This window comes from Pontibacter ramchanderi (genome assembly GCF_002846395.1).
GTDB lineage: Bacteria > Bacteroidota > Bacteroidia > Cytophagales > Hymenobacteraceae > Pontibacter > Pontibacter ramchanderi.
In genome coordinates, this window is the sequence record NZ_PJMU01000003.1 from 746730 (window position 1) to 862072 (window position 115343).

At 52.6% G+C, this 115343-nt stretch carries 98 protein-coding genes, 1 tRNA gene and 1 pseudogene (2 of these 100 cut by a window edge); 48 read left to right on the plus strand and 52 right to left on the minus strand.

From position 1 onward, the window contains the following. Positions 1 to 5 carry the 3' end of an alpha/beta fold hydrolase gene (locus BD749_RS15850; RefSeq protein ID WP_101446140.1) on the plus strand. It extends 895 nt beyond the left edge of the window, so the window shows 5 of its 900 coding nt (coding positions 896–900); the start codon falls outside the window, past its left edge; its stop codon occupies positions 3 to 5. Positions 6 to 22: 17 nt separating this feature from the next. Further along, positions 23 to 265 carry a hypothetical protein gene (locus BD749_RS15855; protein ID WP_101446142.1) on the plus strand — a complete coding sequence of 81 codons (243 nt, stop codon included), beginning with the start codon at positions 23 to 25 and terminating at the stop codon, positions 263 to 265. Between the two features lie 78 nt (positions 266 to 343). Here BD749_RS15855 and BD749_RS15860 read toward each other — a convergent pair whose 3' ends face one another. Then, entirely contained in the window at positions 344 to 1747 is a 1404-nt protein-coding gene (locus tag BD749_RS15860) for an FAD-binding oxidoreductase (protein ID WP_101446144.1), read from the minus strand. A 71-nt stretch (positions 1748 to 1818) separates the two neighbouring features. On the opposite strand from BD749_RS15860, the gene BD749_RS15865 reads away from it, so the two are divergent. From BD749_RS15865 to BD749_RS15880, 4 genes are all read left to right on the plus strand, one after another. Continuing rightward, the gene (locus tag BD749_RS15865; RefSeq protein ID WP_245869316.1) at positions 1819 to 2457 is read left to right on the plus strand and encodes a C40 family peptidase; all 639 of its coding nucleotides are present in this window, start codon (positions 1819 to 1821) and stop codon (positions 2455 to 2457) included. 305 nt (positions 2458 to 2762) lie between these two features. Further along, on the plus strand, positions 2763 to 5936 hold the full coding sequence (locus tag BD749_RS15870; protein ID WP_101446148.1) for a TonB-dependent receptor: 3174 nt from the start codon (positions 2763 to 2765) through the stop codon (positions 5934 to 5936). 237 nt (positions 5937 to 6173) lie between these two features. Beyond that, on the plus strand, positions 6174 to 9443 hold the full coding sequence (locus BD749_RS15875) for a TonB-dependent receptor (protein ID WP_245869319.1): 3270 nt from the start codon (positions 6174 to 6176) through the stop codon (positions 9441 to 9443). A 116-nt stretch (positions 9444 to 9559) separates the two neighbouring features. Beyond that, positions 9560 to 9633 (plus strand) — tRNA-Ala (locus tag BD749_RS15880). A 398-nt stretch (positions 9634 to 10031) separates the two neighbouring features. Here the strand turns inward: BD749_RS15880 and BD749_RS15885 are convergent. Continuing rightward, positions 10032 to 11759 (minus strand): SIR2 family protein, encoded by a 1728-nt coding sequence (locus BD749_RS15885; RefSeq protein ID WP_101446152.1) that lies wholly within the window; start codon positions 11757 to 11759, stop codon positions 10032 to 10034. Positions 11760 to 12028: 269 nt separating this feature from the next. Between BD749_RS15885 and BD749_RS15890 the strand changes: the two genes are divergently transcribed. Beyond that, positions 12029 to 12463 carry a DUF2267 domain-containing protein gene (locus BD749_RS15890; RefSeq protein ID WP_101446154.1) on the plus strand — a complete coding sequence of 145 codons (435 nt, stop codon included), beginning with the start codon at positions 12029 to 12031 and terminating at the stop codon, positions 12461 to 12463. Between the two features lie 68 nt (positions 12464 to 12531). Here the strand turns inward: BD749_RS15890 and cysK are convergent, their stop codons facing one another. The 7 genes from cysK to BD749_RS15925 form a co-directional block, all read right to left on the minus strand. Continuing rightward, positions 12532 to 13449 (minus strand): cysteine synthase A, encoded by a 918-nt coding sequence (gene cysK / locus BD749_RS15895; RefSeq protein ID WP_101446156.1) that lies wholly within the window; start codon positions 13447 to 13449, stop codon positions 12532 to 12534. An 11-nt stretch (positions 13450 to 13460) separates the two neighbouring features. Then, complete coding sequence (locus tag BD749_RS15900; RefSeq protein ID WP_101446158.1) at positions 13461 to 14303, minus strand: serine O-acetyltransferase; 843 nt, start codon at positions 14301 to 14303, stop codon at positions 13461 to 13463. Between the two features lie 210 nt (positions 14304 to 14513). Beyond that, on the minus strand, positions 14514 to 15680 hold the full coding sequence (locus BD749_RS15905; RefSeq protein ID WP_101446160.1) for an MFS transporter: 1167 nt from the start codon (positions 15678 to 15680) through the stop codon (positions 14514 to 14516). 178 nt (positions 15681 to 15858) lie between these two features. After that, positions 15859 to 16095 (minus strand): hypothetical protein, encoded by a 237-nt coding sequence (locus BD749_RS15910; RefSeq protein ID WP_101446162.1) that lies wholly within the window; start codon positions 16093 to 16095, stop codon positions 15859 to 15861. Between the two features lie 233 nt (positions 16096 to 16328). Next, positions 16329 to 16826 carry a hypothetical protein gene (locus tag BD749_RS15915; RefSeq protein WP_101446164.1) on the minus strand — a complete coding sequence of 166 codons (498 nt, stop codon included), beginning with the start codon at positions 16824 to 16826 and terminating at the stop codon, positions 16329 to 16331. A gap of 346 nt (positions 16827 to 17172) precedes the next feature. Beyond that, positions 17173 to 17667 carry a hypothetical protein gene (locus BD749_RS15920; RefSeq protein WP_101446166.1) on the minus strand — a complete coding sequence of 165 codons (495 nt, stop codon included), beginning with the start codon at positions 17665 to 17667 and terminating at the stop codon, positions 17173 to 17175. A gap of 4 nt (positions 17668 to 17671) precedes the next feature. Beyond that, positions 17672 to 18166, minus strand: coding sequence for a hypothetical protein (locus BD749_RS15925; RefSeq protein WP_101446168.1), 495 nt, complete (start codon positions 18164 to 18166; stop codon positions 17672 to 17674). 127 nt (positions 18167 to 18293) lie between these two features. Between BD749_RS15925 and BD749_RS15930 the strand changes: the two genes are divergently transcribed. Next, a complete protein-coding gene (locus BD749_RS15930; protein WP_101446170.1) occupies positions 18294 to 20267 on the plus strand; it encodes a peptidylprolyl isomerase in 1974 nt (657 codons plus the stop codon). 71 nt (positions 20268 to 20338) lie between these two features. Here BD749_RS15930 and BD749_RS15935 read toward each other — a convergent pair whose 3' ends face one another. Continuing rightward, positions 20339 to 20998 carry a thioredoxin family protein gene (locus tag BD749_RS15935; protein ID WP_245869322.1) on the minus strand — a complete coding sequence of 220 codons (660 nt, stop codon included), beginning with the start codon at positions 20996 to 20998 and terminating at the stop codon, positions 20339 to 20341. A 360-nt stretch (positions 20999 to 21358) separates the two neighbouring features. Further along, the gene (locus BD749_RS15940) at positions 21359 to 22168 is read right to left on the minus strand and encodes a DUF1684 domain-containing protein (RefSeq protein WP_245869324.1); all 810 of its coding nucleotides are present in this window, start codon (positions 22166 to 22168) and stop codon (positions 21359 to 21361) included. 397 nt (positions 22169 to 22565) lie between these two features. On the opposite strand from BD749_RS15940, the gene BD749_RS15945 reads away from it, so the two are divergent. From BD749_RS15945 to BD749_RS16010, 13 genes are all read left to right on the plus strand, one after another. Continuing rightward, the gene (locus BD749_RS15945) at positions 22566 to 22820 is read left to right on the plus strand and encodes an autorepressor SdpR family transcription factor (RefSeq protein ID WP_101446176.1); all 255 of its coding nucleotides are present in this window, start codon (positions 22566 to 22568) and stop codon (positions 22818 to 22820) included. Positions 22821 to 22824: 4 nt separating this feature from the next. Beyond that, entirely contained in the window at positions 22825 to 23484 is a 660-nt protein-coding gene (locus tag BD749_RS15950) for an SdpI family protein (protein ID WP_101446178.1), read from the plus strand. A gap of 55 nt (positions 23485 to 23539) precedes the next feature. Further along, a complete protein-coding gene (locus tag BD749_RS15955; protein WP_101446180.1) occupies positions 23540 to 24955 on the plus strand; it encodes an alpha/beta hydrolase in 1416 nt (471 codons plus the stop codon). Between the two features lie 113 nt (positions 24956 to 25068). Next, positions 25069 to 25500 carry a GNAT family N-acetyltransferase gene (locus BD749_RS15960; RefSeq protein WP_101446182.1) on the plus strand — a complete coding sequence of 144 codons (432 nt, stop codon included), beginning with the start codon at positions 25069 to 25071 and terminating at the stop codon, positions 25498 to 25500. A gap of 193 nt (positions 25501 to 25693) precedes the next feature. After that, positions 25694 to 26275 (plus strand): flavodoxin family protein, encoded by a 582-nt coding sequence (locus BD749_RS15965; RefSeq protein WP_101446184.1) that lies wholly within the window; start codon positions 25694 to 25696, stop codon positions 26273 to 26275. Positions 26276 to 26329: 54 nt separating this feature from the next. Then, complete coding sequence (locus tag BD749_RS15970) at positions 26330 to 26689, plus strand: nuclear transport factor 2 family protein (protein ID WP_101446186.1); 360 nt, start codon at positions 26330 to 26332, stop codon at positions 26687 to 26689. Between the two features lie 120 nt (positions 26690 to 26809). Further along, a complete protein-coding gene (locus BD749_RS15975; protein ID WP_101446188.1) occupies positions 26810 to 27181 on the plus strand; it encodes a hypothetical protein in 372 nt (123 codons plus the stop codon). A gap of 204 nt (positions 27182 to 27385) precedes the next feature. Beyond that, positions 27386 to 28195, plus strand: a complete 810-nt coding sequence (locus tag BD749_RS15980) for a FixH family protein (protein WP_101446190.1) — start codon at positions 27386 to 27388, stop codon at positions 28193 to 28195. Between the two features lie 74 nt (positions 28196 to 28269). After that, the gene (locus BD749_RS15985; RefSeq protein ID WP_180336428.1) at positions 28270 to 30288 is read left to right on the plus strand and encodes a TonB-dependent receptor; all 2019 of its coding nucleotides are present in this window, start codon (positions 28270 to 28272) and stop codon (positions 30286 to 30288) included. Between the two features lie 256 nt (positions 30289 to 30544). Further along, on the plus strand, positions 30545 to 31642 hold the full coding sequence (locus BD749_RS15995) for a DUF4856 domain-containing protein (RefSeq protein ID WP_101446196.1): 1098 nt from the start codon (positions 30545 to 30547) through the stop codon (positions 31640 to 31642). A 94-nt stretch (positions 31643 to 31736) separates the two neighbouring features. Continuing rightward, positions 31737 to 32855 carry an imelysin family protein gene (locus tag BD749_RS16000; RefSeq protein WP_101446198.1) on the plus strand — a complete coding sequence of 373 codons (1119 nt, stop codon included), beginning with the start codon at positions 31737 to 31739 and terminating at the stop codon, positions 32853 to 32855. A 16-nt stretch (positions 32856 to 32871) separates the two neighbouring features. Continuing rightward, complete coding sequence (locus tag BD749_RS16005) at positions 32872 to 34254, plus strand: HTTM domain-containing protein (protein ID WP_101446200.1); 1383 nt, start codon at positions 32872 to 32874, stop codon at positions 34252 to 34254. Positions 34255 to 34257: 3 nt separating this feature from the next. Continuing rightward, on the plus strand, positions 34258 to 36669 hold the full coding sequence (locus BD749_RS16010; protein ID WP_101446202.1) for a TonB-dependent receptor: 2412 nt from the start codon (positions 34258 to 34260) through the stop codon (positions 36667 to 36669). A 44-nt stretch (positions 36670 to 36713) separates the two neighbouring features. Here the strand turns inward: BD749_RS16010 and yidD are convergent, their stop codons facing one another. Further along, positions 36714 to 36935, minus strand: coding sequence for a membrane protein insertion efficiency factor YidD (yidD, locus tag BD749_RS16015; RefSeq protein WP_101446204.1), 222 nt, complete (start codon positions 36933 to 36935; stop codon positions 36714 to 36716). Positions 36936 to 37032: 97 nt separating this feature from the next. Here yidD and BD749_RS16020 point away from each other — a divergent pair, with 97 nt between their 5' ends. The 3 genes from BD749_RS16020 to BD749_RS16035 all read left to right on the plus strand — a co-directional run bounded on the left by BD749_RS16020 (position 37033) and on the right by BD749_RS16035 (position 42597). Next, the gene (locus tag BD749_RS16020; protein WP_180336429.1) at positions 37033 to 39363 is read left to right on the plus strand and encodes a S46 family peptidase; all 2331 of its coding nucleotides are present in this window, start codon (positions 37033 to 37035) and stop codon (positions 39361 to 39363) included. A gap of 321 nt (positions 39364 to 39684) precedes the next feature. After that, on the plus strand, positions 39685 to 40434 hold the full coding sequence (locus tag BD749_RS16030; RefSeq protein ID WP_143741275.1) for a PorV/PorQ family protein: 750 nt from the start codon (positions 39685 to 39687) through the stop codon (positions 40432 to 40434). Positions 40435 to 40440: 6 nt separating this feature from the next. Then, positions 40441 to 42597, plus strand: a complete 2157-nt coding sequence (locus tag BD749_RS16035) for a helix-hairpin-helix domain-containing protein (RefSeq protein ID WP_245869327.1) — start codon at positions 40441 to 40443, stop codon at positions 42595 to 42597. On the opposite strand, the gene sigZ is transcribed toward BD749_RS16035, so the two are convergent. From sigZ to BD749_RS16075, 9 genes are all read right to left on the minus strand, one after another. Next, complete coding sequence (gene sigZ / locus BD749_RS16040) at positions 42594 to 43226, minus strand: RNA polymerase sigma factor SigZ (RefSeq protein WP_101446213.1); 633 nt, start codon at positions 43224 to 43226, stop codon at positions 42594 to 42596. The two genes, BD749_RS16035 and sigZ, sit on opposite strands and share 4 nt — an antisense overlap. Before the next feature lie 167 nt (positions 43227 to 43393). Next, entirely contained in the window at positions 43394 to 43816 is a 423-nt protein-coding gene (locus BD749_RS16045; protein WP_101446215.1) for an ArsI/CadI family heavy metal resistance metalloenzyme, read from the minus strand. Between the two features lie 119 nt (positions 43817 to 43935). After that, entirely contained in the window at positions 43936 to 45828 is a 1893-nt protein-coding gene (locus BD749_RS16050; RefSeq protein WP_101446218.1) for a DUF3857 domain-containing protein, read from the minus strand. A gap of 27 nt (positions 45829 to 45855) precedes the next feature. Beyond that, positions 45856 to 47847, minus strand: a complete 1992-nt coding sequence (locus BD749_RS16055; RefSeq protein ID WP_101446220.1) for a DUF3857 domain-containing protein — start codon at positions 47845 to 47847, stop codon at positions 45856 to 45858. 26 nt (positions 47848 to 47873) lie between these two features. Next, the gene (locus BD749_RS16060) at positions 47874 to 49916 is read right to left on the minus strand and encodes a DUF3857 domain-containing protein (protein WP_101446222.1); all 2043 of its coding nucleotides are present in this window, start codon (positions 49914 to 49916) and stop codon (positions 47874 to 47876) included. Between the two features lie 498 nt (positions 49917 to 50414). After that, positions 50415 to 50783: a hypothetical protein gene (locus BD749_RS16065; protein WP_245869330.1), complete on the minus strand. Its 369-nt coding sequence runs from the start codon at positions 50781 to 50783 to the stop codon at positions 50415 to 50417. A gap of 216 nt (positions 50784 to 50999) precedes the next feature. After that, positions 51000 to 51779 carry a TIGR03915 family putative DNA repair protein gene (locus tag BD749_RS16070; RefSeq protein ID WP_101446224.1) on the minus strand — a complete coding sequence of 260 codons (780 nt, stop codon included), beginning with the start codon at positions 51777 to 51779 and terminating at the stop codon, positions 51000 to 51002. A 17-nt stretch (positions 51780 to 51796) separates the two neighbouring features. Beyond that, positions 51797 to 51940 carry a hypothetical protein gene (locus tag BD749_RS19480; protein WP_180336430.1) on the minus strand — a complete coding sequence of 48 codons (144 nt, stop codon included), beginning with the start codon at positions 51938 to 51940 and terminating at the stop codon, positions 51797 to 51799. Between the two features lie 96 nt (positions 51941 to 52036). Then, on the minus strand, positions 52037 to 53302 hold the full coding sequence (locus tag BD749_RS16075; RefSeq protein WP_101446226.1) for a putative DNA modification/repair radical SAM protein: 1266 nt from the start codon (positions 53300 to 53302) through the stop codon (positions 52037 to 52039). Between the two features lie 271 nt (positions 53303 to 53573). Here BD749_RS16075 and BD749_RS16080 point away from each other — a divergent pair, with 271 nt between their 5' ends. The 6 genes from BD749_RS16080 (at position 53574) to BD749_RS16105 (ending at position 59431) form a co-directional block, all read left to right on the plus strand. After that, positions 53574 to 55430: a BamA/TamA family outer membrane protein gene (locus BD749_RS16080; protein WP_245869333.1), complete on the plus strand. Its 1857-nt coding sequence runs from the start codon at positions 53574 to 53576 to the stop codon at positions 55428 to 55430. Positions 55431 to 55491: 61 nt separating this feature from the next. Continuing rightward, positions 55492 to 56106 carry a Dps family protein gene (locus BD749_RS16085; RefSeq protein ID WP_101446228.1) on the plus strand — a complete coding sequence of 205 codons (615 nt, stop codon included), beginning with the start codon at positions 55492 to 55494 and terminating at the stop codon, positions 56104 to 56106. Between the two features lie 214 nt (positions 56107 to 56320). Further along, a complete protein-coding gene (locus BD749_RS16090; RefSeq protein ID WP_101446230.1) occupies positions 56321 to 57172 on the plus strand; it encodes a CvfB family protein in 852 nt (283 codons plus the stop codon). A 145-nt stretch (positions 57173 to 57317) separates the two neighbouring features. Further along, a complete protein-coding gene (locus tag BD749_RS16095) occupies positions 57318 to 57983 on the plus strand; it encodes an oxidoreductase (protein ID WP_101446232.1) in 666 nt (221 codons plus the stop codon). A gap of 52 nt (positions 57984 to 58035) precedes the next feature. Continuing rightward, entirely contained in the window at positions 58036 to 58815 is a 780-nt protein-coding gene (locus BD749_RS16100) for an SAM-dependent methyltransferase (RefSeq protein WP_101446234.1), read from the plus strand. Positions 58816 to 58930: 115 nt separating this feature from the next. After that, entirely contained in the window at positions 58931 to 59431 is a 501-nt protein-coding gene (locus BD749_RS16105) for a hypothetical protein (RefSeq protein WP_101446236.1), read from the plus strand. Positions 59432 to 59554: 123 nt separating this feature from the next. Here BD749_RS16105 and BD749_RS16110 read toward each other — a convergent pair whose 3' ends face one another. From BD749_RS16110 to cmk, 7 genes are all read right to left on the minus strand, one after another. After that, positions 59555 to 60496, minus strand: a complete 942-nt coding sequence (locus BD749_RS16110) for a succinylglutamate desuccinylase/aspartoacylase family protein (RefSeq protein WP_101446238.1) — start codon at positions 60494 to 60496, stop codon at positions 59555 to 59557. 1 nt (position 60497) lies between these two features. Next, positions 60498 to 61400 carry a 30S ribosomal protein S6--L-glutamate ligase gene (rimK, locus tag BD749_RS16115; protein ID WP_076671840.1) on the minus strand — a complete coding sequence of 301 codons (903 nt, stop codon included), beginning with the start codon at positions 61398 to 61400 and terminating at the stop codon, positions 60498 to 60500. Between the two features lie 5 nt (positions 61401 to 61405). Then, a complete protein-coding gene (locus BD749_RS16120; protein WP_101446240.1) occupies positions 61406 to 61891 on the minus strand; it encodes an ATP-dependent zinc protease family protein in 486 nt (161 codons plus the stop codon). 60 nt (positions 61892 to 61951) lie between these two features. Beyond that, entirely contained in the window at positions 61952 to 62776 is an 825-nt protein-coding gene (locus BD749_RS16125) for an alpha/beta fold hydrolase (RefSeq protein ID WP_101446242.1), read from the minus strand. Between the two features lie 128 nt (positions 62777 to 62904). Beyond that, the gene (locus BD749_RS16130; protein WP_101446704.1) at positions 62905 to 63447 is read right to left on the minus strand and encodes a DUF502 domain-containing protein; all 543 of its coding nucleotides are present in this window, start codon (positions 63445 to 63447) and stop codon (positions 62905 to 62907) included. 87 nt (positions 63448 to 63534) lie between these two features. Beyond that, positions 63535 to 64419: a 4-hydroxy-3-methylbut-2-enyl diphosphate reductase gene (locus BD749_RS16135; protein ID WP_101446244.1), complete on the minus strand. Its 885-nt coding sequence runs from the start codon at positions 64417 to 64419 to the stop codon at positions 63535 to 63537. 12 nt (positions 64420 to 64431) lie between these two features. Next, positions 64432 to 65133: a (d)CMP kinase gene (gene cmk, locus BD749_RS16140; RefSeq protein WP_101446246.1), complete on the minus strand. Its 702-nt coding sequence runs from the start codon at positions 65131 to 65133 to the stop codon at positions 64432 to 64434. A 259-nt stretch (positions 65134 to 65392) separates the two neighbouring features. On the opposite strand from cmk, the gene ade reads away from it, so the two are divergent. Together ade and BD749_RS16155 are read left to right on the plus strand one after the other, a co-directional pair. Continuing rightward, positions 65393 to 67027: an adenine deaminase gene (ade, locus tag BD749_RS16150; protein ID WP_101446250.1), complete on the plus strand. Its 1635-nt coding sequence runs from the start codon at positions 65393 to 65395 to the stop codon at positions 67025 to 67027. 50 nt (positions 67028 to 67077) lie between these two features. Beyond that, a complete protein-coding gene (locus BD749_RS16155; protein ID WP_101446252.1) occupies positions 67078 to 67923 on the plus strand; it encodes a sulfite exporter TauE/SafE family protein in 846 nt (281 codons plus the stop codon). A 178-nt stretch (positions 67924 to 68101) separates the two neighbouring features. Here the strand turns inward: BD749_RS16155 and BD749_RS16160 are convergent, their stop codons facing one another. Both BD749_RS16160 and BD749_RS16165 read right to left on the minus strand, forming a co-directional pair. Continuing rightward, on the minus strand, positions 68102 to 68539 hold the full coding sequence (locus BD749_RS16160; RefSeq protein ID WP_101446254.1) for a response regulator: 438 nt from the start codon (positions 68537 to 68539) through the stop codon (positions 68102 to 68104). A gap of 167 nt (positions 68540 to 68706) precedes the next feature. After that, positions 68707 to 69690, minus strand: a pseudogene (locus BD749_RS16165) (PLP-dependent cysteine synthase family protein); the annotation flags it as partial. Between the two features lie 227 nt (positions 69691 to 69917). Between BD749_RS16165 and sucD the strand changes: the two are divergent. After that, positions 69918 to 70811, plus strand: coding sequence for a succinate--CoA ligase subunit alpha (gene sucD / locus BD749_RS16170; RefSeq protein ID WP_101446258.1), 894 nt, complete (start codon positions 69918 to 69920; stop codon positions 70809 to 70811). 195 nt (positions 70812 to 71006) lie between these two features. Here sucD and BD749_RS16175 read toward each other — a convergent pair whose 3' ends face one another. After that, on the minus strand, positions 71007 to 71984 hold the full coding sequence (locus BD749_RS16175) for a Gfo/Idh/MocA family protein (RefSeq protein ID WP_101446261.1): 978 nt from the start codon (positions 71982 to 71984) through the stop codon (positions 71007 to 71009). Positions 71985 to 72053: 69 nt separating this feature from the next. Further along, positions 72054 to 72995, minus strand: a complete 942-nt coding sequence (locus BD749_RS16180; protein ID WP_101446263.1) for a hydrogen peroxide-inducible genes activator — start codon at positions 72993 to 72995, stop codon at positions 72054 to 72056. A gap of 182 nt (positions 72996 to 73177) precedes the next feature. Between BD749_RS16180 and BD749_RS16185 the strand changes: the two genes are divergently transcribed. Beyond that, complete coding sequence (locus BD749_RS16185) at positions 73178 to 73651, plus strand: Dps family protein (RefSeq protein ID WP_101446265.1); 474 nt, start codon at positions 73178 to 73180, stop codon at positions 73649 to 73651. 87 nt (positions 73652 to 73738) lie between these two features. Here BD749_RS16185 and rny read toward each other — a convergent pair whose 3' ends face one another. The 6 genes from rny to BD749_RS16215 all read right to left on the minus strand — a co-directional run bounded on the left by rny (position 73739) and on the right by BD749_RS16215 (position 80958). Next, the gene (rny, locus tag BD749_RS16190; protein WP_101446267.1) at positions 73739 to 75304 is read right to left on the minus strand and encodes a ribonuclease Y; all 1566 of its coding nucleotides are present in this window, start codon (positions 75302 to 75304) and stop codon (positions 73739 to 73741) included. A 114-nt stretch (positions 75305 to 75418) separates the two neighbouring features. Then, the gene (locus BD749_RS16195) at positions 75419 to 75703 is read right to left on the minus strand and encodes a cell division protein ZapA (RefSeq protein ID WP_076671813.1); all 285 of its coding nucleotides are present in this window, start codon (positions 75701 to 75703) and stop codon (positions 75419 to 75421) included. An 86-nt stretch (positions 75704 to 75789) separates the two neighbouring features. Continuing rightward, complete coding sequence (locus tag BD749_RS16200; RefSeq protein WP_101446269.1) at positions 75790 to 76086, minus strand: hypothetical protein; 297 nt, start codon at positions 76084 to 76086, stop codon at positions 75790 to 75792. Between the two features lie 2 nt (positions 76087 to 76088). Further along, entirely contained in the window at positions 76089 to 78506 is a 2418-nt protein-coding gene (gene pheT / locus BD749_RS16205) for a phenylalanine--tRNA ligase subunit beta (protein WP_101446271.1), read from the minus strand. Between the two features lie 123 nt (positions 78507 to 78629). After that, positions 78630 to 79262, minus strand: coding sequence for a DUF1684 domain-containing protein (locus BD749_RS16210; protein ID WP_101446273.1), 633 nt, complete (start codon positions 79260 to 79262; stop codon positions 78630 to 78632). 40 nt (positions 79263 to 79302) lie between these two features. Further along, complete coding sequence (locus BD749_RS16215) at positions 79303 to 80958, minus strand: glycerol-3-phosphate dehydrogenase/oxidase (RefSeq protein ID WP_245869336.1); 1656 nt, start codon at positions 80956 to 80958, stop codon at positions 79303 to 79305. Positions 80959 to 81093: 135 nt separating this feature from the next. Here BD749_RS16215 and BD749_RS16220 point away from each other — a divergent pair, with 135 nt between their 5' ends. The 8 genes from BD749_RS16220 to BD749_RS16250 all read left to right on the plus strand — a co-directional run bounded on the left by BD749_RS16220 (position 81094) and on the right by BD749_RS16250 (position 88143). Continuing rightward, positions 81094 to 82038, plus strand: a complete 945-nt coding sequence (locus tag BD749_RS16220; RefSeq protein WP_101446275.1) for a polysaccharide deacetylase family protein — start codon at positions 81094 to 81096, stop codon at positions 82036 to 82038. A 51-nt stretch (positions 82039 to 82089) separates the two neighbouring features. Further along, entirely contained in the window at positions 82090 to 83967 is a 1878-nt protein-coding gene (locus BD749_RS16225) for a pyruvate kinase (RefSeq protein ID WP_101446277.1), read from the plus strand. Between the two features lie 39 nt (positions 83968 to 84006). Then, entirely contained in the window at positions 84007 to 85677 is a 1671-nt protein-coding gene (locus BD749_RS16230) for a right-handed parallel beta-helix repeat-containing protein (RefSeq protein WP_101446279.1), read from the plus strand. A gap of 166 nt (positions 85678 to 85843) precedes the next feature. Continuing rightward, the gene (locus BD749_RS19485; protein WP_170871908.1) at positions 85844 to 86017 is read left to right on the plus strand and encodes a hypothetical protein; all 174 of its coding nucleotides are present in this window, start codon (positions 85844 to 85846) and stop codon (positions 86015 to 86017) included. Between the two features lie 40 nt (positions 86018 to 86057). Then, positions 86058 to 86900, plus strand: a complete 843-nt coding sequence (locus BD749_RS16235) for a phytanoyl-CoA dioxygenase (RefSeq protein WP_101446281.1) — start codon at positions 86058 to 86060, stop codon at positions 86898 to 86900. A 29-nt stretch (positions 86901 to 86929) separates the two neighbouring features. Next, positions 86930 to 87376, plus strand: coding sequence for a hypothetical protein (locus BD749_RS16240; protein ID WP_143741276.1), 447 nt, complete (start codon positions 86930 to 86932; stop codon positions 87374 to 87376). Between the two features lie 46 nt (positions 87377 to 87422). Next, on the plus strand, positions 87423 to 87941 hold the full coding sequence (locus tag BD749_RS16245) for a hypothetical protein (RefSeq protein WP_101446709.1): 519 nt from the start codon (positions 87423 to 87425) through the stop codon (positions 87939 to 87941). Between the two features lie 4 nt (positions 87942 to 87945). Further along, the gene (locus BD749_RS16250) at positions 87946 to 88143 is read left to right on the plus strand and encodes a YwbE family protein (protein WP_101446285.1); all 198 of its coding nucleotides are present in this window, start codon (positions 87946 to 87948) and stop codon (positions 88141 to 88143) included. A 12-nt stretch (positions 88144 to 88155) separates the two neighbouring features. On the opposite strand, the gene BD749_RS16255 is transcribed toward BD749_RS16250, so the two are convergent. Together BD749_RS16255 and radC are read right to left on the minus strand one after the other, a co-directional pair. Continuing rightward, positions 88156 to 88515: a four helix bundle protein gene (locus tag BD749_RS16255; RefSeq protein WP_245869339.1), complete on the minus strand. Its 360-nt coding sequence runs from the start codon at positions 88513 to 88515 to the stop codon at positions 88156 to 88158. Positions 88516 to 88578: 63 nt separating this feature from the next. Next, positions 88579 to 89277 (minus strand): RadC family protein, encoded by a 699-nt coding sequence (gene radC, locus BD749_RS16260; protein WP_101446711.1) that lies wholly within the window; start codon positions 89275 to 89277, stop codon positions 88579 to 88581. A 189-nt stretch (positions 89278 to 89466) separates the two neighbouring features. Here radC and BD749_RS16265 point away from each other — a divergent pair, with 189 nt between their 5' ends. The 4 genes from BD749_RS16265 (at position 89467) to uvsE (ending at position 93607) form a co-directional block, all read left to right on the plus strand. Further along, the gene (locus BD749_RS16265) at positions 89467 to 90702 is read left to right on the plus strand and encodes a metallophosphoesterase (protein ID WP_101446289.1); all 1236 of its coding nucleotides are present in this window, start codon (positions 89467 to 89469) and stop codon (positions 90700 to 90702) included. Between the two features lie 336 nt (positions 90703 to 91038). Next, positions 91039 to 91782, plus strand: a complete 744-nt coding sequence (locus BD749_RS16270; RefSeq protein ID WP_101446291.1) for a hypothetical protein — start codon at positions 91039 to 91041, stop codon at positions 91780 to 91782. A gap of 205 nt (positions 91783 to 91987) precedes the next feature. Further along, positions 91988 to 92626: a carboxypeptidase-like regulatory domain-containing protein gene (locus tag BD749_RS16275; RefSeq protein ID WP_101446293.1), complete on the plus strand. Its 639-nt coding sequence runs from the start codon at positions 91988 to 91990 to the stop codon at positions 92624 to 92626. A gap of 87 nt (positions 92627 to 92713) precedes the next feature. Then, entirely contained in the window at positions 92714 to 93607 is an 894-nt protein-coding gene (gene uvsE / locus BD749_RS16280; RefSeq protein WP_101446295.1) for a UV DNA damage repair endonuclease UvsE, read from the plus strand. A 9-nt stretch (positions 93608 to 93616) separates the two neighbouring features. Here the strand turns inward: uvsE and BD749_RS16285 are convergent, their stop codons facing one another. From BD749_RS16285 to BD749_RS16345, 12 genes are all read right to left on the minus strand, one after another. Further along, the gene (locus BD749_RS16285; RefSeq protein WP_101446297.1) at positions 93617 to 94114 is read right to left on the minus strand and encodes a DUF4112 domain-containing protein; all 498 of its coding nucleotides are present in this window, start codon (positions 94112 to 94114) and stop codon (positions 93617 to 93619) included. An 812-nt stretch (positions 94115 to 94926) separates the two neighbouring features. Beyond that, positions 94927 to 95331: a hypothetical protein gene (locus BD749_RS16295; protein ID WP_101446302.1), complete on the minus strand. Its 405-nt coding sequence runs from the start codon at positions 95329 to 95331 to the stop codon at positions 94927 to 94929. Positions 95332 to 95860: 529 nt separating this feature from the next. After that, positions 95861 to 97156 carry a sugar MFS transporter gene (locus tag BD749_RS16300; RefSeq protein WP_101446304.1) on the minus strand — a complete coding sequence of 432 codons (1296 nt, stop codon included), beginning with the start codon at positions 97154 to 97156 and terminating at the stop codon, positions 95861 to 95863. Positions 97157 to 97280: 124 nt separating this feature from the next. Beyond that, positions 97281 to 99620 carry a beta-N-acetylhexosaminidase gene (locus BD749_RS16305; protein ID WP_101446306.1) on the minus strand — a complete coding sequence of 780 codons (2340 nt, stop codon included), beginning with the start codon at positions 99618 to 99620 and terminating at the stop codon, positions 97281 to 97283. A 250-nt stretch (positions 99621 to 99870) separates the two neighbouring features. Beyond that, a complete protein-coding gene (gene nagB / locus BD749_RS16310; protein WP_262503007.1) occupies positions 99871 to 101835 on the minus strand; it encodes a glucosamine-6-phosphate deaminase in 1965 nt (654 codons plus the stop codon). Further along, positions 101832 to 103085, minus strand: a complete 1254-nt coding sequence (locus tag BD749_RS16315; protein WP_101446310.1) for an ROK family transcriptional regulator — start codon at positions 103083 to 103085, stop codon at positions 101832 to 101834. Before BD749_RS16315 ends, nagB begins: the two co-directional genes overlap by 4 nt. A 258-nt stretch (positions 103086 to 103343) precedes the next feature. Further along, a complete protein-coding gene (locus BD749_RS16320; protein WP_101446713.1) occupies positions 103344 to 104552 on the minus strand; it encodes a C40 family peptidase in 1209 nt (402 codons plus the stop codon). Positions 104553 to 104634: 82 nt separating this feature from the next. Beyond that, positions 104635 to 105900 carry a DUF819 family protein gene (locus tag BD749_RS16325; protein WP_101446312.1) on the minus strand — a complete coding sequence of 422 codons (1266 nt, stop codon included), beginning with the start codon at positions 105898 to 105900 and terminating at the stop codon, positions 104635 to 104637. A gap of 196 nt (positions 105901 to 106096) precedes the next feature. Continuing rightward, the gene (locus BD749_RS16330; protein WP_101446314.1) at positions 106097 to 107164 is read right to left on the minus strand and encodes an aminotransferase class I/II-fold pyridoxal phosphate-dependent enzyme; all 1068 of its coding nucleotides are present in this window, start codon (positions 107162 to 107164) and stop codon (positions 106097 to 106099) included. Then, entirely contained in the window at positions 107164 to 108183 is a 1020-nt protein-coding gene (locus BD749_RS16335) for a dipeptide epimerase (RefSeq protein WP_180336431.1), read from the minus strand. Before BD749_RS16335 ends, BD749_RS16330 begins: the two co-directional genes overlap by 1 nt. Positions 108184 to 108553: 370 nt before the next feature. Continuing rightward, positions 108554 to 109903: a D-alanyl-D-alanine carboxypeptidase/D-alanyl-D-alanine-endopeptidase gene (locus BD749_RS16340; RefSeq protein ID WP_101446316.1), complete on the minus strand. Its 1350-nt coding sequence runs from the start codon at positions 109901 to 109903 to the stop codon at positions 108554 to 108556. A gap of 30 nt (positions 109904 to 109933) precedes the next feature. Then, entirely contained in the window at positions 109934 to 110848 is a 915-nt protein-coding gene (locus tag BD749_RS16345) for an N-acetylmuramoyl-L-alanine amidase (RefSeq protein WP_101446318.1), read from the minus strand. Positions 110849 to 111602: 754 nt separating this feature from the next. Between BD749_RS16345 and BD749_RS16350 the strand changes: the two genes are divergently transcribed. Next, on the plus strand, positions 111603 to 114650 hold the full coding sequence (locus BD749_RS16350; protein WP_101446320.1) for a glycoside hydrolase family 3 N-terminal domain-containing protein: 3048 nt from the start codon (positions 111603 to 111605) through the stop codon (positions 114648 to 114650). Positions 114651 to 114739: 89 nt separating this feature from the next. After that, positions 114740 to 115343 carry the 5' portion of an acyltransferase family protein gene (locus BD749_RS16355; protein WP_101446322.1) on the plus strand. It continues 572 nt past the right edge of the window, so the window shows 604 of its 1176 coding nt (coding positions 1–604); it begins with the start codon at positions 114740 to 114742; its stop codon lies beyond the right edge, outside the window.

Sequence of the window (115343 nt, forward strand, 5' to 3'; positions counted from 1 at the left end):
CTTAAAACTAAAACGAGCTATTATGACGGAACCCGATAAAAACCTGAACGAGGCCCTGTTTCGCAGTCACCAGGCAACAGAAAAGGAAAACCAGGCGCAGAGCAAGCTGCACAACCTGAGCACTGGTCAGCAGGAAGAGCAGCCCGACAATGCAACACCGCCACTGCACGAGTCACCGCGCAACCTACTACAGTCCTGGGATACCTTACGGCAGTTAGACGAGGCCTTGGCAGATAAAAAGACAACCCATGACTCCAAAGCCTGATCTGTATGCAAAGCTAAGGTATACCTTGGTGCTATGCCTATAAAAAGCGGCAGCCGAAATTCGACTGCCGCTTTCTTTTTAAAATACTTTTCCCGGGTTCATAATGCCCTTAGGGTCAAAGAGCTCTTTGATGCCCCGCATCAGCCGCAACTGCACGTCGCTCAGGGCAATCCCAATGTATGGCCGCTGCACGAGCCCGATGCCGTGTTCGCCGGAAATGGTGCCGCCAAGCGACACGCACAGACGAAAAATCTCCTTTATACCTTCGGGCAGCTTGTTGTTCCAGTCATCGTCTGACATGTCGCCTTTTACGATGTTGATGTGTAGGTTGCCGTCACCGGCGTGCCCGTAGCATACCGACTTGAAATTATACCTCTCTCCGATCTCCTTCACACCCCGGAGCAGAACAGGCAGCTCCGCGCGGGGTACCACGGTGTCCTCTTCTTTGTAGATCGAGTTGCTCTTTACGGCATGGCCCACACTGCGCCGCAAGCGCCAGAGGTCTTCCTTTTGCTTCTCATTGTCGGCTACCAGGATGTCGCCAACATCGAAGGTTTCCAGCACTTCGTATACCTGCTCCGCATCTTTGTATAGCAGGTCCATGTCGTTGCCGTCGAGTTCTATAAGCAAATGAGCCCGCTCGTCGGCTGCCATGGGTACCTCCAGGCCCAGGTAGCGGCAAGCCCACTCAATGGCTTCGCGCTCCATAAACTCCAGCGCAGAGGGCACTATACCTGCTGTAAAAATTCTGGACACGGCAGCAGCTGCCTCCTCCTCTTTCCGGAAAGGTACCAGCAGCACCAGGTTCTGCGTCGGATAAGGTATAAGGCGGAACACGATCTTGGTAATGATGCCCAAGGTGCCCTCGCTGCCTACCATCAACTGGGTCAGATTGTAGCCTGTGGCGTTTTTGAGCACATTGGCGCCTGTCCAGGTAATCTCGCCGGTCGGCAACACCATTTCCAGGTTCAGCACATAGTCTTTGGTAACGCCGTATTTCACCGCCCTTGGCCCTCCTGACGACTCGCTCAAATTGCCTCCCAACTGGCAACTACCCCGGCTGGAGGGGTCTGGCGGGTAAAAAAGCCCGCGGGAAATCACGGCTTCCTGAAACACCTGCGTGATCACGCCGGGCTCTACCGTGGCCTGCAGGTTACGCTCGTCGATGGCAATGATACTGTTAAGCCGCTCCATGGACAGCACCACGCCCCCGTGCACAGGCAGCGCACCACCACTCAGGCCTGTGCCGGCGCCACGCGGCGTGACAGGTATGCGATTTTCGTGGCACAGCTGCATAATACGGCTGATTTCTTCGGCGTTCTTTGGTTTGAGCACCACTTCGGGTAGGTAGCGCAGGTCTTCGGTCTCATCGTGGGTATAGCGCACCATGCCTTCCTGATCCGCAGGCAGCACCAGGTACTCGCGCCCGACAATGGCAGCGAAAGCTTCTACCAGATTTGGGGTTATCTTCTCGAAATTCATTTTATATTAAATAGCTTATGCTTAATTTAGCAAGCCTGACCAATTTTAGCCATTTAATACCAAGTTACGCTTTGAGAACATCATTTACCAGTTACCTATTGTTTATCTTTTTCATCGGGCTAATGGCTTCCTGTCAGTCAGCAAAGCCTACTTTCAGCAAACGTGGCGAGACTTACAAGTCGGCCAGGGAGATAGCCGAGGAAAAACGCCTGGCCCGCAAGAAAGCCAGAATGGCAGGCCGGAGCGGCGGGAAAGGCACCGTTGCTACCAAAGACCGCACCAGCCGCACCAACGTGCCTAACCCGCGCCGCCTCGATGAGCATGTGGCCACCGTTATAGAAACTGCCCGCTCCTATACCGGCACTCCTTATAAATGGGGAGGCACCACCCGTGTAGGCATGGACTGCTCCGGCCTGCTGTGTACTTCCTTTCAAAGCATCAATGTCACCCTCCCCCGCACATCGGAGGAGCAAAGCCGCTTTGGCAAAACCGTAAAACCAAGAGAACTGAAGGAAGGCGACCTCGTATTCTTCGGCGCTAACAAAAACAGCCGGGAAATTACGCACGTGGGCATGGTGACAGAAGTGATCAACGATGCAGAAGTCAGGTTTATACACGCCTCCACCAGCCTAGGTGTGATCGAGAACAACCTCCACTCCGATTACTGGCAGAAAATATTCATTAAAGCTGTAAGGCCATTCGACGAATAGGTATAGGCTCTAAGCAGCTCACCGCAAATTTCAAGAAGACAATAGCCGGGCACAGGTATAAGCCCTGTTCTTGCCGACACAGTTTATACCTTGGCGCAGGTATAACCTACAGATCGGGTATTGCTTTGTGATAACTGCCGCAGGTATGCCAAGAGCTATACCTGTACAACAGTGCCTCCTCATGCTTCAGACCTGAAGAGTTCTGCCTCCGCCAAAGCACAAAATTTCAGCTTAAAAAGAGATAAAATACTCATACATACGTACTTATAGGTAGTTATATTTTTTCAATTTAGCTTATAAGTATTATGAGGACTATTTACGCAAAGTTACTTGTGACCTTACTGCTGCTTTTGAGCGGGCACCTGGTGTGGGCTCAGGGTACCACCACTGCGGCCATGAACGGGGTGGTGCAGGACCAAAACGGTTCCCCACTGCCGGGCGCAACAGTTATAGCGGTCCATACGCCTACTAACACACAGTATGCAGCTGCTACCAATGCAGAAGGCCGCTACAACATTCAGAACATGCGTGTGGGTGGCCCCTACACCGTGAGGACCTCTTACGTGGGCTACCAGGAACAGCGGTTCGACAATATCAACCTGGCGCTCGGTCAGAATTTCAGGCTGGACCTCACTATCACAGAAAGCACCACCACCCTGGGCGAAGTGCAGATCACCGCTACTCAGGACAAAGTCATCAACTCCGACAGAACAGGCGCCGCTACCAACGTGTCGACGGAGCAGCTGGAGTCCTTGCCTACCATCTCCCGAAGCCTGAATGACTTCACCCGCATCACACCGCAGGCCTCTACCTCCGGATCAGGCATTTCGTTTGCCGGGCAGAACAACCGCTTCAACAACTTCTCGATAGACGGCACCGTGAACAATGACGTGTTCGGCCTCTCCGCCAGCGGTACCAACGGCGGCCAGACCGGCGTGCAGCCCATCTCGCTGGATGCCATTGAGGCCATACAGGTGGTAATCGCTCCTTTCGACGTGAGGCAGAGCGGCTTTACTGGGGGCGGCATCAACGCGATCACACGCAGCGGCTCAAACCGATTCATAGGCTCTGTCTATTATTTCGGCAACAACGAGGCGCTGGTGGGCAAAAGCCCCAATGAGGCCAGAACCAGGCTCCCAGACTTTACGGACTATCAGATGGGCTTGCGGCTTGGCGGTCCGATCATCCAGGACAAGCTGTTCTTTTTCGTGAATGGCGAGAAAACGAAACGGGTAGCGCCCCTTCTGTTTGAACCCGGCACCCCCGGTTCCAACATTACGGTAGATGAAGCGAACCGCGTGCTGAGCGTCGCCAACCGCCTGGGCTACGACCCGGGCAGCTTCCGGGGGATAGACGATGAGACGCTGAGCGACAAGATTTTCGCCCGACTCGACTGGAACATCACCGACAATCACCAACTCACACTCCGACACAGTTATGTATACGGCGAGAACATCGACAACTCCCGCACCCCCAACGCCCTCCGTTTCGCTAACAATGCCGAGTTTTTCCCCAGCACCACCAACTCCAGCGTACTGCAGCTGCGCAGCCAGTTTGGTGGCCAGTATGCCAACGAGGCCTTGATTGGTTTCACAGCAGTGCGCGACGACCGCGACATCATAGGTGATCCGTTTCCGAGCGTCCTGATCCGCTTGTCAGGAGGCCGTACCATTTCGCTGGGCAGTGAGCCCTTCTCAGGACAAAACCAACTCGACCAGGATGTGCTGACCATTACCAACAACTTTAACGCCTTTTTAGGCAAGCACACCATCACACTAGGCACGCACAACGAGTTTTATAAGACCTACAACCTGTTCATCCGGCAGGAGTTTGGTGCCTACGAGTATAACTCGCTTGAGGCTTTCGAAGCCATTGGCACCGCAAACGAGACAGCCCCGGGTGCCTTTTTCCGCAACTACTCGCGCACCGACAACCGCCAGCAGGGCGCCGACTTCTCGGCATTCCAGCTCGGATTTTATGCCCAGGATGAGTACGCTGTCCGAAACAACCTGAAGGTAACAGCAGGTATACGACTCGACATCCCGACTTTTAACGACGAGCCAGCTGCCAACACTGAGTTCAATGAGGCGTTTGCCAGCAGGGGCCTGGCCACCGACAAGACTCCGGGTGCACAGTTCATGCTGTCGCCCAGAGTGGGATTGAACTGGGATGTGTTTGACGATGGCAACACACAGGTGCGCGGTGGCGCAGGTATATTTACGGGCAGGGCGCCTTTTGTCTGGATCTCGAACCAGTATACCAACACAGGGCAGTTGCTTGGAAGCCTGGCGCTCACGTCGGGACCGTTGCTGGAGCAAATCCGTTTTAACGCGGACCCTAACACCCAGCCGACCGCTACCTCTGTGGGTTTGTCCGACAGAACGGCTGAGATCAACATAACAGACCCCGACTTCAAGTTTCCGCAGCTGTTCCGGGTGAACGCAGCCGTTGACCACCGCCTCCCCTTCGACCTGGTGGCCACGCTGGAGGGTATATATTCCAAAAACCTCAACAACATCTATTACCAGAACCTGAACCTGGAGCAGACCGGCACCCTGACAGGAGCTGACAACCGTCCCGTATTTGGTCGCATTCCAGGCAACAGCTTCCAGGACATCATTTACCTGACCAACACCAGCCGGGGCTTCGGCTACAGCCTGACCGGGCAGTTACAGAAGACGTTTGTGGAGAATGGCGTTTCGGGTTCTTTGGCCTATACCTATTCCAGAGCGAAAGACGTGAACCCCGGCAACTCCAGCCAGGCACGCTCCAACTGGATCAACGTAAACCAGGTAGAGGGCCTCAACAATGTTAGAGAAGCCTTTGCTGACAATGATGTCAGATCGAGGGTAGTGGCTGGCCTTACCTACAACCTTAACTATCTTGGCTTTGCAGGCACCACCATCTCCGCCTTCTACAACGGGCAAACGGGAGTGCCGCTTTCGTATATTTACAACGGGGACGTGAACAACGATGCGGGCAGAACCAACGACCTGATCTATATTCCGGGCAGTGCCGCCGAGATAAATCTGGTGCCTTATACCGAGCGTGACGGAACCGTGGTATCGGCAGAGCAACAGTGGCAGTCGCTGGACGCTTTTATTAACAGCAACGATTACCTGAGCGGCAGACGAGGCCAGTACGCCGAGCGGAACGGAGACCGGTTACCCTGGACCAACCAGATTGACCTACGCATCATGCAGGATTTTAGGGTGCGACAGGGAGACAACGACCACAGGCTGCAGATCACATTCGATATTTTCAACTTCACGAATCTGCTCAACAAGGATTGGGGACGCCAGTACACGGCTACTTTCAATGCTTTTCAGGCCATCGACTTTGTTGGGTACGAGCCTGGCACCACCACACCCCGGTTTAACTATACTGGCCGTGGCCTCACAGACGGCGACCCTTATTTTGTGAACGATTTTTCATCGCGCTGGAGAGCGCAGTTTGGTCTGCGGTACATCTTCAATTAAACGCAGAGAAGGTGCTATTTTAGCTGAGTGCCAAAAAGAAAGGCGGAGCCGTGCGGCTTCGCCTTTCTTTTTGGCACTCAGTGCTTAAACACAGAAGTGCGCTCGCAATTTGCTATAATTTTTCGCTGCTAAAAAGCAAATAACAAGAGACAAATTATTAATAATAATTTAATCTCTAAGTAGTTGCATTTCGAAATATACGCTCTAATTTTGCGGGTAAAAATCAATCAATCTTTTATGAAAAAGTTATTACTATCAACACTGCTTATGTTGCTGTGCGTGATTACTATGCACGCCCAGGTAACAACGAGTAGTATTACCGGATCCGTAAAGGATTCAAAAGGTGAGGCTTTGATCGGGGCAACCGTAAGAGCAACACACGGTCCTTCGGGCACCACATACGGTGGTGTGACGAACGTGGAGGGTCGTTTCAACATTCCTAACGTTCGCGTAGGAGGTCCTTACACTATTGAAGTAAGCTACATTGGCTACGAGCCAAAGGTTTACAGCAACATTTCATTGAGCCTTGGTGTTCCTTACCAGCTTGATGCAAACATGTCTGACTCAGGTCAGGAGCTTCAGGAAGTAATTGTTAGCACAGACCGTTCTTCGGTTTTCAACGCTAACAAAACAGGTGCTGCTACAAACGTAGGTATACAGCAGCTGGAAAAGCTTCCAACAATTAACAGAAGCGTTACAGACTTCACTCGTCTGACTCCACAGGCCAACGGTAACGGCTTTGCCGGCCGCGATGGTCGTTTCAACAACCTTCAGGTAGACGGTGCCAACTTCAACAACGGTTTTGGTCTTAGCTCAAACCCACTTCCTGGCGGTAACTCTCAGCCAATCTCTCTTGATGCGATCGAAGAGGTGCAGGTAAACATCGCTCCTTACGACGTGCGTCAGTCAGGCTTTACAGGTGCCGGCATCAACGCTGTAACACGTAGCGGTACAAACGAATTCTCTGGTTCTGCTTATACCTTCTACAGAAACCAGGATTTCAACGGCAGAAAAGTTGGTGACAACAAACTGCCAGAGCAGACCGAGAGAAAGAACCAGATCTTTGGTGCCCGCCTTGGTGGCGCGATCATCAAGAACAAATTGTTCTTCTTCGCTAACTTCGAGCACGAAAACGAGACTTACCCTGGTGTAAACTGGGTGGCTTCTCGCCCAGGCCTTACTGGTCCTAACGTTTCCAGAACAACTGCTGAAGACCTGGAGCGCGTTCGTCAGCACCTGATCACCAAATATGGTTATGACCCAGGTGCTTATGAGAACTACGCTAACGAGTTCAACAACAAAAACACGAAGTTCTTAACGCGTATCGACTGGAACATCAGCGACATGCACAAGTTCACGCTTCGTTACAACCAGGTAGTAGGTACAAGCGACCAGACGGTAAACGCCAGCTCTGCTCCTAACCCACGCGCCAGCTCTGCCCGTATCGGCCAGAACGCGCTTTCTTTCTCTAACTCTAACTACGGCTTCGAGAACACAGTACGTTCTGTAACAGCTGAATTGAACAGCACATTCTCTTCTGTGCTTTCTAACCAGTTCCTGGCTACTTACAGCCGTATTCAGGACACACGTACTTCTCCAAGCAGCATCTTCCCGTTTGTTGATATCTACAAAGACGGTGACCAGTACATGAACTTCGGTTACGAACTGTTCACTTACGAGAACGACGTAATCAACAACAACTACTCTTTCATCAACAACTTGTCTCTTCTTGCAGGCAAGCACAACCTGACAGGTGGCGCCAGCTTCGAGATCCAGAACTTCGGTAACAGCTACCAGCGTTATGGTACTTCTTACTACCGCTATGCTTCTGTTGATGATTTCATTAACGATGCGCGTCCTCTGCAGTTCGGTCTGACTTATCCTTACGAAGGTCAGGATCCGTATTCACGCATCAACTTCGGCATGGCCGGTCTGTATGCTCAGGATAAATTCGCTGCAACTGACCGTCTGAACCTGACTCTGGGTGTACGTGCTGAACTTCCGATCTACATGAATGATCTGACAGCTAACTCGTCAATCGACAACCTGACACTGCTTGATCCAGACGGTAATCCAACTACTTACGCTAGCGGTGAGTGGCCTAAGTCAAGAGTACTCCTGTCGCCACGAGTAGGCTTTAACCTGGATCTGCTGGAAGACCGCTCACTGTCAGTTCGCGGTGGTACAGGTATCTTCTCTGGCCGTATTCCTTTCGTTTGGTTGACCAACATGCCAACAAACGCTGGTGTAATCCAGAACGTAGTGGATGGTGTTCCTGCCAGCGCACTTGACGTGATCCGCTTCCAGCCTGAGCGTCTGTACTGGTTAGAGAATGGCCCGTCTAACGTGTTCATCCGTCAGCCAAACGCTGGTGCTCCTGGTAGCTTCGCCCTGGTTGACCGCGACTTCAAAATGCCACAGGTATGGAGAAGCAGCTTGGGTGCCGACTACACCATCCCTGGTACACCACTCGTAGCTACTGCTGACATCCTTTACACAAAAGACCTGGTAGGTGTTTACCAGTTCAACGCTAACAGAAAACCTGCTACACAGCAGCTGAACAACAACGGTGACAACCGTGATTTCTGGAATGGTTCTTCAAACGCCCAGTATACAACTGCAACTCGTGAGGCCATCGTACTGAGCAACACAGACAAAGGTCATTCACTGTCAGCAACTGCTGGTCTTTCAGTGAACTCTAGAACAGGTTTCTTCGGTTCTGCTTTCTATACCTACACACAGGCGAAAGACATCACGGGCAACCCAGGTTCTAACGCTGGTTCTGCCTGGTCTAACAACTACTCTATCAACGATCCAAACGAATTGCTGATGGGTATTTCTCAGTACTCAATTCCTCACCGTGTAGTAGCTAACGCTTCTTACCGTCTGGAGTATGCTAACCGTTTGGCTACTACAGTATCCCTGTTCTACCAGGGTTCTTCTCAGGGCCGCTTCTCTTACATCTACAACGGCGACGTGAACAGAGATGGTGTGAGCAGCGACCTGCTTTGGATCCCAAGCAGCTCTGCCGAGATGAACTTCGCTCCAATCATGAGCAACGGTCAGGTTCTATTCACAGCTGATCAGCAGCGTCAGGCTTTCGATACTTTCGTATCAAACCAGGGTCTGAAGAGAGGTGCTTATGCTGAGCGTAACGACGGCATCATGCCTTGGTTCAACCAGTTCGACTTCAGATTGCTGCAGGACATCTTCGGTAACGTAGGTGGCAAGCGCAACACACTGCAGGTAAGCGTTGACGTAAACAACATTGGTAACTTGCTGAACTCTGCCTGGGGCGTAAGAGACCAACTGAACGGTGGCTCGAACTTCCACTACCAATTGTTGAGAGTTACTGGCGTTTCAGCTAACGGTGTACCAACTTACAACATGATCACAGTACGCGACAACGATGGCAACACATTCCTGCCAGATTCTCCATTCCGCGAGAACTTCAGCTTGTCAAGCACTTGGAGCATGCAGCTTGGTCTGCGTTATATCTTCAACTAAGGAGAAATAGCTCATAAAGAAAAGGCGGGACAAATGTCCCGCCTTTTTTATTTTCAAAATCTAGCGCTTCGGCTTTTGCATATTCAAAATTTGTTCTAATTTTGTGACACTCAAACGGGGGATTAGCTCAGCTGGCTAGAGCGCTTGCATGGCATGCAAGAGGTCATCGGTTCGACTCCGATATTCTCCACAAAAGGCAACTCAATCGGGTTGCCTTTTTCTGTTTTACGGCTATACCTACTTGATACAGTGTGCTGGTAAACAGCCATACTATAATAGAAATACCAAGCCATGGTGTATGCGCGGCACAGCGCTAAATCACTCCAAACATGCAAACCTAGTCAGGTATACCTGGAATGTTCAGAATTGCAATTTACAACCCGGCAAGCCTACCGACGGCCCTAAACAGAGAGAACCAACCCCAGATAGAAGAAGGTACATACACTTGACTCAGCTGGCTTAAGTTTTTATGAGATGGAAGGCTAAGCTATACCTAAGAAGCCGGGAGCACTGAGGTATAGCGAGGAATAAGCCCTCAGGTATACCTGCCGCCTTTTCTGCCTTGAAATGAAAGTTGAAGGTATTAGCCTAAAAGTAGTAGCCTGAAAGCTTGTCGAAGTATTCCTTGAATTTCTTCTCGGTATGCCTGAGATCCGAAATATCAGTGAACAAGGTAGGCGAGAACAGGCCGTTGCCTTGCGTTTGATTTCCGAGCTCTGAGGCAATCTGATCGAAAGGATGTTTGATGCCGTTCTGTTTTACCCTATACCCAAACCGGCCAACAGGTATTCTGCCTCTTCCCATGATCTTGGTATGAGACAGTGCCAGCAGGTATTCGAACATGTCGAACAGGTCTTCATATGCCTTGTCGTGCGGCAGCAGGGGACTAAAGAAAGGTTTCAACTTTGAGAAAAGCAGCTCCGACATGGGCACGAGTTGCCTGTTACCCAAAGCCTCCCGCAGTGTATTGTAATCAAGCACCTTCGCAACATGCACATGGTCGAGGATAGGCGCCTCTCCATCCTTTACGTAAGAAGTCATGGAGAACATTTTAGATAGTAAGCGGTAGTCCTTTTTAAGGACGCTGGCAAGCCCAATGCTGTAAAGGAAAATGAGCCCGGGCAACGTTTCCAGGTCATGCCATACGCCTACGTCTCCCTGACGGTCTTTTTCAGACGTAAAGCAGGCCAAATTATTGAGCCAGGTGCTATGGTGCTGGTCTTTCCCCCAATAAACGCCATTTACGAACAGTTCGCACAGAGTGCCGCACTGCTTGAAATAATGGTCTACCCTGGCCTTTATTTCTTCTTTGGTAGGTATAGTGCTAAGCGGCAAAGCATTGAAGTTCGCACTCAGCTGGTCCACTTCATCCCTGATCAGGTCGTGCAGCGCGATGAACTGATCGTCCTGCACAATGTATTTCTTCAGCCTGGCAACGGCCACCTGCGAGGCCGACAGATGCATCGGCCTGGCTTTTTCAAGCACTTCTATTTTTTCGCTCAGCTCTTTAAAGAATGAGTCGGCACTGTCAATGCTCACAGACTTGCCTCTTCTGATATAGGCTAGCTCCTCCAGCTCCACTCCCGGCTTGTCTGAGTAAGTAAAATAGTTGGAGAACCGAAACTTGTTGGAAGTCTCCAGCGCTTCTTTCAGCACCCTGTCGCGCTCAGCTGACCAGCCGCAGGTAATCAGGCCAAAGTTATCTGACACGTAGCGCAGTAACTCCGACAGTCTTTCCTCATACTTGTCTGCCTCGCTTTTTATGTTCAGGAAGCTCGAGTCGATGTAGTCGCCGTTGATCTTGATAACCGTGACCTTGGCATGGACAATGGGTAGGGAGTTCACGATGTGATTCGGGCAGCTGATCACGACCGGCTCAATTCCGATGCAACGTAGGGCATTCTCCATCAGCCTGTCAAGCGTGGTGGTGAGGATGACCCGCACGTATCCTTTACTCACCAGGCGGGCAATGATCTGGTGAGCAAGCGTTGGCTTCTTTAGTCCTTCCTCGAGCTCTGCCTCGCTCGGCTCAAAGTATCTTCGCAGCAGGTTATGCCGTTCGGTTTCTGTGTTGGCAAGCGGCTCTAGCATGTTCGCATAGCCCGGCTTTTCGCCGAACCGCTCCAAAAACCACTCTTCAGGATTGGGCATGCCCCCTGCATTCTCAAATACAGCGATCTGCCTGATCAGGTCCGAGGCGATCTCCTTATCCGTAGGTATACCGGCGCTCCTGGCAACGCCAGAGCCAAGCAGCAAAGCAAATGCGCTTTTGTTGTTGAAAACCGAATGTGCTACAGAAGATACCTGCGTATTCATGCTAATGGGTGCATCTATGCCGGTACAATATATAGATTATTTTATACTAAAACCACCAAATATCAACTAAAAAAAATTGCACCTAAATTTAGTGCAAAGCTACACAGAAAATCAATTGTGCTTCTAATCACGGCAACTGCTAAACTGCTTCCAAAAATGCCCAATTCCATTGCCTCCTGACACTGTTCGCCCCAAAGCAAGGTATAGTGGAACATGCCCCCCTCCTGTTCGTACCTTATAGGACGTAACGCTTAAAGAAGGGAGGATCTATGCCATTTATTTTTGAAGACTGCAAAAGAGAAGCAGCCGCGCTGCTGCAGAACGTAGCAACAGAGCTAGAGACGAAAGACCTCAACAAAGCCGGCCGTATTTTCAGGGCTGTGCTGCAATCCATTCGGGATAGATTGCCTGTGCATGATGCCATCCATTTTGCGGCACAACTTCCGGTCTTTTGGAAAGGCATTTACTTCGACCAGTATGATCCGGACAAGGTACCGGTTAAAATTGAGGACGCCGGCGACTGGATCAATTACATCCGCAGCAAGAACGCCTTTGCCGCCAATAACGATTTTCAGCAGGACGAGGAAATCATGGCAGCTTTCCGGGCAGTGTTTCAGGCTCTGCAACGCACCATGACCAACGAGCAGCTGCAACTGGTAAGGGAATCACTTAATGAGGACATTCAGGAATTGCTGGCTGCCTAAAAAGGAAAATGGGACGCCCGTTGCCAAAAGCAACAGGCGGCCCATTTTTTAGACGCATACCTCCCGTTCTACATAAACAGCCCCTCTACTGACAGATAACGCTCACCTGTATCGTAACAGAAGGTCAGCACCCTGGCACCCTCGGGGATCTCCTCGTCCAATTTCTGCTGCACAGCGGCCAAAGATGCGCCAGACGATACGCCCACAAATATACCTTCTTCCATGGCGGCTCGCCTTGCAAAGTCATAGGCGTCGTCGGCGGCCACCGGCACGACGCCATCCAACAGACTAGTGTCCATTATATCAGGTATAAAACCGGCCCCTATACCCTGGATCGGGTGCGGCCCTGGCTGTCCGCCGCTCAGCACCGGCGAAGCGGCCGGCTCCACTGCGTATACTTTCAGGTTAGGGAAATGCCGCTTCAGCACTTTGGCCACCCCCGTAATGTGCCCTCCGGTGCCCACTCCGGTTATAAGGTAGTCAAAGCCTTCCGGAAAATCAGTCAGAATTTCCTGCGCCGTGGTCTCGATGTGGACCTGTGTGTTGGCCTCGTTGTCGAACTGCATGGGCATCCAGGATGCGTCATACTCCCCGAGCATCTCGCGGGCACGCTCGATGGCTCCTTTCATACCCTTTTCGCGTGGCGTTAGCTCCAGTTTGGCGCCATAAGCCGTCATCAGCCTGCGCCGCTCAATCGACATCGACTCCGGCATCACCAGAATCAGGTGGTAGCCTTTCACGGCGGCAACCATAGCCAGCCCAACGCCGGTGTTGCCGGAGGTGGGCTCAATGATCACACTGTCCTTTTTGAGGATGCCTTTCGTTTCGGCGTCTTCGATCATGGCCAGGGCGATGCGGTCTTTTATACTGCCACCGGGGTTGGCGCGCTCCAGCTTCATCCATACCTCTGCTTTGTCCTTAAACATGCAGTTGATCTTTACATGGGGCGTTCTGCCTATGGTCTCCAATATGCTATTCGCTTTCATACGGTCTCTTTTTAGATTGAAAAATTCAGAACATTGGCTCTATCTTCGTAATAACTCACTCTTATCTGCGGGTGGTGGTATACTCTGGCGAATGGCGGAACGCTTTCAGTAAGCCACACATTCCCCCCTATTATGCTGCTGTGCCCCACCACGGTCTTGCCGCCCAGAATGGTCGCGCCGGCATAAATGATCACATTGTCCTCGATGGTGGGGTGCCGCTTTACATTGGCCATGGATTTCTCAACACTAAGCGCCCCAAGCGTTACACCCTGGTATACCTTCACGTTATCGCCGATCTCGGCCGTCTCTCCTATCACGACACCCGTGCCGTGGTCTATGCAGAAACGGGCTCCTATGTTAGCCCGCGGATGAATGTCTATACCTGTTTTGGTATGTGCATAGGTGGCCAGCACGCGCGGCAGCAGAGGGACACCCATGCGGCAGAACTGATGCGCTAGCCTGTAAACCGCCACCGCGAAAAAGCCAGGGTAGGTACGGATTACCTCGTCCACGTTTACGGCGGCCGGGTCGCCCGCCTCTATGGCGGCGGCATCGTCGTTAAGCTGCTGCTGCAGGTCAGGCACGGCCTCAAAATAGGCATCGGCAATTTCGTAGGGCTTGCCAGGCAGTCTTTCCTCTATCCTGTACAAAATCTTCTCCAGGTCAGCGCGCAGCAACATGGCATAGGCCTCCACCTCGGAGCGGGAGCTGAACGAGCGCTCAGACAAAGACGGAAAAAGCAATTGCAGCACGCCATCCAGAAAAGCACAGCTCATGGAGTGGGGCACCACATGGCGCGACTGCTGGTGCACGGCGGTTAGGTGGTCAATAAAAGATGGGCTGATCGCTGTCATGGTGATGGTGAAACAACTAGTCCTGGCGAAAGTTTGCAGCAGTGCCTGCAATAGAATCCTATACGGCCAACCAATATGCTCCGTCTAGGCCTAACGCAAAATATTGCCCAGGATGGGATGGCGCAACGGTAAATAAGCAATGTCTGGTCGTAAGGCCGCTGTATACAGCCTACTTACCTGGGCTATACCTGTTACAGACTGCCTTAACCTTTATTTCCGGTCTTTCACGACCAGGTTCAGGTATAGGAAGCCGAGCAAGGCAAACGCGCCACCTATCCAGAACACAAGGCTGAAGCGGGAGGGGTCGTTGGCGTAGATCCAACCCGAAGCCAGGGCGCCAAATCCTATACCTGCCTCCAGGGCGATGTACATGGTGGCCATGGCGCGACCGCGGTGGTCAGGGTGACTCAGGTCGATGGTCCAGGCGAAAACGGTAGGGGAGTTCATGCCCACGGCCACTCCGAATACAGCCGCTGCCAGCAGCAACTCCGTTGCCGTGTCGGCCCAGCCGATGAGGCCCATGGCTACCACCAGCAAGCCGGAGCTGATCTTGAGCACCCGGATGCGGCCGTACTTATCAGAGGCTCTGCCAGCCAGAAAACGAATAGCGAGCGAGGATAGCGTAAAGCTGGTAAAGAAAAGACCTTTGTTTTCGATGCCCAGGTGCTCGCTGAAGTCAGGTATAATGGTGAGGATGATGCCAAATGAAACCACTGTGAGCATCATCACAATAGAGGGATTCAACACCCGGGGCTCGAAGATTTCTTTGCGGGAGATCTTGAGCAGCCCCATCCGGAAGCGGTTCGGGTTATCGAGCGTTTCGTGCATGCGGGCCACCACCGCCACCGACAGAAAGGCCGCTGCCGATGAGGAGTAGAACATGGCATTGAGCGAAAAGCTGTTGGCAATAGCCGCTCCCATGGCGGGACCCGCCGCCATACCCAGGCTGCCCGCCAGGCCCAACAGACCGGTAGCCTCCCCTCTGCGCTCCGTCGGGATGATGTCGGCCACGTAAGCAGCCGTGCCGGTTGGTGTAAACCCGGTTGAAAAGCCATGCACCAGGCGCAATAGCAAGAAGGCCGCCACAGTGCCGGTGATCGGGTAGAGGAAGCCGCATAAAATGCAGACCGCCCCACCAATCAGCATGACAGGTATACGCCCCATTTTGTCGGCCAGCTGCCCGCTGAAGGGCCGTGACAAACCGGCTGTAAGTGTGAAAAGGGAAATAATCAGTCCTTTGTACTCAGCGCCACCCAGCTGCGTGATGTAGTTGGGCAGCTCCGGGATGATCATGTTGAAGCTTGCGAAGAAAAGAAAAGAGCTCAGGCACAGCAATCCAAATTGAAGTCCATACACACGTGTTTTCAGCTCGGCCATAGTCAGTTTAAAGCCGCAAGTTCCGAAAACAATTGCTCCAAAGCTACAGCCCGGGCAATTAGTGTCTCCCTGGTCAGTAGTAATCCACCAGCCCGATTGGGTCTTGTTTGGCAATGCTGTAAAAAAAATAAGCAGCCGTGGGCTGCTTCGCGTGATGTATTGCAATGCTAACCAGCAACTAATCAAAGCCCGGGCAGCTGCCTTTTTTGAAACGCTTCCTTTTCACGAGGCCATCTTTTTTGTAGGCGGATGACTTAAATGAAAAATACGAAGCTGCTTTCTTGCCTGACACTGCCTGCTCCTTTGTCTTTGTTGTTTTCTCGTAGGTGGCAGGCTTCGAGTTAGCTTCAGCTTGGCTGGCAAACGAAAAAAGCATCATAGCACTTATCAGCGCTGCGTAAAACCTTAATTTCATTGGCTGTTTGTTTAGGTGAGAGAAGATTATCCATAGCAATATTAAAACAATAATATATATTATAAAAACAATTAATTATATTTTTTATTTCAATATTGATAAACAACTTAAACTTGAGGCTATTAAACAGCGACAGGAGATAAGGGAAATGTCTTATGGGCAGAAGAAATAAGGACAGCGCACAATGCCACTGCAGAGGGTATAATATTTTAAAATGGGAAAGGCGGTAAGAATTAATTGCTATTCTGCTTTGGCACATGGAAGCGGGCGCCATTTACCGCGATGTTGTGTTCCAGCGCAGCCACTTGCAAACTCACCGCTACCCGGCTGGCGGTGTTGTGGCTTTCGATGCTGGACAGCCGCAATGTTCTTTGGTGGCCGTTGCATAAGTTGAACAATACACAATGGTCACTCAGATGTACACCCGAAATTCCGTTCCAGTCCAGGTTGTATTTTTTACTGTAGAAGGCCAGCCGGTAGGAGATCTTGTCAGGTAGTATGGCCACAAATGCTTCCTTGAGCCTTATTTTATCTGCCCCCAACGCCACCAGGTATAGCCCGACCAAAACAACCAAAGCAGCAGCGGCGCCCCATGCCCAACGAGTCTTCTCAGCCAGTATAAGATTATAGATAAGCGCCGATCCGCCCCCGCTTGCCATAAACAGCCCCAACCATAGCAACCGATCCTTGATCCTGCGAAGCTGCCGGGCTGTGTAAAGATTGATGTACATGGAGACGATGTTGAAGATGTGACAGACGGCAGGGTAAGCGCTAGCAGGATAGGCACAAGGTAAAGGGCAACTTAATAGAACTAAACAATCTTACGATTGACCTATACTTAGGTTTAAAATACATTAAAAATAAATTAAACACAATTATTTACTAATATTTAAATAGTTAGGCCTATGGTGACTGACACCTTTAAGCTACCCACAAGCAGGTAGGAAGGGAATAAACAAAGCCGTGTAGGATGGCGGGAGCATGCTGCGGATTTTATGTATCGCAATACATAATTTATACATCGCAAGACATAAGAAGAAGACCTAAGTTAAGTTAAAGATACTTGTAATAGCGAATCTACTGGCTGACTTGCTGGGCACCTACCGGCACTTTATTCACTTCCACCTGCTGCTGTATGGCGGCCAGTTGTATACTCACACTCACATGGTTTGCTATCTCAGGGCTTTGGATATTCCCCAGGCGCATCACAAACTGTTTGCTGTCTTTCAACTCAAACACAAGCTTGTTCTCGTAGGCCTGTATGCTGTCGATGGTGTCCCACTGGATGACGCGCTCCGTTCCGTAAATTGTCAGGCGGTAGGCAATGCGCTCGGGCGTCATTGAGAAGTAGGCGTCTTTCAGTTGAAGATGACCCGCACCCACTGCAAAACCCAAGCCGCCAAGCGCACTAACCAGCAGTGCGGCCCCAGCCCAGCCCCAACGTAACTCTTCGCGGGCAATAAACTCTCCAAATAGGGCAGAGAGACCACCACAGAGCAACAGTATACCCGACCAAAGCAGGATTTGCTTCGTTTTCTTCAGTTCCTTGTTAGGGTAAAGGTTTACATACATAGGCTCAGTTTTGTGTGATGTCGATCGCTATACCTTTCGCGTTTGCAATCTGAGCCAACTCCTCCTGAATTCGCTGCAGCGTATGGGCGTGGTGTACCGTGTCCAGTGCCACACTGTGGTACTCCCCGTTTTTCAGTTCAAACTCCAGCAATTTGCTGCTTGCAACCATACGCTCTACCTCCTCCCACTCAAATTCGTGCTCCCGCTGCATAAATCCGAGGCGGTAACGCATGCCCAATGCCGATAGGGTGAGGTGCCGCTGGTAACCCGGGTTATGATCGAGCCAGACAGAGGCCATGAAAAGGGAGAAAGGCAAGAGACTGAACAGGTATAGGAAGGTCATGGCTGAGTGGAAATCGCGCACCGTGATAAGCTGGTACAGCAGCCACCCGTGCAGCGCCACAGAGAGCAGGGCAAGCACAAACAGCAGGCGCTCCATCTGCGACCTGATGCCATAGGGTTTGGAAAACAAACGTATGCTAATGCCGGTGTGCTGCATCCTTCATGAGAGCTTCAAGATTTCAATATACTAAAAATCATTTTACTACCAAATATGTACGCGGCAAAACATTTTAACAGGACTATATTACAGGCATTTAGTATATTGAAGCGCTTAAGCCTAAACAATGAAAAAAAGCTATACCTTTCTTCTTGCCCTCGCTGCCTTTGCTGCCTGCCGTCCGCAGCCCCAGCAAAGCACGTCGGCAACACCTGATACCCCAACACAGCAAATCAACAAGTTTTCGGACGCTACCCTGCGCGAAATCTATACCTTGCAGGACGAGCGCAAAACCACCGAACTGCTCAACTTGCTGAACCACCCGAAACCGCAGTACCGCCGGGAGGCTGCGCTTGCCTTTGCCTCGGTGCAGGACACGCTGGCCATCCCGCAACTGCTCACGTCACTATCCGACACCAGCACCTCGATTAGGGTGGCGGCAGCCTACGCCCTGGGCCAGATCGGGCATAAAAAAGCACAGCAGGCCCTGATTCGCCACTTGCAGCAGGAGCCCCGGCCGGCGGTGCAGGCAGAAGTGCTGGAAGCGCTCGGCAAACTGGCGGATAGCGGTGGCCTTCACTTTCTGGTAAATTACCAGGCGACCAACGAAACGACGCAGGCAGGCCAGGCTTGGGGATTATACCGGGCAGGCTTGCGCCAGATCAGCAGCGAGCAGGCCGTGAAACAAGCCGTGCAGTGGCTGACCGACAGCAAATCGTATGAAGTGCGTCTGGCAGCCGCTCACCAGCTGGCCCGCACTCCCAAAATCGACCTTTCGCCTTACCGCCAGCAACTCACAACAGTGGTAACGTCGGATGAATCGGCGGATGTGCGCATGGCCGTGGCCCAGGCTTTTTCAAAAGTGAACGCCCGCGACAAGGCAGCGCTGCTTTCCGGTGTGGTGCAAAGCGATCCGGACTACCGCGTGCGCCTGAGCGCGATTCGCTCCATGGCGGGGCTCGAGTTTGAGGACATTGACCAAGCCATCCTGGCAGGCCTCACCGATCAGAACATCAACACGGCAGTGGCAACGGCGGAGTTTCTGCAGGCTAATTACGCAGGTGTTGAGGGCAACACACTGCGCAAAGCGCTCACGCAGGTGCAGGACGGGCGCGTGCGAGCCGGTTTGATTTGGGTGATTTTGCGCAACAGCCCCGGCAAAGCCAAACTGAGCCAGGAGTACCAGCAGCTATACCTGCGCACGGAGAACGCCTACGACAAAGCCCACCTGCTTAAGGCCCTCTCCGCAGACTACTCCAATTACCAGTTCATCGCCAAAGAGACCTTTGCAGCCCCACAACCCGTGATTGGTACCTACGGCATGGAGGCACTAGCCGCCATGCGCCAGCAAGGAGACTTCCCGAAGGCACTGGAGCAGGACTTTGCAGCCATCTTTAAACAAGGTATAGCCTCCGGTGATGTGTCATTGGCAGGTCTGGCGGCGGGTGTGATCCGCAACCCGAAGCTCAACTACCGGGAAGTGTACCGTGACTATACCTTCCTGACAGAGGCGCAGCAGAAACTGGTGCTGCCCCGCGACATGGAAACCAATATTGAATTGCAGAAGACTATCGACTACCTGAGCGGAAAAGAGCAGTCCGACACTCCGCAGAACCCTTTCACGCACCCTATTGACTGGAAACTGGTGCAGACCCTTCACCCTGACCAGCAGGTGGTGATCGAAACTGAGAAAGGCGTGATCACACTGGAGCTGTTTGTGGAGGATGCGCCGGGCTCGGTGGCTAATTTTGTAGAATTGGTGAACAAGCAGTTTTTCGACGGGCTGTACTTCCACCGGGTGGTGCCAAACTTTGTGGCCCAGGGCGGTGACAAGCGGGGCGATGGCTGGGGCAGTTCTGACTACTCCATCCGCTCCGAGTTCGCCCCGCTGCACTACCGCGAAGGCTACGTAGGTATGGCCTCGGCCGGAAAAGACACCGAGAGCAACCAATGGTTTATCACGCACTCTCCTACTCCGCACCTCGACGGTCGCTATACCATCTTTGCCAAAGTAGTAGCAGGTATGGAAGTGGTGCACCAACTGGAAGTAGGCGATAAGATCAGGCAGGTTAACCTGATCTTGCGGGCCAGAACCAATTAAACCTATATCAGACAGGTATAAAAAAAAGCGGCGACCTTGGTTCAGGGTCGCCGCTTTTCATAGAACGAACTTTAGAATCGTTCCATTGGCTGCTCTTCAATATGCTGCAGGTGGCCCCACTGCGGGATCAGTTCTTTGAACTCCTGCAGCAATGCTTTGCTGCGGTCTTTTCCATACCAGCCGTGCAGCTTCTCCACAAATTCACTGTAAGGAACATCCTTTGCCTTCATCTCCATAAAAAGCGCTTGCGCCGGTGCCGGTCTTGGCCCCCACGTACCAACTTCTTCCATGGTTTCGGCATCGAGCACGATCAGCTTAGGTATAGAGCGCCCCCCGTTGGTCAGGTAAGCGTCGATCACCTCCGGGTACTCATCGCGTAGCAAAAGCTTCACTTCGATGAGTGGGGAGGCCTCTGCAATTTTAACCAAGGCCGGCACAGTTTGGGCAGCGTCGCCACACCAGGCTTCCGTCACGATCACCCAGATCATCCTGTTCTGAACAGATAGCATCAGGTCCACCAGTTCGTTGTCCAGTTCGGTTGTTTTCTCGACACGGCGCATGCGCTGGGCGTTCATGCGGGTGTATTCTACCATGGCCTCAGAATGGTTGGTGCCAGTGGTTTTATTTTCGGCCAGCAACGTGTCCATTAATTCACGGTACTGGGTATAGGTCATGGCTTTCGCCAGATGTTCACTCGTAATCACTGTTTTAGACATAGTCTCTTTACTCATAATTCTCATTTAAATTTTCGCGGAACTATATATTAACACTGATATGTTCCGATAAGTTCCTTTCGCGGCGGAGCTGCCGTATAACCCTACCATAGTTTACCCAAATTGCACCAAATTGTTTACACTTTATATGAGGTGCAATGCAAAAACCAGCAAGGCATAGCTTAAGACCGATACCCATATGGCGCACCCACGCAAGTTAACAAATCAATATAGAGCAATCAGTTACACAGAAAACAGGTATAGATGCCAGTGGCTGGAGCACTGCCAAAGTCCATTTAGCCGGATTGCGCCCAAGACCCCCTATACCTGATTTGCTTCAAAATTGGACAAGATTCGGCCCGAAATCCGGGTCCGGGTTTAGTACTCGCCATAAGATTTCTCTCCGGCCTCGATCATGATGGGCAGGAAGTTCTGGCGGGGCGGAAGCGGACACGTAGCGTACGACACAAAGTCGCAGGGCGGGTTAGAGGCCTTGTTAAAGTCGAGCACTGTGCTGCCGTCCGGTCCGGGCTTGTCGGCGTAGAGGTAGCGGCCTGCTCCATAGGTTTCGAGGCCGTTGGTTTTGTCTGCGAAGATAATGAAAAGCTCCTCCCCCTCCAGCAGGGCGTCTAACTGGTATTGTTGCCCGTTCAGGGTGAAGATAAGTGTACCGGGCGAGTCCTGCATAGAGGTCTGCCCGACAATGTTGGTAATGGCGATTTGCTTGGGGGTGGGATGCGCCACAAAATGGGCCTTAATGCGCCACTCGGCCCGCACCGGGAACCGCTTTATACCTTTGAAATGAACGAGAGCATCGTTTTGCAGATCGCGGAGCCTGATGCCATACCTGTTCCCGCGTTTGATCACGTACCAGGTAAGCGTACCGTGCGACAACCTTGGCACTGTATCCATGTCGGGTGTGTAGAGCAAGGCCTCATGCACGGGTTTCCCCTGCAGCAGCACCTCCACGCCGGCGTTGATGCTGGTAGTCACCGTGTCGCCCTTCAGCTGGATCACCCCGGCCCGGCCCGGAATTCTACCTTCCGGAAACGTCAAATTGTCGTTGGGCGCGCTGCCAAAGCTGTTCTCACCCTCCTGCAGCCAAAACAAACCCGCCAAAGTAAGCCAACCGTCCGGGGATTTCAGTTTTGCCTCGCGCTCCTGGTGCCATTTGTCTACACTTGCCACATAGTCTTGGGAAGTTTGTACTGTGTTGTTAGCGGGCGCGTTGAACTCAGAACATCCACTAGCCAACACCAAAAAAATAAATAGCGAAAGAAAGCGAGCTAAATAGTTAGGTAAGAGCACGGAATAAAAAAATAAAATATTCGATTTTGCTAATGTAAGAAAAAAACCAAAAGAAGGCCATATTTTGCCCATTTTAGTTCTGTCAACCCTGATGCAGCATCCTTTTGTTACAGGTAGAAGAGACGAAAGCATTTAACAAGACTCTGCTGCTATCATCGATCGCTGTATTGACCAGGTGTATTTCATTTGTATAAATAGCGCTTTAAAAACATAAATATTCAAAAAATATTTTTAATTCTAAGGTAATATTTAGATATTTGTCTAAATACCTAACTGAATGAACAAAGTATTTAAAGCCTTGAACGATCAAACCCGAAGAGAGATCCTGAACCTATTGAAGGAGAAGGACCTGACTGCCGGTGATATTGCGGAGGCTTTTCAGATTACCAAACCCAGCATCTCGCATCACCTCGACATTCTGAGTCAGGCGGAACTGGTTACCTCCCACAAGCAGGGGCAGTTTGTGATTTACTCGCTTAACACCACTGTGCTCGACGACTTAATGAAATGGATCATCACGCTAAAAGACTAGACACATGAAAACTAAGAACCTGACCCGAGAGATCATCCTGTGGGCGATCGTTTTCATCCCGCTCGCATACCTTGCCTGGGCATGGCCTGACATGCCTGAGCGCATACCGATTCACTTCAACTGGAAAGGCGAGGCCGACGGATGGGCCGGTAAAACGTCCATGGTCTTTATTGTGCTGGGTACAACCGCTCTTTTGAACCTTGTGCTGCTGGCTGTGCCACACATCGACCCCAAAAGAAAACTCGACTACATGGGCAGCAAATACCACCAGTTGCGCTTCATTGTGGTTTCGTTCATGTCAGCGCTCTGCCTCTTCTCCATCCATGCGGCTCTAAACCCGGGCAGTTTCTCACCTAAAGCCCTGTTCTTTCTGATCGGGGGATTGCTGGTGGCGCTCGGCAATTATTTTCAGGCGGTCAAGCCCAATTACTTTATCGGCATCCGGACGCCCTGGACACTGGAGAGTGAGCAGGTATGGCGCAAAACTCACCGACTGGGCGGCATCCTCTGGATTGTAGGCGGGCTCCTGCTGATGGTGCTGGCGCTGCTCCCCAATTCAGGTATACAGCAAGTTTTTTTCGTGGTGCTGATAACCCTGACGGTGCTTATACCTGTTGGGTATTCTTTTGTAGCCTACCGCCAGGAGCAACGACAGCATTCTTAAGTATCGTCGATCGAAACAAATTTCATCTTCACTCAAAAACAAAAGCCCACATTATATGAAGCACTTACTCCTTTTAATTGGCTTCTTCCTGTTCAGCACGATGACCCCGATGGCGCAGCAAAGCACAGGAGCACAACTGGCTGGTGCCTGGCATGGCGTACTGGAGGCTCCGGGCTCGAAAGTCACCATCATCTTCCGCTTGGGCAGCAGTGAAAGCGGCCAACTGACTGCCACCATGGACGTCCCGATGCAGGGTGTAAAGGGGATGCCTATACCTGTGGTGGCGCTAAAACAAGACAGTCTATACCTGAGCATACCGGCGGGCGGTATCGCCTACGTGGGCAAAATTGCTGGGCCTGAAAATATCGTAGGCCACTGGAAACAGGCAGGCATGGCCTTCCCGCTGGATCTGGGCAAAGGCGAACCTACTGAGGCGCGACGACCGCAGACACCCACCAAGCCATACCCGTACGAAGAGCAGGAAGTAACTGTGGAGAACAAAGGCGCTGGCATCACGCTGGCGGGCACACTCTCCCTACCGAATGGACAGGGCAAGCACCCCGCCGTTATCCTGTTCACAGGCTCGGGCACGCAAGACCGCGACATGGGGCTGATGGGGCACAAACCCTTTCTGGTTTTAGCAGACCACCTCACGCGCCAGGGATTTGCCGTGCTGCGCCTCGACGACCGCGGGGCAGGCAAGTCGGGAGGGAATTCCACACTGGCCACTACCCAGGATTTTGTAACCGACGCGCAGGCCGCCTACACCTTCCTGAAGCAGCATCAGCGCATCAACCCGAAAAAGGTTGGCCTGCTAGGCATAAGCGAGGGTGCCCTGATTGCCAGCAGTGTGGCCGCTGCCAACAAAGATGTGGCTTTCGTGGTACTGATGGCGGGCAATGCTGTACCGGGTGTGGACTTGCTGGTGTCGCAGAATGAGGCCATTCTCAAGCCACAGCTACCTGAAAGAGAACTGCAAAAATACCTGAACCTGCGCCGAGCCCAGTTCGAAGTAGCCGCTTCGGATGCGGATGTGTATGAGGCCGCACAGAGAATTCGGACGCTGGAACAAGAGGCCAAGGCGAGCCTAACCGACCAGGACAAACAGTTGCAGCTGATGTTGTCTCCTCAGGCTGAGAACGCGGTGGTCGCACAAATTACAACACCCTGGATGCGTTACTTCCTGGCCTACGACCCTGCCCCCGCCCTGCGCCAGCTGCGCATGCCTGTGCTTGCCCTCAACGGAAGCAAAGACCTGCAAGTGCCTGCCGCCCCCAACCTGGCTGCCACCGAAAAAGCATTAAAAGCGGCTGGCAACAAGCGCTATACCATCAAAGTGCTGCCTGGGCTCAACCACATCTTCCAGACGGCCGACACGGGGCAAGTGCACGAGTACGCGACCATAGAAGAAACCATAGCGCCTGTGGCTTTAGAGACGATCAGTGAATGGATGAAGGGGGTGGTGAAGTAGACAAGATCGAGTCTTCTTTGCCCGTGCAACCTCGCTGTCTATTTCTGGGTCACCCAGGTATAGCCAGCATGCTAAACCGTTATCGCTCTCAACTTATCCCCCTCGCCATACCGATGACACTTACCTTTAGGTCCATTACCCTTGCCGATGCGGAAGCCCTAGCGCTTCTTTCGCTACAGTTTGGCTATAAGGTGCGCAAGACCGAAATGGCAGAGCGTATCGCCCAACTGCTGGCCCACCAAGAGCATTGCGGTTTTGTAGCCTGCGTTGATGCGCAGGTGGTCGGATGGGTGCATGGCTTCTATACCTTGCGGTTGGAGTCGGCACCTTTTGTGGAGATAGGGGGCCTGGTAGTGGAGGAAAATCTGCGTGGCCAGGGTATAGGTCGTCAGTTGATCATGCAGGTGAAAGCCTGGGCGATGGAAAAATCTGTTTCAAAACTCAGGGTGCGTTGCCATACCAGTCGGGTTGAGACCCATACCTTTTACAGAAAACTCGGATTTGCAGAAAGCAAGGAGCAAAAGGTGTTTGACCTGCTTCTCTAAGCTGAATCTTCATATATATGTCCTTGATAAGTGCTCAGGCACTTTTCCACTTCAGTACATTAACTCAAATTTGAGAAATCATGCTGTCTAGGACAATGTGGTTTGAATAAACAGCCACGTATTTGAAGCAGAGGTTATCCAACCTCCCACCCTTTGGATACAACTCCTCTCCCCCAAACCGAGTAGGTATAGCATGAAAGCACTCATCTTACTCGGCACACTCAAAAAAGAAGGCCTGTCCAACACAGAGGTTCTCTCGGATTTTCTGATGGGCCATTTCAAAAAGCACGACATCGACTGCAGCATTGTCAAGCTGGTTGACCACAACATCCCGGCGGGCACCTACAGCGACATGGGTCCGGGCGACGACTGGCCGAAAATCCTGAAACAACTGCTCGCCGCTGACATCATCGTGTTTGCTACGCCCATTTGGTGGAATAACCAGTCGTCTGAAATCCAGCGGGTGATCGAGCGGCTCGACGAGCTCCATGACAAGATTCTGGAAGGAAAGAAATCGAAACTGGAAGGCAAGGTGGGTGGCATTGTGATTACGGGTGACTCGGATGGGGCGCAGCACGTGATCGCTAACATCAGCAATTTCTACAACGCCATAGGCATGGTGCTGCCACCATTCGCTTCGTTGTCGGTGTTGTGGGAGAAGCAGGCCAAAGACCAGAAACCCACCCGCCAGGAGCTGCTCGAAAAATATGAAGAAGACTACTCCAGCACCGCCGAAACCATGGTAAAACAGATGCTGAAGTTTGTAAAGAAATAAGCAGCTATAGCTTGCAGGCTTGTTTACCTTAGTCACTCCACCAACTGACTTACGATGCGACCAAAAGAACTGATCCAGGAATGGGTATCGCTCTTTAACCAGCGCAATGCCGACGCCCTAGCCGAGCTATACCACGACGATGCCATCAATCACCAGGTAGCCAACGAGGCTGTGATGGGCAAGGCGGCCATAAAAGAAATGTTTACCGAAGAATTCGCCACTGCTGAAATGACCTGCATCGTAGTGCACCTGTTTGAGGACGGAGACTGGGCGATACTGGAGTGGAAAGACCCGCTGGGCTTGCGTGGTTGCGGTTTCTTCCAGGTAATAGACGGCAAAATCAAGTTTCAGCGCGGTTACTGGGACAAACTGTCTTTCCTGCGTATGCAAGGCCTGCCCATACCTACCGAATGAATAAGGCACTGAGGTGCAGCCAGTATGCTGCTAAATAGGCTGCATACTGACAATTGCTTGTTCAACTTGTGACATAAGTCATTTTCCCGAAGGCAGGCCTGCTATACCTTTGCCTTTGAGATGAGACGGTATATAGCCACCATATTGTTCGCCCTGATGATGCTCCAGGTACTGTACCAGGGGATCGTCTTCTCGTCTTATTTTGCCAACAAGGCCTACATTGCTGCCGTGCTGTGCGTGAACAAAGACAAGCCCCAACTCCAGTGCGAGGGCAAGTGCTACCTCAAGAAGCAACTCAGCAAAACCGATACGCCCGAGAGCAACTCCGCTGGTCTGACACTCAAACTCGAAACCAGTCCGTTTACGGCTCCGCTATTTGCGGTTCAGAAAGTGATGGCTTTCTTTTCTACCACAACGGGGTATGGCACCTTTCAGGAAAGCTCCTACCGCTACTCCTACCATCCCGCCTGTTTTCACCCGCCACAGGTATAAGCCCGTTTTCTGAAGGATTCACTGGATCGGGCCAATACGTAGGTATGGCACTGCTATACCTTTCCCCACATTTCCGACGAGTCCAAAGCCGATCGAAGCATGCCTCTGTATGCCGACGATACCGCTGCGTGCTATTAGTGCCACGCATCTCCAAAACTTATACCTCAAATTTTAGCCTGACACAGGTCTTCAAACACCATTCCCATGAAAAAGTATACCTGGCTCACACTATGGGCCCTTTTCCTGACTACCCTATTGTTTACTACCAGCTGCGACTCCGACGATGTTGCCCCAATGCCAACCGTGGAGTACAAGAAACTGGCTGAGGGCAATGCCGCCGGCTCCGATATAAAAGTAGAGCTCTACAGCACCGAAGACCTGGCCACAGGGTACAACCAGCTCTATGTGGCGCTTTTCGATGCCGCAGGCAAGCGCATCGAGCAAGGCAGTGTTAGCTTGAAGCCACAAATGGACATGGGCATGATGAAGCATGCCGCCCCAGTGGAGAACCCTGTTTCGGAGCAGACTAAAAACGGTTATTTTCCTGGTGCTGTGGTGTTTACCATGCCGTCTGGCGAGATGGGCTCGTGGACCCTGGGCATACAGGTGCAGGCCAACGGCCAAACAGGTACGTTCACTACCCCTGTTACGATCAAAGAACCCGCTACCAGCCGCCTGAAGTCCTTCGTTTCCAAAACCGACGGGGCCAAATACTTTGTAGTCTACCTGCAGCCGCAAAAGCCAAAAGTAGGCGTGAACGACATAGAGATCGCGGTATACAAAGCCAACAGCATGATGGACTACCCAGCCGTGACCAATCTCAGCCTGGTGCTGGAACCTGAGATGCCAACCATGGGCCATGGCTCGCCTAACAACGTGAACCCGACGCACGCAGGCGGGGGACATTATAAAGGCAAAGCGAACTTCACCATGACAGGCCTCTGGTACCTGCACCTGACCATCAACGACGCGACTGGCGAAGCGGGCAAACTGCATTTTGAAGTCAACTTTTAGCAAAAGCGCCTGGGGCTCAGGTATAGCATTTGAGTCCCAAGGTCCATTTCTCAACATTATATAAGGTGATGGATATGAAAACGCCTCTCCTACTCGGTGCCCTTGCGTTGGCCGCTGTGCCTGTTTTGGCCCAACAGAAAGCTATACCCGCCGATTCGGTGCGCACCATCGTGTTGCAGGAAGTAGCCGTGGTCACCAAGCGCCACGACCACCAGCAACATCTGCAGAACTTCTATAACGCCAATCAGGCCGCTACAACCGAGGAGCTGATGTCGCGCATGCCCGAGCTGTCGTTCATACGCCGTGGCAGCTACGGTATGGAGCCCACCATACGGGCCTACAGCGGCGGGCAGGTGAGCGTGACTCTCGACGGCATGCGCATACAGGGCGCCTGCACCGACAAAATGGACCCCGCCACCATCTACATCGAGCCGCTCAACCTGCAGCGCATCGAGGTGCAGACGGCTGGCGCCAGCTCCATGCAAGGAGCGGCCATTGGCGGTAGTCTCGATATGAAACTGGCCGAAGCCGAACTATCGGACGAACGTAAACTGTCGGGCTCGGTGAGCAGCGGCTACCAATCGGCGGCCCATGCCATGCTAGGTGGTTTGCGGTTAAGTTATGCCACGCCCACATGGGGGCTGCGTGCCTCCAGCACCTACCGCAAGGCGCAGAACTACCGCAACGGCCATGGCGAGAAAGTGCTGTACTCGCAGTACGAAAAAGCCAACTACGCCCTCAACGGAAAGTTTTTGCTACAGGAAGACCTCGTGCTCAAAGCCGACCTGATCATAGACGACGGCTGGAACATCGGTTTCCCAGCGCTGCCAATGGATGTAGGCCAGGCTAACGCCCGCATCGGTTCGGTGAGTCTGGTGCGTGAGAATAGCGACCGCCGCTGGAGCCGCGTGGAAGCCCGCCTCTATGCCAACCGCATCGCCCACTCTATGGACGACAGCGCCCGTCCCGACCTGCCTGTGCGCATGGATATGCCCGGCCTGAGCCGTACTTCAGGGATGTACCTCGAAGGCACCACTTCGCCTGGCCATCATCAGCAATTGACGGTCCGCGCCGATGCCTCGGCCTCCTACCTGAGCGCCTCCATGACCATGTACCAAGAGGGCCAGACGCCGATGTACATGCTCACCTGGCCCGACAACCGACAGCTGCAATCAGGTATAGCGGCGCAGTATAGCTTCCAGGTGGGCGACAAAACCCAGTTGCAGCTCAACAGCCGAGTCAATCTATCGGATTTTGCCATAACCACGGGCGAGGGCCGCAGCCAGCTTTCGGTGTTTGGGTATGAAAATACAGCCCGCCAGTTTGTGATTCCTTCGCTTTCGTTGCAAGCCAGCCGCATGGTATACAAAAAACTGAAGGCCAGCTTATCGGGCGGTTTTAATGGCCGCACGCCCACGGCCAGCGAGTTGTATGGCTTCTATCTGTTCACACAGTTTGACGGCTTTGACTACGTAGGCAACCCGAACATGAAATCCGAGAAGAGTTTGCAGAGCGAGTTCACGCTCTCCTGGCAGGAACCGCGAGTAAGGTTGCAGGCGACAGGGTACGTATCGCGTGTGCAGGATTACATTGTGGGCACCTACGACCCTAACCTGAGTGCCATGACCATCGGGGCTCGCGGCGTGAAGGTATACGATAACACCCCTTACGCCTTACTGGCGGGAGCCGAGGCCAGCGCGGTGTACAACATCACGGGCTATACCCAGTTGGTGAGCACGCTCAGGTATAACTACGGCCGCAACGCCGACGGCGAGCCGCTGCCCATGATACCGCCCCTGCGCAGCATCACTTCACTCAGAAAATACTTTGGGGATAACCTATGGGTGCAGGGCGAAACCGAACTGGCTGCCGCTCAAAACCGAAACAGCGAGAGCTTCCGCGAACGCCCAACCAAGGCCTTTATGCTCTGGCACCTGCGGGCTGGCTACCAGAGAGAAACCGAGAACAAGGTATGGCAGCTCAACACAGGTATAGAAAACATTTTTGATGTGCACTACCGCGAGCACCTGGATTGGGGTCGGATTGCCCGTCCTGGCCGAAATGTGTTTGTGCAGGTAAGTATGGGGTTTTAAGAGCCCTGATGCAGGTTACGGCCCCTGGTAACGTTCACGCGTCGGCAGTGGCCGTTCGTTTTTAAATACGCCTTGAAGTGCCAAAATCTGGCCTATACCCTTCTTTAATAGTATTTTGAAGAAAGGATTTTCTTTCCCCAATGGGCCACTCAAAAGCTTATTTAAAATTATTCTAAATAATTCTTGCCCGATAGTGTAACCCATATTAGCTTTGCGACATATTTATAATCAATCTAAATAAAAATAACCTCACCGTATGCTCTCACGATTCAACTACAAAGCGATTGCCGTGCTAGGCCTTTCTGTCTGCACGCTTTTCTCCTCCTGCTCTGATGACAAAGAAGAAAATGTTTCTTACAATGTGCCCACTACTTACAACTTTGACAATGTAAACTACTCTGGCCAGACAGATCGTATGAGCATGTTGTCGGAGCTTGACACTTATGTAAAGACAGGAAACAACGGCGCCCTGCTGAATGCGCAGAAAATGAAAAACATGTACGCCAACGTGAATGCTCCATTCGCTGAGGCAAGGTTAAATACTTCGGGAAAGCAACTGAAGGATAAAACCATTCTTTCTGCTCAGTCTTTATTTGAAAGCTACTTTGATGCAGCCGCTACTGCCAGCCTTTCTGCCGGCACGCCTGCCCTGAAAGAAAAAGCTGGTATTCTGACCACCGCAGAAGGCACCAAATACCTGGTAGATGCCAATGGTGTAGAACCTGCTCAAATCATCCAGAAAGGTTTAATGGGCGCTGTGTTTTATTTCCAGGCAGTAGAGTCATACCTCACGGAAGCCAAAATAGGCGCAGCTGTAGACAACGCCACCGTTACACCGGGCGAAGGCACTAAAATGGAGCACCATTTTGATGAAGCTTTCGGTTACTTTGGCGCCCCGATTGATTTCCCCACCAACCTGAATAACCTGAAATTCTGGGCCAACTACAGCAACAAGGTGAATCCTAGCACAGGTAGCAACAAAGCCCTCATGGATGCTTTCCTGAAAGGCCGTGCCGCCATCTCTGCAAAAGACATAAAAGGAAAAGACGAGGCAGTGGCTACTATTCGCGCAGAATGGGAAAAGCTGGTAGCGGCTTCTGCCATACTGGAGCTGAACCTGGCCAAGACAAATATCGCAGATCAGGCCAAAAAGAGCCACTACCTGTCAGAGGCTATGGGCTTTATGATGAGCCTCAAGTTTAAGTCTGACCGCAAGATCACGGACGCACAGCACCAGGAGGCCATGGCCAAGCTAGGAACCAACTTCTATGACACGACAGCTGCCGACATCAACGCTGCCATCAACATCATCAGCGCAGCTTACGGTATGGATAGCATTAAAAATCAGCTATAGCAATTGATTTGCCTGAAGACAAATAACTCTTAACCATAGCAACAGCTACAGCATCTACGGGTGCTGTAGCTGTTGCTGATTACACCATCATACTATGACCGCACTCAAAAAATCTACTTACGCCGCTGCGCTGGCCTGTCTGGTTGCGCTTTCCGGCTGCGGCTCCAACGACGGCGACTCAGGTCCCAAGTCAGAGTACGATCGCCAGGCTATGCTGGCCAACTATGCCGATAACCTGATCATACCGGGCTATCAGAAACTAAAAACAGAGACGGGCGAGATGGCCACTGCCGTGGCGGCCTTTACGGCCAGCCCTTCCGCCACCACACTGGCTGATGCCCGCAAAGAGTATCAGGAAGCGTACCTGGCCTGGCAGGATGCGAGCACCTATGAGTTTGGCCCGGCCGATGACCTGCTGCTGCGCAACAACCTCAACATCTACCCTACCACCACCAGCCAAATCGAGAGTAACATCAGCAGTGGCAGCTACGACCTGCAAACCGCAGCCAATATTCCGGCTAAGGGTTTCCCGGCTATTGACTACCTCCTGTATGGGCAGGCAACAGAGGCAGCCGTGGTAGACAGGTATACGACCGCGGCAAACGCCGCCAACCGCAAAAAGTACCTGCAGGATATCACCAACCTGATCAAAGAAGCCGCCGACGCTGTGCATAGCGCCTGGACAACAGGCAACACCGCCAAAAATTTCAAAGAGACGGGAGGAACGGCTGTAGGCAGCTCTATTGGCAACCTGGTAAACCAGTTCAACTTTGAAGTAGACTTGACCAAGCGCGCGAAGGTAGGCATCCCATCGGGCAGGTTCTCGGCAGGTAACCCTGTGCCGGACAGAGTGGAGGCTTATTACAGCAATACCTCGCTTGCCCTGCTGGAGCGTAACCTGAAGGCCCTGAAAGCAACCTTTATGGGGCAGTCAGCGGCAGGTGCCAATGGTCCGGGACTGGATGATTACCTGGACCACGTGGGCGCGAAATATGCCGACAAGAATCTTTCTGCGGCCATCATCCAGCAATTTGACGCTGCCCTGGCTGCAGTGGCGGCTGTACCTGCTCCGCTTTCACAGGCTGTCACCAGCAATCCGCAGGCTGTAACCAAGGTATACGACGAATTGCAGAAGCTCATCGTGCTGACCAAGACCGATATGCCAGCCGCCCTGGGGGTAACCATCACTTATACCGATAACGACGGCGATTAAACAAGCGCAAAGAAGTATGCTTCAAAACCTGAAAGCCCGGCTTACTGCCCCTGTCTCTGCCGCTCCGCTGGCAGTTTTCCGCATCATCTTCGGAGCGATGATGCTGGGCAGCATTGTCCGTTTTATGGCCAAAGGATGGGTACACGAGCTGTACGTGGCGCCCAAGGTATACTTCCCTTTTTATGGATTTGAGTGGGTGAAGCCATTGGGCGAGACGGGCATGTATGTCTTGTTTGCCCTGATGGCTTTCTCTGCCCTGGGCATTATGCTGGGGCTGTTCTACCGCTGGTCGGCAGTGCTTTTCTTTCTCAGCTTTACCTACGTCGAGCTCATCGACAAAACCAATTACCTCAACCACTACTACTTTGTCAGCATTGTGGCGCTGCTCATGATCCTGGTGCCGGCGCACCGCCACTTCTCCCTGGATGTGCTGCGCAAGCCGCAACTGTGGGTGAGCCAGGTGCCGCGCTGGACCATCCTGATCTTTCAGCTGCAGTTGGGGCTCGTGTACTTTTATGCCGGTGTAGCGAAGTTGAATGCCGACTGGCTGTTTGAAGCCATGCCATTGCGCTACTGGCTGCCGGCCCATACGCACCTGCCGCTTATCGGTCCGCTGCTAGACGAGGTATGGGTGGCGTTTGTGTTCTGCTGGTTCGGCGCCTTTTACGACCTGACCATTCCTTTCTTCCTGAGCTGGCGCAAGAGTCGTTCGCTTGCCTACCTCACAGTGGTTGTGTTTCATGTGCTCACGGCGGTGCTGTTCCAGATCGGCATGTTCCCTTACATCATGATGCTGAGCACGCTGATCTTCTTCTCCGCCGGCTTCCACGAAAGGATACTGCAGGCACTCCGGGGTATAGCCCGGGTGAGGATGCCGGAAAAAGTCGTATCGGCACCCGTTTCCAGACCGGCGCAGGGCATACTGCTGAGTGTGCTGGCGCTGCACTTTGCGGTGCAGGTGCTGCTGCCCTGGCGCTTCCTGCTATACCCCGACAAGCTGTTCTGGACAGAGCAGGGCTACCGTTTTTCGTGGCGGGTGATGCTGATGGAAAAAGCAGGAACGGCTTTTTTCTATGTACGTGACCCTCAAACCGGTCAAGAATCTGAAATACATAACCTCGATTACCTCACCGTGAACCAGGAAAAGATGATGGCCACACAGCCTGACATGCTCCTGCAGTTTGCCCACATGCTGCGCGACGATTACAAGGCCAAAGGTATACCAAACCCGGAGGTGCGCGCCGAGGCCTATGTGACCATGAACGGCCGGGGCAGTCGCCTGCTGATCGACCCGAACTTTAACCTGGCAGCCGCCAGGGATGATTTCCGGCACAAACACTGGATTTTACCTTTTGAAGATAACGCACTGCAGCCAAAAACTGTAGGACAGCTAGACTAAACTATGCGCTTCACGCTCTCCCTTTTACTTGTACTGAGCAGCCTGCAACTCACGCTGGCACAGACCTTTCAGATTTCCGGCAGGGTAAGCAATGCCGCCACCGGCCAGGCTGTACCTGAGGCGGAGGTGCTGTTGGTAAGCAACGGCAGCATCACAAAGGCCGATGCCAAAGGCAATTACCTGATCAAAAACCTCCCGGCAGGCACTTATACCCTCACTGCCTACAGCATCGGACTGGGTAGCCAGACACAGCAGGTGACTATCAGCGATGCTAATGTAACGCTGCTCTTCGAGCTAAGGCCGCTGGAAGGGAAACTGCGGGAAGTAAACGTGAAAGGAGAGCGCGAAAAGACTTTCGGCATCACCCGCCTTAACTCTGTGGAAGGGACTGCTATTTATGAAGGCAAGAAGAGCGAAGTAGTTGTGCTGAACGATATTACTGCTAACAAGGCTACTAACAACAGCCGCCAGGTTTTTGCCAAAGTAGCTGGCCTCAACATTTGGGAAAGCGACGGAGCGGGTCTGCAACTAGGTATAGGCGGCCGTGGCCTGAGCCCGAACCGTACCTCCAACTTCAACACCCGCCAGAACGGCTACGACATCTCTGCCGATGCCCTGGGCTACCCGGAAAGTTACTACACCCCACCAACCGAGGCACTGGAGCGCATTGAGGTTGTGCGCGGTGCGGCATCGCTCCAGTACGGTACGCAGTTTGGCGGTATGATCAACTTCGTGATGAAGGAAGGACCGGAGGATAAACCTTTTGAACTGACGAGCCGACAGACCCTTGGCTCATGGGGTTTCCTGAACACCTTCAACAGCATTGGCGGCACCAAGGGCAAGCTACACTACTACGGCTTCTACCAATACAAACGCGGCGACGGCTGGCGCGAAAACTCCGGCTTTGACGCCCACACGGCCTTTGGCTCGGTACACTACAAGCCGAACGATAAGCTGGAGCTTGGTTTTAACTATACCTACATGGACTACCTGGCCCAGCAGCCGGGCGGCCTGACAGACGCGGCCTTTAACCAGAATGCACGCCAGTCGGTGCGCGAACGCAACTGGTTTAAGGTGAACTGGAACCTGCTGGCCCTTACCTTAGACTACCGCATCAGCGACCGCACAAAGCTTAATGTGCGCAACTTCGGGCTGCTGGCACAGCGCGACGCACTGGGCTCGATGGGCAAGATTAACCGCCCGGACGACACGACGCAGCCCCGCCTGCTGCTCCAGGACCAGTTCAACAACTTCGGCAACGAGACGCGCCTGATTCACCGCTACGACCTCGGCAAGACTTTCTCGACACTGTTGGTAGGTGCCCGCTTCTACCGTGGCTTTACTGACCAGCGGCAGGGCGATGGCTCGGCAGGCTCAGACGCTGACTTCCGCTTCTACTCCGAAACCGGCGCACCCAATGCCTCCAGATACGACTACCTGAGCCGTAATGCAGCCCTGTTTGCCGAGAACATCTTTAACATCACATCGAAGTTCAGTGTGACGCCTGGCGTGCGCTACGAGTGGATCAACACTAACGCCAAAGGCAGCTACCGCAATATGATGACGGATCAGGCGGGCAATATCATTTATGATGCCGTGGTGCCGGAGGAGCGCAAAAACACGCGTAATGTGCTGCTGCTGGGCGTGGGCCTGAGCTACAAACCGTCTGAGCAGATGGAGGTATACGGCAACTTTTCGCAGAACTACCGCGCCATTAACTTCAACGACATGCGCGTGATCAACCCGAACCAGTTTGTGGACCAGAACCTGAAGGACGAGTCCGGCTACAGCGCCGACTTGGGCTTCAGAGGCAATGTGAGCGGAGTTTTGAATTACGACGCCAGCATCTTCTACCTGGCCTACCAGGATCGCATCAACTTCCAGAGCATCCCGGGTACTACCAACCGCATCCGTACCAACGTGGGTGACTCGCGCAACCTCGGGCTGGAGACCTTTGTGGAGGCAGACCTGCTCAAACTCTACTATGGCAAAGAGCATCCGACGAGCCTGACTGCTTTTTCTAACATCACGTTCGTCAACACCAGGTATAGCAGCCCTTTGTCTGACATTGATGGAAAGGAAGTGGAGCTGGCACCCGCTGTTATTGCCAAGACCGGCCTCTCTTTTAAGCGCAATAATTTCAAACTAGCTTACCAGTATGCATATACGGCGAAGCAGTATACCGATGCGCCAAACTCTGTGCTGGAGCCAACCGCCGTGGTAGGCGTTATACCTGCTTATTGGGTAATGGACCTCTCAGGCAGCTATACCTACAAGCGCTTCACGCTGGAGTCAGGCATCAACAACCTGACTGACAACCGCTACTTCACGCGTCGTGCTACGGGTTATCCGGGGCCGGGCATTATCCCTTCAGATGCCCGCAATTATTACGTCACGCTGCAGTTCCAGCTGTAGAAGTTGCCCTATTAAAATGTCAACATAGAAAACTCCGAATCGGCCTACGGCACCGGGTCATATCCGCTTCCACCCCAGGGATGACAGCGCCCAATCCGCTTCAAGGCCATCCAGCCACCTTTAAAAGGGCCATACTTGTTCACCGCTCCTACAGCGTAGGTAGAGCAGGAAGGAGAATAGCGGCAAGTAGCTGGCTTCAGGGGAGATATCAGGTTGCGGTATACCCAGATAAGTGCTAACAGGAATTTTTTAAAAAGCCAGGTCATGGTACGGTTTTAGCGAGCGTTTTATTTGCCGAACAACTGTTAGGTAAAGCAAATTTTGATAAATTTGTCACAGTTTAACTAATCTAAACATAATTTCATGTTAAAAAGAATCCTTTCACTCCTTCTTTTAGTTTCGCTGTGCGTGCCCTTCGCCAAAGCGGACGAAGGCATGTGGCTGCCGATGCTGATCAAGCGCCTGAACCACGCTGATATGCAGAAAAAAGGCCTGCAGCTGACTGCCGAAGAAATCTACAACGTGAACAACTCGAGCCTCAAAGACGCCATCGTGCAGTTCGGCGGCTTCTGTACCGGTGAGTTCATCTCTGCCGAGGGTCTGTTGCTAACGAACCACCACTGCGGTTACGGCCAGATCCAGTCGCACTCTACGCCCGAGAAAGACTACCTCACCAACGGTTTCTGGGCTATGGACCGCAAGCAGGAGCTTCCAAACGAAGGCCTTTTTGTGGACATCCTCGTGCGCATGGACGATGTGACTGGCAAAGTGCTGGAAGGCATCGACAACAACATGCCTGAGAAAGAGCGTCTGCAGCTCGCTTCGCAGCGCGCGCAGGCCATCGCCAAAGAGGCCAGCGAGAACGGCCGCTACGTGTCTTACGTGCGCGACTTCTTCAATGGCAACGAATATTACCTGTTCATCTACGAGCGCTTCACTGACGTGCGTCTGGTAGGTACGCCTCCGTCTGCCGTGGGTAAATTTGGTGGCGACACCGACAACTGGATGTGGCCACGCCACACCGGTGACTTCGCGATGTTCCGTGTGTACATGGCGCCAGATGGCAAGCCTGCCGATTACGCTGCCACCAACGTGCCTTACAAGCCGAAGCACCACCTGCCCATCAACATTGGCGGCGTAGACCAGGATGACTTCGCGATGGTATTCGGTTTCCCGGGCCGCACGAAGCGTTTCATGACGTCTGAAGGTCTGATCCTGGACGTAGAGCAGCTGAACAAATCGCGCATTAAGCTGCGTGACAAGAAGTTGGCTCTATGGAAAGAAGATATGGACAAGAGCGACGCAACCCGCATTCAGTATGCGTCGAAGTACGCTTCTACAGCTAACTACTACAAGTACTCTATCGGTCAGAACGAAGGCATTAAGCGCATGAAGACGGTAGAAGGCAAAAAAGCTGACGAGAAGAAATTCCAGGCCTGGGCCGATGCCAACGCAGAGCGCAAGGCCCTTTACGGCAGCGCCCTGAACGACATGAACGCTGCTTACAAAGAAATAGAGCAGTACAACCTGGGTGCTGTATACCTGAACGAAGCCGTACTGGGCACTGAAGCCTTGCTGTTTGCTTACCGCATGTCGGCGCTGCACAATGCGCTGAAGTCGGGCAACGCTGAGGCCGCCAAGAAAGCTGCTGAAGATCTGAAGCCAAGAGCCGAGGCTTTCTTCAAAGACTACAACATGGCCACCGATAAGAAGGTGTTTGCCGCCATGATGAAGTTCTACCACGAAGACATCGCCAAAGACCAGCAGCCAGAGGCATTCAAGCAAATGGTGGCTAAGTACAAAGGCGACTTCAACAAAATGGCTGACTATGTGTACAGCAACTCGGTTGTGGTGAACAAGCAGAAGACCGAGCAGTTCCTCAACAACCCAACGCAGAAGCAACTGGCCAACGACCCGGCTTTCGCCTTGGTGAACGCTATTATGGAGAACTACCAGACGAACATTGCTCCGAAACTGGCTGAGAGTAACGCCAAACTGGCCCGTGCCAACCGCCTGTACGTAGCTGGCCTGCGCCAGATGAACCCAGACAAGGTATACTACCCGGATGCGAACTCTACCATCCGTCTGAGCTATGGTTCTGTGAAAAACTACAAGCCTTACGACGGTGTGACCTATGATGTGATCACGACGATGGAAGGTGTGATACAGAAGGAAGACCCAAGCAACGAAGAGTTCATTGTGCCTGCTAAACTGAAGCAGCTGTACGAAGCCAAAGACTACGGCCGCTATGCCAACAAGGACGGTGAGCTGATCGTGAACTTCATCACCGACAACGACATCACAGGTGGTAACTCAGGTTCTCCGGTGATCAACGGTAACGGTGAGCTGATCGGCCTGGCCTTCGACGGCAACTGGGAAGCCATGACCGGTGACCTGGTGTATGACCCGGACTACAAGCGTTGCATCAACGTGAGCGCCAACTACGTGCTGTTCATGGTAGACAAGTACGCCGGTGCCACCAACCTGATCAACGAAATGACAATCGTAGACACCAACAGCCCAGGTCCGGCAGAAGCCGGTGTAGCAGCTGGCGCTGCTGGCGACAACGGCTCAGCTACACTGCTGAACGCTGCTATCGAAGAAGCAAAAGCTGAGCTGGCTGCTGGTAAGAAGTCGGTGAAAGTTGAGAAGAAAGACGGCAAGAAAAAAGCAAAAGTAGAAGTGAAGAACTAAGCTGGAGTTATTGCTGATACATTGCAAAGGCGCTGGGGCTAACCCAGCGCCTTTTTTTATCTCTATACCTAGCTTCGTAGCCACCAAGACACTCCCAGATATGTGAGATAATATGAAGCCTGAACGGCCCTCTGACATTATCACTCCTACCCTCTTGGAAGATCCTAAAAATCCTGATTCCGACCAACCCTCCTACTACACCCTCGTACATAGCACTTTAGCTATAAAACGACTTCGCATGGGATAGCGCTACTTCTACGAAACAAACTTATTTTCCTGCTTTTCCTTTTTCTGCCTGGCCTTGCTCAGGCGCAGGCCGATGTGCCCGTCGGTGCTCGGGCCGCTGCCTTGGGCAATGCCTCCGTTACGCTGCCTGACCTCTGGGCACTCAACAACAACGTGGCAGGTATAGGCAGTCTGCAGCAGGCGCAGGTTGGTGCCTATGTCGAGAACCAGTTTGGCATTAGGGCTTTTACTACAGTCGCGCTGCAGGCCGTTCTCCCGACCAGCAGGTATGGCAACTACGGACTAAGCTTGAGCCGCTTCGGCGATGAGCTTTTCAGTCAGCAGCACGTGGGCATTGGCATGGGGCACAAGTTGGGGCAGTTTAGCCTGGGTGGCAAAGTGGATCTGTGGCAGGTCGCGGCCGAAGGCTATGGCAGTCGCAAGGCCGTGGCGCTTTCGGTAGGCGGACAGGCGGAAGTAGTGCCGGGGCTTTATTTCGGTGCCTATGCCTACAACATCAATCAGGCGAAGCTGGCTGAATTTGATGACGAGCGGCTGCCGACCATTATGAAAGCTGGCCTAGGCTACCGCCCTTACCAGAAACTTCTCTTACTTGCCGAAACCGAAAAGCACATCGACTATCCTGCCAACTTCAAGGCAGGTATAGAGTACCAGCTTTTGCAGGAAAAAATGGCACTTCGCACGGGTTTCAGTTCGCTGACTAACCGGGCTACTTTTGGGCTTGGGTTTAAGGCACGTCATCTTCTCGCCGACTATGCTTTTGGCTCCACGACCTTACTAGGCCAAAGCCACCATTTGTCGCTCTCCTATACCTTCCAAAAATAAAAGCCAATGGAGCAGGGTATAGCAATAGGATTCAGGTATAAAGTGCATCGTTTACGACCATGGCGAGCAGCCATGAAGCCAGGTATAGCCACGTTCCTCCTGGTCCTTTGCACCTGGCTGCCGCTGCAGGCGCAGGATTACCCACGCCAGACCTTCGATTTTGATCTGTTTGTGCAGGAGCTCTTTGCGCAGCAGGAAGATGAGAACGTGCCTTACGAGGATTTCTACGAAACACTTTTTCAGTATTTCCAGCGCCCCATCGACCTCAACCGGACCACACCCGAAGAACTAGCCTCGCTCTACATCCTGTCGCGTCCGCAGATCGCTTCCTTCTTTCGGCACATCCGCGAGAACGGGCCTTTGCTGAGCATCTACGAACTGCAGGCTATACCTGATTTCGACCTGATTACGATTTATAAACTCGTGTACTTTGTGCGGGTGGAAGACGCGGGGTTGAATGCTGACCAGCGCCCGCTGTTGCAGCGCATCGTGGGCGAAGACAATAACGCCCTGCTCTTGCGTTACGAGCGCACCCTGCAGCAGCGCCGCGGCTATACCACCATCGACACCACCAGCCGCTCGACCACGCGTTACCTCGGCTCTCCTGACAAAGTGCTGATGCGCTACCGTGTCAGCCATACCCGCGATTACAGCCTGGGCTTCACCGCCGAGAAAGACGCCGGGGAGCAGTTCACCTGGGACCCCGGCACCCGCCGCTACGGCTTTGATTTTTACTCGGCGCATTTGCAGCTCTATAATAAAGGAAAATTTAAGACGATTGCGTTGGGCGATTATCAATTGCAGTTCGGGCAGGGGCTGTTGCTTTCGTCGGGCTACACAGTGGGCAAGGGCAGCGAAACGATAACGACTGTCAGCCGGCCGAATGTAGGGATACGCCCTTACAGCTCCGTGCTGGAGCATGCTTTTTACCGCGGCGCAGCGGCAACCTATACCTTGGGCCGTGTGGATGTAACGGGTTTTTACTCGAGCAAACGGGTGGACGCCAACCTGCAAACGCAACTCGACACGCTCGATAGCTTCGATGATTTTTTCACAGGTATACAGACCACCGGTTTCCACCGCACGCCCACCGAGCTGGCTAACCGGAAGCGGGTGCGCGAGCAGATCATCGGCGGCAATGCGACCTACCAGAGCCGCAACCGCACCCTGCTGGCAGGTATAACAGCCATGGCTACTTCTTACAGCTCACCGATCCAGAAGGCAGGGCAGCCTTACCAGCGCTTCGAGTTCGGAGGAACAGTCAACTACAACATCGGTGCTAATTACGCCTATACCTGGCAGAACGTATACCTGTTCGGTGAGACGGCCTTCTCCAAAAGCGGCAGCATGGGCACGGTGAACGGCCTGACCGCCAACCTCTCTAACAAAGTGGAGTTAGCAATGCTTTATCGCTACTACGCCCGCGACTTCCATACTTTTTATGGCAATGCCTTTGGCGAGGGTACGCGCAACATCAACGAACAGGGTTTATACACGGGCATTAAGATCAAGCCATTTGCCAAGTGGGAACTTACGGCCTATTACGACCGCTTCCGCTTTCCGTGGTTGCGCTACCGGGTGGATGCTCCTTCTCAGGGGGATGAGTACTTGTTACGCCTCCTTTTCCGCCCGACCCGCCAAAGCTCGCTCTACGCGCAGTTCCGCGCCGAAAGCAAAGGCCGCAACGTGGCCAATAACCTCACCAGCATCGATTACGTGGGGCAGGCCAACCGGAAAAGCTACCTCCTATACTATGAATTCACGCCAACGCCCGTTGTCAATCTCCGCTCCCGGGTACAGTTTAGCACGTTTGAGCTGGAGTCGCCCCAAACCGCAGGCTATTTCATTTCCCAGGACATCAATTTCAACTTCAGCAAAGTCCGCCTGAGCACCCGCTACGCCATCTTCGACACCGACGACTACGAAACCCGCCAGTATGCTTTTGAGCGGGATGTGTTGTATGCCTTTTCTATACCTGCTTTCAGTGGCAGAGGCACTCGTATGTATGCGCTTATACAGTTCCGGCCGATGCGCCGCCTGGATGTGTGGGTGAAATATGCGCTGACACATTACCGCAACCAGCGCACCATCGGGTCAGGTTTGGAAACGATTGAAGGGCCCAGAAGATCAGATATTCGGGTTCAGACGAGGTATAGGTTTTAATTCCCGGGAGTTTTCAGCTGTGCCTGTAGTGGCTGGCAACTTTCTTTCGCAGCAGCACTCACCAAGGCCCCGTCCCGGTCGAGCTCCAGATGGCAGCACTCTACAAAAAGCTCTTTCAGCTTCTCCCGTCCGCGCTGCACCCGCGATTTGGCTCCGGAGTAGGATATTCCCAAGCGTTCGGCAATCTCTTTCTGGCTAATACCTTCTATTTCGCTTAGGCGCAATGGCTCGGCATAGTGTTGTGGGAGCATGCTGATCAGAGGCAGCACCAGACTTTCGGGGGCAGGTTGGGTAGTTTCCAGCTCAGCTGCATTCCCGAGATCGCCTTCATGCTCAAGTGGTACGCTGCGGCCTTGCTCCCGGTAGTAATCATACACCGCGTTACGGGCAATTTGATAGAGCCAGGCATTCAGGTTCTTCACCTCCTGCAGCTGTTCGCAGCTTTTGTAAAGCTTCAAGTAGAGCTGCTGCAGCAGGTCATTGGCCTCGTCTCTGTCGCGCACCCGCTTCTGCACAAAACCGCGTAGTTTGGCCTCGTACTCCAGAAACACAGGCGCAACGGCAGCGCAGTTTTCTGCCGGGGCGGTAACGTGTGCGTCCGAGCAGGTAGGGCAGATTTTATTTTCCATAACGCAATGGTGGTATAGGTAGCGTGCAAAGGGATACACCTCAATTTACGAAGAAAAAAACAGGATAGACAAATTCAACTTTACTGCCGGCAGCTACTTAAAATGGACGGTTCGGGACAGGTATACGCTATACCTGCCCCGAACTGGTGTCATCGTTTTACGTTGTACTAAATGGCAGCTTCTTGGTTTTTGGCAGCAGGGCGGGCATTTATACCTTCGCCATACACTGTAGAGTCTCCGAAGGTAAAGAAAGCCTCCCAATCCACACCCTGCGGGTCGGTTATCCACGATTTCTCTGACTTAGCGTAGCAGCAAGTGCATTTACCTTCTTCCCGTATGGCACCCTTTGCCCGTTTCAGGCGGCCGTATACCTCCGCAAGTTCTTCTTCGCTTTCGGCCTGTATGCCCAGGTGCTCTATACCTGCGTTCTCGGGGTGCAGCGAAATAGCGAAATTGATGCGCGGGTCTTCCAACATCCACTTGGCATAGTCTTCTTTTACAACCGTGGGTTTAGCGCCGAAAAGCGCAGTATAGAAGGCCAGTGATTCGTGCAGGCTCTTTACACGGACGTTGACGTGAAATCTTTTCATGGCTTTGTCTTTTTAAGGTGATCTTTGATTTACACCCTGATGACGACGGGATGCCCAAAAAGACGCAGCCCCACGAAAAAAAAATTCCGCGGGGCTGTTATCAGTTATACCTGAGCTATTTACTGGATGCTCTTCACAAACACCACCTGCTGCTGATCTGCTTTGTACACTTCGTTCATAAACGCCACCATGGCAGCGTATACCTCAGGCTTATAGCGGCCTTTGTCCATCTGCAGCGTCCTGATGTAGGTAACCTGGCGTCCGTCTATGGTTACTTTTGATTCAAAGCTTCCAAACGCTGTGCTGAAGGAAAGGTCGTTAGGCTTAAACTCCAGCGCGAAACCGGCCGGCATCTCATAGACGATCGTGTCCACGTTAATATAGGCGCTCGAGCGCACGACCTCGTACTTGCGGTTTCCCGTGTTTTGAGGAACGGTGGTCCATCGGTTCATCAAATTAGGCGTCAGGAACATGCGCTTGCCACTCACCGTAGCAAGCTGTCGCAGGCTGAGCTCCAGTTTCTCGTTTACTTCCGGCATGCGTCCCTTTTTCAGATCGAAAGCGTAACTTTTCAGGTCGAAGGCCGGGATGCTGATGGTGCGGTATAGCCACTTGCGCTGCTCTTCCGGCGACAGGTTGTGAATGACATCCCGGTGATCTTCATGCGCTATGCCGGTATACCTTGTCTGTACCTGCGCTACGGCATTTCCGCTTTCATCCAGCTTCACAGTGGCCAGTCGGCTCTGCAGGTTATCCTTGGCCGTATACTCCTGGGTTTTTACCAGCTTACCGCCCGTGGGTGTTATAAGCAGCGCGTGACGGTCGCCAGTGAAGCTGCCCGAGAAGCCCGCTGACTCAAACTGACTCGTACATTCCAGCCAAAGCGTATCCTGTTTCATCGGCACGCTCAGTATCACGTGGTTGAACTGGCTGCTCGGAAAATCGGTCAGCACACCGCGTTCATTTGATCCCCCATTCACGAGGGCATAGATAGAAGGAATACCCACCGCCTGCAGCATGGCCTTGGTGTAGTTGGTGAGCGCCTTGCAGTCGCCGTAGCCTTTGGAGTCGACGAAGCTGGCCTCGAAAGGCTGCCAGCCGCCCAGGCCCAGCTGAATAGAGACATAGCGCGTGTTCGATTGCAGGTACTGGTATACCTTCTTGATCTTCTCTACCGGGTCATCGATTCCGGCCACCATGGCCTGCAGTTTGGCTTTTGTGGCTTCCGGCAAAACATCGCGCCCTTCATTAAGCTGGTTGATCCACTTCCCGTAGGCTTCCCAGGTGTCCATATTGCCTTTGTAGCCTTGCACTTCGAAATCGGAGGGAGCAGTGCGTACCATCGGCAGCAACTCCAGCATGTGGGGCGCATACGGCTCGCTTTCTACCGGGGTCAGGTTGCTGACTTCCCAGCTATACAGATCATGCGTAGCGGTAGACCACTGATGAACTTTCTCTTTCAGGTTGCTTTCGCGGTAGCGTAACGTCATTCCCTTCGGCATTATCACCTGAAAAGTGGCTTTGGCAACAGAGGTTTTACTATTGCTGAGCGGTATCCAGGTCGGGTAAAAGAGCATGTTGCTGCTCGTGGTCTGGTACTCAAACTCTACCTTGTAGGGATATACCTGGTGAGTCAACTCAGCGATCATGATGCGGTTGTCCAGCACTTCGTTGTCAGCACTTGAGGCGCTAACGTTCCGGATCTCGCTGTTCTTCAAATTCTTGATCTTCTTGCCGTTCCTGTCAAAGCTGGTCCCTTTTATGAAATCGACCTTGTTCAGCTTGTCATGATGCACATAGAGCTTGGCATGGTCGTTCCCGTGTTCGTTGTAGATCGTAACCACCCGTTTGACATGGGTAGTGCCTTTGCTCAGGGAGTGCACCGTAAATACCTTTTCCTCCTGATTAACGATGGCATTGGCGCCTTTCAGCAGGTCTGGTGTTGAAGCCGATACCGGTGTTGCCACTGCCCAAAGTGCTATAAGCAGCAGTGTGTATATATTCTTTATCATAATGATCGTTATGAAAGCCTCCTGGAGTTATTTTCTCTTTAGCACGATCTGCTCGGCGTGCTTGGCTACAATGCGCGCATACAGCTCCTTTAGTTGCGGGTACTCGGCTGCATAGTAAACGGGCTTCGTAATATCAATTTTACTGAGTACCTCCACCACATTGCCCTGTTTCTCTACCATGTACATAAAGCTTCCGCTCTGGTTCGGCAGACTTACCTTCACGTTTTGCGGTGCGTCGTCCAGCTCGTAGTTGTCCGGTATGGTAAAGCGACAGATAAAGGTCTCGCTGATCGGGAAGGCAAAGTCTACCGGGTAGGCCCGCTGCTCCAGCTTAAAGGGGTTCTCGCTCTCTCCCTGCCCCAGCATTGGGTTGAGATAAATCATCTCCTGGGCCTGTCCGCCTCCTGAGGCCAATATTTTGTAATTGAGCTCGAGTGGGCTCTCCGGTTCTTTCAGATTTTTGAACACGGGATTGCTGAACTTATAAATCCCGACCTCCTTGTTCAGTTTCTCTGTGTAGCCGGACTCGCCTTCCTCTTTCACTTCCTTGCGCAGGTATAGGGCTCTGTAGCCACTGCTAACCTCGGTCGCGTCGCCTTCGATTTGTCCGCTCTCATTTATGGTGAGGTTACCTGTGTACACCCGTTGGTATTTGTCCGATGGCTTCAGTGCGATCCATTGGTCCGTTCCGGCCTTGATCAGGCGTCCCTCTCCATTGAGGCTGCGCATGGGCAGCATGCCTGCCGGCAGCAGCGGATCCGTGGCATCCAACAGAACCGACTTGCCATTCAGGTTAACATGTGCAACCACGTAGTTAAACTTGTTGAGCATGGGTGTGCCTTTGTATACCTTGCCATGCTCCCGCGTGCTCACCAGCACAGGCGCTGCGTCCAGTCCGGCTTCCTGCAGCATGGCCGTGAGCAGGAGGTTCACCTCGGCGGCGCTGCCCGTTCTGTTGTCGAAGGCTTTGCGCAGCGTACCGGTCGTGTAAATGCCATACTTCCCGTTCCACTTCATTTGCTGCTGCACCATTTCATAGATCGCCTTCATCTTCTGCTCAGGCGCAGTGAATCGTTCTGTGATGGCGGCAATATCCCCTTTGAAAAAGCCCTTGCGGTTAAGCTGGCTACCAAAGCGCTCTTGTCGCAGCAGGTCCTTTATCACCTCGCCCCACTCACCCGTCATCACCTTCGACTCCTCTCCGGGCACATGCAGCATCTGAAGCTCAAACTCTATGCGGGCCTGGTAATCTGTCAGGGTGGTGATGTAGCGCTCCGGACGCAGCGCCGGCAGGTCTACCATCACCCAACGGTACCCGTCCCGGTTCATATCGTAGTTATCTCTGGGCTCGTAGATCTTGTGGTAACCGTGCTGTAGGGTTTTGTAGTCGAAGTATTGCGGAATCTTCACCCTGTATTCGCTCCACACGGTAGGGATGGTACTCTGAAACTCCCAGTCGCGCAGGTTGTAAATAAAGTCTGAATTAACAGTATAGCTATACTCGATCACCGAGCCTTCCTTCACATTTGGCATCGTGAATTTCTTGGTCTGCCGATACTCCGACTGCCGCTCTTCGAATACAGCACCCAGCTCCAGTTTATCTTTAATAATCTTGCCATCCTGCAGGTTGTAGGTATAACCTTTGATGCCCGTGATGGTCTCTTTGCTGCTGCCGTTCTGATACATGGGCACCTCCACGTTTGCCCAGGTATAGCCCGTCTTTTTCAGGATCTTGATACGGGTGCGACGCTCTGTGACAAGCTTCACGTCACCGTTAAGCCGAAAATGCGACACGGCAAAATCAGACAGGATGACGGCTGCCGCGCTGGTGTCTTTGTCGTAGGTCCTCATCTGGAGTTCTTCCTCCTGCACTTTCCCATACTTGTAAGGGCCGGACTGTGAAAAGACCTGCAGTACCGACAGACAAAGAATTGGAAGCAGAATATATGTTTGCTTTGCTTTCATGAAAAAAGTAGAAATAAGGGTGAGCGCGAACACCAGCTTGCGCCATGTATACACTCACCCTAGTTTTTGCTGCAAAATACTTAGTTGGTCGATACCTTCTTCAGCACAACCTGCTCGGCGTGCTTGGCTACGATCTGGCTGTAGAATTCTTTCAGGTAAGAGTACTCAGGGGCAAAGTACACGGGTTTGAGCATGTTAATTTTGCTCATGATCTGCAGCACGTTTCCTTCCCGCTGCACAATGTACATAAACTTGCCTCCATTTTCAGGCAGGGAAACAATGGCTCCTTTGGGCGCCTCCTCTACCTCATAACCCTCCGGTATCACAAACTTGATGACATGGGTATAGTCGATAGGCACGGCAATATCTACCGGGTAGAGCCGCTCCTCCAATTTGAAAGGATTTTCCTTTTCGCCATTGCCCAGCATCGGGTTCAGGTAGATCACATCGACGGGCTGGTTGTTGCCGCTTGCTGTCAGGCTATAGTTGATGTTCAAAGCCTTATCCAGATCGTCCACGTTGTGGAACTCCGGCTTCTCAACTTTGTAGTTACCGATCTCCTTGCTCAGTTTTTCGGCATATTTTGCTTTGCCATCCTCTAGTATGGACCGGCGAATGCTCAGGGCATCGTACCCTCCACTCGACTCCGACACTGTACCTGATAAAGCTCCGTTCGGGTTAATAGTGAGTTCCCCATTAAAGAACTTGGTGAGTTTGCCAGTGGGCACAAGCTCTACCCAGCGCTGATCGTCTTTCTTGATCAGGCGCCCCTGCCCGTTTAAGCTGCGCACAGGCAGCATACCTGCCGGCAGCAGCGGGTCTGTGGCATCCAGCAGATACTCTTTGTCGCCAAGCTTCACGTGTGCAATCACATAGTTGAACTTGTTGAGCATTGGGGAACCCTGCGGTACACGACCATGCTCACGGGTGCTGACCAGCACAGGTCCTGCATCCAAGCCGGCGTCCTGCAGCATGGCCGTGAGCATCAGGTTGATATCGGCTGCGCTTCCGCTTCGGTTTTCAAACGCTTTCCGAATTGGGCCAGAGGTGTAGATACCGTATTTGTTGTTCCACTTCACGCTGCTTTTCACCAGGTTGTGGATGGCGATCATCTGCTGCTCAGGATTGCTTTGCTTGGCTGTAATGGCGGCTACCTCCGTCTTAAAGAAGCCTTTTCTGTTGAGTTGGCTGCCGAACTTCTCGGCCATCAGCAAGTCCCTTGTCACATCGTCCCAGTTCCCTGTCATAACCTGCGGAAGCGCGTTGGGATATTTCACCATCTGCAGTTCAAAATCGATCTTAGACTGGTAGTCGCGCAGTGTGGTAATGTACTTTTCGGGGCGAAGGGCAGGCGCATTCTTAATGACCCAACGATAGATGTCGCTGCTTGCTTCTACTTGCGTGGAGCCAGCCGGTGTGCGGCCGCCCCCCACACCTGGGGTTAACTCCGAAGACCAGGTAATAGTAAAATTATCCTTGGATCTGGTCTTGGTAGACTCGTCGAATCGCAAATAGCCCTGCTGCTCCTGCTTGTAGTGAAAGTATTCCGGAATACGCACATTGTACTCACTATACGCTACGGGGATAGTGCTCTGAAACTCCCACTCGCGCAGGTTGTATAAGAAGTCAGAGGTGATGGTATAGGAGTACTCGATCACAGAACCTTCCTTCACGTTCGGCATCGTAAACTTTTTGACGAACCAGTTTTCGTTTGTCTGTTCGTCAAATACCGCCTTCGACTCCAGCTTATCTTTGGCTACCTTGCCTCCATCGAGGTTGTAGGTAAAACCCTTGATATTGTAGACGCTTTCTTTCTTGGAATTACGCTGGTAATAAGGCACTGATATGTTAGCCGCGTCGTAGCCCGACTTCTTCAGCACCTTGATGCGCGTGTGTCGTTCAAAAATAACTTTAAACCCCTTGTTGTAAGTAAAGTAAGAATAACCATAGTCGGATAGCACGACAGCGGCGGCACTGGTGTCCTGGTCGTACATGCGCATTTTGAGCGTTTCATCATCCACTTTGCCGAACTTGGCCGGCAGATCCTGAGCAAACAGTGGCGAGAGCCCTGCGCTAACTAACAAAACAAAGGAAAAGAATAGAGTAGAAGTTTGAATTCTCATAGGCTGTTGAAATTTAATTGTATGATATGTTATGAAGTTGCAGTTTGTCTAAAGACTTCATAAAGGAGGTACTATCATTTATAAAGCAGTTCAACAGACCGATATATAAAACAAATAATATTATTCTATATTATCAACTCTAAATCAAAATTTTGTCTTGAATTTCAACAAGCAGCCGTTTCAAATTAAACTTATAATGCCCTTGTTTACTGCCCATACCTAAACAAGAACAGCGTTTCATCTCAATAGCATTATTCAAAGCACTAACAGTAGCATAATTGCCAGATGTCATCGTCGTGACATACTGCGATGTGCTGTTTAATCATCAGTCAGCTACAGGCCCTTTCACCCAAAGTCGTCTATACCCAGCTTTTTAGGTAAAAAAAAGCAGGGCTATGAAATAAATCATAGCCCTGCTACCAGTTAAGTATGCTAAGAGTGAAATCGGCAAAGAAACGGGTCCAGGGAGTGAGGGCGGGCCCGCTTCTTTGCACAGTATTACAGGAAGGATGAAAAATTCTTGCTGTCTTGCCAGAACTCACGGCAGGTCTCGCGCTGCTTTTCCAGAAACTCCTGATCGCGCTTCAGACTCTTCCAGTCGCCGTAGCCGAGGCGTTCGCAGAGCTTGAAGAAGCTATCGCCTTGGTTCTGGCGGCCTTTGATACGGACCAAAGAACTCAGCAACGGGCGACCCGCTGCATGCTCTGCTTCAGAAATTTCGTCGATTACTTCGTTGAGTTGTGACTTCTCGTAAGTGTTTTCGAGGTTGAGGCCCAGTTCGGCTTCCAATATCAGGTTTTGAAATGACATCAGGTGAGCGCGACCGCGGGCTACTTGAATGAGTTTTTTTCGTACGCGTGTATTCATTGTGCTTTTTTAGATCATGAAGGCCAGCCGACTACACCCAACACGCTGTGCATTGGGCTCCAACTGAATAGGTTTCATAAAATATCTATATACACGTATACTCCCAAAACGGCTTCCGGGTTGTCCTGTGTTGTGGAAAAATGCAGGAAAGTACGCTAAAGTGCAGCCTTTGTTATGAAATAAGCCTGATAAACAATGCTTTACGCCCATGTTTTTTTACAGTAGCCGCGGCTGCTTTTCGGAGAGGTATTTCCAGTAGCGTTTTGGGATATGCCGCAAGTGCAACTTGGGATTTTTGCGCTCCGGTATATTCACATGGTCGAAGTATACCTGCCACAGCATTTGGTAGCGCGTTTCGTTTTCGTCGAATTGGTCGGTTTGGAGCCTACCCTGCTGCTTTGGAGATAGGGCAGGATTCTCTAACTGCACAAAGGCCGTGTGTTGCAGATCGTAGTAAGCACCATAGCGGCGCGAGGAATCATAAATGGCCCAACGTTGGTCGGCATAGCGTTTCTCGAAATGGCGCACGATCAGAGGCAGTACATTAAAGTCAGGCGCAATGCTGGCGTAGTACAGGCCATCGGCCGTTTTCTGGAAGCGCACAAAAGCTTCCATGCGGTGCTTCTCGCGGTGCACCTGCTTGTGGATCTGCTGCACCTGCAGAATAAACGGTGCCGTATAGTTTCCCTCCACGCTCTCAGGCGAGTCGAATACCAAACGGGCATAGTCAAAGATCAGCCGCTCAAACCCGCTTTGCTCCCACAGGTAGGTATAGTACAACGATTCGAGCGCCGAGGCAGAAAGCCGCTTCTTGAGGCCCTGCCATACCCTGTTGGCTTTTTCTTCGTCTGTTGTCACCTGCACGGTTTCACCAAACATGGAGGGCTGCGCCAAATGCTCAGGCTCGATGGTAGTAGGCCAGGCTTTGCGCTCATAAGCCTCGAACACCACAGTCAGCAGCCCCTCGAACGAACCGTCGTAGGTATAGTGGAACATGGGCACAGATGCAGCGATTACTGCTTCGCGTTATAATTCACACGGCCTTTTTCGCGCTTGCTGTCAGTTTGCATTCTGGAAGAAAGGCTCTGCAGGTGCGGCACCAGCATATTGAGTTTGCAGCAGCAGGAAACACGGGCAACTTTAGTAGAATTTCTCATCGTTTTTTGAATGGTTTGAAATGAAGTATGATCTTTTTGATTACACAAGTCTGTGGTATGCGCTTCTCTCCCCTCTTCCATCTCACTGTTTTATGTTTACCCTACCTTCCGAAACAAATCCAGCTGCTGCGTTAGCAAGGCACTTCGCACAGAGCCCTCGCCAAACAGAATGCGGCGGCGCAGTTGCTCCGAGTCAAAGTCCTGTCGCTGCAGGCTTTTGGTCTGGCAGGTGATAAAATACTTGGCCCGCTTCAGCACCACGCCCATCTGACGCAGGTGGTCGAAATGCAGCGGTGCAAACCGGCGGGCCGACACAATTTTCTTTGCCGACTTCACGCCTATACCTGGCACACGCAGGATCATCTCGTAGTCGGCGGTGTTGATCTCCAATGGAAAGAAATGCCGGTTGCGCAATGCCCAGCCCAGCTTCGGATCGATGTCCAGGTCCAGGTTCGGGTTTGCCTCGTCCAATATCTCCTTTACGTCAAAACCGTAGAAGCGCATCAGCCAGTCGGCCTGGTAAATGCGGTTTTCCCGAATGATCGGCGGCTCCGTAATAATCGATAACCGGCTGTCGGTGCTCACCGGCACATAACCCGAATAGTATACCCGCTTCAGGCTATACCCTTTATAAAGCTGGTCCGACAGCTGCAATATCTGGCGGTCGCTCTCGGAGGTAGCCCCCACGATCAGCTGCGTACTTTGTCCGGCTGGTGCAAATTTGGGTGCGGCCTTAAAAAGCTTCACTTCTTCTTTAGCCTGCACCAGCTGGTTCTTGATCGAATCCATGGGCATCAGAATCTCGGCGTAGTTTTTCTCCGGCGCCAGGCTTTGCAAGCTTTGCTCCGAAGGCAGCTCAATGTTCACGCTCAGGCGGTCGGCATACAAACCAGCTTCCTTGATCAGTTCCTCGCTCGCCCCCGGTATAGTCTTGAGGTGAATGTAACCGTTGAACTTCTCTTCCTGCCGCAGCTTCCTGGCCACCCGCACCAGTCGCTCCATGGTATAGTCGGCATCTTTAAAAATGCCTGAGCTCAGGAACAAGCCCTCGATGTAATTGCGACGATAGAAATTGATCGTCAGGTCAACTACCTCCTGTACCGTAAAGGCGGCCCGCTGCACGTCGTTGCTTTTGCGCGTCACGCAGTAGGCGCAGTCGTAGATGCAGAAATTGGTCAGCAGAATTTTCAGCAGCGATACGCAACGCCCGTCTTCGGTGTAACTGTGGCAAATACCCATGCCTTCTGCATTGCCCAGCCCCTTGTTTTCGTTTTTGCGCTTACCGCCACTAGACGAACAGGAAACATCGTATTTGGCTGCATCTGCTAATATTTTTAGTTTACCTATTATCTTATCGTTCATCTTCGCTATTTCTATCTGCTTGACGGTTATAAAATTACAAAACTCTTCGCACAATACCCAAAAATTTTAGCAATAATAGTTATCAACACGCTATCCACATTCAGGTATTACTAAAATAGTTAGCACAAGCTGTTTTCAGGATTTTGGCCTTAAATTTTCCACACAAAATCGAAAAGAGTATATTAGGAGGTTGTACCGTACAAACACGTATAACAAACCGTAAGCGCCCTATACCTGCATGGCATTCCCACGTTCGCCTATTTTAAGCTGTATGCTAGCTTGCCTGCTGGGGGCATGGCTACTGGCCGGCAATGCGCTCGCGCAGGAAATACCCACCCGCAAGGACAGCGCTGCAGCTCAAACAGACACTATCAGGCAAAAGTTTGACCTCCGGGTGATGAACAACCTGCGGGAGCTCTCACAGCGCAAGACCATTATGGGCAAGCTGCTCAAAGCGATCCTGGTTTTTGACCGGCGCGATGAGGAGGTGCTGGGGCTGGATGCAGAGTTGATTCAACGCGAGTATGAGCGGCACAACTACAAAGTGGTGCGCCGCATCAACATCATGACTCTGGACGCCCTGGGCTACTCCATCCACGACTCCACCCGAGTGCCGCGTAGCTTTCTGGAGAAGGCGGGCAACTCGCTGCATGTCAAAACACGGCGGCACCTGGTGCGCAACAAACTGCTTTTCAGGAGCATGGAAACCTTGGAGCCGCTGGCGCTGGTTGAGTCGGAGCGTCTGTTGCGCCAAACAGATTACCTGCTCGACGCCCGCATTATTGTAGATGAGCGCACCACCACCGAAGACAGCGTGGATGTGCTTGTTATCACCAAAGATATCTTCAGCCTGGGCGGATCCGGATCTTACAGTCCCTCTTCCGGCGCGGGCAGGGTTGCCCTGCGCGAGCTCAACTTTCTGGGCTTTGGCCACCAGGTACGCGGCTCGTACCGCTTCAACATGGATGCGCCCCGCTCCTGGGAAACCACCGCTGGCTATACCGTAGAGAACATCGGTAACACTTACATCACGGCCGACATCAACTACTTCGATCAGAACTACTACAAGGAGAGCAGCGCCTACCTGCGCCGCGATTTCTTTGCCACCAACACGCGCTATGCCGGTGCTGTGGGGGCCAGTAAAATAGACGAACGGCTGCTGCTGCCGCCCGTGCCCGAGGACACCGCTCAACGATTCGCGGATGTGGGCTACCACCGGCAGGATTTCTGGCTGGGTCGCTCGTTCAAGTTCAAGAGCTACAACCTGGGCTATGAGCCCCGGGGCCGCCTGATAACTGCAGTGCGGGTAATCAACACAAACTTTTATACCAAACCCACCGAGAACTTTCAGGACAACGTGCTGGGTATTGCCAGTTTGGGTTACAGCGTACGCCGCTATTACAAAGACCGCTACCTCTATGGCTTCGGGCGTACGGAAGACATTCCGGCCGGTACGCTGGCCACTGTGTCGTACGGCTACGAGCGGGGCGACCTGTTCGATCGGCGCTACTTTGGCCTGGACCTGTCCTTTGCCCGCTACAACAAGGACTTTGGCTACCTCTATGGCCGTGCCGGGTATGGCTCGTTCATAAGGGGCGGCACCTGGGAGCAGGGTATGCTGGAACTGGAGACACTTTACTTCACCAGGCTGTACGAAAATGGCAACTGGAAACTCCGGCACTTCATCCTGGGGCGCAGCACCATTGGCATCAACCGCAACCCGGAGGAACTGCTCTCGATCAACAACGAGGACGGGCTGCGGGGCTTCCGCTCCGGTTTGCTGCGCGGCAACCGCCGGGTGGTGATCAACTACGAAGCCAACCTGTACACTCCTTTCTCGTTGTTCGGTTTCCGACTGGCCACGCTTGCCTTCGCGGACCTGGCCTGGCTCTCCTACGGCAACAAAAGCTCGCCTTTCAAAACGACTCCCTTCCAGGGCTTTGGGGTAGGTATACGCTTCCGGAACGAGTACCTCTCGTTCAGCACCATCCAGATTCTGTTGGGCTACTACCCGAAAACGCCCCATAACGAGAACTTCAACAACCTGCGCATTTACGAGTCATCGCGCTCGTACTACGACTTCGAGGACTTCCGCTTCTCGCAACCCGGTATAGCCGAGTTCAGGTAAAATTTCTGAATCCTTTTAAGCCGATCGGGGTACACTGGTAGAGTAATTCAAAACCCTGAACATGGAAAAGCTTAGAGAAAAATCAGAATATGAAGGCAACCCGGTGGGGCTGTCGAAGACTACGGCAACGGCCATGGCCAACGAACTGGACCGCCATCTGTCGTCATTCATCACCCTGTATAACCAGTACCACAAGCACCACTGGATGGTGGAGGGACCGCAGTTCCGCGACCTGCACCTGTTCTTTGAGGAGCACTACACCCAGATACACGAACAGTACGACGCCATTGCCGAGCGCCTCACCGTGATGGGCTACTGCCCTACCTGCCACCCGGCAAGGCAACTGGAGCTTTCGTACATCGAGCACGAAGAAGAGGGCGTGTTCCGCATCCGGGAGATGCTCAAAAAAGACATGAAAGACGAGAAAACGATAGCCGTAGAACTGCGCAAATCCATCAAGAAAGCATTTGAGCAGGAAGATTTCGCAACCAAGGCTTTGCTGGAAGGCATCCTACTCAAAACTGAGGACCGTTGCCACCACATCGAGCACTTCCTGGGCGAGGATGGCCTATCGATCGGCCTGATCGCAAAGCCGGATGACATTATGGAGGAAGACGGCCAGCAAGCCAGAGGCCAGAAGGGAAAAGCAAAAACCACCAGAAAGGCGAAGGCGTAAAGCCAGACCGCTATACCTTACAGACGAGGCAGTCCACCGGGCGGCCTCGTTTTTTTATACTGAGGATATCTGGCGGTTTAAAGACAATTCCGCTGTACCTGTTGCATCCTTTTGGCCCGGTATGCAGGTATAAGAGGAACGACCGGAACCGGAGGGCTATACCTGAAATGGTTTCGCTATATTTGCAGCATTCTATACTTAGCACAACAGCACCATGGTAGACCTTGGCAATTACAACGAACTGGAGATAGCGCGTGAAGTGGACTTCGGCGTATACCTGACCTCTGAAGACGGCGACATTCTGTTACCGCGCAAGTACATTCCGGAAGGGGCCAAGGTAGGCGACAAGGTGCGCGTGTTTGTGTACCGCGACTCCGAAGACCGCGTGATTGCCACCAACCTGACACCCTACGCCACCGTGCGCGAGTTTGCCTGCCTTACCTGCAAAGACAGCACCGACTTCGGCGCTTTTCTGGACTGGGGCTTGGAGAAAGACCTGCTTGTGCCGCTGCACAACCAGAAAGACAAAATGCGCCCCGGACGGAAGTACTGCGTGTATGTATACCTCGACGATACTTCTGACCGCATTGTAGGCACGACCAAACTGGGCAAGTACCTGCACAACGAAGAGGCGCCTACTGAACTGACCGAGAATGAGGAAGTGGGTTTGCTGGTGGCGGGCTTCACCGAGATCGGCATCAAAGTAATCATCAACAACCGCTTCATGGGCATGCTCTACAAAAACGAGGTGTTCAAGGAGCTCTACATGGGCGACAAATTTCGCGGCTACATCAAGACCATCCGTCCGGACAACAAAATAGATGTAACGCTCCGCAAACCGGGCACCACCGGCCTGAGCGAATCCAACGAGGCAACAGATAAAATCATGCAGGTTTTAGAGAAGGCCAAAGGCTACCTGCCTCTGTCTGACAAAAGCAGTCCGGATGAGGTATACCGCATGCTGGGCATGAGCAAGAAGGTGTTTAAAAAAGCCATCGGAGGACTTTACAAGCAGGGCAAGATCGAGATCGACACGGACCATATCCGGCTGAAAGGCGACGAATAGGCCACTTCTTGGCAATACCTTAGTGGAATTAAATAACTGATCCCAAAAACAAAAAAAACCCGCAACAGGATTATTTACCGGAAAGCACACTGCTATTTTTAACCTATGCAGCGGGCATTCGTAATTCAGCGAAACGTAATCCTACATGCACCGAACCCGAACCGCACTGATTGCCGGCGCCAGTGGCCTGGTAGGCAGTCATTTGCTGCGTATGCTACTCCAAAGCGACCGCTACAGCCAGGTAATCTCCATTGGCCGCCGCGAACTCGCCATTATTCATCCCAAGCTCGACCAGCAGATTGTCGACTTTGAACACCTACAGAAAAGCGCCTCCGAACTGGCTGCCGACGATGTGTTCTGTTGCCTGGGCACCACCATCAAAAAAGCCGGTACCAAAGAGGCTTTCTACAAAGTAGACCATACCTATGTCACGCAGTTGGCCGAGATCACGCTGCGCCGAAATGCCAGTCAGTTTCTGGTGGTTTCGTCGATGGGTGCTGATACGGGCTCCCGCATTTTCTACAACCGTGTGAAGGGTGAGATGGAACGGGATGTACGGGCACTGGGTTATACTTCGCTGCACATTTTCAGGCCGGCACTTTTGCTAGGCGAGCGCGACGAGCATCGCACCGGCGAGGAGATCGGCGCCAGAATCATGAAGCCGCTTTCCAAAATCATGTTCGGGCCGCTGCGCAAGTACCGGCCCATTCAGGCACAGACCGTGGCCAGCGCCATGCTGCGCGTTGCTGCGCAGGACCACAGGGGCGACAAAATATACCTGTCCGACGAAATAGCGCGACTAGGCAGCTAACCCTCGCTATACCTGACGCGTAAGTTGCAAGGCATCTATACCTGCTATACCTATGCCAAACAAGAGCCTGCGCCGCGCCTTTCCCAAAGCTTCTCAATACGACCCGAAATGGGTGCGCAAGCACTCTATGGGCGAAAACGTGCTCTTTAACCTCGAGAGCCTCACCAAGTCCCTGGATCTGAAACCCGGCATGCGTGTGCTCGATCTGGGCTGTGGCAAAGCCATCAGCTCTATCTTTCTGGCAAAAGAGTTTGGAGTCACCGTTTGGGCGGTGGACGAGGCCGTGTCGGCCAGCGACAATTATGAGCGCATTCTAAGCGAGGGCTGCGAAGACAAGGTGTTCCCGCTCGAGTTGGAGGCCCGCTCCCTCCCCTTCCCAGAGGAGTATTTTGATGCCGTGATCGTGGTGGACTCCTATACCTATTTCGGCACCGACGAAAAGTACCTGCCCTACATTGCCCGTTTCATCAAACCCGAAGGACACATTGCCATCGTAGATGTATGCTTCACCAAAGAGATCGAAAGCCATCACGAAGTGCCTGAATTCCTACAAGATGATTATCAGAACTATTGGTACTTTATTCACACCATAGACTGGTGGCGCAGGCTCTGGGAGAAAACAGGACTGGTGGAGATAGAGGCCGCTGCTGAACTGACAGAGGCTGGATTGGTAAGAGAACATTATGTTAAGGATTACCAGGATTCGGATGAGGAAGATGCTTTCGCCAGGGCGCTGGAGCTTGACAAAGAGAAGTTTATCACGTTTTTCAAATTAATTGGGCGACGTACCTCCAAGACGGCTTACCTGCAATCATACAAGCAGTCGAGCTAAAAGTTTGCGAAAAAAGCAGATATTAGTTTTTTGGAACAGAAGAAGTTCTATTTTTGCAGCCTGCCAGCTGGACGTACCTGTCTGGCAAGCTAGATATAACTTTTTCAATAGAACAATGAAAACATTTCTTCGCGTCGGTTTTACCTTAGCTTTGGTAATGACGCTTGCTTTTGGTGCCAATGCACAGCAGTACAAAACAGGTATAGGCTTTAGAGGCGGCGTGGCTTCTGGTCTCACCATAAAGCACTTCATCAAAAGCGATGCTGCTATTGAAGGCATCCTGAGCACAGGTTTCCGCCACAGAGGTGCTGTAGTTACCGTGCTCTACGAAAAGCATGCCCCGGCTTTCAACGCCAAAGGCCTGCAGTGGTACTATGGTCTGGGTGGCCACATCGGCTTCTACGAAGGTCGCTACTATTACTACTACGACAAGCACAGACGCGACAGATACTATGATGACAATATCGTAGGTTTCGGTATTGACGGTGTGCTGGGTCTTGAGTACTACATCCGCGACATTCCGTTCACGATCGGCGCTGACATCAAGCCTTACATCAACATTCCGCATGGCCGTGGCTTCTGGGATTCTGCCCTTCACGTGCGCTACGTATTCTAAGGTATAGCGAGTACTATAACAAAAAGGCCCTGCTAAGGTATAGCAGGGCCTTTTTGTTTATTCCTGAAAGTCCTTTGTCCTTTGTCAAAGAACTCTTTTGTCAAACCAATAAGCGGTTATACCTTAAAAGGCAATGTGCATCAGGGCATCGCCCTGATTGACCACGGGCATGTTGTTGAGGCCTACCACATAGCCAGCGGCCGGGGCGTTCAAACGTACTTCCATTTCGCCATAAGGGTCTGTGATCGTGCCCACTACCTGTCCTTTTTTCACGTAGCCGCCTTCCTGCACAAGGCTCCGGAACAGGCCCGCATTTTTAGCACGCAGCCAAATGTCCTTCATACAGATCGTGGTCGGTTCTGAGGGAACAGGGGCGCTGGTAGCCATACCTAGGTGGTGCATCAGGCGACAGGTGCCTTCTATACCTAGTTTAATGCCGCGCTCATCGAAGCGCAGCGACTCTCCTGTTTCATACACCAGGATGTGCTTGCCGAGTTTGGCGGCCTCCTTGCGCAGCGAACCCTGGCGGTAAGAGGCGTTCAGCGTGAACGGTGCGGCAAAGGCATCTGCCAGTTCCTGGTTCTTCGGTTCAGCCAGCACGCAGCGTATCTGCGGGTAGTTGCCCCGGCTAGAGCCGCCTGTGTGGAAGTCCACGCCGTAATCGATGTAGGGCATCACCTCTTTCATAAAGCGATGTGCCACACGACTTGCCAGTGACCCCTCCTTATTACCCGGAAAGCTCCGGTTCACGTCTTTGCCATCGGGCACGTCACGCGAAAAATTCAGGAAGCCGTAGATGTTCAGGATAGGCACCGCAATGATGGTCCCCTTGAGCGGGTACAGCATCTTTTTGGTGATCATGCGGCGGATGATTTCCGTGCCGTTCACCTCGTCGCCGTGCATGCCGGCCATGAGCAGGAGCACCGGCCCATCGTGCACAGAGCGGAACACATAAACAGGTATGTCGATGACGGTGCCGCTGGGTAGTTTGGAGATAACGAGGCGGGTGAGCACCTTCTCTCCACGGTCTATGCTGACACCGTTGATCTTAATGGTTTCGGGCATGCTATTCTTTCACTCTCTTGGCGGCCTTTTTCTGCACCAGGCCTTCCACGTACTCTATTATTTTCGCGGCGATGTCTTTGTTCGTCGCCTTCTCTATACCTTGTAAACCCGGCGATGAGTTCACCTCCAAAATAAGCGGCCCGCGCTTGGACTGCAGCATGTCCACGCCGGCTATACCCAGTCCCAGTGACTTGGCAGCCAACAAGGCAGCGGCCTTCTCCTGGCGGCTGAGTTTGATGAGACTGGCATTGCCACCACGGTGCAGGTTGGAGCGGAACTCGCCCTCCTTGCCCTGTCGCTTCATGGCCCCTACTACTTCGCCGTTCACCACAAAGGCACGGATGTCAGCGCCAGCCGCCTCAGCAATGAATTCCTGCACGATGATGCGGGCCTTCAGGTTATGAAAGGCCTCAATCACCGATTCAGCCGCCTTTTTGGTTTCGGCCAATACCACGCCAAGCCCTTGTGTACCTTCCAAAAGCTTTATCACTAAGGGTGCACCGCCCACTTCTTTCACGAGCATGGAGGTTTCTTTGGAGTAGTTGGTGAAGGCAGTCTTGGGCATGCCCAGCCCAGCGCGGGAAAGGATCTGGCTGCTGCGCAGTTTGTCGCGGGAGCGTACGATGCTCTGGGAGTCCACAGCACTCTTTACTTTCATCATCTCAAACTGGCGCACCACGGCCGTGCCGTAGAAAGTAACCGAGGCCCCGATGCGCGGAATAACGGCGTCGATGTCGGTGAGGCGCTCTCCCTTGTAGAGGATGTGTGGGTCGCCCTGCTCGATCACGAGGTCGCAGCGCAGGTGGTCAAGCACCACGGCTTCGTGTCCGCGCTGCTGCGCCGCCTCCACCAGCCGACGGGTAGAGTATAACTTCGGGTTGCGAGAGAGAATCGCTATCTTCATAAAAACTATTTATTCTTCTTTTGTTTGTTGTTGAATTTGAGTGAGACGTTTTTGCGGGAAACGTCCACGATAAACCGACCCTTGAGCAGTTTGCGTCCAATCAGCACCGGATATTTCATGTCGCTGCGGTCCGAGAGCGAGAACTCGGCCTCGATCAGTTCGTCGAACACTTTGATACGTGTTTTGATCACATACCGCTCCTGCACATCGCCAAACGAGTTACGGATATCCCGCAGACTATAGTCAGCAAAAGTCAGTTTTTTGTGATTGTACTGCGGGTGCGATGGGTCTAATAAGTCCAGCGAGATTACTTTAGTTCCGTCGGCGAGGGTTTCCTCGTGAATATCCGAACAGTGAATGGCGGAGGTATAAGCACCGGTATCGATCTTGGCTTCGATTTCGTCGATATCCAACTCCGGAAAGGCCACCATCTCGCGCCGGCCAATGATTTTTTTCTCTGGTTTGAGCTTTTTTAGGTTCTCCTCTTTCATCAAAGGCCAATTTAAGCATTCTGCTTAACGTACGAAGCATCGGGGTAAAGGAATAGCGTGTTAAATTTTTGAGGGCGGCCCAACCCCTATCTTTTTCTGGTGCAACAACTCCGCGACATCCTGTATCAGGTTTGAGTGCCCGGCTTTGAGTACCACCAACTCTCCTTTGTGCAGCGCCTTTACGAATACACTCACCCGCTTGGGCGAAATGATCTGGTCAAACTCGCCGAGGAACATCGTAACCGGTACCTGCTTGTGGTTGAGCAATCGCACGATCTCGCGGATATCGAAGTTGAGCTCCCGGAATCCGATCCAGCTGCGGTATACCCGCAGGCGCTTCTCGGTGCTGTCCATCTGGAATCGGGCGAAGCGCACGAGGCTTTTGTGGATCATGTTGTAGCGGTTGAGCACGTTGAGCAATCGGAAGAAGGGCTCTGGTTTGAGCACGGTGCGCTTGAAGAGTTGCTGCAGCCAGCCCGGGTAGGTGGCGATGTTGTACCAGAAGCTGGTCTTAATACCATCCGGCGCGATCAGAAAAAGCTCGTCGATGCGCTCCGGGAAGCGCTCCACCAAGGTCAGCGCAAACTTGCCACCCATACTGAAGCCCATCAGCGAGAAGTGGTCGACCTTCTCTTTCTCCAGAAAAAGACTGATCAATTCCTGCAGGAAATCCTTATCGAGCGGCATGTTCTCTTTGTGCAGCGTGCTCTGGCCATGAAAGAACAGGTCGAATGCGTAAATGGTATAGTCGCCGCCCAGTGCCTGGCCCATTGGCTGGTAGTAGCCGCTGCTTTGCCCATAACCATGGAAGGCCAGCAAAGGCTGCGCGCCCTTTCCCAGCACCCTGTAGTGCAGCTTTGTACCGTTATGTATAATATAAGGCATTCTAAATCAGAAATCTCTCCTTACTTATTCGGCATGCATACAAATAAGATACAGGAAAGGCCCTTAAATTTTGAGATTTTTCGTGAGGGTTTCGTTACCTGAGACGCTGAGTATAGCGCTCTATACCTTTACAACCGCGACACCCCACCCGACACAATGAATTTCATCACGTCACTGCTCGGCAAATCCAGGTATACGACATTGCGCTTAGGTACCACGAAGAGTTCGCCCGAAAAGTTGTAGGAGTGCGGAAAGTATACTGCCACGCGGTCTTCCACATTGACAGAGGCAAAGGCATCTTGCGTGACAAAACCCAGTTTCAGATTGTCCGAGTCTTCCGACATCTTCACCATTACCGGCTTGTTGAATTTCTGATTGTCACCCACAAAGGCATCGAACAGGTCTTTGATACTGGAATAGACGATGCCGACCAGCGGCACTTTATTGAACCAACGGCCCGTGATCACGATAAAGGGCTTCACGAAGAAAGACGAGCTGATGAAGCCGATCAAGGTCAGGAGCACCACCATCAGCAGTATGCCTAGCCCCGGTACGCCCAGATCGAACATGCTGTCGAGCCAATCGATGATGGCCACAATGATCCAGACCGTGATTGTAAAAGGAGCCACAATCAAGAGCCCGTTTAGGAAGTAGCGTAAGATGCGTTTCATGTATACTGGTACATAAAAAAATAGGCCTTGCCAATGCAAAGCCTAAATGTAGCTAAAAAGCCAATATTTATCAGTATATGGTTATCTCTATACTGTTTCAAGATCAAATTTCTTAATGCCGTCGGCCACCTGCTGCATCAGCCACATGGGGGTGGAGGTGGCGCCGCATATACCCACACTCGCTGCGTTGGCAAACCATTCCTTCTCCAGTTCCTCCTCGTTCTCCACGAAGTAGCTGTTGGGGTTGTGCTGCTTGCACACGCTGTAGAGGGCCTTGCCATTGGAGCTCTTCTTGCCGCTTACAAACACAATCACATCATGCTCGGCGGCAAACTTGGTCAGTTGCGGCTCGCGGTTCGACACCTGACGGCAGATGCTGTCATTGGCATTAAAAGCGGTGCTGTCCTGGTTGGCTTGTTTAATGCGCTCCTCGATCAGCGACTTGATATGGTAAAAGCCTTTGGTGCTTTTAGTTGTCTGGCTGAAAAGCGTTACCGGACGTGAGAAGTCGATCTTATCCAGGTCCTCTTCCGTTGTCACGATAATGGCCTCGTCGCCTGTCTGGCCCGCTAATCCGATCACCTCGGCATGGCCTACCTGACCATAGATCACGATCTGGCCGTCTTTCGACTTATCGGCATTGAAGGCGTGCTTCACGCGGTTTTGCAGTTTGAGCACCACCGGGCAGGAAGCATCGATCAATTCAATATTATTTTCAAGGGCTGTCCTGTAGGTCTCCGGCGGCTCGCCGTGCGCTCTGATCAGCACCTTTGTGTCACGCAATTCTTTCAGTTGTTCCCGGTCGATGATGCGAAGACCTTTTTCATAAAGGCGCTTCACTTCCATGCTGTTGTGCACAATATCGCCAAGGCAATAGAGCTCTTCGCAGTTCTCCATTTCGTCCTCCGCCATCTGTATGGCGAACTCCACGCCGAAGCAATAACCGGAATTCTTGTCTATCGTTACGTTCATCTCTTCTTTCCTCTATTCCTGTAAGGCAAACTCGCCGTTGAAGATACGGGAAGTTACCTTGTTGAGTACAAACTCTACCTGTTCGTCGATGGTCATGTGCGAGGTATCCAGCAAAAAAGCATCATCGGCGCGGCGCAACGGGCTCTCAGCTCTTGTAGAGTCAATCAGATCGCGCTTCTGCAGGTTTTCCTTTATCTCATCCAGATTCACCAACTGTTTCTTAACCAGCAACTCATCCTGACGACGGCGGGCACGGGTATCTACATCAGCCGTCATGAAAATCTTCACTTCCGCATCCGGGAACACAGCGGTACCAATGTCGCGCCCGTCCATCACCACGCCACGCTTCTTGCCCATCTTTTGCTGCTGGGCCACCATGGCACGGCGCACCTCCTTCACCACACTCACTTCGCTCACCTGGTTGGAGATGTACATCTTGCGAATCTCGTCCTCCACATTCAGGCCATTGAGGAATACTTCGTTTCGTTTGGCCTTCGGGTTGTAATGGAATGTGATGTCAATTTTATCCAGCGCATCCTTCACTTCCTTGGGATTGGTGAGACTAACATGATGCTCCAGAAAATAAAGTGTAACCGCCCGGTACATAGCCCCGGTATCGATGTAAGCGTAGCCCAGTTCGGCAGCCACCAGTTTGGCCGTTGTACTTTTCCCGCACGAGGAGTAGCCATCTATGGCGATTACAATTTTTTTCATGGTAAGCTATCAGGTATTAGTTCGAGTCGCAAGGGCAGGGCACATTGCCTTTCTTGCTTTTTTTCATGTAGGAGGCCGTCTTTTTTTGCTGAGGAGTCTTGGTTGTACAGCTCGCCAGTGGGCCGGCTACCAGAAACCCCGCTAAAAGTATGTATGAAATTATCTTTCTCAAAACGACTAATTTTAACGCAAATATAAGGTAATTTACGGGTTCAATCCCCATCAGCGGGCATTTTATATCAACAAGACAGTCCTATCCATGCATAGCTCCTATACCGTCAGCGGACGTATCATTGACCTGCACCAGCAGGAGATTTTTGAGGGAACGGTCCATGTGACAAACGGCCGCATTTCAGAAATAGTTCGTGAGGCCACCTCCTCCACCAGTTATATTTTGCCTGGCTTTGTGGATGCCCATGTGCACGTGGAAAGCTCCATGCTGGTGCCCTCCGAATTTGCCCGCCTGGCCGCGCCACATGGCACCGTGGCCACCGTGTCGGACCCGCACGAGATTGGCAATGTGCTGGGTATAGCGGGCGTGGAGTACATGATCGAAAACGGAAACAAGGTGCCGTTTAAGTTCTATTTCGGAGCTCCCTCCTGTGTGCCTGCCACCCCTTTCGAAACAGCCGGTGCTGAGATAACGGCCACTGACATCGAAACCTTGTTCCAGCGCGACGAGATCAAATACCTGGCAGAGATGATGAACTGGCCCGGTGTGCTGCACCGCGACCCGGTGGTGATGGAGAAGATCGAGCTGGCGAAAAAATACGGCAAGGCGGTGGACGGACACGCACCCGGACTGCGTGGCGAACAAGCGGCCCTGTATGCTTCGGCTGGCATTACCACAGACCACGAGTGCTTCACGGCTGAGGAAGCGCTCGACAAACTGGCCGTAGGCATGAAGATCCTGATCCGGGAAGGCAGTGCCGCCAAAAACTTCGAGGCGCTCATACCTTTGCTTGCCAGTCATCCTGATAGCATCATGTTCTGCTCCGACGACAAGCACCCTGACAACCTCGTGGAAGGCCACCTGAACCTGCTTGTGAAGCGTGCGCTTGCCAAAGGCCACGACCTGTTCCATGTGCTGCGTGCCGCCTGCCTCAATCCGGTGGAGCACTACAAACTGGAAGTCGGCCTGCTCCGCGAAAACGACCCCGCCGACTTTATTGTGGTCAACAACCTGGATGACTTCAGTATCGAGGCCACTTACATCAACGGGGAGCTGGTAGCCGAAAAGGGCAAGTCAAAGACTGCCTTCACACCAAGCGAGGAGATCAACAACTTCAATACCGAGCCGAAAACGCCGGAACAGTTCCAGCTGTTTGCCGACAACGCCAGCAAGATCCGGGTGATAGAGGCCTTTGACGGACAGTTGATCACGCACCAGGTATGGGCTGAGCCGAAAATGGAAGACGGCTATATCGTTTCGGATGTCGCGCAGGATGTGCTCAAGATCACCGTGGTGAACCGGTATGCGAATGCCGAGCCGGCAGTGGCTTTTATCAAAAACGTAGGTATAAACCGCGGCGCCATCGCCTCATCGGTGGGCCACGACTCGCACAATATCATTGCCGTGGGGGTGGACGACAAGAGCATTGCCCGCGCCGTGAACCTGATCATCAGCGCCAAAGGCGGCGTGGCTGCGGTGGACGGTGACCAAGAACAATTGCTGCCTTTGCCGGTGGCGGGCATCATGTCGGCGGCCGATGGCTATGAAGTGGCCCAGGCTTATTCGGCCATCGACCACATGAGCAAGGAGATGGGCAGCCAGCTTGCCTCCCCTTTCATGACGCTTTCGTTTATGGCGCTACTCGTTATACCTTCGCTCAAGCTCAGCGACAAAGGATTGTTTAACGGTGATGACTTTAAATTCGTACCTGTAGCTGAATAGTATACCTTGCCGCAAAAGGTATGATACCACGGCCCTGCGGGGCTTAGCAAATGGAGGAATTCATCATTTTTGTTGTCGGTGCGCTCGTGAGCGGGTTTGGCACCATCATCGGTTTCGGGGGAGGCGTGTTCATGGTGCCGATCCTGATCATTTTCTTTGGGTACAACATCGAGATCGCCATCGGCTCCACTATGTCGGCGCTCGTTCCGGCCTCTATCATCGCCTCTGCCTTTAACCTCCGCGACCGCAGCATCGACTACCTGGTGGGCTCCCTTATTCAGTTCCCGGCGGTGGCCGGCACGGTACTGGGTGCTTTTATGGTGGCTTTTCTGCCAGTTTCAGAGCTACAGGTCATTTTTGCGCTCTTTGTGCTCACGGTGGGCTTTTTTATGGTGAAGCCCCAGAAAAAAGAAAAGATGCAGCGCCACTCGGGCATGATGTACCGCATCCGCCGCGTACCGACCTCATTTATCCGGAAGAACAGGGCCAAGCATTTGGCATACCGGCTAAACGGCGGTGTGGTGTCGGTGTTCGGTTTCGCGTCCGGTATCATAGCCGGCTTGTTTGGCATTGGGGGCGGGTTCCTGCAGACGCCCATGATGATCAAGCTGTTCCGGATGCCCTCCCAGATTGCCACCTCCACCTCCCTTTTCATCTTGGTCATCACCAGCTTTACCGGCTTTATCAGCCACTACCTGTTGGGCAACGTAATCTGGAGCCGCAGCCTGCCGCTGATGGCCGCCTTTGCACTCGGAGCCATTGGCGGCAACCTGTTCAAGAAACGGCAGGGCAAAATGCAGGACATCGAGAAACTGATCGGGATTGGCTTGCTGCTGGCCGGACTGGGGGTCATTCTCAACCTGCTGATCAAGGCGAACTTCGGCTTTTCGTTTTAGGTATAGCAACAGCCACAGGACCTTGCGTAAAACGGACCCACTGCAGACATTCGCCAGAGAAGGCAGTCGAACTTAATCGTAGGTATACACAACCGCACGACCGCATAAAATCGGAAGAGCCGACACGCAACTCTCAGTGGAGTGAGCGTGTCGGCTCTTCTGTTATACAAATGCTCTTTTAGGCTTTCTGATCCGCGGCGCTAAAATGCTTGTTGATCAGGTTTGTTACCTTCTCGGCTGTAAGCGGTTTGGTCAGGTATTCTGCTGAGTACTTTTGAGCGGCATCGGTGTCCTGCGGATGCGTTGAAGTAGTAAGCACGGCCAGCACGATGTTTTTCCTGAAATCAGGGTTTAGCCGCTCGTACAGGTCCAGCATCTCAAACCCGTCCATTACCGGCATGCTGATGTCCAGGAAAATCAGCTCCGGCTGAAAATAGTTTGCGTCTGTGTGCTCGTAGTTTTTATTGCTCACATTGTACAGGTAGTCGAATGCCTGTTTGCCGTTCACAAATGTGCGTATGTTGTCCGTCACCTGCATCCGCTCCAGCAAACGCTGGTTCAGGAAATTGGTCGTGTCGTCGTCGTCAATAAGAAGTACGCCTGATATCTTTTTCATAGCTAAACTATCCCTGGCCTGTCTGTCACGCAAGCCGTATATTTTAAGCTAACGTTTTCGAAATAAATAATTCTTTAAACCTAAGCCCCTGCCACATGACAAGGTACACAAGTTGGGGGCCTCAAACAAATTATAGTCACCCGTTTTAGCCGTAAATGCGTTTTTTAGTCGATGTAGCCTTGGGCGCGCATCCAGTCGTCGTTGTAGATTTTGCCCAGGTAGCGCGTACCGTGGTCTGGCAGCAGTACCACAATCACATCATCTTCTGTCAGGTTGTGTTCGCGGGCATATTCCAGCGCTCCATAAACGGCCGTGCCGCAAGACCAGCCCACAAACAGGCCTTCCTCTTTGGCCAGTCTGCGCGTCATCACAGCTCCGTCCTTGTCCGTCACCTTCACAAACGTGTCGATTACGTCGAAGTCCACATTCTTAGGCAGAATGTCTTCGCCTATACCTTCGGTTGCGTACGCGTAGATCTCGTTCTCGTCGAAAATACCTGTTTCCTTGTATTTCTTGAAGACCGAGCCATAGGTGTCTATACCTACCGTTACCACTTCAGGCTTCTGTTCCTTCAGGTAGCGCGATATACCAGTTACAGTGCCGCCCGTACCCACACCAGTGATAAAGTGCGTCACTTTCCCCTCGGTCTGCTCCCAAATCTCCGGTCCGGTCGACTCGTAATGCGCCGCCCAGTTAGACATATTGTCGTACTGGTTCGGGTAGAATGAATTCGGAATCTCCTCGTTCAGGCGCTTGGCCACGGAGTAATAAGAATCCGGATGATCAGGCGCCACATTCGTTGGGCATACTACCACTTCAGCTCCCACAGCACGCAGAATGTCCATTTTCTCCTTGCTCTGCTTGTCGGCCAGCGTGAAGATGCACTTATACCCTTTGGCGATGGCCGCCAGCGCCAGTCCCATCCCTGTATTCCCCGAAGTTCCTTCAATAATGGTGCCGCCCGGCTTCAGGATACCGGCTTTCTCGGCGTCTTCGATCATGCGGATCGCCATGCGGTCTTTCACGGAGTTACCCGGGTTCAGGTACTCTACCTTGGCAAGTACAGTCGGCTTAATGCCTTTGGTTACGTTATTGAGCTTTACTAAGGGTGTGTTACCGATTGCCTCGGTTATATGATTCAGGTATTTCATTCGCGTACTGTTTTTTTGAGATACGGGTGCAAAGGTACGTAATTAAAATTATACTTAACAGGTATAACCCCCTGCCTTCCATACAACATAAGGTGTACCAGTTCCCGTTCCGCCGGGCTGGTTTGGGGCCTATATTAGCTTTAACTATTTTTTGCAAGGGCCACAAAAAAGGCTATTTTTGCACTACCTTATTTTAGACCATCATTCATCAACTTAATAAGATACACATGAGTGTTTTAGTAAATAAAGATTCGAAAGTGATCGTACAGGGCTTCACGGGTTCCGAAGGTTCTTTTCACGCCTCTCAGATGATCGAGTACGGCACCAACGTAGTGGGTGGTGTTACACCAGGCAAAGGTGGCAACAATCACCTGGACCTGCCGGTTTTCAACACTGTAGAAGACGCTGTGAAGAAGACAGGTGCTGATGTATCTATCATTTTCGTGCCACCGGCTTTCGCTGCTGACGCGATTATGGAGGCTGCTGACGCGGGCATCAAAGTGATTGTGGCGATTACAGAAGGCATTCCTGTTAAAGACATGGTGGTGGCCAAAAACTACCTGAAAGGCAAAGACGTGACCCTGATCGGTCCGAACTGCCCGGGTGTGATCACGCCAGGTGAGGCGAAAGTGGGCATCATGCCAGGTTTCGTGTTCAAGCCAGGTCGTATTGGTATCGTGTCGAAGTCTGGCACGTTGACGTACGAGGCTGCCGACCAGATCGTGAAGGCTGGTTTGGGTGTTTCTACTGCGATTGGTATCGGTGGTGACCCGATCATTGGTACGCCAACCAAAGATGCGGTACAGCTGCTGATGGAAGACCCTGAGACTGACGCGATCGTGATGATCGGTGAGATCGGTGGTAACTACGAAGCAATGGCTGCGAAATACATCAGCGAGACTGGCAACAAGAAGCCGGTAGTTGGTTTCATCGCCGGCCAGACTGCCCCTGCTGGCCGTCGTATGGGCCACGCCGGTGCGATCGTAGGTGGTGCTGACGATACAGCTGCCGCTAAAATGAAGATCATGCGTGAGAACGGTATCCATGTAGTAGATTCTCCGGCTGAAATCGGTGCTACCATGGTAGAGGTGCTGCAGAAAGCCGGCATGATCAACGCTTAATTTGATTTGCTAACCTGTATAAGGTATAAATATAGAAACAGGCTGCTTCGAAAGAGGCGGCCTGTTTTGTTTTCAGGGTTGCTTGCAGCATGACCTCGCGGTGTCTTCGAAACCCGCGAGCGTCTTGGTGGCTATGCAACAGTAATTACCAGACACTCCCAGGACCTTCGGGCGCTGCGAGGTATTTTCAAAAACCTACTCCCTCCCCACAATCTGATCCATCACCCAAGAAGTACGCGCAGCTGAAACGCCTGTGCCGGGGCATTTGCCTTTCCCGGTTAGCTCCTCTACAATAGATTGGATAAAAGGCTGCTGCACATGGGCTGGCGGGGGAAGCAAAAACTCCTCTGTACCTGCTATGGTTTCTAACACGATAGGTTTTCTGGCAAAAGTCGGGAAGGTGATGCGGCCTGCGCTACCTACAATCTCTATACTATCCTCCTGTTGCTGTTCGGCTACGCTGAAGCACCACACGCCAACGCCCAACACGCCACTCTCAAATCTGAACTGTGCCGTTACCAGATCTTCTGCCTCATACAACCCAGCCTGGTTAGTTACTTGTCCGGACGCCGACGCGATTGGCCCAAGTATATAATCAAGTATGTCAAGTTGATGGGGAGCCAGGTCGTGGAACAGGCCGCCACCAGAAATCTCAGGTTGCACGCGCCACGGGAGGTTATTTGTATACAGCTGTGGCTGCAGCGGCTGGTATAATTTGATAGTTACAAAGCGTATATCTCCTAATAGCTTCTGATCCAGTAGCTCCTTTACCTTATTGAAAGCAGCATGGCTCCTGCGGTAATAGGCTACAAACAACGGCACATTTGCCTGCTCACAGGCGGCAATCATCTCCTGGCACTGCGCATTGTTCAGGGCCATCGGCTTCTCCACATACACGGGCTTGCCGGCAGCGGCTACCTGCAAAGTATAAGCAGCATGCGAGTCCGGGGGTGTAGCGATATACACAGCATCTACTTCGGGGTCGTGGATTAGGGCTTCGGCATTATCATACCATTTGGATACGCCGTGGCGCTCCGCGTAATCCTTTGCTTTGGCTCCATCGCGGCGCATCACGGCCACCAGCTCAGAGTTCTCTATCTTACTGAAGGCCGGACCGCTCTTTACTTCGGTTACGTTTCCGCAGCCAATTATTCCCCACCGTACTTTCTGCATAATTCTATGTTTATATAAGCTCCAGACATTCGCAGGAGCTGCGCGCACTGCGAGGTCTTTTCTACCCTTTTACTTTATTCCCACTACCTGTTCTTTTTTGCGATTTCGAATGGGGGCAGGTACAGCCGCCACAATTTCCTGTTGCAGCGCCTCGATCAGTTTCTTTTTGAGGAAGCTGCGGTGCACTACCAGACTTACCTCCCGCTGCGGTTGCGGTTCTTGAAAGCTATGCACCAGCGCTTTCTTCTCCTTGGGCATATCCAGCACCGATAATTCCGGCAGCAGGGTAAGTCCGCGCTGGGTTTCTACAATGCGTTTGAGCGTTTCGAGAGAGCCACTCTTATAGTCAAGGTGGCCGGTGCCGCCTGAACCACTCCCGCCCCGATTGCAGATGTTGAGTACCTGGCTACGGAAGCAATGTCCTTCGTTGAGCACCCATAATTCGTCCTGATCGAGTTGCTCCGGGCTAATGACTTTACTACTTGCCAATGGATGGGCCGGATTAATGTAAGCGACAAAGGCCTCGTAAAACAAGGGGATCTCTTTAATGGATTTATCGTCCAGGGGCGTTACCAGCAAGCCGACGTCCAGCAATTCATAGTTCAACCTGCGCACGATCTCCTCGGTCATCAACTCCTGCACCACCAGTCGAACATCGGGGTACTTTTCCATAAAGCTGGTCACGAAAAGCGGGATCAGGTAAGGGGCCAGTGTTGGAATTACGCCAATACGCAATTCCCCGCTCAGCTCCTGCTTCTGGTTCTGCACAATCTCCTTTATCTTTTTCGCCTCCGCCACCACAATGCGCGCCTGGGCAATCACTTCCTTACCTACTTCGGTAGGCCGCACGGGTACCCTGCTCCTGTCAAACAACTGCACACCCAGCTCCTCTTCCAGCTTTTGCAACTGCATGCTAAGGGTAGGCTGCGTCACGAAGCAATGGTCTGCCGCCGTGGCAAAATGGCGGTGCGTGTCTACCGCCAATAGGTATTCGAGTTGTACCAGTGTCATGCTATCAATCGTATAGTAAAAGAACGCTTTGCTTCAGGTATAGTTAACCCAACCCTCTTATCTACTTTGCGCTCACTCTGCTAAGTTATAGATAATTACTATATATACATCAATATAATTGATTTGATTGATAACCTTGTTTTGAGCATCTTTGTATACACAAATAACGCAAACATAAGACTATGAATAAGCTAACGAATATAGGATTAGAAAAGCAGGACTCCGTGGAGATTGCCGATAAGCTGAATGAGCTATTGGCCAATTACCACATTTACTACCAGAACCTGCGTGGTTTCCACTGGAACATCAAAGGTATACACTTCTTCCAGCTGCATGCCAAGTACGAGGAGTTGTACAACAACGCGCTAGCCCGCATCGATGCCCTGGCAGAGCGTATCCTGACGATCGGCCAGAAGCCGCTGCATACTTTCTCGGATTACCTGCGCGTGTCGAGCATACAGGAAACATCAAACCTGAGCGGCGACCGTGAGACAGTGGAGGCAACACATCAGAACCTGTCGGTGATCGTGAACCTGGAGCGCGATATTCTGGCTTTGGCTGCCGAGCGAGAGGACGAGGGTACGGTAGCGCTGGTAAGTGAAGACATCAACGAAAATGAGAAGACGCTTTGGATGTTGAAGGCATTCCTGAGCTAAGGATAATGAGTGACGATTGGTTTAGTTTAATGAAAAAGCCCCTTGCCAAAACAGGCAAGGGGCTTTTTTTTATACCTAGGCTATACCTTACTTGGCGTAGCTGATGGCTCTCATTTCGCGGATCACCGTGATTTTGATCTGGCCTGGGTACTGCATCTCTTTCTCGATCTTCTGCGAGATGTCAAAGGAAAGTTGTGCGGCCTTTTCGTCAGTCACGTTGTCGGCGTCTACCATGATGCGCAGCTCGCGGCCGGCCTGGATGGCGTAGCACTGGTTCACGCCGTCAAACGACACGGCAGCGGCCTCCAGATCCTTCAAACGCTTGATATACGACTCCATGATCTCGCGGCGGGCGCCCGGTCTTGAACCGGAGATGGCGTCGCAGGCCTGGATGAGTGGAGAGATCATCGCAGTCATCTCGATCTCGTCGTGGTGGGCACCGATGGCGTTGCAGATATCCGGATGCTCCTTGTACTTCTTGGCCAGCTCCATACCGATGATGGCGTGTGGCAATTCCGGCTCGTCTGGTGTAACCTTGCCGATGTCGTGCAACAGACCGGCACGCTTGGCATGCTTCACGTTCAGTCCAAGTTCTGCTGCCATAGTGGCGCACAGGTTGGCTACCTCGCGTGAGTGCTGCAGCAGGTTCTGTCCGTAAGACGAACGGAAGCGCATGCGGCCTACCATCTTGATCAGCTCCGGATGCAGACCGTGTATACCTAGGTCGATCGCCGTACGCTCACCAATCTCCACGATCTCTTCCTCAATGTTTTTGCGGGTTTTGGTTACCACCTCCTCAATGCGGGCCGGGTGAATACGACCATCGGCTACCAAACGGTGCAGTGACAGACGGGCAATCTCGCGGCGAACCGGGTCGAAACCAGAAATGATAATCGCCTCTGGCGTATCGTCTACGATAATCTCCACACCTGTAGCAGCCTCTAGCGCACGAATGTTGCGGCCTTCACGACCGATGATCTTGCCTTTGATGTCGTCGCTCTCGATGTTGAAAACAGACACGCAATTTTCGATAGCGTGCTCCGCGGCGGTGCGCTGGATAGTCTCCACCACGATCTTCTTGGCTTCTTTGGTAGCGGTGAGTTTGGCTTGGGCCACGATGTCCTTCACGTAAGAAGAGGCATGCGACTGGGCTTCGCTCTTCAGGGCTTCCACCATCTGTTCGCGAGCTTCGGAAGCGGTCAGGCCGGCTATTTGCTCCAGCTGTGCCACTACCTCGTGGTGTTGCTGCTCTACTTCTTCTTTGCGCTTTTTGAGCAGCTCCAGTTGGTGGTCGAGGTTCTCTTTCTCTTTGTCGAGTTCAGCTTCGCGGCGCTTGGTCTGCTCCATCTGCTTGGCCACGTGCTGCTCGCGCTGCTTTACCTTGTTCTCGTTCTGGATGATGATGTTCTTCTTCTTGTTCGACTCTTCTTCGAACTCAGACTTCAGCTTCAGGAATTTCTCCTTTGCCTCCAACATGCGGTCTTTCTTGATGCTCTCGGCGTTGATCTCCGCCTCACGGATAATGGACTTCGCCTTCTGGCGGGCGGCTTCTTCCTGCTGCTTGTATACTTTTTGCAGCATGACGCGCCCAATGTACACGCCGACTCCGAGCGCGACAATGGCGGTAATTAAAATGACTAAAATATCGGACATACTATACGCTTTTATGGTTTATAAAAACTATAGCAGGCCTGCAGCAGGACAGTGAGGTGGCTAATGGAGCCACACTGTAGTTAAAGAGACTGCTTAGGGGGCAGTCTCGGTTTGTTACTTGTTTGTTGATAAGAGCTCGTCGAGCACGCTCAGTTGTGCGCCTACTTTGTCGAGGTGGTTGTTTTTGTCATCCTCCAGCTTCAGCTTGTCCACCATGGTCTCAAACGCTACCATAGCCAGCAAGTCTTGCTTGTCCTGTATGCCAAACTGGTCTTTGAAAAAGCGCAGGCGCTCGTTCAAAAGTTTACCTACCACCCGAAGCCTTTCTTCTTCTTCTTCCTTCACCCGCATCGGATACTCGCGTTCTGCGATGCGAATCTTAATAGCTAATTCACCCATCCGTTGCGTTTTTTATCGTTCAGGGCTACTTGGCTGCCAGCCTTTATGTGGTTCTGCCTGTTTCTTTCAGGCTTTTCTCCTATCGGCTAATCGCGCAAGTAGGCGATACACTTATCAATTTCCCTTATATATTCGTTTAACTTCAGCTTTAACTCTGTCGAATTTGCAGTGTTTCCTGCTATCGCATCTACAATCTTAACAATATTCTCTTGATTTTGAAAATTTTTTATTTGCTGTTCCCGCTCTTCCAGCTGCGTTTGAAGCAATTTTATTTCCTCCTGGGCAGCAGCCAGCTTATGCTGGGCGTCGGCGTGCCTGGTTAGGAGCTGGCGCACCTTGCTCTCAATGGCCTGAAGCTGTTGAAGTTGTTTTTCCTTTGCCATGCTTATTTGCGGATTATGGCTCCCAGTTGTTTTTCGAATTGCTGCATCAGGCGGTTCATCACGCCGTCAATCACTTTGTCGGTCAAAGTTTGCTGGCGGTCCAGCAAAGTGAAGCTCAGGGCATAGGCTTTCTTGCCTGCTTCTATCTTGTCGCCCTCGTACACGTCGAACACGTTCACGCCTTGCAACAGCTTGCGCTCGGTGCGCAGGGCCACTTGCTTCAGCTGCTCAAAGGTCATGTTCTTGTCCACAACCAGCGACAGGTCGCGGCGCACTTCCGGGAATTTCGGCAGTTCTTCGGCTACCAGTTTGTCTTTGTATTTCTTGATGAGGTAATCCCAGTTGAGCTCGGCGTACCATACCTGCTCTTTCACGTCCATGGCTTTGGTCACTGCGGCGTCCAACAAACCTACCTGCGCGATCACGGTGCCGTTCTTCACATAGCTGATGCCCTGGCGCATGTAGCGGCTCTGCTCAATGGCCTGCACTTCGTAGTCGGCGGCGTTGAGTTTCTGTAGCACATTCTGCACCACGCTCGCCAGATCGTGGAAAGCTACTTTCTGGGCAGGCTGTTTCCAACTTTCGGCTGTAGTGTTGCCCACCAGGTATAGCGCCAGTTTGCGGCTCTCTTTATAGCCGTCCTCCAGTTGCTCGTATACCTTACCCAGCTCGTATACCTTGAGGTCGCGCTGGCGGCGGTTGATGTTGTAGCGCAGCACTTCCAGGCCCGAGAACACCATGCTCTTGCGCAGCACGTCGAGGTCTTCGCTGTTGTAGTTGAGCACCTTCACCAGTCCGGCCGTCTCCGCATCTCCGCCCGCGGCGTAGTACTTGGAGTTGGTAATGGAGTTGGTGATGATCTCATGGAAACCGTTTGCCGAAATGTAGTCCAGTATGGTTTTGTTGATGTCCTCTGGATACGGTTTCGGGAAGCTGGCCATGTAGGTGGTGGCCATGTGCTCGCTCACTTCAATGTTGTTGAAGCCGTAGATGCGCAGGATTTCCTCCACCAGGTCCGCCTCGCGGGTCACGTCTACCTTAAATGGCGGCACCGATACATGCAGCTTTTCGGCTGTCTCACCGGTCACGTCTATACCCAGGTCCGTCAGAATTTCCTTCATGCGCTCGGCCCCGATATGCTGACCAATCAAGGTATGGGCACGTTCGATATCCAGGGTCAGTTCCAGGTTCTGTATCGGCTGCGGGTATACGTCTATTATCTCGGAGCTCACTTCGCCACCAGCCACCTCCTGCACCAACAGGGCGGCACGCTTCAGGGCGGTAATGACCATGTTCGGGTCCGTGCCACGCTCAAAACGGAACGACGCATCGGTCTTCAGACCATGTGCCATACCTGTGCGGCGGATGTAGTCAGGCGAGAAATAGGCACTCTCGATGAAAATGGTCGTGGTCTCGTTCGAAACTCCTGACTCTTTGCCACCGAACACACCGCCAATCGCCATCGGTTCCTCGGCGTTGCAGATCATCAGGTCGTTGGCTTTGAGTTTGCGCTCCACGCCGTCCAAGGTCACGAACTTGCTGTCGGCTTCGGCGGTCTTCACCACAATCTTGTCGCCTTTTATCTTGTCGGCATCAAACGCGTGCAGCGGCTGGCCCAACTCGTGCAGCACATAATTAGTCACGTCCACGATGTTATTGATCGGCTCGAGGTCGATGGCACGCAGGCGCTTCTGCAGCCATTCTGGTGACGGTCCTACTGTCACCCCGCTCACGGTCACGCCCGCATACCTAGGACAAGCGTCTATGTTCTCAATCTCCACCGCAATAGGGCGAGAATTGTTGTTTACTGCAAAGTCCTCTACCGATGGCAAGGTATAGGGCACACGCAACAGAGCTTTCAGGTCGCGGGCTACACCCAAATGCGACGCTGCATCGGCGCGGTTCGGCGTCAGGCCTATCTCGAACACCTTGTCAGAGCCCAGCCCGAAGTACTGCGCAGCTGGCGTACCGTTTGGCAGGTCTGTGTCAAGCACCATAATGCCGGCATGCGAAGTACCTACGCCGATTTCGTCTTCGGCGCAAATCATGCCTTCGGAAGCGGCACCGCGGATCTTTGACTTCTTGATTTTGAAAGCCTCACCGCCCGACGGGTAGAGTGTACTGTTCACGGTGGCCACTACTACTTTCTGCCCGGCGGCCACGTTAGGCGCACCGCATACAATCTGGCTCGGCTCACCCGTGCCAATGTCCACGGTCGTTACGCTCAGGCGGTCGGCATCCGGGTGGCGCTCACAGGTAAGCACCTCGCCTATCACAATGCCCTCCAGACCACCTTTCACCTGGTCGAATGTATGAATTGCTTCCACCTCCAGGCCCGCGCCTGTCAGCAAGGCACCGGTTTCTTCAGCGGTATTTTCTATATGAATGAGTTGTTTCAGCCAGTCGAATGAAATCAGCATGGTTATGTTGGTTGTTCTGTAAGGTATAGCCTCGCTTGGTTGAAGCTAATTCCCAAAATTAAGGATTATTTTTTGTCCTTTGACAAAAGACATTATGACAAAGGTCAAAAGACTAACCCGCGCCTACTCCACCACCGGGTGCGCCTTTTCATAATTCTTCTCCCCCGCCTCTACGGCCACGGTCAGGCGGTTCTCTTTGGGCGGCACGGGGCACACGTACTCGGGGTTGTAGGCGCAGAACGGGCTGTAGGCACGGTTGAAGTCGATGGTGGCGGTTTTGGCGCCTTCCTTAAACGGCACATCAATGTAGCGACCACCACCATAGGTATCAAAACCGTTGGTTTTATCGGTGAACGGCACGAACAGCTTTTCTTCCTGCTCCTTTACTTTTTTATAAAGCGTAAGGCGCTGCGGCTCCCCGTTCAGCTCAAAATTGGCGATGGCATAGCGCAGGTAGGCCTCGGTGCTGCCGTTAGTCATGGGCATGTGCACGGTATCTTTCGGCTCAATATCCTCCAGCTTCACTTTCACGCGGTAATCCAGGTTGGGCTCGTAATATACCAGGTTGCTGAACATCCTGCGATCCGCTTCTTCAAAAGGGCTGTTGGTACGGCTGCGAAACGACAGATCCTTGTCTTCCCGCTCCTTTTTAAGTGGAATCAGGTAGTTATCGTCGCTTACAAAGGACTCACGCACGAAATAGAACAGCACCAGTGCGATGCCGCCGATTATGATGAGTTTGATTGGTCGTTGCATAGGGTTGGGGTATTTTGCTGCAATTTCGGAAAAAAAATCGTCAAGGTATCCGCACGGTCTTCTTTTCATAACGCTGCGGTAGGTAGTGCTGTGCCAGCATCTCAAAAGCCGCTACTTGCTCCCGCTGCCAGGTTTCATCATGGTTCATCTCATGGGCCAGCACAACTGCAACGGCAGGAGCCATTTCCAAGGCTGCCCGGGCATCCAGAAAAAGCACCCGCAGGCGGCGGGAGAGCACGTCCTCCACAGTGCGGGCCATCTCGTGGCGCACGGCCCAGACTACTTCGGCTAAGGTATAGGTAAAGTCAGGGTGTAGCTTTTGGGCGAGGGTCGGCTCCGCCTCCTGCAAAGCCAGTACATGCGGGGCATCGCTTCCATACCTGGCCAAGGCTGGGGGCGGGGAACTTTCCTGTTTGCGCTGCATCGTTGAGTTGCTGCTTGCAGGTATAGTCACGGCAGGTATAGCTCCGTGGATAGGCAGCCTTTCTGTGCGGCAAGGTATAGCCGGCAGACCCGCCACTTTAGCAGCTGCATTCACTGTGTCATCGGCCATCTGGCGGTAGGTGGTCCATTTGCCACCCGTAATGGTGATCAGTCCCGACGGTGCTACCAGCAATTTGTGGCTGCGGGAAATTTCCTTGGTGTCACCGGTTTCGCTACTGGGAGCAGCTAAGGGGCGCAGGCCCGCGAATACACTGCGCACGTCCTGTCGTGTTGGTATCTTTTGCAAGTATGCCCCAGCGGTTTGCAGGATAAAGTTGATCTCGGTTTCCAGGGCCACGGGTTCCAGGCTGATACTGTGCAAGGGCGTGTCCGTTGTTCCTACCAGCACATGGTCCTGCCAGGGTATAGCAAAGAGCACACGCCCGTCAGGGGTTTTGGGAATCATCAGGGCTGCTTCGCCTGGCAGAAAGGATTTGCCAAGCACCACGTGCACGCCCTGGCTAGGCATGACAAGCGGTTTCTGGGCAGGCTGGTCGAGTTGCAGAATTTCGTCCACGTATACGCCGGTGGCGTTTACCACAGCTTTAGCACGCAGGGTATAGGCCTGCCCGCTTTCCAGGTCCAGCGCTTTCACACCGTTCACGTGTCCATCCATATCCTTTGTCAGGGCTGTCACCCGCATGTAATTCAGCACTGTGCCTCCTTGCTCTGCACAGGTCTGGGCCATGTTCAGGGCCAGGCGGGCATCGTCGAACTGTCCGTCGAAGTACACGATGCCGCCTTTCAGGTATTCGGGCTTAAGACCGGGCAGGTGTCCGAGCACCGTAAGGCGACTCCACCAGGTGGTGCGGCCCAGGCTATACCGGCCCGCCAGCAAGTCGTAGAGTGTGAGCCCGGCGCCGTAGAAAAAGCGCTGCCACCAGGTATAGCAGAGTATCACGAAAGGCTGCACGGTCACCACATGCGGGGCGTTGCGCAACAGCAGTCCCCGCTCCCGCAGCGCTTCGAATACCAGCCGGATGTTGCCTTGCGCCAGGTAGCGCACCCCGCCATGCACCAGCTTGGTGCTGCGGCTCGACGTGCCCTTTGCAAAATCGGACTGCTCCAGCAGCAGCGTTTTATACCCGCGCGAAGCGGCATCCAGTGCCGTGCCCAAACCGGTAGCCCCTCCTCCGATCACCAGCACATCCCATTCGGGCACTTCGGTAAGTTGGCGCAGCATGGCTGGGCGGGTAAACGGAGTGGCTGCCATAGGCGGTTTCAGGTATAGCTTATGCGTTAAATACGATCTGTTCGGCAAGGATAGTTTAAGGTAAGCGTTTTTAGCATCAATCGCTCGGAAGGCAGCTAAAAAATCGCTATCATTATAGCACTTACCAAACTTCTTATGAACTACGCTTACACCCTACCCCGCTTTCCATTTTTCGCCTTGTGTTTCTCTTTGCTGATCGCCCTTTCATCGTGTGTGCAGGAGGGCAAAACGATTGAAACGAGTTCGCCCGTTGAGACGGCTATACCTGCTGCATCTGCAAACCATGCCGCTGCTATACCTGCCCCCGACAGCCTGCTTTTGCAAGCCGCTATACCTGCCGAGCCAGCGCAGGCAACAGCCGTGGTAGCCGGCTCCTTTGCTGATGCTGCCACCATCATCGCCCGCAAGCAGGTACCGATTTTGTGCTACCACCAGGTGCGCGACTGGCGCGAGAAGGACTCCAAACAAGCCAAAGACTACATCATTCCGGAGGAGCGCTTCAGGGACCATATCAAAATGCTGGCCGACAGCGGTTACCAGACGGTGCTGCCCGAGCAACTCATGGCCTACCTCACCACCGGTGCCCCACTCCCCGCAAAACCCGTGATGCTCACCTTCGACGATACCAGCCTGGGCCAGTATACCGTGGCCGCGCCTGAGTTGGAGAAGTACGGCTTCAAGGGCGTGTTCTTTATCATGACCGTCTCGCTGGGCCGCCCCAACTACATGAGCAAGGCACAGGTAAAGGAGCTATCTGACAGAGGCCACGTGATTGGTTCGCACACCTGGGACCACCAGAATGTGAAGAAATACCAGGGGCAGGATTGGGTAACGCAGGTCGAAAAGCCATCGCGGCAGTTGGCAGAGATCACAGGCAAACCAGTCGAGTACTTTGCCTACCCGTTTGGGCTCTGGAACCCCGAGGCTATACCTGAGTTGAAGCAGCGCGGCATGGCAGCGGCTTTCCAGCTGGCTGATAAGCGCGACCCGCAGGACCCCTTGCACAGTATCCGCCGGATTATTGCCAGTGGCCACTGGAGCCCTAATTCGCTGCACCGGGCCATGGTCAACAGCTTTTAAAACCCTGCGCATGCCACTTCAGTTTGATAGGATACTATACCGAATAGCAACATGCAAACAGACCACAAACACCTTCGCGAGTTGATTGCGCAGCTGGACGTGCTGCAACAGGACGCCCTCAAACTGGAAAAGAAGTTTGCGCCCGCTATCAAAAGCGTGCATCCTTCTTTCCGGACGAGCGCCCGCAACCTGCTACATTACCTGTCGTTGCGGCAGCACGACATCCGGCAACTGCAGGCGAACCTGTCGCGGCTGGGTCTCTCGTCGCTGGGCCGCTCCGAAGGGCATGTGCTGGCCAGTTTGCAGGCCGTGCACCTCATGCTCTGCCACTTGCTTAGTTGCGCCCCCACCAAAAAACCCATACCGGTGTCGCATGCCGAGAGCCTGGAGCTACTCGAAAAGCACACGAGCGAACTGCTGGGCCCGCGTCCGCCAAAGCGCAGCACCCGCATCATGGTCACGTTTTCCGCCGACCTGGCGCAGGACTACGAACTGGTGAAGCGCATGCTGCTGGCAGGTATGGACTGCGCCCGCATCAACTGTGCCCACGACAACGAGCAGGTATGGGAAAGCATGGTGAAAACGATCCGGAAGGCTGAAAAAGAAACAGGCCAAAGCTGTAAGATACTCATGGACCTGATGGGGCCCAAACTGCGCACCGGCACCCTTACCCCCGGCCCGGCCCTGTTACCCATACGCCCGATCCAGAACGAACTTGGGCAGCTGGTGTCGCCAGCCAAGGTATGGCTCGCCCCCGCCGGCGTGGAAAGCGAAGTGCCCACAGACGCCAGCCTGCCGGTAGCTGAGGCCTGGGTGGCGCAACTGCAACAGGGCGACAAGCTTAGGTTCAAGGACACGCGCGGCCGCAAGCGCTCCCTTACGGTGGTGCAGCGCAAGGAAAAAGGCGTGATCGCGCATCTGTTCAAAACATCCTATATCGGCACCGGCACCGAACTCACCATCAGTAAAAAAAGCGCCCTGGAGCGCAGCACCAAGGTTGGGGCACTGCCGGCCAGCGTGGCACCCATATACCTGCGCAAAGACGACCTGCTGATCCTCACAAAAGACGAAGCACCCGGCGAGCCTGCCCTGTACGATGCCGAAGGCCACGTTGCAAAGCCCGCACGCATTAGCTGCACCCTGCCCGAAGTGTTTGGCCGCGTGAAGGAGGGCCAGCCGATTTTGTTTGACGATGGCAAAATTGCGGGAGTGATCCTGAACGCGAGCGACGAGGCCCTGCTCGTGAAAATAACCGAAGCCAAGGAGTCCGGCAGCCGACTGCTGCACGACAAAGGTATAAACCTGCCGGAAAGCGACCTGCAGTTGAACGGGCTCTCGGAACAGGACCTTCAGCACCTGGCCTTTGTGGTGAAACAGGCCGACACGGTGAGCCTATCCTTTGTGAACCATCCCGAGATGATCGAGGCGCTGCACCGGGAACTAAAACGCCTCAAAGCCCCACGCCGCCTGGGCATTATCCTTAAAATTGAAACCAAAGAGGGGTTCCGCAACCTGCCCCACCTGCTGCTGACCGTCATGAAAAATCACCCGGTGGGCGTGATGATTGCCCGCGGCGACCTGGCCGTGGAGTGCGGCTGGCAGCGGCTGGCCGAAGTGCAGGAGGAAATTCTGTGGATAACGGAGGCCGCGCACATACCGGTGGTGTGGGCCACGCAGGTGCTCGAGTCGCTGGCCAAGAAGGGGCGCCCGTCGCGGGCCGAGATTACGGATGCGGCCATGTCGCAGCGGGCCGACTGCGTGATGCTCAACAAAGGCCCTTATGTGCTGCGGGCCGTAGAACTGCTCGACGACATTTTGCAGCGCATGCAGGAGCATCAGCACAAGAAAACATCCATGCTGCGCCCCCTGCACGTATCAGAGCTAGAAATGCCCGGCAGCAACGCCGCCAACCAAGCCGCACAGGTATAGCTATCGTCTGGCTATACCTGCACCAGAACACTCCTGACCATGAAACAGGCCCTTGCGCTACTTTTTTACACCTTGCTATACCTGAGCACAGCTTCCCATACCCTGGCCCACACTTACTACATCAGCCCCAAAGGCGATGACACCAACACGGGCTCCTCGCCTGCTTCCGCCTGGCGCAGCCTTGCCAGGGCCAACAGCCACAGGTATAGCCCCGGCGACACACTGCTTTTAGAAGGAGGCTACACCTTTGCGGGCGGTCTATACTTTCATCAGGGAAATTTTTCAGGAGATGGGGATCCGCTTGTTGTGAGTTCTTTTGGTAACGGGCGCGCCACTATAGAGGCCGGCACAGGCTACGGTTTTTATGCGCATAATGTGGCAAGTATAGAGATTCGGAACCTCAACTTCAGGGGCAGCGGCTATACCCGCAACACCAACCATGGAATTCTGTTTTACAATGACCTGCCGGGCAATGTAAAGCTGCCGCACATTGTCATCGATCAGGTGGAGGTGAGCGGTTTCCGGAAATCAGGGATTACGCTGGGAGCCTGGAACGGCAAAAGCGGCTACCGCGAAGCTCGCATCACGCAGGCTGTGGTGCACGATATCGACTCGGTGGGTATTAATGTTTTCGGGGAGTTCGACCATACTAAGACCGGCTACGCACACCGCAACATTTACGTCGGGCACTGCCATGTGTATAAAATCTACGGCCTGATCCTTCCGGACAAGCACAGCGGCAGCGGCATTGTGCTGTCGGATGTGGACGGCGGCACCATCGAGCACAGCGTGGTTCATACCTCGGGTATGCAGAACAAAAACTGCGGCGGACCGATTGGCATCTGGGCCTGGGACGCCAACGCCATCACTATCCAATACAACGAGGCCTATAACATGAGCGCCGGCAGCGGCTGCGACGGCGGCGGTTTCGACCTGGACGGCGGCGTGACCAACTCGGTGATGCAGTACAACTACTCGCACGACAACGACGGAGCGGGCTTCCTGATAGCGCAGTTTGAGTGGGCCCGGCCGATGCGAAACAACGTCATCCGGTATAACATCTCGGAAAACGACGGTCGCAAAAACGGCTACAAGAGCATTACGCTATGGGTGGAGAACCACGAACGGAGTGGAAACCTGGACCTGCTCGTGTACAACAACACCATCTTTGCCGACAGCGCAGTTGCCCCTTCCGGCGGAGGCGTGTTCATCAAGAGCGGCGGGCACCACAACGTCAGGTTCTTCAACAACATTTTCTACAGTCGCAACGGAGCGCCCCTGGTGGTAGCCACCGACACGACCATGGACGTCTCCTTTCATCACAACGCCTACTTCAGCGAAGACAATCGCTATACCTTTGTGTGGGGCGATGGCCGCTATACCTCGCTGCACGATTTTCAGGCGGCCACCCGACAGGAGACAATGGATGGCGCTCCGACAGGTATGGTAGCTGACCCAAAGCTTCTTGCACCCGGTACGGCAGGCACCTTGGGCTACCCACTCAATCAGGAAGCCTTGCGCGACAGGTATAGCTTACACAAAAAATCACCGCTGATCGGCCAGGGTATAGCGGTGCCCCTCCCTCCTTCATTTGCTCCAGCCCAGGAAGACATCTTCGGCAATCAAATTGAACCGACCACTGCACCCGACATGGGCGCTATTGCCTATACCCGGCCTAAGTTTTTTCAATGGCTGAAGGCGCTGTTTTGAGTTGCAGAGTTGAGGAGTTTGGGAATTTAAAGTTAGAAGGTTTGGAAATCGAGGGAGTCAATACAGGGAGAATTATGGTAAACCTGGAAGAATATATAGGGGATTATATGTAACTTACTTTGGGAAGGCATTTGGCCTTGCTCATACCTATACCTATAGTAAGCCTATGAAATCATTCAACCTGGTCGGATTTGTCGCGGTGCTGTTAGCTGTGACGGGTGCTGTTATCAGCATCGGGCATTTTTTTGAGAACAAATACATCGGCTGGGCCTTCATCGGAGCTGGCCTGGCGCTGGCTATTTTCAACACGTGGTGGAATATTCGGAGGCATGGTCGGTAGGAATCAGAAGAGTATGTGGCAGATTGGCAATATTTGAAATATGGAAAAATTTATTTTTAAAATAGATGACAAAGAGTTTGAGTTTCCAACTGATGGTGCTCCTGAATTCCGTTATGGGGGAAAGGAAGTTGTATCAGCACTGGAGACTGATATTACCTTTGGACAGAGATGGTATGAAAGCGGATATTCTATTTTTAACTTTTTGGAGGGAGAAGAATTTTACCTGTTAAAAGAAGGCTTAACACATAGTGTCGAAAAGATAATACGTGAAGAATTAGGCATAAATACAAATGGCTTTAGACTTGAGTCTTATCATAAGTATGTAACCTCTGATGAAGACCATTATAAAGTGATTTTAAAAACCCGTGATTTGTACCTCCGAGAGTTCAAATTCCTTTTCGAGACATTGTTTGAAAAATTTGAGGATCACCTAGGATTTGGGTTAACAGATATAGATCCTAAGACAAATGAACCCATCTATATCATAATCCGAATCAACAGACCAGGCTCAAATGATTTTAATCCACCTCATAAAGATGTCTACCACTTCATGGACGGGCCCGATTCATATATTCCTCAGTTCCTGAATATTTGGATTCCCATTTGTGGCGTTACTCCGAAATCTTCCTTACCGTTGGTAGAATCAAGCCATTTGTTACCTGAGAGTTGCATATTAAGAACTATAGAAGGGGGCGTAATAGGTAAGAATAAGTACAATGTAAGGATGGTGAAGGAATGGGCAAAGAGTAATCAACTAAAGAGAACTAAGGTAACTTATGGAGAAGCCTTAATATTCTCATCTCACCTGGTACATGGATTAGCAGTTAACGAAGAACGAGATACAACAAGGGTATCGCTTGAATTCAGGTTATTTAAAAAATAGGAGCGGATAAAAGTCTGAGAGAACTACCCATGCCTAAAACCACAGCCACCTATTCCATCGCGCTACTACTCCTGCTCCTCACTTTCACCCAATGCACCACCAGCAGACAACGAATGCTCAAGCAACAGTACAAACAAATTTATATCGAAGAGTTTAAGTTGATTTATTTTCAGAAGCTGCTTCAGGCTGGTTTTAACAACTCCGAAGAAGTGAACAGCTTGATACGCTTCGACAAGAGTGGCTTCACAGAGCCAGTCCTTACCATGGAAGATTATCAGCTAATCGAGCGCCTGGTGCAGGCGGACCAGCAACAAATGAGAGCCGACTCTGTAGCGAAGATAGGTAGAGTAGCAGAGGGCGCTGAGGGCAAGCATGTGTTTAGCCATATTCTTACCAAGTTGGAAGGCAAGTGGCTGGATAGCCTGGCAAAAAAGCGCTACAAACTCTCCGACTTTCGCCATACGTCTCTAAATTAAAATGACTATTCAGCACAAGCTGACGTTACACCTAAAAAACATTCCCATGAAAAAACTACTCTTCTCACTCCTATTCGCTGTTTGCAGCCTGCAAGCCTTTGCGCAGCAAGAACTGATTCACCCCAAAGAGCAGAGAAAGCAGGGGCTGGTGTCGCAACCGCAGCCTTATGTCGAGGTGGATGGGAGGCAAGTGGCGCAGGCTAGTTTGCCACTGATTGCAGCGGTGCATATTGACAGCGCAGAAGTGCTGAAGAAAGAAAAAGCCATCGAAAGGTTTGGTGACAAGGCCAAAGACGGAGCCGTTATCTTACACGTCAAGCCGACAACAGAGCTGGCTACCCTCCAGGATATCTATACCCAGTTCCGTATACCTGCCGATCAACAAAACTTGAAAGTAATCATCAACAACCGGCTCGTAAAAGACACCAGCCTGATACTTGCCAACCTGGAGCAGATCGAAAAAGTGGAGGTTGTGAAACAGGACATCGCAGCCCCCGTTCGCTGGAGCCTGAACGACGAAGAAGAATTTCTGCACATCACCTCCAGGCCACAACCTAAGCAATAACCCTATGGACGGCACCAAACGTAGCAACATCAAAATTGGCTCCCACGTCAACATCGTGCTCAAAGAAGACCAGCGCACCGGCGACTTAACGGAAGGGTATGTAGAAGCCATTCTCACCAAATCACCTAATCATCCGCATGGCATCAAGGTCAGGCTGGAAACGGGCGAGATGGGTCGTGTGAAACAAATACTTTTGAGTTAGAAAGGTAGAAAGTTAATTGGCTTTTTTTCGGATAGCGTTCTTTCTTGCTACAGTAAGAATGGCAGTAAGCTCCGCCGCTTCTTGGTGCAACTGCACTAGACGACTAGCTGGGACTTTACCTGCCTCCTCCAGCATTTCAAGCCAGAACTGAGTTTCGTCAGCCTCCTCAAGCACAACATTGATTTTAGATGCAAACGCGGCAGCTGACCTTGCGCGGCAAGCCGCCCTATAATTGGCAGCAACAGATGTAGCTGAGCGCAGCGCTTGTTTGCCGATAACGCGAGCCTCATCTGCTCCTGGTAGCGCTTGGAATACTCGAATTACACAAAGCCCAAATTCTTTCGTGCTTTTTTTCATTTTCTCAGCAAACACAAAATTGCTTTTCTTTCCATACCTTTTTAATTTTTTAACTTTCTCCCTTCTAAACTTTCTAACTTATAACATCCCTTCGTCTGCAAAGCTGTAGTAGTCATTATCGGTAAAGATGATGTGGTCGAGTATCGGCAGATCCAGAAAAGATCCGGCTTCTTTCATTTTTTTAGTCAGGGTGATGTCGGCGGCGCTGGGCTTGGTGTTGCCGCTTGGGTGGTTGTGCACCAGTATCACCGAGCTCGCCAGTTGCTCAATCGCCTTTTTGAAGATCATTTTCGGGTCAGCTACGGTGCCTGCCACACCTCCGCTGCTGATGTTCTCTTTTTTCATTACCACATTGGCACGGTTCAGCAGGATCACCCAAAACTCTTCGTGCGGCAAATCCAGTAGCTGCGGCTTGATGTAGTTGTAGATGTCGGTGGAGCAGGTAATGCGGGTTTTGGCGGCAGCAGCCGTTTCCTTGCGCCTGCGGCCCAGCTCCAGCGCACTCACAATCGAGATGGCTTTGGCCTCTCCTATACCTTTAATCTTGGTGAGATCCTTCACTGTCAGTTTGGCCAGTTCGTTCAGGTCGTTGCCCACAGCTGCCAGTATGAGTTTGGCCACGTCTACGGCGGTTAGTTTTGGCGTTCCAGACCCAATCAGAATGGCAATCAACTCCGCGTCGCTCAGGGCTGCTTTACCTTTGAGCAGGAGCTTTTCGCGCGGACGGTCCTCCTCGGCCCAGGTCTTGATGTTGAGATTGGCGGTGTCGTATGCCAAAAGTGCAGACGTAGCTTCTTGTTTCACTGCGGTACAGATTTTGTTAGGTATAAGATTGTTAAGTGAATCTGTTTAAACTAAAAATAGTTCATGAAACACAGGCTGTCTGACCAGCTTTTTTATATTTATATACAATTTTAAAACCCGACGCTGCTTTCACCTGTTTTGAGGCAGCACCAACCATACACCATGCAACGATTTTTTTCGATCGGAATAGTAGTTTTCATCCTGTTCCTGGTGGACTTGTATGTCTTCCAGGCCATCAAAACCGCCACCCAAAGCCTCTCGTCCAGCACGCAGCGCATACTTTATATCCTGCATTGGGCGGTGTTCGCCATCACGGCCGGCACCTTTGCGCTGGCATCTTTCACACGGGGTACACCACCTGATGCGTTCAAGACCTACCTGGCCAGTACGCTTTTCATCATTTTCGCCTCCAAGCTAGTAGTAGTGCTCTTCCTGTTTGTGGACGATACACTGCGGCTGGGCAAAGTCGTACTGAACCATACCACAAGTGCCGATACCGTTTTTGACCCTTCGCGCAGCAAATTCCTGAGCCAAATGGGCCTGATGGTGGCCGCTGTGCCTTTCTCGGCCTTTATCTACGGTATGGTAAAGGGCGCCTATGATTACCGCGTGAAGCGTGTCACGCTTCGCCTGCCTAACCTGCCAGCCGCTTTTGATGGCTTTAAGATGCTTCAGATATCTGATTTGCACACGGGCAGTTTCACTTCCACGGAGCCGCTCAAAGAAGCCGTTCGTCTGATCAATAAGCAGGAAGCCGACCTGGTATTTGTGACGGGCGATGTTGTGAACAATGTAGCGACCGAGCTGACGCCGCATGTGGATACCCTGAAGGAAATTAAAGCGAAGCAGGGCGTATTCTCGGTGCTCGGCAACCACGACTACGGTGATTATGTGAGCTGGGAGAGCCGGGAAGCTAAAACGCGAAACCTGCAGACCCTGATTGATACACAGCGTCGCATGGGCTGGGATGTGCTGCTGAACGAGAACCGCCGGATCGAAAAAGACGGGGCACACATTGCAGTGCTGGGCGTCGAGAACTGGGGCAACCGGGCGGGATTCCCTAAATACGGTGACCTCAGCAAGGCCTATAGTGGGTCAGAGGCCAGCCCGTTTAAAGTACTGCTGTCGCACGACCCGTCGCACTGGGATGGCGAGGTTAACCAAAAGTACTCCGATATTGACCTGACCCTGTCGGGCCATACCCACGGCATGCAGTTTGGGGTGAACATACCTGGCCTGAAATGGAGCCCTGTGCAGTATGTGTACAAGCAGTGGGCGGGCCTTTATAAGCGCGGCCGGCAGCACATTTACGTCAACACCGGGCTTGGCTTTATCGGCTACCCGGGTCGCGTGGGCTTCCTGCCCGAGATAACGGTATTCGAATTGAAAAAAGCCTAAGCTTCCTGTTCATCCATTATTTATATTTTGCAAAGAGCCAGTCAACCGATTGGCTCTTTGCATGTAAGGCTATACCTGGATATATATTTTATTATATTCAGACTCATCCTCCATTTATCTATTACCAATGAACTAAAGCCTGTCTGAAACTTAAAAAAACCTACATCATAGCTACATAGAAAGCAACAAACTATACCTTAAGATCGGTTGACAAGATTTAAGGTTTGAACCTACCCCTCCTTTCATCGTAAAACATCAGAACAAGCCATATTTGTTTTATACTATTTTAAGCAAAGTGGCTGCTTTGATGAATTTTTAATTTAGCATATTTAAGAGATGAAAAAGGTATTTTATTCAATAGCTATAATCAGTGCCACCATGTTTGCTTCCTGTACAGAAGACAGAGGCAAAACCTATGAAACAGCCGATGCCAACCAGGACGAACGTGTGAACCAGAGTCACATCAGGGGCAACGACATGGCCATGGGCTCCGACACCGATATGTCGAACTCAGACGCGGCCTGGCGCAGCAACTCAGAGCGTATAGCCGGCCAAATGGCAACAGACCTACGCCTCGACACCACTACCCAAAACCGCGTGCAGCAAGTACTGTACGAACGGGAGCGCCGCTTGAGCGAGCTGGAGTTTAACTACAACGAAACTAACCGCATGGGCGGGCAAGTGGCAGAAGAAGTTGACAACATGGCCACAACCGAGAAAAAACGCTACGACCAGGATGGTGGCACCATGACCGATACACGCGGCAACATGAACACCAACACACAGAACAACACGACAGCTGCATCGGACCTGGACACCCAGCGCGAGCAGATCATGGAAGAAACCGACCGAGAGTTGCAGAATATCTTATCGCAGGAGCAGTACCGCCAGTACCAGGAGAAGCGCGCCAACTATTGGGGCATGAGCAACGACGGTACCAACCAGCTCGATAACTCGAACAACAACATGCAGAACCAGAATCGTCAGCAGAATAGTAACCAGATGAACAACTCCGGCACAAACAACAACCAGTCCGGGTCGAACACAAACTCTGGCAACAACATGAACAGAAACCAGTAAACTTTATACACGTATAAATGTTTAGAAAGCCTGTAGCGCCTGTAGCTATGGGCTTTCGCTTTTTAAGCCTGCTTTCCGCTAAATTTTAGTAATTTAGCACCATGCCGCGCCGCTGCAATTTATTTTGGCCGGCACATACTATTAAGCCCGACCCGGCGTATTGACATTAACCTGTTGCCACCGCCATGGTGGCCCTTGCTGAAACATGCCCCTATACCTGCTGCGACTACTGCTTTTTTCTGCCCTGATTCTGGTGAGCGCACTGCCGGCCCTGTCGCAGCGCAGCATACGCGTTAGCGGCACCGTGCTCGAGCCCGACAAAGCCACGCCCATACCTGGTGCAGGCATTATCCGGTATGGCACCACCCTGGGCGTCATCTCCGACGAAGAAGGCAAATTTATGATCGACATCGACCAGAGCGACACGTTGATGATACGGGCTGTTGGTTTTAAGCCTTTGCTATACCTGCCCCGCAACCTCCCGGTTTCTGAGCTCCGCGTAAACATCGTGCTCCAACCTGACAATGTGATGCTGGGCGAAGTGGAGATCACCAGCCGGCCGTCGGAAGAAATGATTCAGCGGGCACTGCGCAACATGAAGAAAGAAGAGCCGGAGTACGTAAAGCGCAAAGGTTACCGCCCGGAACTGGAGCCTGGTCCGCCGCCCCCTCCCGTGGCCCCTACCCCGCTCAGCCCCATTTCCTTCCTTTACGACATGTTCTCCAAAGAAGGAAAGCAGAACCAGAAACTGCAGCAACTGCTCATGATAGAAGAACTGAAGCGGCGCAAAGAGGAGAAGGAAAAATACAACCGCTTTTTCAAAGACAACACTGGCTACGAGTAACTCGAAAAAACCGCTTCCCAAAATCTGATTTTCGGCAAAACAATCCGCTTGTGCGTAGGTTAGGGTATAGTTATACCTGCATACCTTATGAAAATCGGATACCCCTGCATCAACGAAACACTGGACTGTTCCTCTTCGCGTACTTTTAGGCTCGCCTCTTATTCCGAAGAACGGCTTATACAGAGGGTGGAGCAAAACCTGAGCTGCCTGCGTCGCATCCTGGAATTTAACGTGGAGCACGGCCTGCATTTCTTCCGGCTTACATCCGACCTGGTGCCGTTCGCATCGCACCCCGTTAACACCTACAACTGGCAGGAGCATTTCAAGCTAACCCTACGGCGGCTCGGAGATTACATCAAGCGCCACAACCTGCGCATTTCCATGCATCCCGATCAGTTTGTGGTGCTCAACTCCCCTAACCCGCAAACGGTGCAGAACAGCATTGCCGAGCTGGTATACCAGGGCAGCATACTCGACCTGATGGGGCTGGACACCACCGCTAAGCTGCAGATACACGGAGGTGGCGCCTATGGCGACAAGGAGTCGGCGCTAAACAGATTTGCGGAGGTATACCATACCTTGCTGCCCGACGCCGTGAAAGCCCGCCTGTGCGTTGAGAACGACGACCGCACCTACAGCCTCACCGATTGTTTAATACTACACGAACTTACAGGGATGCCTATTATTTTCGACAACCTGCACCACGCGTGCGTGAACAACGGCGAGCCCATGCGGGAAGCGGTGATGCTGGCAGCCCAGACCTGGCAACCCGAGCGCGACGGCATCCTGATGGTGGACTACAGTGCCCAGTCGCCGGGCGAGCGGAAGGGCAAGCACGTGCAAAGCATCGGCGAGCAGGCATTTCACGATTTCCTGGTAGAAACCGAGGGCATTGACATGGACATCATGCTGGAGATAAAAGACAAGGAAGCCAGCGCCCACAAGGCGGTGGCAGTGGCAAAAGCGCTTGGCAGATTGTAGACAGTCGCGTTAGAACCAGCTTTGCACCAATTGGTACCCGAAAGCCATCAACTCCCACAAGGCCCAGATCAGGAGCACACCGATAACGACGATGCCGATGACAACGCCGATGATGATGTTTTTGCCGCTCCCCTGGTACTTACCCTCTTCGTAGTGGGCTCTCAGCATGCGCACGTTGCGCTCGTTGGCTTTAAAGGCAAAGTCAAACAAGTTGCCGAGGATGGGAATGCTGCCAAACAGAGCATCGAGCGCCACATTGAGCAGCATTAGGGTCACCATTTTGCCGCTGGCCCCATAGCGGGCCATGGTGAGGATGAGCATGGCCGACACACTGAAAGAGGCCAGGTCGCCCACCACCGGAAAAAGGCCAAGTATAGGATCCAGTCCGAACCGCCAGTTGGTGCCCGGCAAACGGAACTGGTTGTCCATTAAGTGTGTGATGCGATCGACCCACTTCAGGTTCTCGGTGCGGGGTGTGCGGGTATAGTGTGTATTTGCCGTTTCCATAGCTGCCTATACGCAGTACATAAACAAAAGTAGCAACCCCGCCTGCGCTCGGCGACTCACCCCAACTACCAATCAGCCGTTCTTCGTTTCGCCACCTTGTTGTTTTTCGGGGTGTAGGATGATTTGGACTTCCACTTTTTGTGCACTCTATCCGGTTTCCCTTTCACATAACGCATGCTACTGTAGTCATCCACCACTATGGCATTGCTGCTTCGGCTAAAGGAAGAGCAGGAAGAAAAGATTGTAAGGGTGCTGATCAGGGTGATTATTAGAGTAAATCTTAAAAGCTCCATATAATTCTGATTATTAGGTGTGTATCGAGTATCTAATATAGCATATATACCTATATATTCAAAAATTGTTCTGTTTTACCACAAATTTATACCAAACAAACATGGCCATTACGGGCGGTAATTGTACCCGCCCGTAATGGCCATGTTTGTTGCCTTGCACTGAACTCAGTACCGACTTCACGCCTGCTGTCCTGCATCAGTCTGCTCTAAGTCACCTATGTCCTGCAAGCCACACCGAAAGGGCAGTTGCAGGGCTCTCCTAAGCATAGGTTTCTACAAGAAAGTTTGTTGTTCAACGCCTGGAAACGGCTCTTGCGCGCACATCCGATCCCTAAGGGCATAGAATGTTTTATAAAAATAGTCCTTTTCCACGTCATAACACAGGACATTTATACCTATTCAGGTTTTATATATACGAATAGGACTATTCTCACGACCAAATGGTGGTAAGTACCAGAGGCACAAAAAAAGGCAGGCCCGATAATGAGCCTGCCTATACCTGAGCGGCGCTGTCGCTACTTATTTTTTCCCGCCCTTGCCATGGCCTTGCTTACCGCTGTTGCCTTTGCCAGGGTTAGCTTTGCCGGAGTTACCTTTTCCTTTAGTACTGTTGTAATGGTTTCCGTTTCCGGGTTTTCCTTTAGGCGCCTGCTTTACAGTGGTGTTGTTGTTATTCACGATAATGACCGTATTGCCGCCTTTGCCCTGCTTGTGCTTGGTATGGCCCGGATTGGTGGTGCGGGGGTGGTGCGGATTGTTCGGATTTTTGGTCCAGCCCTTTTTGTAGCCTGTGTGCTTCCCGGCTTTGCTGTCTTTGATGATCACGACCTGGCCAGTGTTGCTGTTCTTCTTGCGCGAGGTAGTACAAGATGCCATCGTGGCGACAGACAGTACAACCAGGATGATGAGTCTAAGGCGTTGCATATTAAGTTTATTTTATAATTATGAGAGATAAAACCTGTTTGGCAGGCACAAATGTATGTATTCGCCTGCATACCTGATCATGCCACTGACCATATTTAGTGCAATTATTTTAAAATCTTAAAATCCATTGATTCCGTCCTATAAAAATTAATTCGCTGCTTCGGTGGTTAAGCCTCAACTAAGCTGCATGTGCTTGCGTATTTACTCAAGTGTCAACCTCCTGGCACGCTAAACTTGAGAAGCCATGCTGAACAGACTATACGGGGTGCTGCTGCTGACCCTACTCATCCTTGCCTTGGTATCATCCTGCGAAAACAATCATGCACAGGCCGTCGACACACTTGCGCCAGTCCAGCCTGTAGCTGCAGAAACAACAACCCTGCCAAATACTATATAGTAAAGCGCTATACCTGCATTATACCTGCAGACCAACGCTCTACACCATGGCATTGCACCATGCCTATACCTGCTAAAACAGCGACAGGAGCCCCGAAAGAGGCTCCTGTCGCTGTTTAAAGAAATCCGAATATTATTTTGTTCTGATCTTATGTCCCGCCATTGCATAGTAAAGTATAAACAGGTAGCATGGCACCATGATCCAGTAAGCCTGCTGCGGGTTGATCTTATCGGCAAGGGCACCGTAGATGAGCGGTAGAATGGCACCACCTGCTATACCCATGATGATCAGCGAAGAACCGATCTTGGTGAAGCGACCCAGGTCTGCAATAGCCAGCGGGAAAATAGCCGGCCACATGAGCGCATTAGCCAGACCCAGCAAAGCGATAAAAGTTACCGACACGATGCCACTCGTCATGATGGCGGCTACAGTAAACACCACACCCAGTATAGCGGATATTTGCAAGGCTTTGTCCTGACGGATATACTTTGGAATGGTAGCTACGCCTACAAAGTAAGCCACTACCATGGCCCCCAGCGTAAATGAGGTAAAGAACTTGGCTGTTTTGAAAGAGATGTCCTGGGCTGCTCCGTAACTCACGATCGTGTCACCGGCCATTACCTCCACCCCAACATACAGGAACATGGTGAATGCTCCCAGCAACAGGTGCGGGAACTGCAGAATGCTCGTTTTGTTCACATTAGCGGCAGCCACTGTTTCGTCTTCCTGGTCCGTGTCCACTTCCGGAAGCGAGGAGAAATAGATCACGATGGCTAATGCTACCAACGCGCCCGTAATGATCAGGTAGGGCATGATCACTTTGGAGGCCATGGCATTCAGTTCAACGGCTTTCTCGGCCGCGCTCATCAGCTCCAGCTTGGCCACCACTTCGTCGGCATTGGAGAGCACAATGGCTCCCAGGATGATAGAACCCAGAATACCACCGATCTTATTGCTTACCCCCATGATACTGATGCGCTTGGCAGCACTCTCCAGCGGACCCAGAATGGTGATGTACGGGTTAGAAGCCGTCTGCAGCAAAGCCAGACCCGTGCCCTGTACGAACAAACCGATCAGAAAAAGCTCCAGCGTGCGGGTGAGTGCAGCAGGCACAAACAAAAGTGCCCCAGCAGCCATTACCAGCAAACCTACCGACATGCCTTTCTTAAAACCGGTTACTTTTAATACCCAGGCCGAAGGGATGGACATGACAAAGTAAGAGATGTAGAAGGCGAACGCTACCAGGTATGACTGGAAATTATTGAGCTCCAGCGAGATCTTGAAATAAGGAATCAGGATGGCGTTGAGCCAGGTAACAAAGCCAAAGATGAAGAACAACACACCGATGATGATGATCGGCCGCGCGCTCCCACCAGAAGCATTTTCCTGCCCGGTCTTGCTGTTTGAGGATGTGGCTACTTTAGTCATGTTAAGTTTTAGGTATAGATAAGGTGCAAAACTGTTTCCGGCAGAAAAGCGCAGGAATAAGAGTACAATATAGAATTTATCTCGGTTATATCAGGTGTTATAGTCTTAAAATTTGACTCGTTGCCTACTCTACCACAATCTCATCCAGCATCAGCCAGGTTTTCTGTCCGGCAGAAGGGTACTTATCAGGGCTCACGCCCACGTTTTTCACTTTCACCTTCACAAAGCGGGCGCGGGTAAGCGGTATGGTGGCGGCAACTTCATGAGTCGTGATGCCCTCCGCACCCAGTGGGTTCGGGTCGTCGATCGTGTCCACGGTCACATACCGGATGCCGTCTACCGACAAGGCGTACTCTACCTGCACCGGTAGGAAAATGCGGTAGCCGATGTTCTGCATGAAATTAGTGCTCATGCGCTGGATCGGCTGCACCTTCCCCAGATCAATGATCGCCTCCACGTCGGTTCCCAGGAAGCCGGACCAGTGGCCATCGTATTGATCTGTAGAGCCTTTCAGGCCATCTACCAGCTTGGATTTGTTAGCGAAGCTTGAGCTAGCCGGGTTAGTCAGGGTGATGCTCTTGTTCAAACCTTTGTGTGCTTCAAAGGTGCGGGTGCTCACCTTGCCCACCAGCTTGCCATTCACAAAGGAGCCGGCTTTCACCGTGGCTGTTTTGTTCAGCGTAAAAGGCGCTTTGTATACCTGCGACCGGGTGCTTGGGTCCGACCCGTCCAAGGTATAATGGACGGCCACATCGGCGGCATCCGTATCGAAGGTAACGGTGGCTCGGTTGCTTACTGTGTCTACCTGCAACTGCTGCTGCACATTGAAGGCACTGCGGGCGTAGTTGACACCTAAGGCATCGTAGCGCTTGTACTGCTCTTTCATGCGGGCCTGGAAGCTCTTCCAGTCTTTCAGTTTGGCAGGCGTCCACAGTATTTCACTTAGAGCGGCTATGCGCGGGAACACCATGTACTCGATGTGCTCTTCAGTCGAAACGTATTCTGTCCACATGTTGGCCTGCGCGCCCAGTATGTACTTCTTCTCGTCGGCAGTCAGCTCACTTGGCGTAGGGTCATAAGCGTATACCTTGGAGAGGGGGTTGTAGCCATGGATGGTAACCGGCTCCAGCTCACGCTCGCCCTGGTAGTGGTCGAAGTACAAAGGCGAGCCCGGTGACATGACCACATAGTGCTTCTCCTTGGCGGCGGCTATACCTCCCTTGGTGCCTCGCCACGACATCACGTAGGCATTCGGTGCCAGACCGCCCTCCAGTATCTCATCCCAGCCAATGATGATGCGGCCGTTCTTGTTGGCGAATTTCTCCATGCGCTGCACAAAATAGCTCTGCAGTTCATGCTCGTCTTTCAGGCCTTCGTCGGCAATGCGCTTCTGGCATTTCGGGCATACCTTCCAACGTGTTTTTGGCGCTTCGTCTCCTCCAATATGGATAACCTTGCTCGGGAAAAGCGCCATCACCTCTGTCAGCACGTCTTCCAGAAATGCGAATGTCTGCTCGTTGCCAGCGCAGAAAATATCAGGAAAAATGCCCCACTTCGACTCCACTTTGTGTGGCCCGCCGGTGCACGAAAGTTCCGGATAGGCGGTCAGCGCAGCCAGCGCATGACCCGGCATTTCGATCTCAGGTACCACGTTGATGAAGCGGTCCTGCGCATACTTCACCACGTCTTTGATCTGCTCCTGCGTATAGTAGCCGCCGTGACGGCGCTTGCGGTAGGTCTGTGGCAGGTCCCAGTAGTGGCCGATCAGGGTGCTGTCGCGCCAAGCGCCTATTTCGGTCAGTTTCGGGTGCTTTTTGATCTCGATGCGCCAGCCCTGGTCGTCGGTCAGGTGCCAGTGGAAGCTGTTCAGCTTGTGCATAGCCAGGTAGTCGATGTACTGCTTCACAAACTCCACCGGGAAGAAATGGCGCGTCACATCCAGGTGCATGCCGCGCCAGGTATAGCGGGGTTTGTCCACGATCTCGAGTGCAGGTATAAGGGCCGACTCAGCTGTTTTTTGAGCGGGCAGGAGCTGGCGCACCGTCTGTATACCCAGAAAAGTGCCATGCGCCTCTTTGGCAGCCAGTGTTATGCGCTGCTGACTCACCTGCAAGGTATAGCCCTCTGCTCCCAGTGTGTCGTTTTGTGTTTTCAGGGTCAGGTAGATCAGGTTCGTCTCCTTTTTCTTCGGCTTTTTCTGGATCACTTCGGGTTTGTGCCCAATGGCTGTTTCGATGTGCTGGGCTAGAAACTCGCCCACACGCAGCAGATCGGCATTTTTTGGGTCCACGTATACCTTAGTGGAGGGCTGCACCAGAAAGTTTCCTTTTTGGGTGGTCAGCTTCACAGGCTGCGGTATCAGCGATAAAGATTCTGGCTTTACCTGCGCCTGCGAAGGCGTAGCTATACCTGCCGTGCAAAGAATCGAAAGCAAAAGGGTAAGAAGATTTTTTCTGAAAGTCATGTCAGAAATGCGTGTTTTTTAGGGTGTTGGTTGTACTAAAGAGCGATGCTGTTCGGTTGATAAAAATGGCTTCTACCTAAGATGTCAAGCCTATGCTGCTTTTAACAGGATCCTTACAGGATGACAATACAAATTGTAACGGGCCCTTCCTTAGGTTAAATCAGGGTCAATTTTAAAAACCCGGACAAATAAAAAAGCAGCTAAAACAAAGCTAAGCAATTTGCTCCGTTTTAGCTGCTTTTTGTCTAGGCTAGAATTTCCACCTCACGAAAGCCTCCATCGCCTCGTAGTTGGCAAGGCCCAGGTCATCGTAGTTTTTGGCCGTCTCGCGGTTGCGTTCCTCAGCACGCACCCAGAACTCGCGGGCATCGTCGCCCGGGAACACCGGATAGTCTTTCTGCGACTGGTGCTTGAAGATGGCGTTGCGTTTGCGCTCCACCTCCTGCGGCGACAGCGGCACGGCCATTTCGATCTCGTGGGTAGCAAACTCGTGCCAGGCGCCGCGGTACATCCACAGCCAGCAGTCCTGTGCCCACTCTTCGGTTTCGCGCAGGCGGTTGAGGGCGGCCAGCACAATGTTGAAGCACACAATATGCGTGCCGTGCGGATCGGCGAAGTCGCCGGCAGCAAACACCTGGTGCGGCTTCACTTTCTGCAGCAGCTCCATGGTCAGCTCCACGTCCACATCGGTCACCGGTTTTTTCACCGTCTTGCCCGTTTCGTAAAAAGGCAACGCCATAAAGTGAATGTGGTCATCTTCCAGACCGGCATAGCGTGCGCCTGCAATGGCCTCACTCTTACGGATGAAGCCTTTCACATCGCGAATCTCCTGCGAGTCGAGTTGGTTTGGCTGCTTATTCTCAATAAAGCTGCGCATGTCCTCGTAAATGTTTTCCAGGTGATCGGACTCCTGGCCGATGCTCTTGTTGAAGTCGATAGCAAACTCCATGTAGCGCAGCACATCGTCGTCCCAAACGGCGGTGTTGCCGGAGGTTTGGTAGGCTACATGCACATCGTGTCCCTGGTCCACCAGACGGATGAAGGTACCGCCCATTGAAATTACGTCGTCATCCGGGTGCGGTGAGAAGATCACCACGCGTTTGCGGGCAGGCTCGGCACGCTCCGGACGGCGTCTGTCGTCGGCGTTCGGCTTGCCACCTGGCCAGCCCGTAATGGTGCTTTGCAGTTTGTTGAAGATGTCAATGTTGATTTCGTAAGCCGTGCCCTTCTCGGTGATCAGCTGAGCCATGCCGTGGTTGTTGTAATCCTCCTCGGTCAGCTTCAGGATCGGCTTTTTGACCGTCTGCGACAGCCAGATCACCGCTTTTTTGATAAGCGAATCGTCCCAAACGCAGTCTTTCACCAGCCAAGGCGTGTCGAAGCGGGTCAGCTCCGATGCCGCATCCTGGTCCAGTACAAACTCCACGTTGTCTGACAGCTGGAGATAGGTTGCCGGCACATCGCTCGACATCTCGCCTTCCACGGCTTTCTTAATAATCGGAGCCTTTTTGCCGCTCCAGGCCATCAGGATGATCTCGCGGGCTTTGAAAATGGTACCGATGCCCATGGTAATGGCTTTGCGCGGCACGTTCTCCTTGCCACCGAAGTCGCGGGAAGCATCGCGGCGGGTCAGGTCGTCGAGCGTTACCAGGCGCGTGCCGGAGTTTGGCGCAGAGCCCGGTTCGTTGAAACCGATGTGACCCGTACGGCCTATACCCAGCAGCTGCAGATCCAGACCGCCCACAGCCTCTATCTTGCGCTCGTACTCCAGGCAGTAGTCGTGTATTCTTTCCTGTGGCAGGGTACCGTCCGGTATGTGCACATTGTTCTTGTTGATGTCGATGTGATCGAAAAGGTTTTCGTTCATGAACGTCACGTAGCTCTGCACCGCAGTTGGCTGCATCGGGTAGTACTCGTCCAGGTTAAAGGTGATCACATTGCGGAAGCTCAGGCCTTCTTCGCGGTGCAGGCGCACCAGCTCGGCGTATACCTTTACCGGCGTAGCACCAGTGGCCAGACCCAGCACAGCCTTTTCATTGCGCCCCTGTTTGTATCGGATCAACTCCGCAATACGCTGTGCCACCTTTACGGAAGCAATATATTCGTCGGAGTAAACGGTAACCGGAAGCTTTTCAAAACGTGTTTCTTCCAGAAGATTTAATCGTGCCATTTTCTTTGTGCTATAATGTGATGTTGTGTTTCGTTGCTCTGTTATTTCGTTGACTCAATGCGATGCTCAAAAATGCGCTCCATCACCGTGGCTACCGGCCCCAGTATACCTGCCTGCGTGCCCAGCTTGGACATCGCAATCTCGGTGCGCTCGCGCAGCTGCGTCATGCAGTACGTGTTGATGGATTGCTGTATAGGCGTGGTGAGGTACTGCCGGGCCTCGGCCATTTTGCCGCCGATGATGATCAGCTCCGGGTTAAAAAGCTGGATCAGCATGGCGATGCCCTTGCCCAGGTTACGGCCCGTCTCAGCGAGTATGTTGATGGCGTACTGGTCGCCTTCGTGTGCCGCCTCAATGATGGCCTGCGGCTCTATCTTTTGCAGTTCGTTGCCTGCCAACGCTTTCAGTAAGGTATCCTGTCCGGCTTGCAGTCCTTCGCGGGCCATGCGGGCCAGGGCACTTCCCGAGGCCACCGTCTCCAGGCAACCCCGCTTGCCGCAGTGACACAGCACTCCGTTGTCGACAAAAGGGATGTGACCGAACTCGCCCGCAAAACCAGAAGTACCCAATCGTAGCTTGCCATCCAGGATGATGCCGAGGCCTATACCCCAGTCCAGCGTGAGCACGAGCACATCGCGCTTGCCCTGCGCCGCCCCAAAACGGTACTCGGCCAGGGTAGCGCTCTTCACGTCGTTCTGGATATAAACCGGTTTGTTGAATTTGAGTGCCAGCAGGTCCTGCAGCGGGGTTTCATCCTGCCCCGTGATAAGGTAGGTATAGCTGTCGCCTTCGCGGGAAGAGACGAGCCCGGGCATGCTCAGGCCAATGCCCATCAGTTTATCGGCGTCTATACCTGCCGAAAGCACCAGGCTATTTGCATGCCGGTGCAGTGCATCGACAGCGCTCAGGTCTTTGGACAGGTTAAATGGAAAAGTATGGATGCCGGTGATGTTGTTGTTCGTTCCGTCGAAAATAGCCATGCGGATACTGAACTTCTCCATCTCGATGCTCAGCACGAACAGCGAGTTATGGCGCAGTCCGTAGAGCTCTGGCTTGCGCCCTCCCACCGATTCGCCGCGCCCCTGCTTCTCTACCAGTCCCTCGGCCATCAGTTCGTTAAGCAATGCCATAGAAGTCGGCGAACTGATGCTGAAGCGGTTGCAGATGTCGGCATTGGAGCGGGCTCCTTTCACATAAAGGTGGCGTACGATCCTGATCTTCTGCAGATGCTTTTTGCGCTCCACATGATTCAGCTTCTCCAGAAAACCCTCTTCCATTGCCAGGAATGCACCCATTTAATCAGAACTGTAGTGTTAACATGAAGTACGTTAATAAAGACAACTTAAGCAAAAACTTTTAATAAAATTTTATAAAAGTTATTTAAGATAAATTAATTTTTGCCTTATTAATTAAGCTAATCTAAAAAAATTTAGAATTTAAAGTTAACGTTGCTAGCTGCTGCTCTACCTTTTTATCTACCTATCGTTTCCTCTGTTCAATAAAAAAGGCAGTAGCTCGCGCTACTGCCTCTGGGTAAAGTCATTTAGCTGTTATCATTCATAAAGCGGCTTTTCGCGCAAATCCACCAGCGTGGCCTCTGGCGACACACGCTTGGCGCGCAGGAAGCGGCCGAGCTCAAAGGCGTCGTGGTTTGCAGCGGAAGGGTTCATGCTGTTGATGCGCACACGGCCGGCAGAGTGGATGAACTCCTGGTTACCGCCGATCCACATGCCCACGTGCACCACACGCTCGGGCTTGCCGTCTTTGGCAGGCACGCCAAAGAACAACAGGTCGCCAGGACGCATTTCATCCCAGCCCTTGTCCGTGTTAACCAACTCGCCAATATGCACCTGCTGCGAAGCATCGCGCGGCAACACCAAGCCGTTCATGAAGAAAATGGTCTTTGTAAAGCCGCTGCAGTCCATACCTTTCACAGAAGTGCCGCCCCACAGGTAGGGCATACCGAGCATTTCTTTGCTGGAGGCTACCAGGTTCTCCTCGGTTGGTTTGCGGGTAGCAACCCATTCCTTAAAATCCATGGCCTCGGCAGCAGAAATAAAGCCTGTACGTCCATCAGGGAAGCTCACCTCGTAAAAATCTTTCGTCTTGTTTTTCAGTACCAGCACATCGCCATACACCATGTCCGATACTGGAGCCGTGTTCTTATCTGCAGTGGCGTGCGCGAAGCCGTAGGTTTTGGTATAGATCAGCTTCTTGCCCTGCTGCCACTTGTTGAAAGCAGATTGATCCATTAAGGCCACGCCGCCATAGTCCACCCAGGCCAGATACTGGTCAGGGGTCTGCACCAAATACCAGCCGTCTTGCTTTTTCCATACCTTGAGCGGAGTGCCCATAGTCGCCTGCGTGGCCAGTTCGGCAGAGTGCTTCGGCTGCGAACGCAGGTTAGCCACCGAAATCGTCACGATGGCCTGGTGTTTCCCCTCAAGCGCTGCTTCCGGCAACACCTGTATGCTGTCTACGAACGGCATATTGGCTGCCTGCAGACGCTTCACCAATTCCGCTTTCGCTTCTGGCATATTGGTCTCGCCCCGCAGCACATTACCCTTGGGCTCCACATCAAAGAGCGCCACCCGCTTGTCGGGCGCAAACTGTTGCCGCACGGCATCGATGTGTGTTTTGGCCGGGGAAACAGCTGCTTCGGCCTTAACCGCTGTGACGGTTTCAGAGGGAGTGCTTTGTGTGCCTGCACAGGAAGCGAGCACCAGCAAAAACAAAAGCACGAAAGGATTCTTCTTGATCATGGTATCGGTTTTTAAGCGACCGTCAGCACCGGGTCTGAAGGCAGCATTATTCACTAAACATTTATCGCTCTATAATAATTCGCTACTGCGGCGCCACCAGCTGCATGAGTATACCTGAGATGTAAGCCCCATAGGTGCCCACGGCATAGCCCAGTATCGCGAGCAACACACCCACCGGCGCCAGTGCCGGATGGAAGGCGGCCGCCACAATCGGAGCCGAAGCCGCCCCGCCCACATTGGCCTGACTGCCCACCGCCAGGAAAAAGAACGGCGCTTTAACCAGTTTGCCCACAATAAAGAGTAGCAGCATGTGCATCGAGATCCAGATGATGCCCACCAGGAACAGCCCCGGCTGACTCACGATAGCGGTCACGTCCATCTGCATACCGATGGTGGCCACCAGGATGTAAAGGAAGATACTGGCTATACGCGAAGCACCCGCTCCCTCCAGGTTACGGGCCTTTGTGGTGGACAGCAGCATACCAAAAGTGGTGGCCAGCACTACCAGCCAGAAGAAGCCGGAGGTAAGGCTAAACCGGGCTAAGCCCGGGGCATTGGCCTCAATCCAGGGCGCGATGATATCGGCAAAGAAGTGCGCCAGGCCAGTCAGGCCAAATCCTATACCGCCTATCAGCATCAGATCGGGCATGGTTGGCACGCGCATGATGCTGTTGCGGTAGCGCTCGATTTTGTTCTTCAGCTCATTCACAGCCGAGCTATCCGCCTTAAAGAAAGCATCGATCTTTTCTGATCTGCCCGCTCCGTAAAGCAGCACCGCCATCCATATATTCGCCACGATCACGTCCACGGCAATCACAGCAGAGAACAGGTTCGGGCTGGGCTGGAAGATCTCGTACATGGCCAATTGGTTGGCTCCGCCCCCGATCCAACTGCCCGCAATGGTGGTCAGTCCGCGCCAAACAGCATCCGGTCCCGCTCCCCCTACAATGTCAGGTGCAAAAGCGGAGACAATCAGGATGGCCAGGGGACCACCGATCACAATGCCGACAGTACCGGTGATGAACATAAGTCCCGCCTTGTGGCGCAGCTTCCAGATCTCTTTCAGGTCGAGGCTGATGGTGAAGAGCACCAAACTCGCCGGCAGCAGGTAGCGTGAGGCCATGCCGTACAAAGCTGATGTTTCGCCGGAAATGATATTGAGGGAGTTGAGTAAGCTTGGAATAAGGTAACACAGCAAAAGCGAGGGCACCACCGAGTAGAATTTCTTGAAGACAGTGCGCTCGCTTGATGATGTTTTGAAAATGATAGCCAGTATGACGACCAATATGCCCAGCACGACGGCGTCGTTGGTGATGAGGGGTGTTGTAGCAGTAGTGGTTTCTTCCATGAAATGGTGTAGTAGTCTTGAAATCTTTTATTTTTAAAGGGGCTTTTCCTGTCGGTGTTGGCTTATGCTGTGGCCTTGCATACCTGCAGAAGCGGCTGTCTTAGCAATACCTTAACCTGAGGCCTCCGGCCCTACCATAGCAGACACGAGCGTGAACGCTCGCGCATAGCACATGGCCCTGCTGCCCAAGCAAAACCTATACCTGAGCAAACTGATTGACCAAGCCTGTTAACCGTCGGATATCCTCCTCCGTGTGCGCACTGCTCAGAATGATTCGCGTGATCGGATCATCGGAAGGCGTTGGGTAGCGGAAGCTGGAGATGATCACGCCCTGCTCCTGCAGGTATGCTGCCAAGCGGTGCTCGCGCACCCCAAAAACCGGATACCTTTCAAAGTAACTGAATTGCCCGGGCCGCTCCAAATGTTGCAGAAAATAAGCGATGTTCGCGAAGAGCTTTTCGCGGGCTTCCTTGAACACGGCCTCGCATTGCAAAAAGGCATACAGGTAGGCAGGTATAGCCGGAGAAGCACCGCCGAAGTAATGGCTATGCCGCAATCTGTCGACCAGTTCTTTATCTCCCAGCACAACACCGGCAGGTATACCCAAAGCCTTACCCATGGAGCTGGCCACGACCAGTCGTAGGTTCGGCTGCAGACGGGCTTTCAGCTGTGCAAACACCCCATTGCCGTCTTCCCCGGTTACCCCGAAGCCATGCGAATCATCCACAATCAGCGTGATTTGTTTGTCTTTGGGCAAAGCACTGAGCCAACTGAAACCGTGGTTACGGGCTTTGAGCGGGTCGAGGGAGTTGCAGACCAGAATGATGTGCTCTTCCTCAGCATTTTTTACCTGCTGCAACATGGGCCCGACCCAGGCGTCGTAGTCACCGGTGGCTTCGTCGGCAGTGCTGCGCCAGAGGGCCGGGTGCGTGTTGGGTGCGTAGATAAAATGGCCGCTTCCCTGCAGGGTCTGCACCAGTGCCTGTCCCGCCAGGTAACCCGACGACATGGTAAAGGCCGCCTCGGCACCTGTATACCTGGCCAGGTACTCCTCCACCTCCTGGAACACACGCAATTGCAGGTTGGAGTTGCGGGAGCTGGAGTAGTTGGTGCCGTAGCGAGCCATGCCTTCCAGCACGCACTGCCTGAACGCCTCGTTCACAGGTATACCCAGGTAAGAGGTCCCGCTGAAAAACAGGAACTCCTCCCCGTCCACTACCAGGGTGCGGCCCGGCAACTGATCCGTGTATACTTTGTTGGCCATTAGGCGATCAGGGTCACGCCTGTGCCGTTTACGCTTTCGTTGTAGCTCACCTTGCCGTAGTCGATGGTGACGCCTTTAGCGATGTCTTTGCTCAGCAGCAGGGCGCCGTCCATGTCCACATAGTCAAGCATCGGCAGCAGTTGCGCGATAGCCGAGATGCCTACGCTGGACTCGGTCATGCAGCCAACCATCACTTTCATGCCCAGGCTCTTGGCTTCGGCGATCATGCGACGGGCAGGTGTCAGGCCACCGCATTTGGTGAGTTTGATGTTCACGCCATGGAACAGGCCGTGGCATTTGGCTACGTCACTTTCGGTGATGCAACTCTCGTCGGCGATCAGAGGCAGTTCGGAGCGCTTGTATACCTCTTTCATGCCTTCCAGGTCGTCGGCTTTCATCGGCTGTTCAATAAACTGCACACCCAGCTCCTTCAACTGTTTTGAGTTTTCGATCGTTTCTTCCACACCCCAGGCGCAATTGGCGTCCACACGGAAAATAGCATCCGTGTGCTTGCGCAGCTCCTTGATAATGGCCACGTCTTCTTTCGTCCCCAGCTTGATCTTGTATAGTGGCCACGGCATTTCCTGCAGCTTCTTCACCATGTTCTCGATGGAGTCGATGCCAATGGTATAGTTGGTGAGCGGCATGTTCTTTGCCTCCAATCCCCAGATTTTGTAGAGCGGCTGGCCTTTCATTTTACCAAACAGGTCATTGGCAGCCAGGTCAAGTGCGCAGAGAGCAAAAGGATGGTCCGCCAGTTGTGGCTGCATCTGCGCCCAGAATTCCTCCGGTGAAGTCAGCTCTGTCGACTCGATTTTCTCACGGATGTTCTCCAGCGCTTCGGTCATGCTCTCGATGGTGAAGCCATAGTAAGGATTGCTCGTCGCTTCGCCGTAGCCTTTGTGCTCGCCGTGCTGCAGTTCCACAATCATGGTTGGCTGCACATCGCGTGAGTCGTAGGAAATAGTGAAGGTATGCCGCAGCGGCAGATCGAAGGAGCGTATCGTTAGTTTCAACATGGTGTTGGTTAGTTTGTATGGTCAGGTATAGGTTAGGTTAATTGTTGATTGCTGGTTGTTGATTGTTTATTGCTGATTGTTTATAAATTATTGTCGTTACCCCTGCCCCCTTCAAAGGGCAGGGCCGTTAAGTTCTGCAAAAACTATCCCCTTGAGGGGATTATAGGGGTGTTAATTCGGTGCATAAATGCCAATTATACACTGATTTGTAATTCAACCGCAGCTGCAAACACCTCTCTGCGCTCCCCTCAAGGGGAGAATTCCCAAGATCTTAATTGCCCTACCTTTGAAGGGGGTAGTGGGATGATTATCATGCACTTAAGTATTCCTTAAATTCAGTGCTAATTGCAAATCCGAAATAGCTTTCAGTTTAATACTTCTCATGCACCTCAGTCATAATACGCTCCATGGCGCTTCTTATCTCTGACGACGATGTTTTAAAGTTATTATTCATAAAGCTGTACATCAAAAGCTTACCGCTTTTGGTCATAATGTAGCCGCTCTGGTTGTGTACGTGCGCCAGCGTGCCGGATTTACCGAAAACAAAAGGCACATCGGCTTTGTAAATGGTACGGAAAGTACCGGGTCTGCCGCCTACGGCCAGCATCGGCAAGAGCTTCTCTTTCGGCCGCTCGGCATGCATTTTCTGCAGAAGCGCGATGATGCTGCGTGGCGTGAACATATTCATCGACGAAAGGCCCGAGCCGTCGATCCAAACCGGTGCGTCCGGCAGGTCAGCCAAGTAATTTTGCACGGCGTACTTGATGGCCCGCTCAACCGAAAGCGTGTCTGAGAAAGTGCCGGAGCTTAGCATCATCAATTGTTCGGCCATCAAATTGTCGCTTACCTGCAGCATGCGCTTGAACACAGAATCAGCCGGCAGTCCGTAAAGCACCTGGCCACCGGCAGGTATAGGGCGCTTCACCATTTTAACCGGGCGTTTCAGCGTGTCGGCCAATAGCTGCACCGTCAGCTCAGGGGATGTGATAAAAGGCACTTCCTGCGAGAAGGCAATGGCAGCGCGCTTCGGGTTATAGGCAATGTCGTTGGATCGCCAGGCTCTGCGGAAGGTATCGCGATGCGCGTCTTTCGAAGTGTCTGGCTTCACGTGTTTAGTAAAGAAGGTTGGCGTTGTCGTGTAGGCCGTGGTGCTGTCCTTTTTGAACTTGATGATGTTGCCGTGGATCGGGAAAGGGCTGCGCTCCGGTTGGTAGTAGTAATTGTAATCGTCCCAGCCCCAGTTGGTGGCGAAGGGCGTGCTGGTCATGGGCGCCTCGACGTAGTAGAGCTTCTCCTTGCGGTTCTTCAGGAAATCGTAGGCAATGTTGTTCTGCAGGTCCATGTGCGTGAAGGTCGGATCGCCGGTGCCCCAGAAGATCAGCGAGTCACCTTTGGCCACATACTTGAGCGCCGGGATGGAGTCGCCCAGCATTTTGGAAGCCGCATAAAAGGTAAATAGCTTGGTATTAGATGCCGGCACGAAGTACTTGTCGGCATTGTGCTCCACCACCGCCTTGCCCAGTTCCGGGTCATACAACACAAAGCCCACAAAGCTTTTCTGCAAAGCCGCCACCTCCATCACCTGCCGTTGGATCTCTGCCGGTCCGTAAGGCGCAGGCGCTTCCGCCACAGGTTTGGCAGCGCTACAGCCAAGCATGAAAAGCAGGCCAAGGCAGGGTATAAGTTTTGATGTATAGCGGGTGAGAAGGGGTTTGGTCATAGTCAAGGATCGTCAGTTTAGTATACCAATTTACAAATACTTCTGATACAGGTTATAAAGAATCAGCTTCTCATCCTCCGTCAGCGGACTGTTTATGTCATTCTGGATAAAATGGATCTTGAAAGCCCTTACCGCAGCCTCCGGATTGCGCACATCATATCCAATAATGCGCAGGGCATCCATTGGGTTGAAGTTATCAGGCAGCGTATACTTCGGTACTGTCTCCAGCACGAGCAAAGGCGTCTGGTCTCCTTCGCCGCCTACTGCCACTTCGCGCAGCACCTGCTCTTTATCGAGTACGTCCTCATCATACCACAGTCCGAATCCATTGTCGGCAAGGGTTTTCCAGGGGAACAACGGACTGGGGTCTACTTTGCGCACCGGGGCAATGTCGGCGTGGCCAATGAAGTTCTCGGCAGGTATACCGTGCTCTTTTTTAAGCTTGCCCAGTACCGCAATCAGGCTGGCAATCATTTCCTCCGGGAAGGGTTCTGAGCCGTTGTTGTCGAGCTCTATACCTATCGAAGAAGAGTTGAGGTCGGTGTTGCTGCCCCACTTGCTGTTGCCGCCGTGCCAGGCCCGCATGTGGTCGTGTAACATCTGGTATACTTTGCCATCACGGCCGATCACGTAGTGCGAACTCACCTTGGTAGAGGGCATGGTGAAAGTCTTCAGGGTGTGCTCCGTCGAGTTCTGCGCAGTGTGGTGGATGATCACAAAGTTCGGTTTACGCAGGTTGAAGTTGGTGGTGCCCACCCAGTAATCGCCTTGCGGATAGGCATGCTCGCCAGTCGGGGCCGCAGGTATAGCACGCAGCGATTTGGCGTAGGCCTTGGCCTGTTTCTTATATGACTTGTTGGTAGCGGCGTAAGGGTTTGTGGCGCAACTGGCTAGCAAGCCGCAACCGAGTAGTAGTGTAAATGCTTGCGTAAAGATTCGTTTCATTATGTGCTTACTTGTTCAGTAAATATATTAAAATCAATTGTTTATGCTTGCAGGCTGGTTATACCTTGTTATGCCGCCAGTTTAGCGTTAGCGCAACTTGTTGTTGTGCATACGGCCAGTTTGCAACTGGCGTAGCGGCTTTTGCAGGTATAGCGACCTGCGTTGCTCTGTGGCTTCGCCTGTGCGGCGGGCACTCACTTTTTCCTTGATGAAAAAATCGAGGGCCCCCTACCCCACTCGCTGAACGCTCTCGACAGGGGGACCCCTTCACCCCCAACAGTGGAGCGTCGTAAAGTGCACCTGGGACAGCTATCTGTTTCATAGTTAAAGGGGCAAGAATGTCTTGTTATACCTGCCAGTGGTTCGTGACAGAAGCTACAATCCTTATACTATGTAATGGCAGCAGCCTAAAGCTCCCCTCCTGGGGGTAGGGGCCCTCCTGAAAGGAAAAGAAGGGGCAGGGGTGGTTCGACCCGGTATTCACTGAAATCCTGCTAATCCTCTAATCCTGAAAATCCTGATTCTGACAACAATCTAATCACCCAGCCACTCAATCACTCATTCACTAACTCACCCCGCACCGCTAGGTATAGCAGCCGCAACATCGTATATTTGTTACTGACCACTTACTTACTCGACGCCCCTAATATTGCTTTTATTTGCAGGAATTTAAAAAATTACCGCAAATAAAAATACTTATACCTGAAAACTGTTAAATTGCAGTATATCTGATATTAAATAAACCTATATCACCTTGAAACCATCCTATTTCCTCTCAATGGCCTTGGTTTTGCTGCTGAGTTTCGGCACAAACAACCTGCAAGGCCAGTCAAAAAAAGCAAAAACAGCGAAGGCCTCTACCCAAAAAGCCACCGCCGCTACCTATACCCCTGGTCGCGACGCGGACTTCCTGCAGTACATGAACAGCCGCTGGGTTGATTCTGTCATGAAGACGCTCACGCCTGAAGAGCGAATTGCTCAGCTGATCTCGATTCCGGTGTACTCCAACAAGAACCAGGCGCACATCGACTCGATCAGCAACATCGTGAAGACTTACAAAGTGGGTGGGATGATCTTCTTCCAGGGTGGTCCGGTGCGACAGGCTAAGATGACCAACCGCTACCAGCAAGAGAGCAAGGTGCCGCTGATGATCTCGATTGACGGCGAGTGGGGACTGGCCATGCGCCTCGACAGCACGGTTCGCTTCCCTTACCAGATGGCACTGGGTGGTATCGACAACGAATTGCTGATCTATGAGATGGGCGCTGAAATTGCCCGTCAGTGCAAGCGACTGGGTGTGCACGTGAACTTCGCCCCGACCGTGGACATCAACAACAACGCGAATAACCCGGTGATCGGCTTCCGTTCTTTCGGTGAAGACAAGTATAATGTGGCCAGCAAGTCACTGGCATACATGAAAGGCATGCAGGACAACCACGTGTTGGCCAGCGCCAAGCACTTCCCGGGCCACGGCGACACCAACGTGGACTCGCACTACGGTCTACCGCTGATCAACTTCTCCCGCATTCGCCTCGACTCTACCGAGCTGCACCCGTTCCGCAAGCTGATGGACAAAGGACTGGGCAGCGTAATGGTGGCGCATATGAACATCCCGGTGCTCGACAACACGCCGAACCTGGCCTCTACCCTCTCAAAGCCGATTGTAACTGACCTCCTCAAGAACGAGCTCAACTACAAAGGCATCGTGTTCACCGACGCCCTCAACATGCAGGGTGTCGCCAAGTTCTACCCGCCGGGGGTTGTAGATGTAAAGGCTCTGGTGGCTGGCAACGATGTTATGCTGAACACGATGGACGTGAAAACCACCATCGAAGAAGTAAAGAAAGCCATCGCCAACAAAGAGATCACACAGGCGGAGATTGACTTCCGCGTTCGCAAAGTGCTGGCTGCCAAGCAATGGGTGGGCCTCGACAAGTGGGAGCCGATCGAAACCAAAAACCTGATTGCCGACCTCAACAACCCGCATGCCCAGTACCTGAACCGCCAACTGACCGAGGCCTCGCTCACGCTGCTGCGCAACAAAAACCACATCCTGCCGATCCAGACGCTGGACACCCTGAAGGTAGCGGCACTGGCGATTGGCACGAAGAAGGAAACAGCTTTCCAGCGCGACCTGGCCCGCTATACTCAAGTGGATACATTCTTCCTGAAGCCCGCCAACTCTATTGAAGAGCTACAGGCCATGAAGGAGAAGCTGAAGGACTACAACCTGATCATTGCCGGGGTACACGCGCTGCAGCTAAAAGCCGGAAGCAGCAATTTCGGTATCACCGCCGAGATGAACCTGTTCCTGAAAGAGCTGATTCGCACCAAGAAAACCATCGTGAGCGTGTTTGGCAACGTGTATAGCCTCGCCGAAATGGAGAGCCTCGACAAAGCCGACGCCGTGATTGCCGCTTATCAGGAAAATGCCGTAACCCAGGACCTGGCTTCGCAGCTGATCTTTGGAGGTATAGGCGCCACCGGCAAACTGCCGGTTACAGTGAGCAACACCTTTAAGATAGGCGACGGCCTGTTGACCCACGGTGGCATGCGCCTGGCCTACTCTATGCCGGAGGCAGTTGGCATCAAATCGCAGGATCTGGCAGGTATCGACTCGCTTGTGCACCAGGCTATCCGCGAAGAAGCCGCTCCGGGTGCTCAGGTGCTGGTGGCCAAAGACGGCAAGGTGATTTACCACAAAGCCTTCGGGCACCATACCTATGACAAGGAGCAAGCCGTGCGCGTGGACGACCTCTACGACCTGGCTTCCGTGACCAAGATCAGCACCTCGATGGCCGCGCTGATGCGTTTGAAAGGCGAAGGCCGCTTTGATGAGAACCAAACGCTGGGTACTTACCTGCCGATGGCCGCCGGCACCAACAAAGCCGACCTCAACTACCGCGACATCCTCACGCACCAGGCCCGCCTGAAATCCTGGATCCCGTTCTGGAAAGAGACCGTGAAGGAAAACGGCAACTTCAAGTGGCGCACTTTCAAGGCAGATTCGTCGGCTCGCTTCCCGATCAAAGTGGCGGATAACCTGTACATCCATCGCAAGTACTCCGATAAGATCTACAAGGAGATCATGGAGTCGCCGTTGAACGAAAAGCCAGGTTACGTGTACAGCGACCTGTCCTTCATACTGGCACCGAAAGTGGTGGAGAACATCACCGGCGTGGGTTTTGAGACCTACCTCCAGAACATGATCTACAAGCCACTGGGCGCTACGACGCTCACGTTCAACCCATACAAGCATTACCCGGCTTCACGCGTTGTACCGACTGAGTTTGAGCCGCACTTCCGCAAGCAACTGCTGCACACCACTGTGCACGACGAAGGCGCAGCCATGCTGGGTGGTGTGAGCGGCCACGCGGGTCTGTTCGGCAACTCCAACGATGTGGCCAAACTGATGCAGCTATACCTGAACGACGGCGAGTACGCCAACAAGCGCTACTTTGCCGAGAACGTGGTGAAAGACTACAGCAAGTGCCAGTTCTGCGAGCAGGGCAACTACCGCGCCCTCGGCTTCGACCGTCCGGCCAAGCCAGGTGCGCAGAACAGCAACGCCGCTCCAAGCGCACCTGCTGAGAGCTTTGGTCACTCTGGTTTTACGGGCACCTATACCTGGGTAGATCCCGTAAACAACCTGGTATATGTGTTCCTGAGCAACCGCGTGAATCCGACCCGCGAAAACAACAAGCTCAGCAAGCTCAATACACGCACAGGTGTACTGCAGGTGGTGTACGACGCCATGGGCAAAAGCAACGAGAAACAGCCGACAGAGGCTTCTGCTCAATAAGCAACAAGGTACAGCCGTCCCGCACGAAACGGGACGGCTGTCTTTTTACAAACCCTTGCTTCATCGCTATACCTTAAAAACGCAATCCGATGACAAAACTCTCTACCGCACCTCCTCTGACTGACGCCGGCCTGCTGCGCCCCAGAACCTACGAGCGTTACCTCTCGCTTGACGTGCTCCGCGGCCTGACCATTGCGCTGATGATCGTGGTGAACAACCCGGGCAGTTGGGGCAGCATTTACGCGCCTTTCAAGCACGCCGCCTGGCACGGCTTCACGGTGACCGACCTGGTGTTCCCATCCTTCCTGTTTGTAGTGGGCAATGCCATGAGCTTCAGCATGCGCAAATTTGAGACGCAGCCCGACAGTGTGTTTCTGCGCAAAGTGTTCAAGCGCACGGTACTGATCTTCCTGATCGGCCTGTTCCTCAACTTATTCCCGTTTGTGATGCGCAATCCGGAGGGAGCTATCGTACTGAAAGACTTCACAGCAGTTCGTATTATGGGGGTGCTGCAGCGTATAGCGCTCTGTTATTTCATCGCCTCGCTGGCCGTGCATTACCTCAAGTTCAAAGGAGCCGCCATCTTCAGTGTGGTCGTGCTGCTGGGCTACTGGGCGGTCATGTACTTCTTTGGCGACGCGGCCGATCCGTATAGCGTGGCCGGCAATGCCGCCCGCAAATTCGACGACCTGA

Coding starts and splice junctions, on each gene's coding strand:
- BD749_RS15885 (WP_101446152.1), bottom strand. CDS start 11,759: ATGAATACGCAGGTATCTTCTGTAGCACATTCGGTTTTCAACAACAAA.
- BD749_RS16060 (WP_101446222.1), bottom strand. CDS start 49,916: ATGAGAATTCAAACTTCTACTCTATTCTTTTCCTTTGTTTTGTTAGTT.
- BD749_RS16340 (WP_101446316.1), bottom strand. CDS start 109,903: ATGACCAAACCCCTTCTCACCCGCTATACATCAAAACTTATACCCTGC.
- ade (WP_101446250.1), top strand. CDS start 65,393: ATGCATAGCTCCTATACCGTCAGCGGACGTATCATTGACCTGCACCAG.
- BD749_RS15900 (WP_101446158.1), bottom strand. CDS start 14,303: ATGACAGCGATCAGCCCATCTTTTATTGACCACCTAACCGCCGTGCAC.
- BD749_RS15870 (WP_101446148.1), top strand. CDS start 2,763: ATGAGGACTATTTACGCAAAGTTACTTGTGACCTTACTGCTGCTTTTG.
- BD749_RS15935 (WP_245869322.1), bottom strand. CDS start 20,998: ATGAGTAAAGAGACTATGTCTAAAACAGTGATTACGAGTGAACATCTG.
- BD749_RS16160 (WP_101446254.1), bottom strand. CDS start 68,539: ATGAAAAAGATATCAGGCGTACTTCTTATTGACGACGACGACACGACC.
- BD749_RS16335 (WP_180336431.1), bottom strand. CDS start 108,183: ATGTTGAAACTAACGATACGCTCCTTCGATCTGCCGCTGCGGCATACC.
- BD749_RS15945 (WP_101446176.1), top strand. CDS start 22,566: ATGAACAAAGTATTTAAAGCCTTGAACGATCAAACCCGAAGAGAGATC.
- yidD (WP_101446204.1), bottom strand. CDS start 36,935: ATGACCTGGCTTTTTAAAAAATTCCTGTTAGCACTTATCTGGGTATAC.
- rimK (WP_076671840.1), bottom strand. CDS start 61,400: ATGAAGATAGCGATTCTCTCTCGCAACCCGAAGTTATACTCTACCCGT.
- BD749_RS15950 (WP_101446178.1), top strand. CDS start 22,825: ATGAAAACTAAGAACCTGACCCGAGAGATCATCCTGTGGGCGATCGTT.
- BD749_RS15965 (WP_101446184.1), top strand. CDS start 25,694: ATGAAAGCACTCATCTTACTCGGCACACTCAAAAAAGAAGGCCTGTCC.
- BD749_RS16210 (WP_101446273.1), bottom strand. CDS start 79,262: ATGCAACGACCAATCAAACTCATCATAATCGGCGGCATCGCACTGGTG.
- BD749_RS16125 (WP_101446242.1), bottom strand. CDS start 62,776: ATGCCTTATATTATACATAACGGTACAAAGCTGCACTACAGGGTGCTG.
- BD749_RS15855 (WP_101446142.1), top strand. CDS start 23: ATGACGGAACCCGATAAAAACCTGAACGAGGCCCTGTTTCGCAGTCAC.
- BD749_RS15905 (WP_101446160.1), bottom strand. CDS start 15,680: ATGGCCGAGCTGAAAACACGTGTGTATGGACTTCAATTTGGATTGCTG.
- BD749_RS16250 (WP_101446285.1), top strand. CDS start 87,946: ATGGACGGCACCAAACGTAGCAACATCAAAATTGGCTCCCACGTCAAC.
- BD749_RS16235 (WP_101446281.1), top strand. CDS start 86,058: ATGGAAAAATTTATTTTTAAAATAGATGACAAAGAGTTTGAGTTTCCA.
- BD749_RS16225 (WP_101446277.1), top strand. CDS start 82,090: ATGCAAACAGACCACAAACACCTTCGCGAGTTGATTGCGCAGCTGGAC.
- BD749_RS15975 (WP_101446188.1), top strand. CDS start 26,810: ATGAGACGGTATATAGCCACCATATTGTTCGCCCTGATGATGCTCCAG.
- BD749_RS15860 (WP_101446144.1), bottom strand. CDS start 1,747: ATGAATTTCGAGAAGATAACCCCAAATCTGGTAGAAGCTTTCGCTGCC.
- BD749_RS16240 (WP_143741276.1), top strand. CDS start 86,930: ATGCCTAAAACCACAGCCACCTATTCCATCGCGCTACTACTCCTGCTC.
- BD749_RS16050 (WP_101446218.1), bottom strand. CDS start 45,828: ATGATAAAGAATATATACACACTGCTGCTTATAGCACTTTGGGCAGTG.
- BD749_RS15980 (WP_101446190.1), top strand. CDS start 27,386: ATGAAAAAGTATACCTGGCTCACACTATGGGCCCTTTTCCTGACTACC.
- BD749_RS16110 (WP_101446238.1), bottom strand. CDS start 60,496: ATGCCCGAAACCATTAAGATCAACGGTGTCAGCATAGACCGTGGAGAG.
- BD749_RS16085 (WP_101446228.1), top strand. CDS start 55,492: ATGGAAAAGCTTAGAGAAAAATCAGAATATGAAGGCAACCCGGTGGGG.
- BD749_RS16135 (WP_101446244.1), bottom strand. CDS start 64,419: ATGAACGTAACGATAGACAAGAATTCCGGTTATTGCTTCGGCGTGGAG.
- sigZ (WP_101446213.1), bottom strand. CDS start 43,226: ATGGAAAATAAAATCTGCCCTACCTGCTCGGACGCACACGTTACCGCC.
- BD749_RS16080 (WP_245869333.1), top strand. CDS start 53,574: ATGCTAGCTTGCCTGCTGGGGGCATGGCTACTGGCCGGCAATGCGCTC.
- BD749_RS16295 (WP_101446302.1), bottom strand. CDS start 95,331: ATGCAACGCCTTAGACTCATCATCCTGGTTGTACTGTCTGTCGCCACG.
- BD749_RS16185 (WP_101446265.1), top strand. CDS start 73,178: ATGAATAAGCTAACGAATATAGGATTAGAAAAGCAGGACTCCGTGGAG.
- uvsE (WP_101446295.1), top strand. CDS start 92,714: ATGAAAATCGGATACCCCTGCATCAACGAAACACTGGACTGTTCCTCT.
- BD749_RS16095 (WP_101446232.1), top strand. CDS start 57,318: ATGCACCGAACCCGAACCGCACTGATTGCCGGCGCCAGTGGCCTGGTA.
- BD749_RS16230 (WP_101446279.1), top strand. CDS start 84,007: ATGAAACAGGCCCTTGCGCTACTTTTTTACACCTTGCTATACCTGAGC.
- BD749_RS16195 (WP_076671813.1), bottom strand. CDS start 75,703: ATGGGTGAATTAGCTATTAAGATTCGCATCGCAGAACGCGAGTATCCG.
- BD749_RS16105 (WP_101446236.1), top strand. CDS start 58,931: ATGAAAACATTTCTTCGCGTCGGTTTTACCTTAGCTTTGGTAATGACG.
- BD749_RS16000 (WP_101446198.1), top strand. CDS start 31,737: ATGACCGCACTCAAAAAATCTACTTACGCCGCTGCGCTGGCCTGTCTG.
- BD749_RS16300 (WP_101446304.1), bottom strand. CDS start 97,156: ATGACTAAAGTAGCCACATCCTCAAACAGCAAGACCGGGCAGGAAAAT.
- BD749_RS16305 (WP_101446306.1), bottom strand. CDS start 99,620: ATGACTTTCAGAAAAAATCTTCTTACCCTTTTGCTTTCGATTCTTTGC.
- BD749_RS15890 (WP_101446154.1), top strand. CDS start 12,029: ATGCCATTTATTTTTGAAGACTGCAAAAGAGAAGCAGCCGCGCTGCTG.
- BD749_RS16245 (WP_101446709.1), top strand. CDS start 87,423: ATGAAAAAACTACTCTTCTCACTCCTATTCGCTGTTTGCAGCCTGCAA.
- BD749_RS16215 (WP_245869336.1), bottom strand. CDS start 80,958: ATGGCAGCCACTCCGTTTACCCGCCCAGCCATGCTGCGCCAACTTACC.
- BD749_RS15875 (WP_245869319.1), top strand. CDS start 6,174: ATGAAAAAGTTATTACTATCAACACTGCTTATGTTGCTGTGCGTGATT.
- cysK (WP_101446156.1), bottom strand. CDS start 13,449: ATGAAAGCGAATAGCATATTGGAGACCATAGGCAGAACGCCCCATGTA.
- BD749_RS16090 (WP_101446230.1), top strand. CDS start 56,321: ATGGTAGACCTTGGCAATTACAACGAACTGGAGATAGCGCGTGAAGTG.
- BD749_RS16315 (WP_101446310.1), bottom strand. CDS start 103,085: ATGGGTGCATTCCTGGCAATGGAAGAGGGTTTTCTGGAGAAGCTGAAT.
- BD749_RS15955 (WP_101446180.1), top strand. CDS start 23,540: ATGAAGCACTTACTCCTTTTAATTGGCTTCTTCCTGTTCAGCACGATG.
- BD749_RS16070 (WP_101446224.1), bottom strand. CDS start 51,779: ATGTTCCACTATACCTACGACGGTTCGTTCGAGGGGCTGCTGACTGTG.
- BD749_RS16075 (WP_101446226.1), bottom strand. CDS start 53,302: ATGAACGATAAGATAATAGGTAAACTAAAAATATTAGCAGATGCAGCC.
- BD749_RS16045 (WP_101446215.1), bottom strand. CDS start 43,816: ATGAAAAGATTTCACGTCAACGTCCGTGTAAAGAGCCTGCACGAATCA.
- sucD (WP_101446258.1), top strand. CDS start 69,918: ATGAGTGTTTTAGTAAATAAAGATTCGAAAGTGATCGTACAGGGCTTC.
- BD749_RS16155 (WP_101446252.1), top strand. CDS start 67,078: ATGGAGGAATTCATCATTTTTGTTGTCGGTGCGCTCGTGAGCGGGTTT.
- BD749_RS16020 (WP_180336429.1), top strand. CDS start 37,033: ATGTTAAAAAGAATCCTTTCACTCCTTCTTTTAGTTTCGCTGTGCGTG.
- BD749_RS16005 (WP_101446200.1), top strand. CDS start 32,872: ATGCTTCAAAACCTGAAAGCCCGGCTTACTGCCCCTGTCTCTGCCGCT.
- pheT (WP_101446271.1), bottom strand. CDS start 78,506: ATGCTGATTTCATTCGACTGGCTGAAACAACTCATTCATATAGAAAAT.
- BD749_RS16285 (WP_101446297.1), bottom strand. CDS start 94,114: ATGGAAACGGCAAATACACACTATACCCGCACACCCCGCACCGAGAAC.
- BD749_RS15985 (WP_180336428.1), top strand. CDS start 28,270: ATGAAAACGCCTCTCCTACTCGGTGCCCTTGCGTTGGCCGCTGTGCCT.
- BD749_RS16275 (WP_101446293.1), top strand. CDS start 91,988: ATGCCCCTATACCTGCTGCGACTACTGCTTTTTTCTGCCCTGATTCTG.
- BD749_RS16265 (WP_101446289.1), top strand. CDS start 89,467: ATGCAACGATTTTTTTCGATCGGAATAGTAGTTTTCATCCTGTTCCTG.
- BD749_RS15915 (WP_101446164.1), bottom strand. CDS start 16,826: ATGTACATCAATCTTTACACAGCCCGGCAGCTTCGCAGGATCAAGGAT.
- BD749_RS16325 (WP_101446312.1), bottom strand. CDS start 105,900: ATGGAAGAAACCACTACTGCTACAACACCCCTCATCACCAACGACGCC.
- BD749_RS16065 (WP_245869330.1), bottom strand. CDS start 50,783: ATGAATACACGCGTACGAAAAAAACTCATTCAAGTAGCCCGCGGTCGC.
- BD749_RS16270 (WP_101446291.1), top strand. CDS start 91,039: ATGAAAAAGGTATTTTATTCAATAGCTATAATCAGTGCCACCATGTTT.
- BD749_RS16175 (WP_101446261.1), bottom strand. CDS start 71,984: ATGCAGAAAGTACGGTGGGGAATAATTGGCTGCGGAAACGTAACCGAA.
- BD749_RS16320 (WP_101446713.1), bottom strand. CDS start 104,552: ATGATCAAGAAGAATCCTTTCGTGCTTTTGTTTTTGCTGGTGCTCGCT.
- BD749_RS15970 (WP_101446186.1), top strand. CDS start 26,330: ATGCGACCAAAAGAACTGATCCAGGAATGGGTATCGCTCTTTAACCAG.
- BD749_RS15995 (WP_101446196.1), top strand. CDS start 30,545: ATGCTCTCACGATTCAACTACAAAGCGATTGCCGTGCTAGGCCTTTCT.
- BD749_RS15925 (WP_101446168.1), bottom strand. CDS start 18,166: ATGCAGCACACCGGCATTAGCATACGTTTGTTTTCCAAACCCTATGGC.
- BD749_RS16330 (WP_101446314.1), bottom strand. CDS start 107,164: ATGGCCAACAAAGTATACACGGATCAGTTGCCGGGCCGCACCCTGGTA.
- BD749_RS16200 (WP_101446269.1), bottom strand. CDS start 76,086: ATGGCAAAGGAAAAACAACTTCAACAGCTTCAGGCCATTGAGAGCAAG.
- BD749_RS15960 (WP_101446182.1), top strand. CDS start 25,069: ATGACACTTACCTTTAGGTCCATTACCCTTGCCGATGCGGAAGCCCTA.
- BD749_RS16035 (WP_245869327.1), top strand. CDS start 40,441: ATGGAGCAGGGTATAGCAATAGGATTCAGGTATAAAGTGCATCGTTTA.
- BD749_RS16010 (WP_101446202.1), top strand. CDS start 34,258: ATGCGCTTCACGCTCTCCCTTTTACTTGTACTGAGCAGCCTGCAACTC.
- BD749_RS16220 (WP_101446275.1), top strand. CDS start 81,094: ATGAACTACGCTTACACCCTACCCCGCTTTCCATTTTTCGCCTTGTGT.
- rny (WP_101446267.1), bottom strand. CDS start 75,304: ATGTCCGATATTTTAGTCATTTTAATTACCGCCATTGTCGCGCTCGGA.
- BD749_RS15910 (WP_101446162.1), bottom strand. CDS start 16,095: ATGAAATTAAGGTTTTACGCAGCGCTGATAAGTGCTATGATGCTTTTT.
- BD749_RS19485 (WP_170871908.1), top strand. CDS start 85,844: ATGAAATCATTCAACCTGGTCGGATTTGTCGCGGTGCTGTTAGCTGTG.
- cmk (WP_101446246.1), bottom strand. CDS start 65,133: ATGAAAAAAATTGTAATCGCCATAGATGGCTACTCCTCGTGCGGGAAA.
- BD749_RS16130 (WP_101446704.1), bottom strand. CDS start 63,447: ATGAAACGCATCTTACGCTACTTCCTAAACGGGCTCTTGATTGTGGCT.
- BD749_RS16120 (WP_101446240.1), bottom strand. CDS start 61,891: ATGAAAGAGGAGAACCTAAAAAAGCTCAAACCAGAGAAAAAAATCATT.
- BD749_RS15920 (WP_101446166.1), bottom strand. CDS start 17,667: ATGTATGTAAACCTTTACCCTAACAAGGAACTGAAGAAAACGAAGCAA.
- BD749_RS16100 (WP_101446234.1), top strand. CDS start 58,036: ATGCCAAACAAGAGCCTGCGCCGCGCCTTTCCCAAAGCTTCTCAATAC.
- BD749_RS19480 (WP_180336430.1), bottom strand. CDS start 51,940: ATGAGAAATTCTACTAAAGTTGCCCGTGTTTCCTGCTGCTGCAAACTC.
- BD749_RS16180 (WP_101446263.1), bottom strand. CDS start 72,995: ATGACACTGGTACAACTCGAATACCTATTGGCGGTAGACACGCACCGC.
- BD749_RS15930 (WP_101446170.1), top strand. CDS start 18,294: ATGAAAAAAAGCTATACCTTTCTTCTTGCCCTCGCTGCCTTTGCTGCC.
- BD749_RS16345 (WP_101446318.1), bottom strand. CDS start 110,848: ATGAAACGAATCTTTACGCAAGCATTTACACTACTACTCGGTTGCGGC.